Origin of the sequence: Pedobacter sp. KBW06 (genome assembly GCF_003852525.1) — a bacterium.
Taxonomy (GTDB): domain Bacteria; phylum Bacteroidota; class Bacteroidia; order Sphingobacteriales; family Sphingobacteriaceae; genus Pedobacter.
In genome coordinates, this window is sequence record NZ_QAJL01000001.1 from 2,259,654 (window position 1) to 2,344,526 (window position 84,873).

Sequence of the window (84,873 nt, forward strand, 5' to 3'; positions counted from 1 at the left end):
CTCTTTCGTTCAATTTTTTATCGAAGGTAATGATGCAGAACAATTAAAACAAATACCTAAGGCCTCGAAACATTTAATCCATTACGCAGATGATTGGTTTTTAAGTACCTGATCAGTGCTTCCGGATGGTCGGTCTGAACACCCTGAACTCCTTTATCCATTGCAGCTTTCCATTTTACGGGATCTTCATCAGCCATTTGAACATCTAAATAGACAGACAATCCCTTTTCCCGAATGGCGGTCATAAGCCCCGGATCAGGAATGCGATCGGTTGCTTCCAATGGCATTTTATCGAGAAAAGAATTCAATTCTTCTTTCGTTTTGATATGCTTCGGCAGACCAGACATCAGCGGCATCTGTGGAGCAATGGCTCTCCATGATTCATGTTGTGCTGTTTTATTGATATAAACCAGCACCTGCTTTTCCATGCCCGCAGCTTTAATTTCTGCATAGGCCTGAGCCACATCAGCTTCTTTAAAGTCCAGGTAAATGTTGATCCTGTTTTTGCAGGCATTTAAGGCTTCCTTAAAAAGAGGTAGTTTATAGGTCTGGCCATCCTTGGCGTTCAAGCTCAGTTTTTCCAGTTCATCCAGATTCAAATCCTGAACCTTGCCTTTACCATTGGTCATATGATCTATGGTTTCATTGTGCATTAAAACCAGATGACCATCACGGGTGGTACGAAGGTCTATTTCTACATAATCAACACCAAGGTCTATGGCTTCTTCAATGGAGGCAATGCTATTTTCCGGTTTGATCAGATGGCTTCCGCGGTGAGCAATTACGATAAAGCCATTTTTACATTGGGGAAGCGGCGCTAATGGCCGCTGCCCAAATGCGATCAAAACAAAACAGCTAAAAAAGAGCGTCAGCAAATTTGTTTTGCGATTCATCATCTAAATAATTATTGCTTTGCAGCAGGGTTCATGTCTGTAAATTCTGCTGCGTTTTCTCTGCCTGATTTTTTAAGGGAAAAAGCGTCAAATAATTCTCCGGAGGTCTTGTAAGCTTCAAACTTCAGCTTTCCGCCATCAACATGAATCACCTGGAACAACTGTGTGTTTTCCAGGGAAACATTCATCCATTTGGCACCGTCTACCTTATACATTTTAGGTCCGGCAACAGAAACCAGGTATACCGGTCCGCTGGCTTCTCTGCCCGACAATCCACGTGGGAGGTTTTGTCCGCGGCTGTAGGTATGGTCATGTCCCTGCAACACCAGGTCGATGTGGTATTTATCAAACAAAGGCTTGAAGCGGTCTCTGAATTCTTTATTATCCCTGCTTTTGGCAGTAGAAAAGATCGGGTGGTGAAAAGTAATCACGGTCCATAGTTTCGTGTTTTCTTTCAACACCTTTTCCAGCCATTCATACTGAATCTTTGCCGAAGCCTCGTCCAGAATAATCATTTGAGAATCCAGGGAGATCACACGTACATTCTGATAATCGATGTAATAAACAGATTCTTCCAGTCCTGCCGGACCATGACCTGGCAAGGTATATTGTACACCCCAGTGTGGATCGAGGATCAGTTTTCTTTTCTCATCACGTACATATTCATGATTTCCCGGAGAAGGCATACTTGGCACCATTCCGTTGATAAAACCACCACCATAATGCCATTCTCCCCATTCCTGATCATTGTTGGAACGGTTGATCAAATCGCCGGTATGAATGATAAATCTTGCATCCGGTTCATGAGAAAATGCCCTGCGGATTACACGTGACCATTTCGAACGGATGTCGTTCTGTGCATCTCCCAGATAAATGAAAGAAAAAGGTTTATCCTGATCAGATGCAGTGGTAAACTGAAACCATTCACTCCAATGCTCGCCAGCCCCTACCCGGTAAGCATATACCGTAGCCGGCTTCAGGTTGTTAAAAGTAACATTATGGTACTTTGCAGTTGCATAGTTTTTACCGCCGGATAACAAACGGGAATCTGCATCATAAGTGGTAATTGCATCTTCCAGCGCCGGACTGGAGTCTTCGGCTTTAATCTGTGCTTTGGACCCTGTAATGGTCGTATCCGTACGCCAGGTTACCGTCTGACTGGTGGCCGTATTTCCTTTCCAGGTTAAGATGACCCGGTCCGGAAAAGGGTTAGGATTAAAATCCTGCGCCTGTGTATTCGTGAAAGCGGCAACAACCAGCAATGCAGCAACGTATATAGATTTGTTTAAAATGTTCATATGTTATTTAAATTATTTCAGGGACCACATTAATGTAGTTTCTTTATCTGGACCAAAAACAGCAACTGCTTTCTGGTAATTCAGTTTATTTTTTGCGCTTTCAGAATCCGGGAAAACATACCGTTTAGGAATTCCTCTACCCGCAGCCAAAGGGCCGGTAACGAAAGCAGGGTAACCGGTACGACGCTGATCGAACCATCCCTCTGATCCCTTGAACAGCATCGCCATCCATTTCTGCGTGATCAGTTGTTCCAGCGTACCATCATACTTCACCACAGACTGGTCAAAATAAGTTGGCGCGGCAGTAATTCCATAGCTGGTCATCGACTCTCTGATTCCTTTATAATACAGGGATTCTGCAGTTTCTCCCGGCACGGTGATTTTACCTTTCTGTACTGCTTCTGCCAGAATAAAGCATTGCTCGGTATAGGTCAGCAGGCTGGCTTTCAATAAAGGATTGGCCGAACCACCATTTTTTCTGAAGAAAGCAGCAGAGAAAACAGAGACATGATCCTCTCCCCCATTGTATGACGAGGGGGCATCAATGGCATTTGGTACGCCAACATATTTATTAAGATCGACCGTTGAACCTACAGTACTTTTAACCGGCTCTACCCAAACCGCCAATCTTGGATCATTTCTTTGGATCAGGCGGTCTACCAGTTCTTTACTCACTTTCGTTTTTTGATAGTCGAAATCGATCATGGCCAGAGGGCCACCTGGCCAGCTATACCCGGCTAAATTTCCCAGATAGGCGATTTCAGCATTGTCTGCACTGCTTTCAAAAACAGGATAAGCCGTCTTGTCGCTGATGATGGTTTGCATTTCCGTAAATGCAGGAGCATAAGCTTTGGAAATGCGCAGCAACATTCTCAAGCGCAAAGTATTGGCAAACTTACGCCATTGCAGGGCTTTGCCTTTAAACATGACATCGCCTTTGGCATTAATCTCCTCTGTGCTTCCTTTTAAAAGTTCATTAGCCTCGCTCAGTTCTCTCAATAAATCAGGATAGATCATCTGTTGTTGGTCGTACTCCGGATAAATCAGGTTACTTTCTTTCGATTTCAATGCCTGGCTATATGGAACATCTCCATACAGATCCGTCAGGTAAGCGAAATTAAAAGCTTTCATAATCTTGCTGATCGCAACATATTGCTTTTCAGAGCGCTTCTCTGCTGTTTCCAGCAAGGTTTTATTGACCGATAAACGGGCATAGATATCATCCCAGTCTACCGGACCCCAGTCTAACAAATCATAGCCTGTATTACGAACCAGCGTTAAATATCTTGCAGCAGATGCAGGTCTTCTGCCTACGGCATTTTCCTGGTAAGCGTAAGCCGTAGACAAGAGCACATCAGACATCAGGAACTCTGTGTTGGTTGTTTCCGGAGAATTTGGATTGGTATTGATATCTTTAAAATCTTTGGTGCAGGCAGCAAGCATAGCCATAGACAACACCAGGATAGTTTTGTAATTGAATTTCATTTTTATGGGATTAAAAATTGCAACTTAATTTAAAGCCAAAAGAACGTGTCCCCGGCAATGTCCAGTGCCCGACACCCAGCTTAAAGCCTTCGGTCACACTCATTGTTGTTTCAGGATCGTAGCCCAGTCCATTGGCAGTCCAGGTATATAAATTTCTACCGATCAATGAAATGGACAGATTGCTGACCGGAAGTTTACCCAATGCTTTTTTACCAAATACATAGGTTAACGAAGCTTCCCTCAGTTTCAGGAAAGTGGCCGAATAGGTTAAGCGCTCGTAATATTTGTTATAGGTGTTATTGTAAAAATCAGAAGCGGCAATGATGACCTTATTCTCACTGAAAGTACCATCGCCATTTGCGATATAACCCGGAATGATCATCCCGTCATTTCTTTTTAGCCCTTGTGAATCTACCCATGGCAAGCCCCCGCTTTGTGCATCCCTCCCTACAAGTGTATTGTCAGTTAAACCTGAATTGATCAGACTTTTAACTACATAAGAATAGAAATTACCGCCCTTACGCCAGTCTAAAAGAAAATTAAGTGTCAGGTTTTTATAGCTGAACGTATTGTTCAGACCTACCGTAAAATCAGGATTGTAGTTTCCGACTTTCAGGTATTCAGCGTTATTCCGGATATAGTGACCTGTTTTGTCCAGTAAAGCTGCTCCGGCATATGGTCCGGTTGGTACTTTGGTATAACTTGGTGTATAGAAATCTCCTATTTTAGTCCCTTCTTTAATTAAATAACGAATGTTATCCCCATCGGCACTGCCCATAGAGTATTCCGGTAAACCTTGCATTAAAGAGATGACCTTATTTTCATTCTTTGTGAAGTTTGCATTGATCTCCCACTTAAATGTACCCTGAACCGGAATGGCATTTAAGCCGATTTCCCATCCGCTGTTCTGGATGTTTCCGGCATTGATTAAACGATTCGAAGCACCCGAAGCAATGGTAGTTGGAATGTTGATGATCTGGTTTCTTTTATTGGTTTTATACCAGGTCACATCCAGACCTAACCTGTTGTTGAAAAAGCGCAGATCTCCACCGAACTCATAGGAAGTTGCGATTTCAGGTTTTAGGAAATTGTTTTTCAGGTTAAATTCGATGGTCGCTCTTTTCACATCTCCCCAATCCTGGTTAAAAGGAATGGTATTGTAGAGCTGATAGGGATCAGTATCACTACCTACCTGTGCCCAGTTGGCTCTGATTTTGGCAAATGACAAGACATCAGACTTAACTTTCAGCAGCTCTGTTAGAACAGTACTTAATGAAACTGAAGGATAGAAATAGGAATTATTTTGTGCCGGTAAAGTACTTGACCAGTCGTTCCTGCCCGTTACATCCAAAAATACCATGTCTTTAAATGCGGCCTGCCCCATTCCATATAAACTGTTGATGCGTTTACGGGAGTTGTATTGTGAATTTGTGATCGTTCCTGCACGGGCATTGTTGATGTTATAAATTCCCGGGATACTCAGACTTTCGGTACGCTGAGCGGTACTTCTGTTTGTCTGATCCATTTGATTTCCTCCAACTGATAAGCCAAAAGACCAGTCCTGGTTCAGGATTTTCTTATAGCTAAGCAGGAAATCTGTATTCTGTTCTTTGAAGTAAGAATTGTCTACGCCATAACCACCGAATTTAAATCGTTTGGAGCTAAAAGGGCGTTTGGTTTCATGTTCTTCATTGTACATATCAAGTCCGGTACGTACCATTAAGCTCAGGTCTTTGGTAATATCGAATACCGCTTGTACGCTTCCCGTTAAACGGTTTCTGTCGTAACCATTGGTATGTTCATTGGCCACAAAATATGGGTTATCAGAATCATCCGGAGAAAACTGCTCCAGGTTCTCTCTGCCTGGTTTCCAGTAATTCTTCAAATCTTTGATGCTCATATTGGAAGGCATGGAATACACCATCTGGGTTACACTTTCTCTGTAAGCTGAAGGGCGGTTATCACTTTTATTATTGACATAGCCCAGGTTTGTACTGATTTTCACCTTCGGGTGCAATACATAAGTTGCTGCCAGGTTAAGAGTGTTTCTGCTCAGGTCTGTATTGGGTACAATACCTTTATTAGACATATTGGTATAGGACAACCTGTAATTACCATCGGCATTTTTACCCGTGATGGCAATGTTATTCGTATAAGTGGCACCGGTTCTATAAAAATCTTTGGCATTGTCAGGATGCGAGACCCAGTCGGTCGGGATGGGCTTACCATTCACATCCAGCGGGCTGTTCCATTGCAGGTGTTTGGTTCCTGCATTCAGGCGCGGGCCCCAGGCAGATGATGTATTTGATGCCGGATCATCGGTATATTCTCCTGCTCCAAACTGGTTCTGGAAATGTGGGAACAACCAGGCCTGATCGTACATCGCATTGGAATTAAAGCTAACTCCAAAACCTTTCTTCCCTGAGGAACCACTTTTTGTGGTGATCAGGACTACCCCACTTCCAGCCCTGCTGCCATATAAAGCAGCAGCACTTGCTCCTTTTAAAATACTGATGCTCTCAATATCGTCGGGACTGATGTCGGAAACCGGACTTCCATAATCTACAGAAGAGCGGCCTACCTCTGATGTTGCGCGCAGGGAATGTGCCACAGGGACACCATCCACTACAAACAGCGGTTGATTATCCGTCGCGATTGATGATTGTCCGCGGATGGTAATCATTGCAGTGGCTCCGGGATCAGAACCTGTACTTACTACATTTACCCCTGCAACTTTTCCGGCAAGAGAATTCACCACGTTTACTTCTTTTACGGTATTCAGATCGCTCCCTTTTACTGTTGAAATAGAATAACCAAGTGCTTTTTCCGAACGTTTAATTCCCAAAGCGGTAACCACTACTTCAGATAAAGCTTTTTGATCAGGAACCAGGCTAACGTTAACCAGGGTTTCATCATTCAGGCTGAATTCTTTAGTTTGGTAACCCATCATTCTAAAAAGAAGGGTTGTCGGTACGGCATTTACATTCAAACTGTAATCACCGGTCAAATTGGTTGTGGTGGCGTTACCACTACCTTTTTCAATTACATTTACTCCTGGTACCGGCAAACCTTTTTCATCAGTCACCTTACCTTTAATCCGGACTGCTTTTTTAATAATGACCTGGTTGTGCTGAACTACATAAGTTAATTGCATAGGAATCAGCAGGCGGTTAAGCAATGTGCTTACCATTTCGTTTTCTGCTTTAAAAGATTCCACTCTTTTGTTCAAGACTGCATCCTTATTGGTGTAAACAAAGGACAGGTTGGTTTTCTTTTCTATGCTTTTCAGCAATTCTGTTAAAGTGCCGTTTTTAAAATTGAAGCTTATCCTGCTGTTTACTTCCTGCGCTTTTAACGGCGATGCCTGCCCGCTGAAGAGCATCAAAGAAAGCATAAAATAAATGAGGGTAAAAAAACGCATTACTTTAAAAATTAATTGATTAGTCACTACGGACTTTTTCATAACTTTGTGTGTTTTAATCATTGATGGGTTAAAATAAAATTGAAAATCATTAGCCGGAGCATGCGTCAACATGTTTCGGCTTTTTCTTTATAGTTGTCTAATTACATTTACCTCCTTTTATATAAATGGTCTGTTTGTTTATTGTATAATGGATATCTAAGGTCATTTGAATCGTTTGCAGCACTTCATTCAGGCTGACATTGGCAAATTTGGCAGTGAGTTTACAGCCTTTGAAAGATTGGTCAGCAATGATTTTTACCGCGTATTTCCTTTCTATCACTTCAAAAACTTCTTTAACCGGCATTTGATCGAAAACCATCTTTCCTTCTCTCCAGTTAATGGCCGTCCGGGCATCTTCGATATTTTCCAGCTGTAGTTTAGCAGGATTTAGACCAGACACCACCTTTTGGTTGGGCAGCAAATAAACCGCGGCCGACTGTCTTCCTGCAGAATCTCTGGAAACGGCAACCTTACCTGTAAGCACCGTTACTTCGGCCGGATGCCCTTCCCATGCCCGGATATTGAAACTTGTGCCGAGTACCTTTGTCTGCAGGTTTAAACTGTGTACAATAAATGGATGTTGGGGATCGCGTTTTACATCGAAGAAGGCTTCTCCTTTAAGCTTTACTGTTCTTAAAGCAGCATGTTCCAGGTTCTTTGGGAAACTGATGCTACTTCCGGAATTGAGCCAGATCTCCGTACTGTCGGGCAGGATGATGTTGATGACCTTTCCGGAACCCGCAGATTTAGTAATCCATGCAATTTCAGTGTTTTGTAATGCCGGTTGCTGTACTTTATAGGTATAGAAGAAGGTGAACAATGCCGTTGCGGCAAAAACAGCTGCTGCCGCTCCCCACCACAACTTAAGCTGAATGGTCTTTTTGGGTACCTCCGGAATTAATGAGGCCTGAATGGCAGTAAAGCTATTTTTCCATTCGTCATTTTCAGGCGGAGCAGCAGTATTTTCCCATAGCCATAAGGCCTGTTCCAGTTCCTGCCGGTTTTTAGGGTCTTTACTCAACCACTCTTGTATCTTTTCTTCCTCCTGTTTAATCTTCAGGACGTTGCCCCTGGCATTCTCCTTCGCGGATAAATAATCAAGTACAAATTTCCAGGTTTCTTGGTCCATTCCTATGCTTTTATAGATACAAGACAAGAAAGGAGGCCTGCACTACGGGCCGCAAAACGTTAACGTTATATTAAGAAATGATTAAGTGCGTTTTTATCGAAATTCTGCCTCGTTTTTCAGGACCCTCTCCTGTAAAAACTGAAAACCTTTAACCAGATGATCTTCTACCGTACGAACTGAAATATCCAGTAAATCGGCGATTTCCTTATAGCTGAAGCCATCAATCCGGTACATATAGAAAACCAGACGTCTGCGCTCCGGCATCTGGTCAATCAATTGATACAAGATCCGATTTCTGTCTTTGTCCTGATAATTCTGAGCAGGATCTGATGCTTCGTCCCAAACTTCCGGGACTTCTTCCTCATCGATATGCAGAAAATTTGTTTTGGAAGTTTTATGGTAATTGGTGGAGGCATTTTTTACAGCACGGAACAGGTAGGCTTTTTCATTCAGGATCTGAATGTTATTTTTCCAGATGGCGATAAATACATCGTTTAAAATCAGCTGGGCTTCTTCCGGGTCCTTTACCAGGTAGACTGCGTATTTCCGGAGTGTAGGATACATCCGACGGTAAAGATCTTCGAATGCTTTTCCATCGAAGTTATTTACAAAATCTCCGTTAAATCCGACCGTATTGTTTTCGCCCATAAAAGATGATGCGAAATTAGACCTGCCAAATGACAGACGTATTAACAAAATGTTAAATGAAGGGGGGATCAGAAGCCTATTCAGCATGCTTACAGGTTTTTCTGTAAGCATGCTGCTGTTTTGACTTCATTTTAACAACTTATTACCGTTTTTTTAAAACAAGAACCGCTCCCGGTTTACAATTCAGGCTTAAAAAAACACCATCTTTATGGTCAACAATCACCTCTTTTTGGATAAGGGTATCCCATGTTTTAAAGGGTAGCTTCAATTTTGTGATGCCTCCCTTTTCCGAAACAATTTTAACTTCGTCGACCTGACCATCTTTTGTACGGGCACTGACCAGGAAAGCGCCTTCTGTCCGGAGGTTTTCAAAAGAAACAGTTTTCCATTCAGCTGGTATTGCCGGCATTATTTCAATGAAACCGGCATAACTCTGTATAAGCATTTCCTGCAAACCGGCTGCAAATGCAAAATTGCCTTCCAGGGTAAATGGGCGGTATTGAAATTTGGAGTATCCTGATTTGGTCTGATCCCCGTTTAAGTGGAAACTATTGACCGAACAAAATGCTTTTGCAAAGATACCAAGGTCCCCGGCTGCCCCTGGCCCATCCTTTGCCCTTGCCTTTAAATTGGCCAGCCAGGCATAAGAATAACCACACCAGTAGGCCGGTCCGACACTATCCAATAAATGAATTGAGTTTTTGATAATCTCCTGAGATTTTGGCCCGTCTTCCCATTTAATAAGTCCTAATGGATGAATGGCCATTACATTTGAAAAATGCCGGTGTGATTGGTTGTAGGCCATCGATGGGGCAAACATTAACTCATGATTTGGTGTAAGTGCAAAATCATCAAACTCAGCGTACACCTTTTTCCAATGCCGTTCTTCTTCTTTTAATCCCTGTTCTCCGGCAAGTTCTGCCGCAGCTTTAAATGTAAATTTCATCAGAGACAAGTCGTAATTGGTATTCTGCGGAAACCAGGCGCTGATGTCATTGTCATTGATTTCTGGACTGGAACTGATGGGCAGTTTACGGTGACCATTGTTATCCAGAACAGTCAGGTTCTCCACAAATTTTGCGGTGTTTTTTATCCAGGGGTAGGCCCTTTTACGTAGAAAATCCCTGTCCATACTGTAACGCCATTGCAAATAATAGTGTTGTGCCAGCCAGGAAGATACCGTTGGCGAAAGCGAGTATTGGATCCAGCCCCCCATTTCTGTACCATCCAATGTAGTTACTCCCGGGACTGCCAGACCATCCTTTCCAAAATACATTTTTGTATACCGCTTATAATTAGCGGTGTTGGCATCCAGGTGATCCAAATAAACCATGCCTTCCTGTAAATGATTGGCACTATAGGCGGGCCAATAACTTAACTGGGTATTCAGGTCATGATGAAAATCACCTTTCCAGGGTGGTATACGGCCATTATCGGCGGTCCAGACCGCTTGCAGGGAAATAGGTGGAGCACCTTTCCTTGAAGCCGAACCAAACTTATACTGCTCCAGGTACCATTGTTTCTCGAGTAAAGCATCAGGTACGTGGATAGCCGATTTGCTCCAGAAAATTTTCCACCATGCCGCATGTGAAGCATAATCATTTGCGTAATTGTGCTGCAATGCCTTTTTAGCTATAGCTGATGCTTTGGTATGGATCTTTTTACCAGGATATTGGGACGAAATACTCCATACCCCCTCAATGGTTGCGGCATTAATACGTTTCCATTGCACATTAACTTCATACCTGAACCCTCCCCAGCCCTGCTGTAGATAGGTAACGCTATTTCTTTCGTTTTTGATGATGCCCTGTGGATAGCCTAAACGTGACAGATCATCTCCACCTACAGGATCACCAGATACTTTTACCGCACCCTGATATCTTGGCGCGATTAACTGAGGAACAATATTATTGCTGATATGCTCAAACCTAAACCTGCCCACCGGACTGGTTGCATGGACAAATGTTTTCAGGACGATTCCATTCGCCCATTTCACCTCGCAACTGGCGTTTGAAATTTGCAGATGAACCGACTTTACATTACCCCATCCTTTGGTATCGAATTCAAGCGCCGCACCTGGAATTTTTGAAGGAGCCGGTTCACGGTCATAAGGTGCATCAAAATATCGCTGTACGGAGTCATAATCTTTCTTCCTCACCTGTTCAGTTACCCAGGAAAATTTAAACTCAGGCCGGTGCAAACCTTTCATGGGCCGCTGATCCCAAAGGTCGGCACGGTCAAGCGAAAAGCGCAAATGCGCTTCTTTTTGCCATATCAGGGCCCCAAGCATCCCATTTCCCAATGGTATGGCTTCATCCCATCGGGTGGCCAGGCTATCAAAGTGTAAATCATGACTACCTGATTGTGCAAAAACACCGTTATAAAACAAAAACCCGATAACAATAGTAAATATTCTTTTCATTGGATGCATATTAAAATACGAATCCAATTACCCCGATTTCTGGTCGGGGTAATTGGAAACAGGTGATCAATTGATTAATAACCGTCATTTTGTATGAGTTGTCTGTTCCTGTCCAGTTCGGATTGCGCAAACGGCAAAACATTATTCTTTTCGCCAAAAATCAATTGTGCTCCTCCGGGATTTTTTAGGGGTGCCAATTTAGTTTGCATTAGGTTTCTTCTTTTCAAATCATAGTAACGATGGCCCTCCAGGGCTAATTCTATTCTTCTTTCGTGGAGGATGAATTCTCTCAGCTTATCTTGGGTATTGTATACCATTTGGTCTACCGGAGGCAAATTAACCCCCGTTCTTTGCCTGATGAGATTCAAAGCAGCATAGATGGTTGCATCCGGTCCGGTTGCCTCATTTTTCGCTTCTGCATACATTAATAATACATCTGCATAACGAAGGTGAATGATATTCTGATCCGTAAGCGGTGTTTTACTTCTATCAAAAGGAAGTTTAGATAAGTCAATATATTTCTTTTGTGAATAAGTTGTCAATAGCGGATCAGACTCGTTGAATACGGAACCATCCGGATTGATGTATTTTTCGGTGGGTACCTTAATCGTGAATTTCAGACGTGGATCCCTGTTCGTATAGGGATTTGCCGGATCATAGCCTGAGCCTGCCTCATTGATCCTCTTTCCATTCGTCATCTCATAATCGTCCACTAAATTCTGATATGGAGCAATAGAGCCATACCAGCCTATCTCAACTAAAACTCCTTCACCACCTTGTGGATTGTTTGGGGCAAGGTATTTAGTCGAAAATATAATCTCCGGATTGTTTTGCTGGGTAGTAGTCAGAAAAAGGTTTGGATATCCGCCCTGATAAATCTGAAATTTACCGCCGGTAATGACTTCATTCGCTGTACTCGCTGCCAGCGGCCAGTTTTGCTGAAAAAGATAAACCTTGGCTTTTAGTGCCTGGGCGCTCCCCTTTACCGCATGACCACTATAAGCTGCATCCGGTAAATTAGCGATGGCAAAGTCGAGTTCGGCATGTACAAAAGCCAGCACATCCTCTTTTGAGCTCTTTGCTATTTTAGCTGCATCAACTGTTTGTGGTGCCGTTTTGTACAATACCACTCCGCCGAAAGCCTGCACAAGATCAAAATAGATCATCGCTCTGATAAACCTCACTTCGGCTTTATAACCCGCTTTTATTGCATCACTAACCGGGGCTTTATCTACATTATCCAGAAAGAAATTACATCCCGCTATTCCTTCGTACGGTGTGTTATAAAAGGTTCCCGGAACATTAGTTGAATTGACAACACCTAGTGTCAGGTTATTAAAGCCAAAAAAAGTGTGCCGGTCTAATGCGTTGTCAGAATAAGTATCGAGCCATAATTTGCTCTGGCCATAAAAGCCATTTTGCAGCCTTCTGTAAACACCGGCCAGTCCCATTTGTGTATCTGTATCGCTTTTCCAAAATTCCGAACTGGCAATTGCTGCAGTAGGATTCTTATCCAGAAAGTCATTTTTACAAGCGCTTAGCAAGCTAATTATGATGACCATAATTAACGATATGCTGGTTTGTTTTATGCTCATTTTATGATTTTTTTTAATGAATACCATAGATGTGATCATTGCTTCTATTATCCAGGTTAATATTTAATTTTTAAACCTGCGGTGTATATCCTTAATTGAGGGAACTGGGCAAATCTGCCGGACCCCGCTCTTTCAGGATCATTACCTTCATACTTAGTCCAGGTAACCAGATTGTCGCCGGATAGATATACAGTTATGCTCTTTGCAGCAACCTTTTTAGTGATCAATTCAGGAAGTGTATAAGAAAGGTAGAGGTTCTTTAACCTCAGATATGAAGCATCCTGCAGGAAATAAGTTGAAGTATACCCCGATACGCCTGAATAGCCGGTCAGATAAACAGCAGGGACCGTATTACTCGGATTGGTTGGTGACCATGCATTTAAAAATTTTGTTGGCGGAGCTGAACCTTGCATAAATGGTTCATATCCCCATTGGCTTACCTGGACCTTTTGCCCCTCTACACCTTGAAAAAATGCACTCAGGTTAAACCCTTTCCAGCCTGCATTCACACTGAAAGAGTAAGTATAATCCGGGAAACGGCTAATGCGGATCCTGTCTTCCGGGCCTACGGTACCATTTCCGCTGACATCTCTGATTTTTAAATCTCCGGGTTTTAATGTGCCGGAATTGGGTTGTTTTGGCGAATTGTCTATTTCCTGCTGACTCTGGAAAACGCCGATCCAGTCATATAAAAAGAAGTTATTGTAAGGCTGGCCAACTTCAATCGTTCCGATGCTCTCGGCCAAAACTTTGGTTACTTTGTTTCTGTACCTGTTAAATATAAAATTGGCACCATAGGTAAACTCTCCAATTTGGTTTTGGTGTCTTAATTCTATCTCTATTCCTTTATTGACCATCGCACCTGCATTTACAACAGGTGGGACTAAGCCTACACTAGCGGGTTGATCGGCACGCGCCGCCAATATGTCCGTTGTGTTTTTATAATACCAGTCGACAGTTGCACCAAACTTCCCTTTAAACAAGTCGACATCCAGACCAAAATCAGTGATGGCTGTTTTTTCCCATTTTAAATCTTTTTGGGTTAACCGGGACAGTAAAACGCCGGAGCTTAAGCTAGAAAACGGATAAGTGGTGTTCGAAAGGATATCCTGATATGGATAATAGTTAGGATTACCATCGGTTTGTATCTCCTGATTACCAAGTACCCCGTATGACGCCCTTAGTTTTAGATTGTCAAGCCAGGAAACCTTATTTTTAATAAAACTTTCTTCAGAGAGTTTCCAGGCCGCCGAACCACCGCCAAATGTTCCCCATCTATATTTCGGATCTACCCTTGATGTACCATCGTAACGAATATTACCTTCCAGAATATACTTACCCTTGTAATCATAGGTTACTCTGCCAAACAGCGACTGCAGCGCCCATTCAAAAGAGCTGCCACTTAAAGATTGATCTTTAGGTGAACTTCCATCTAACTCCATAATGGTATTGTTTGGGAAATCATAGCGGCTGCCACCTATACTGGTACTTCTGTTTTCTTGCTGTTCATATCCGGCTAATGCACTTATATTATGGTGATCAGCGATGGTTTTGGTATAATTAAGGGTACTGTAAAATATCTTGGTAATATTCCTTGCTGAAGTCTGTCTGAGCCCGAAAAAGGACGGATTACCATTACTTACCTGTTGATAATCTCCGGTAGAATTGGGCTGATAAGCAAATGAAGGGCTTGCAAACTGGCGTTGTCTGTAATCCTGATTAAAAAAAGTAACAGCTGCTTTTGAATACCATTTTAAGCCTTTAGCCAGGTCTACATCCAAAAAAGCCTGCGCATTAATATTATAATTTTTTGTAAACTGAGCGCCCGTATTGTAAACTTCTTCAACGGTTCTGTTGGTTCCTCCGCTGGAAACATAATCTCTGCTTGCCACTCTTCCGCTGCCATCCGGTAAAAATGGTTGAAAAGTTGGCGCAGATGCATAAGCCAGCAGCAGTAAATCATCATTGGTGAGCCATGGCGCTTTGAAATCCTGATAAGAAAAATTAACATTGGTACCTACTTTGATCCTTTTATAGGCCTGGGTAGAAAAATCAACAAGGCCATTGTACCGCTTATAAAGATATCCCTTGGTAATGCTGTTCTGATCAAGATAGTTGAGAGAAATGTTATAGTTATTTTTATCCGTACCCCCTAAGAAACTCAGGTTGTGATTTTGTATAGGTCCTTTACCCAACACATAATCCAGCCAGTTAAAATTCGGGTATTGTGCACTATTCGGATTGGCTTTGTAGGCATCAATCTGAGCCTGTGTGTATTGAGCGGCCTGTCCGCTTCTTGCTTTGGCCTGGTTGTACATTTCCATATAAGTAACCGAATTGGTAATCAATTCAGGAAACTTAGTCGCCTCACTCGTTCCCCAGTTGCCTGTATATTCGATATCATTGGTACCGGCTTTACCTTTCTTTGTGGTCACTAAAATTACGCCATTCGCCGCTCTTGACCCATATATAGAAGCAGAAGCCGCATCTTTAAGTACGGTTACACTTTCGATATCCTGAGGCGAAAGGTTAGAAATGGATCCAACTACCCCATCAACTAAGATCAGTGGATTCGGGGAAGCACCGCTTGAACCAAATCCCCTTATTCTCAATGATCCGTTGTCTCTGCCTGGTTCCCCGGTAGATTGTACAACGTCTAATCCGGCGATCCGGCCCTGTAATAAGTTCTGGACATTGGGAGCGGGGCGTTCTGTCATTGTTCTTCCTGAAACGCTTGCTACAGAACCTGAAAGGTTTACTTTCTTTTGCGTACCGTAGCCCACTACAACGACCTCTTCCAGACTCTTATCCTGTTCCTGCAGCACAACAGTCATAAAACCATCGCTTGCAGTTACCTCCCTGCTTTCAAAGCCTATAAAATTAAACGTCAATACCGCTGAAAGGTCTTTAACGCTGAGGTTAAACTCACCTTTTTCGTTGGTTACCGTACCATTTCTGGTCCCTTTTTCCACGACGTTTACGCCGGGCACTACCTGCCCCTTAGCGTCTGTTACCTTACCTTTGACCACGATGATGTTGTCATTGATCAAGGTGAGTACTGCTAAGTTTTCGTCAAGGAGACGAAACGAGATCCCAGTGCTTTCGAGTACTTCCTTCAGTACATCGGTCCAGGCGCTATTGTAAAAATTAATATCTGTTAACCTGACTTTTTTCAGGATTTCATCATTATAAACAAAATGAATCGTGGTTTGACTTTCTATTGATTTACAGATTTGCTTCAAAGTTGCTTTCTTCATAGAAATCGAAACCTTTTCCTGAGCAGAACTCTTAACTGCAAAAGTTTGAAGGGTTCCCAGTAGAATAAAAAGCATGACAATTTTTATCATAAATAAAAGCTTGAGCATAGAACGGTCCAGCCGTAGGGATACGGCCTGTGGTCCAATTTTTTTCATATATTTGGTTCTAGGTTTTGTTAATAAATGACCCTTTACGTGTTCAGACGGAGGTCATTTGACAATTCACATTAAAATGTAAAGGGGAATGTTTCAGCATTCTCCTTTTTTTGTTTGGTCGTAGTTTAGGTTCTTTTCATATTCGTTGGTTTGGTTTTATATTTGGTCGGTTGTTTAATTCTCGTTTATTTTTCCCGTTGTATATAGACTACGTTTTCCTCGATCCGGTATCTGAACCTGGTGGTATATTGGAGTGCCCGGAGTACTTCTTTTAAGGTTTTTTCCTCGAAGGTTGCCGTGAAGCTGGCTTGCTTCAGGTCTTCATCTTCTATGATGATATTTTTATTATACCACCTCCCTAATTTAGCCGCTACGTTTTCAAAGGGTTCGCCGTCAAAAACGAGTTTATCTTCTGTCCACAAACTTTCGCTGGCCTGATTATCCTTGATCGTTACGCTTGTTTTAGTCAGCAATATGGTTGGCTTTACATTCTCTTTTGCAGCGTTGGCTGAGGTACTTTTTTCATTATGTACTTTTAATTTTTCGCCCGGTTTCAGACTGATCCGGCTCGAAGACTGTCCATCGATGCTCACTTCGACCTGCCCCTGAATTAAGGTTGTTTCCGTATCTTCATCATCCGGGTAGGCTTTTAAATTAAATACAGTTCCTAAAACCTTCACTTTTATTGCATTTGCTGAAATCACAAAAGGATGGCTTTTATCATGAGCAACCTCAAAATAAGCTTCTCCACTTAACCGTACTTCTCTTGTAGGGCCGGTAAACTGTTTTGCAAGCGTAAGCTTACTATCTGCATTAAGCCATACTTTTGTTCCATCGGGTAATGTCATTTTATTCTTAGTTCCCTTTTTTGAAATAAAAACGAGCTGCGTATTTTCTTTTTGCTTTGAAATGAACAGGAAAACAAGAACACCGAGCAGAAGCGATGCAGCTACAGTTTTCAAAATCCACATTTTGAGTATGCCCTTCCCTTTTGATTCCACGATTCCCGATGGAGTTTGGTCTGAGGGGTTATGCTCCAAATGGCCCGATAGCTGCATTTTGGCATAATGTACCGTATAAGCTTTCATTGCTTCCACATATTCTGCAGCGCCTCCGGTTTCCGGCTTCGCTGTAAGCAGCTCATAAACGGACCGTAATTCAGGCTTTTCCGCCACCAAACGGAGCAGTTCATTAAATTCATGATCCTTAATATCACCAGCATTAATCCTGTTGATGAGCCAATAAAAGCGTTCGTCCTCCATTAAAATATTGGGTTGTTATTTGCTAAGACAATAAAAAGAGGGAAAGTCCCCAATGGGAATTTATTTTTTATTGATAAAGGTATGATCTCAGTGTCGCACCAATTTTTTGCAGTGCGATCTGTAAATGACGATCAACTGTATTTACCGAGATGTCCATTATTTCGGCTACTTCTTTGTAGGAAAGCCCATCTTGTCTGTTTAGCATAAAAGCCATGCGGCATTTGGGAGGTAAGGCCTTAACAGATTTTGCGATTTTTTCTTTGAGTTCAGCATCCAGCATCCGGTCAATGGGCGTAGAAAGCTCTACCATATCTGATGGTGCAACCTGATCAATATCCCATATGGTATATTTTCTGTTTTTCACAAGAAAATTAATCGAACTGTTCCTTACGGCCGAATATAAATACACTTTAAGGTTTGAAATTTCAAGAAGATTATCCATTGTCCAAACCTTCAGCAGCACATCTGATATGATTTCTTCGGCTATTTCACGTTGTTTTACATAGGTCATGCTGAAACGCAGAAGACTTGGATAGAAATGGAGAAAGAGTTCCTTATAAGCAACCTCATCCTTCATTAAGGCGATCCTTCTCTGTAGCGTATTGATGTCCATTTGGTATGTAAAAAATTGCCTGATCCCCTTTTTATTGATGTAAACGTATCAAATTAGAATTAGTATAACAAATATTTTACACACAGAAATTTCCTTACCAAAAGCGATGAAATTTTAAAAGCTCTTTTATTTAGAGTTTAGTAAAAACTTAATACTTAGGATCAATTTTTGCACAGCTTCAGATATAAGAATACGCTTTGGCAGCAATTATATTTATGAAAAAAATCCTCCTTATAACTACTTTAATGTTAAGCTATGCATTGGCTAATGCTCAATCTAACAGAGAAGACATAGCAATACGCTGGCCTAAAGCTGAATCCTGGGAACTGGACAAAAAGTTATCGGTCCAAACCGATTTCTCCCGGCGTCAACAAAAGTGGGACCTTAAGGACGGCGATAAGGAAAGCTGGCAAAAAATGGTCATTATCCTGAATGATGACCTCACAAAAAATACGAAGAGCCTGGACAGCATTGATCTTTCTCTTGACCTTAATAATGCAAAAGGCACGACGTTTAATCTCCTGAAAGAAAGAAAAAACGGCACCTTCCCTTATAAACTGATCAGTCTGGAAAACAGAAAAGTTAAATCTGAACAAAGCCCTGTTTCTACGCTTGTTTACCTTGTAGATGGCAAGACTTGCAGACATATAGTACTCATTTCAGCGAAAACACCACAATTCCCGGCAGATTTCCTGGAACAATGGTCGGAAATTTTATTAAACAGCAAGATTGTCCCTTCTAAAGAAGGGAATTTTGAATATACAGATGATGCCTATGTAGATGTAAAGGAAAGCAGCGGACCTGATGCATTTTACATTACCGCCCGTTTTAAACCGGATCAGGTGCAACATCTGCTGCAGGGGCAATCCGCTAATATTGTTATAGATGATTTCCCTGAATTTAATCTTTCCGGCAAAGTATCGGAGCTCAATAATTTAAAAAATGAAACGGGCACTTTTCCGGTGACTCCTCCGGATAACAGGAGTGGAAATTATATAAAAATGGTAGAAAGGCTACCTGTTACTCTTAAAGTTGAAATTCCATTGGCGCTTAAGGACAAACTGAAAAGTAGAATGAGTTGCAGTGTCAAGGTGGCAACTACTAAATAAACAACTGGTTAACAGACAAATAAAACATAATAACCCGGCAATGATCCGATTAAAAATCACAACATTATTTTTAACCATACTATTTTTAGGATGCAAAGAGCCAACAGAAGAAGTTTTCCTGAATTATAAGGAACATGAAAAAGAGATTCTCGATGCAAAGAAATATTTCTCAAGCATAATGCCAAATGATGTCGCATTTTATATAAAATTCCATCCAAAAGATAAAGTTGATTTCACGCTACGCCAGAAAAATTATTGGAATAAATCCTCTTGGCTGAAAAGTCCGATCTTTGACGAATATGGGCAATATCGGGAATTTGATATAGACATGAATAGTGGCGAACTGAGTTTAGCACTTGACCTGATAAATATAGACAGAAAAAAGCTTGAAAAAATAAGACGATACTTAAATAAGGCAAACTGTATCTCCATCAGCAAAAATTTCAATTTTCAATTAGATACCGCAAGCGCCTATATTTCCATTGGTTACCCAACAGCTGATTTATATGGCTTAAACTACATCATGTTCGAAAATTCAATGAGTTCAAAATTGATGGCGGATATCAATGATGCCTGTAATTATAAAAAAATAAATAATAAAGTTCTCGTCGAATATGGCGGTCCCGCATTCGGGTCTAATTGCTTTCCTGATAAAAGGGACTAACAGCAGATAACATTAACCTGGTGAAAGAAGATAATTTCCTCTTGCCTCAAAGCCGGGATAGGCGCATTTGTTTTTAGATCCTGGTTTATTCTAACGGAAAAGACCAAACACAAAAGCCTCAGATTTCTCTGAGGCTTTTGTGTATACCCAGCTTTCTGCACCTTTTAATTCCAATTGTCAATTTTGACATCAATCGGATCAGGGGCACCCTTTCCTGTTTCTATAAGAGATTTAAGGCTCATCAGAAATATCGCCCATTTAGTGCTGCAATGGTGCATAAACTCCACAGGTTCTTTCCAGTTCAGGTGTTTGAAGAGTACAATAATGTAATCGCCGTCTTGTTTCAGCTCAAAGTTAATGGTGGTACCTACCCATTCTTCCGGTCCTTCCGCAATCTCCCAAACCACATGGTCAGGTGCATTAAGTTCGGCAACTTTCATGTCGAAGCCTCCTGCGCCGAAGCGAAATTTAATGATGTTACCCACTTGATTTCCTTCTCCCTGAGTATTGCTGGTCCACCATCCGGCCAGACCACTTTCGGTAGTCAGTGCCCGGTATACATCTTCCAGGGATGATGATTTAATTCCAATTCTATGCAAGATATCTGCCATAAGTAGTTCCTCCTTTTTTAAGTAAAAATAAACACTAAAACTTTGACAAACAGGGTGTAAAATAGACATTATGACGGGTTGATCTGGACAAAAGAAATCGTTAAATTCGTTAAAAAGAAGAGATGAAACATCTTACTATAGTCGTTCCGGAAGGGCAGAATAACCTAAGCAGTATTGTAGGTGCTTATAAAATATTTACAAGAGCCAATGAATATTGGGTAAATACCGGAAAAAAGGAATTGTTTAAAATTCAACTGGCAGGCATTTCTAAAGAGGTAAACCTTCATGAAGGCTTGTTTACCGTAAAACCACATATTAGTATTACGTCACTAAACAAAACCGACCTTATTATTATCCCTTCCTTAAACCACAACTATTATGATGCAGTAAAGGACAATAAATTACTGATCAACTGGATCGAAAACCAATATAAAGCAGGCGCCGAAGTTGCCAGCATTTGTACCGGAGCATTTTTGCTTGCTTCAACAGGTTTACTGGATGGAAAAAATTGTTCTACACATTGGGCTGCAGCAGAGAATTTCAGGATGATGTTTCCTAAAGTAAAGTTGCATGCCGACCAGCTGATTACCGACGAACACGGAATTTATACCAATGGAGGAGCTTATTCTTTCCTTAATCTGATGGTTTATCTGGTAGAAAAATATTACGACAGGTCAACTGCGATCTTCTGTTCTAAAGTATTTCAGATCGAAATAGACAGACAAAGTCAGTCGGCATTTACCATATTTACCGGTCAGAAAAAGCACGAAGATGAAATCGTCAGAAAAGCACAGGATTACATTGAAAATAAGCTGGCTGAAAAAATATCCGTAGCACATTTGTCTGCACTCTTCTCCGTTGGCAGGCGAAATTTTGACAGAAGGTTTATTAAGGCTACAGGAAATACTCCTGTTGAATACGCACAAAGGGTAAAAATTGAATCTGCCAAGAAAACATTTGAAACGAGTCAAAAAACAGTCAGTGAGGTGATGTACGCAGTAGGCTATTCTGATCTGAAAGCATTTCGGGAAGTCTTCAGAAAAATCACCGGCTTATCTCCGTTGGAATACAGGCAAAAATATAATAAAGAATCACTAAATTAGTACTGACGTCCAAATCTACCCGCTACTATGTCTATTTCGACCCATCCTTTGAACGTAATTTGCCTTTAAATTAGTGAAGAACTTAAATTGGAATGCTGATAAACATCAAATTTCTTATGAATTCTACATACTCCATTAAAACCTAAAAATTATGAAAATTAAAAGTCTGGTAGTTGCACTATGTTTACTCATAGGCAGTCAATTGGCAAAAGCGCAGGTCACTGTAACTGATCTGGTAAAAGACTGGGAAAGGTCCAGGGCTTATACCAAAGAATATCTGGATGCAATGCCCGAAAGTGGCTATGCTTTAAAACCTACCCCGGAAATGCGTTCTTTTGCCGAGCAGGTATTACACCTGGGAGATGCCAATTATGCCTTCGCTTCGGCAGCAACCGGCGTGAAAAGTCCGGTTGGTCAGGGTGAGCTGGAAAAAACCAATGATAAATCAAAAACCAATGTCAGCAATTTAGTACTGGCGAGCTATGATTTTGTAATTGATCATGTAAAACAGTTATCCGAAGCGCAACTGAACGAAACCACCAAATTGTTTGGAAAGTTCGACATGTCTAAAAGAATGGCTTTGGCTAAAGCTTTTGAACATCAGGCGCATCACAGGGGGCAAACCACCGTATATCTTCGTCTGGCAGGCGTTAAACCTCCACAGGAAAAGTTATTTTAATATCAACAGGAATCAGCTTAATCAGAAAAACTTTTGCTGATCACTTCCAGGTAGGTTTCATTGTTAGATCGCTTGAAGATGATGTTTCTGCATTGGTTGAACTGAACGAATGCTTTTAAGGCCTGAATAAACTGTTCAAGAATGATTCGCTCCAGATCAAGGGGCTCAAAATGGATGTTATGGACGATCAGCACTTTTTGTTTGCGATCGGCTTTGGCATCCATTCTTGCGATAAAGACATCCCCCGCGAGTATTGGTAATGAAAAATAACCGTACTGGCGTTTAGGAGCAGGCACGAAGCATTCGATCTGGTAATCAAAATTGAAGAAATCCTTTAAGCGGTGCCGGAAAACGTTGAGGATATCGAAGGGTGAGAGGATGAAAACTTCATTGGAAAGTTTAATGTCCATTTTCTGATGGGGAAGCATATACAACGGACCTTTTATCCCCTCTACATTTACCACTTTTACTTCAGCCGCCTGAACCATCTTTTCCAGCTCCTGTTTAATTGTGTTGCCTTTCACCCTTCGGGAACGCCAGGCCATTTCCTTAACCGAAGCGATACCCAGGGCACCCAGTGTGCGGGAAATGACAAAACGGACATATTCATCGTCTGTAGGCATGGTCAAGTCGGTTTCCTGTGGCACTAAGTTGAGCGGCAGGTCGTAGACTTTCTGAAACGCTTTGGTCCTGCTGATCATCAGGCTTCCATTGAGGTAGAGCCTTTCGAGTGCAACTTTAGCAGGCCGCCAATCCCACCAGCCAGAACTGGCTTCCATACGATCGTTCTCAAAATCACCAACCATTACTGCCCCTTCCCTTTCTACCCGATCCATAATCTCCTTCATTAAATTAATTTCTGGCTTGCTTGGCGGATTGCCCTGCGTTTCAAAGGCCTTTTTTACAGGCAGCGAAAAACGGAAATCCCGCATGGGAAGATAACCCGCATCTGAAGTGAAGTACTCATAAACACGACCATCTTCGCAAAGCTCGGCCAGCCATTCCGTTTGATAGTCTGGTATTCGAGCGGCCATCACATGATGATGGGCACGCTCCACAACGTAATTCGTATCCAGTTGAACGAAACCAAGATGGTCAATCACACGATAGACGGCTTCGATTCCTGTTCCGAATTGTGCGTTACGGGCAAGTCCGGCAGCCTGAAGAATGATCTTGCGCGCCTGTAGTTTCGTAAGGGTGACAGGTTCCATCAGATAAAAATAACCAGAATAGCTTGTTTTTCCTTAGAATCTCCGCGTTCAAATGTTCTTTTTAATTTAACATTATCAATAACCGGCGCATCAGCATATAACAAATGATATTTTATAGATTTGAGAATTAGCAATAAGTAGCATGTAATATGGGTAAAAAGGCAGCCGACCTACCAATTTTGAATCTCGAAGGCCAAACCTTTCCAGGTTTGTACATCCGTAATCTGGAAAATCAAGTCAGTCAGTTGCCACTAAACACTTTACATCGGGACGATTATTTAATCTTTATCTTACAGATTTCCGGAGAGAGCGTCCTGGAAATTGACTTTTTCAAAAGTATATTGTTTCAAAACTGTATTTGCTGCATCCTACCGGGAAGTGTACACCAATTATTGTCGGTAAATAAACCGAAAGGCTGGCTACTGGCGGTAAACGGTGACCAGATAGACGAGCGCTTCCGGTCAATATTGTCAGAAGGCAATGCAGGAAGTCCGATACCTATCGACCCGGATTTAGCCTCACAACTTGAGCGTATTTTATTGGTCATCTGTCAGCAGAACCATGTGAAAACGTATAAAAGCTTAACGGTGATAAGCCATCTGGTTTCTGCTTTTGCCGGGATACTTTGTTCCAACACTACAGTTCATATTGATGCTAACGCCACAGACAGAAACTCGTCTATTGCTGCACAGTTTAAAAGCCTGCTAAGGAAGCACTATCGCCGGCAAAAATCACCGTCCTGGTATGCAGGTCAATTAAATTTATCCACATCATATTTAAATGAGTGCATTAAATCAGCTACCGGAAGCACAGTGAGTAACTGGATACAAAAGGAGATTGTACTTGAAGGGAAACGGCTTTTGGCATTTTCAAAAAATAGCACAAAAGAAATTGCCTATGATTTAGGATATAATGACCCCGCATATTTTAACCGGCTATTTTTAAAGCTCACAGGAACAAGACCAGCTGCGTTTAGAAATAATTACCGTAAATAGTACCTATTTTTCCCGTAATCAGACCTGTTACCTAATTTAGGAATGCTATTATTTTGCATTAAAAAAATATGAAAAATAACAAAGCAATCCTCAAAGAACTCTTCCAGGAGATATTCGCAAATCCGGTTTACAATGAATATGTCATCTCGCGGTATTTCACACCTGATTATCGCCAGGAAGTGGATGGCAAAATTCTTAATTACGAACAGTTTTGTAAACACATCAGGGCTCAGGAAGAAGTTGTTGCATCAATGTCCTTTGAGTTTCAAACACTCGTTGAAGAAGGGAATATCCTTTTTTCGAATCATATAGCAACGATAAAGATGAAGAATGCTGAAAGTCTGGAAATCAGGGTTATTGGTGAATTTCATTTTATAAATGGTAAAATCAATTATTGTAATGAACTGACACATATGATCAGCGGCGATTCAAGCAATAAGGATTTAGGTTCCAGACATTAAGTCACTTTTGCCCAAACCGCTAATACGGTTTGGGCTTTTTTAAGCCGCTTCAAATTTTAGAAGTATGTAATACTAACGCAATACATGCATTATGGGAAGTAAGAGACATGATTTTCAGGTTTACGTTTGTTCCATGGCTGAGCAAGCTCTAATTGTGCCGCCAGTTTAAATAACATGGCCTCATTTCCGGTTTTTGTCGAAAATGTGATACCGATAGGCATTCCGGTACTGCTCCATCCTAAAGGCAGTGTAATGGCAGGAGCACCTGAAATATTGAATACCTGCCCAAAAGGGGCAACTTTACAGGCTTCGAGCACCCAATTGTGCCAGGTTAAATCATGTTTCTGAATTTTCGAACGATCTGCTAAAGGAGCCTGAACCGCATTTGTAGGTGTAATCATAACATCATACTTTTCAAAAAAATTACCCGCTGCACGGGCTACGGTATTGGAATACTCTACGGCGGCTATCAAGTGCTGTGCAGTATAAGTCATTCCATCATCATAGCCTTTAAGGCTGCTTTGTTCGAGTGTTTTTGCTGAAATTTCTCGTCCTGTTATGGCCTGCAGGTTGTTGATGCCATAAGTAGTATAAGAAGCCCATATGGTTTTTATACAGTTCAGCAACTGGTCTTCGTCGAGGTTAAAGCGATTCGAATCTACCAGATGGCCCATCGATTCACAAAGTTTTGCAGCCCGCATAGTGGCTTCAAGTACTTCAGCATCTACATCTGCACTAATCCATGGCTCTACATTTATAGCAATTCTAAGTGATGCTGGCTTTTCTAACATAGCTGACAGATATGATGTCCCATTTTTGGGCGTGAAATAAAATTCACCCGCTGCTGGTCCGGCAGTTGCATCCAGCACGGCAGCAGAATCTCTTACCGTTCTGGTTAAAACATGTTCAGTGGCCAGACCCAGGAAAAACTGACCGGCACCCGGACCCACTGGATTAAGGTTTCTGCTAGGCTTCAAACCAACCAGGCCGGTGAACCCTGATGGTGTCCGGATCGAACCGCCAAGATCTGTTCCGTGAGCGACAGGCACTATTCCTGAGGCAACTGCTGCGGCAGAACCACCGGAAGAACCGCCCGGGGATAAATCTGAGTTCCAGGGATTGCGGGTGATACCACAAGCCAGGGACCCGGTAACGGCTGCACTGCCAAATTCCGGAGTAGTAGTGCGCCCTAAAATGTTGAATCCCGCCATTTTATATCGTTTTACCAGTTCGCTGTCATGGTCAAACTTTAATCCACGGGCTATTCTGCTGCCCATCTCTGCATTTTTATTTGCCTCATAGGCCCCCAGATCTTTCATTAACATTGGAACACCATCGTAAGCTTCATGATTTGCTAAAAGTTCATTAGAGACAACTGCCCGCTCTTCATAATATTCAACCAAGGCATTTAATTTCGGGTTGATCGTTTGAATAGCCTTTATTGCACATGCTGCAACTTCAGATTTCGTTACTTCTTTTTTTCTAATCAGCTCTGCCAGACCCAGGCCATCAAAGGAGCTGTATTCTTTTAAATTCATTCTTTATATTTTTTTGTAACAGCAAATTTATGCTGATAACACACCCTGACATCTGTATTAATTTGCCATAAAAAGGGTAAATTTGGATGTGAAACAAAATCTTTATTACCCATTTGAAATCCTTTATAAGGAGATTAATGAATGTTTGAAATCTGGTTATAGCCAGAATTTCTTCGAATTGGTCTATATAGTTGAGGGCACGGGGATTCAACATATTAATAAGAACACCTTTAATTATGCTGCAGGTCATCTGTTGCTCATCACTCCGGAAGATCATAATTCTTTTGAAGTGATCACAACGACGAAGATTTTGTTTATTTGTTTTAGTGATATCTATCTCAAGTCTGCACCCGTTGGCGTGAATGAGAAAGAGCGAACGCAATGGGTAAAAAGGCTGAATTTTATACTTCATCATGCCAGCCATTTACCCGGATGCATTTTAAAAGAGGAGATTGACAAGGCATTAGTGAAATCGTTGGCCGCAAGCATCGTGGAAGAACAGCGGTATAGTCACCTTTATAGTAAAGAGTTGATTCAGCAATTGATGAATAGTCTGATCTTATTGGTTGCGAGGTCTATTTCGGAAAGTTTACCAGAAAGGCTTTCCCCAGTTACTGACCAGAAGCTTTTGAGCGTGTTTCAGTATATACAGGATAATATCTATTTTCCTGATCGACTGAAAGTATCAGTGATATGCATTCAGTTCAATATGTCGCCCAACTATTTTGGTAAGTTTTTTAAAAGGCATACCGGTGAAAATTTACAGGATTACATACTGAAATCTAAGATAAAAATCATTGAAATACGCTTATTGAGTAGTGATATGAGGATCAATGAAATTGTTAGTGAGTTGAAATTTTCTGATGAAAGTCACTTGAACAGGGTATTTAAAAAATATAAAGGAATGAGTCCTTCGTCATTTCGGAAAAATGAACTGGCTAAGTCCTATCCTGGCTAGCTTTGATTTGTAAGATGGATTTACAGCTATCTTTTGTTGGTACTTATCAATGAACAGTATAATTTTAAAGACTTTCTGGCATTTGCCCGGCAACTCTTCGAATTCTTTGCTTAGGACAGCTAAAACTTGTATTTCAATGATTTGATAGCGTAATCTCTTCCTTATTATGTAAGGATTTAATTATCAGATATATAAACAAAAAAAAGGGAATCTCATTGCTGAAATTCCCTCTTTCTGTGGTGCTCAACGTACCAGTGTACTCGAATCAGTTCTTGGAAGATTTAAAGAAAATGGCCAATCTTAAAAATGCTATTTCAGGCCCTCCCCTTAGTAGGGATTTTAAACTTAGATACAAAAAATGCTATACGGATCAAGAATCAAGAAAGAGACCCTTATCGACTATCTGGAAGGAAAATGGATTAGGAGATTATAATTCAGAATAGTACCAACACCATAAATATTTTATCACTAGTGAGTATTTCACTGGTGATAAAATATTCATTTTATAACTACTAGATATGTAAAACGTCTAAAGATAACATCTATTGATTGTTGGAAAAGTATATTTAAAGGCAAAGAAGCACTTTGTCGAAATTAAAGCATCTGATGATACCGTGGAGCTGTTACATTTTAAAAACATCAATTATCAATCGAACTCAAATAAAAAACAAATTACAGATCAATCACCTAGACCTGTATTCAATCGTAAGTCAATGTATCAATTCAAGAAGCAGAAATTATAGTTGGCACATTATTTTAGTCAGCTGGGAGAATTAGCTTTCCATAGACATTTCTGATTTCGATAGTTTTGGAGAAAAATTTAGAAGTGAATATAGTGGAAGCAGTGAAAATTAGGGAGTATCATCCAGACGACAAAGTACGGCTCTTAGTAATTTTGAAACTAAATGTTCCAAAATATTTTCCGGAAAGTAAGTTGAAGGACTTCGAAGAGTATCTTGAGAATAATATTGTAAAATATTTTGTCGTTCAATTGGGAGAGGAACTCATTGGAGGTGGTGGAATAAATTTAGATGTGTATAATACTGGCAAAATAAGCTGGGATTGCATCTCTCCAAAATTTCAAGGTCTGGGAATAGGGCGAAAATTATTAAAATATAGGATTGAGTATTTAAAATCCCTAAACAACGTAGACAAAATAGTTGTAAGGACTTCACAACTGGCTCATAGATTCTATGTAAAAAACGGATTTGTTCTCCAGAATTTTATAGAATATTACTGGGCTTTAGGATATCATTCGTACCATATGGAAATGTGCATTCTTGAAATGCGAGTTAATTAACCTCGGACAAAATGTAGCGTATTTCACTTGGTTGTAATCGTTCAATTAAGCATCAATTTTTAACTTAGAACCACTAGGTCAGTAAAAACATCTACACTTTAATTGCTATTCATTGTTGATTATTGTCAGAATCTATTTAGAAACAAAGAAGTTCACAATAGGAAAGCACTAAATTCTCCCATGCATATACACGGGAGTTGTTAAACACTGCCAATAAATTTAGGTTAATTAGATTGCGACAATTAGATCAATGCATCATAATCAATCCTTATTTTATTTTTTCTTACTCGGTATAAAGTAAGTAAACCAAAGGAACCAAAGTAGCTCAATTATTTTCCATGAAGCTTCAGTTCCCTGAAAAACTCCAACAACAACTCGTAACTTATAAAAGCCTATAAATCCTAGTAGCCCTAACCACCAATATTTACCCCATACGTATTTATCATTTTTTATCATGGGTCTAATTTACCACAATCAACTGGCATGCAATTGGTTAATATGACTGAACTGACCTAAATTAAGGGTGAGTTTACAAAATACGGCCCTGAATGTATAATGAAAACAACTTCATTTTAGGTATTTACTCTTAACACTAATTCTCTAGAGATTGGAAAAGAATATTAAAGTTCTATCTAGAAAATAGAAAAAGTAATAACTTTTGTTATCTGAAAAAAATAGTCTCAGTTTGTTTGAAAAAGCGAACATTATCGAGTTGTCAACTTACAGCTAAAAGATTTTTTTAGGTGGCAATATGTTTTTTTATCAATAGCTACTAACAGTTCATCAGAACTATCAACCAACGGGTCGTACCAATCGGCTTTCTTCCTAGCCCAAACCAGGTATTTCTCCATATTTGCATCATAACTACCCTCGGATTTCGCTTCCTTTTCCATCATATTAAGATATTCGCGAATCAATTTCGATTTCTCCCAGAGCTCTGCATCCTCCTTCAGTTTAACAAATTTCGTCAATTCCAAAGCTCTTCCTTTTTCCAGATCGAGTTCCACGACTCTCTGTTTGGCGGCGGCAAGTCTGTTCTGTTCCTTCAGAAGTTTCTGAGCTCTTTGAGCTGCAGCCGTTTGCTCCAGATATGACAAGATATCATCTAACTTATCCTCTGTTAGTGTATAAGCTGTATCTTTCCATTCTTTGGAAAGCCAGGAATCGGCTCCAATCTTCAGGATTAATATTCCGCTACCAATATTGTCATATTTATCCCAGCCATATTTAGGATTAGTAACTTCTATCCGACTCTGTTTCTCTCTCAAAGCAATCGCAATACTTTCTCCATTAAGTATTACAGAGGTAAGGTGAGTCCCCAATGAGATATTCCCTCCTGCTCTTTCAACCATAGATATTAATGAATTAAAAAAACGAATGCTCCTACCAATAATCGAGGGGCTAACACGAATATTGAGGGCCTGGTAGCCAATATACAAAAGCTGGTTAGCGCCCTTTCCTTTAGCCTCGAGTTGAAAAACTTTTTGCGCATCGGCGGCCAGTTTATTTAAAGCAGTAGGTAATTTTTCACTCACAGGCTCCTGATATACCACCGCCTCCTTTTTTATCCGGACATTAACTTGTTTTGGAACATAATGGATCAGGTCACCTTCGTTATCAGGCTTGGGCAGGCTGGTTTTTGGCAAGTGATATCCTGCTTTCAACTTTGACCAATATCCATTGGGAGGCAGAGGAATTTCGTGTTTCGATAAAAGTGTCTTAAGCTCCAGATAGCTTATTTTATAAGCGTGCATCAAACTGGTCAGGGGCTTTTCCCATACCAGATTATATAACTCTCTTCTGGTGATTTTAATATCTTTCATAATATAGAGGTTACTCTTTTGAATACTGTTCATTAAACTTGAATCCGCGTGGCAGATGACATTCAAATTTAATGAACAAGCAAGAGATAAAACACTAAATAGGCCCATTGATTTATTTCATTCTCAGACAGAAGAAGATTTAAATCAACTCCGATCTCAATAGTTATTACTAAAAAACCTGATTCTGTTCAACAGGCATTCAATTCAGACAAGAAGCATAACAGTTCAGGTATTAATTTGGATAGTTCACTAATTTTTCGGTCTAAAAAAATAGAACTTCCAATTACTTTCACCTGATTATTAAGCGATTATACAATAAAATTAATAACATCATGAAAATACATCATTCCCAAAGATGCTTTTTCAGCATCCTGCTTGGACTTACTATTATTGCCTTAAGCTGCAAATGTCCAAAACCTGAGCCCCCATCTCAAAAAGAAAGAATCTTCACTTTTATACCAGACAAGCAGGGCCAGTTGACAATTTATGATAAAGAAGGTTTTTATAAAGGCGGGGACATCCTGATTTTGAAAGGGACATTTACTTCAGTCTACATTTCAAACCTCAATGGTTCAGCAACTAGGCCTATTGTTATTAAGAATGCAAAAGGAACTGTGACCACAATTGGCAACTCGTCTTGGGATGGTGTTGATTTATCATTTGGGTTTCACCTAGTGGAAAGTCACTACATCGTCTTGGGTGGAGAGCGGTCCAAGTCTGAATTTGTGCTTAATGGAAGTAAAAGTGCCAATAGACATGCCTACAATAACCTGGTACTTAGTGACCATACCGATCACATCGAAATTAAAAACATGATCATTTCAAATGGTGGGACTGGTATATTGGCTAAAACAGATCCCAAAAAAGGGGATCCATCTACACACCATCCAAATTCAAAATTAGAAGAACTAAGTATCCATGATGTAATGATAGATAGGACTAAAAATGAGGCAATGTATATTGGCCATACGGCCACCTATTGGAACCTTACCAGTGGCGAGCCTTTCTATCTGGATCCTTCAAAATTCATTCCCGGTAAAGAATATGTGCAACCCATCAAATGGGAAAAAGTAAAAATTTATAACAATAAGGTACAAAATAGCGGCTACGATGGAATTCAAACAGCAGCGATAGATCAACTGGAAGTTTACAACAATACGGTAATCAACTGGGCGACCGCTCACAATAGCGTACATAATGGCGCAATATTAATTGGAGGCCGCACGACTAATACCAATACACATGACAACGTTGTACATCATGGATGGGGTGAAATGCTCCAGTTTTACGGGTCCGGGGAGAATGGAGCCAAGCATGTCATTCATAATAACCTATTTAATAGCAATCAATCTTATGACGGCATCAGCCTGAACGGGATCCAGAATGCAGCTGTAGAAATCAGTAATAATACAGTCGCGCTAATTACAGGTGTCGCAATTCGTATAAACGGTTATTTAGGGATGAAAGCTCCTATAGTCATCCGAAGAAATGCCCTCATTCAGCCAAGACTCAATGGTTTACCCATTGTACTCAACGCCTATATTTATATTGAAAATGATGGTATTGTAATTGAAGGCAGTGGCAAGGACGTAAATGTAAAAGTTCCGGTGCTTGAGCAAGCCAAGGTTGACGTGAATAACTTCTTTCAGCCGTTGAATGGGTCCATCTTAGGAGAAAGCGGTTACAGAAAGAGATAAATCAAAACTATTTTTTCTTATCTGCAAACCACAAAATTGCACGATTTAAAATTGCATCATTTTTACTATCATATTGATCCCGGATAAAAATATCGGGTAAAATGGCATTGGTATCCTTGTCATCTCCATTTGCCCTGATATCAAATGCACTGGGCGTATAAACATTGAATTTTGAATACGGCAATTGAAAGCTCAAAGCTTCTCCACCATCATTTGCGGGGGCACCGGTAGGTTCCCCAATCAACGTCGCTAATTTATAGGTTTGAGCCCCATCAGCAAGCATAGTAGCACTAGACATATTTTGGGGTCCAATTAAAAAACACGTTTTCAGTTGATAGCGATTCGGATTCACAGCGAGATATTTTTTCTTTTTATGTTCATAAGACAGAATGCTTCCTGGTTTTGACTGCAAATATTCTACAACTTCTTTTGAAGATTGATCTGGAGCACTCTTTTTCATAAATTCCTGATACTGGTGACTTACTTTAAAGGATCTTCTCGAAGAAAGTCGATAACTCTTATCAGTAAGGTAACTCAGTAGAAGCTCTGCATAATCAGAATCCCCCCCTCCATTATATCTCAGGTCAACAATTAAACCTTTCGCCGATTTTTTTCTTAGATCGATAAAACAAGAATCTAAAAAAAGTTTAAACTTTTCCATTCCGCCAGACATAGATCGGAAATCGATATAACCTAGATCCGGTTTACCTGGTAACAACTTATAGCTATAATTCAACTGATACTCTGTACGATTATTTTTACTAAGATTAGAAAAGCTTATTCCTGAAATCGTATCTGTTAATATCTGTCCAGACTGATTCTTGTAATCAAGAATAAATGGAGAATATATTTTCAGCAGATATAAATGATATGGAAAATTATTTATTGCCTCGTCTATTTGGTATGCGGTTAAGCCCCCTGTCATATTCATAGAGGTATGAAACAACTTAGTCAACGGCTGACCATTGATGGACAATAAAGAATCGCCAGGTCTAATTTTGCCTTCTGAAATAAATTTTTCACCTACCACAAGTTTAAGTTCAAAGTCTGAACTCAGTTTTAATGGAAATAGCTTTGAAGCTCTATATTTCTTTTTAATTGAAGCATCATCATCTACATAGGTATGACCATCTTTTATTAAAGCAGCGACCTGACTTATCGCAACAAACGCATCATCTATCGGGACAGTATCTGGTAATAATTTAAAAATACTATCTACCTTCGCTGCGAGCTCCTTTTTAGAAATAAACAAATAGGCATTCACCTGAATCTGCTCAAAGTTTTGAATCATAAAGTTGACATCACTCAGCAGCTGTTTTTTCTCGAGTAATCCTTTTAAATTGGTTTGTCCGCTTATAAACCCCGGAAAAGAGATCAGAAACAGGATAAGAAATCGAAATGCGTTTCTCATAACAATTAGTAATAATGGTCAAAAGTAAAATTTGCAAATAAAAATAAAGAACTCGTAGTCAAAAACCACCTCCCTAGGGGATAATTAAGGGAAATCATCTGTAGTTAACCCGAAAACAATCTCTCATAAAAGCCACATAGATCACCTTCTGATGTATGTGGCTCTGGGTACTTATCAGGATCACTCGAGTTTATTTGTAATTATAACACCAGTCAAAAGAAACATCGAAGCTATTCAAACAGTTTGGCCAGTTTTTTATGAAGCAGGTCTCCCCGAAGATTTTTTGCTATAATGTTGCCTTTAGGGTCGATAAGCAAGGTACTGGGAATACTTAAGATCCCATAATAGGTAGACACTTCATTCTTTGTGCCGTTTAAATCCGAGACCTGGGTCCAGGGGGTTTGATCTTCTTTTATTGCTTTTTTCCAATTTTCAGCCTTGTCGTCTAATGATATACCCAACACGGTGAAGTTCTTGTTTTTATATTTGTTATAGGCCAGCAGCACATTTGGATTTTCTTTTCGGCAGGGACCACACCAACTGGCCCAAAAATCCAACAGCACATATTTACCCTTAAAATCTGAGAACTGAACTGGTTTACCATCTGTATCATTCTGTGTGAAATTCAAAACTGGTTGCCCAATATCGCTTCTTATTAATATTTCTAATCTTTCTGTAAGGCTTTTACCTTCTTTTGTTCTTAAAACGGCAGATCCAAGCTGATCATATAGTTTCTTTATATCCTTATAATCCTCCTGCATTGCCCTTTCTTTTATCAGACTTAAACTAACGAAACTGGTGGGATTTAGGTGAATATATTGATCTGTTTTAAGATGTTTATCATTACTCAGTGATTTGAGTTTTTCATCAATTACGATTCGTTCCTGTTCGGTACTGTTATCATAGTTTTTACGAATCTCGATTTCCTGAGTTGAAATGTTTTGAACAAACTTCTGATACCTCACAAGCTCATCATGAGATTTCGAACCGGTAATTTTAAGCTCGCTCGGTAGATCTGCATCACCTTCTATATGGATATTACCAGGTTCAATAAAAAATTCGATACTTTTCTTTCGCAATATTAGATAAACTTTCTCTGGCTCAGACATCGCTCCTGTCCAATGAATTTTGCCGTCTTTCAGGCTAATGGTATCTATCTTTAATCCTTCCGAAATTAGACGATAAATAAACAGTTTTTCATTTTTCAGACCAGATATATTGCCAGATAGTTGCACTTTTTGGGCAAATGAAGCCATTGTTAAGAGCAATAAGCCCGCAACGATAAGATTGATATTTTTTAACATGATCTTTTGTTTTTTTTGTGATTTTATGATTAATTTTTAGTGTATCCGGTATTCTGCTCACCAAACAACGGGTTGTACAAAAATTCACTTGGGGGTACAGGAAGAATATATTAACTTTGATTGGTCATTGTTGGCTTCAACAGTCTAACGGTAGCAAAAGGTAAATAAAGCAAAGCCATCCACTCAGGTCCATCTTCTCCCACCAGATTTTTAGATGTCTCCCTATTAAATTTCCAGCTGTAGCTCCTCAGCTGTAATAGCTGACTCACCTGAAAAATAAGGGCTACCATCTTCTTTAGCAGTAATTCATACCTTTTGCTGCAGCTGATGAATAGAACTCGAAATGCATTTTTCATAACAATTAGTGGCAATAGTAAAAAAAGAAAATTTCCTGATAAAAATAGAGAGATCTTAATTAAGATTTCTCTCCTTAGGGAACAATTAAGGTCATCACTGGATAGACGTGGCGGCGGCCACTTTTATCCAGAGCCCAACTTTCTGGCTTTTGGTAGTAGTTGCTGCTGAATATTTTTCCAGATGTCCTGATGGCTTTGCTCAAAATCTGTATCTAGTAAATCACTTGGTTCACCAGCACCATAAAACAACATCCACCTCTCGATCAATTGTATTTCCCGGTCAGCACAGGTTCCCAGTCTGAATTTGTTCAATAATTCTCTTGCATTCTCCACGGGCCAATAGTCTACAATTTATTCTTATACAACTATCACAATGCAAAAAAGCCCAGTGGGTACTCTGTTATAAAATAAACGTAAGGTATACAAATAACCCCAGGGCTGCTCGCATAATTTTCAGAGCCCGTTTCATGTGCGTTTCTACAGTCTGTTCAGAAATCTCCAATTGTTCAGCGATCTCGTTATTGCTTAGAAATTGATTTTTGGAAAGTTCAAAAACCACCCTCATCTAAGGTGCAAAGGCCGAAATTTCTAATTCAATGAGTTGAGTGATGTCCTTTTCAAGAATGTGATAGTCCGCCTGCTATAGGATTGTTTCTATCAAATATTGTAAAGAATTGATATATGTCTCATCAATGATTTGATGCTTATAGTACTGAGCGATAAAGATAGCTTTTTAAGGCTATTTGCTAATTCAAAAGTGATACGATTACTCCATAAGCCAATAAAAACATCCTGCAGAATACCCTTTGCACTATCCTTATCCGCCGGTCTTTTTGTAGGAGAAGGCAAAGAGTAAAGAGTGATAGCGGTCAAAAACTTCCGAAAATGCAGATTCATCTCTGTTTTTCACCAGTACAATTAGTTCATGATCCAATAAATCTTTGCAATGTTGCATTATTGCAATTTCTCTGCACCAAACTACGTAAAAACCTCAATATAAATACATACGCTTATTTATCTCTTTCCAGATTTATACTGCGCTATTAGCTGATCTAAAGATAGGCCAGGATTGGTCTTTACGTATTTTACGAATATTTGCCAGCGCCCTTCCACATTTCGATTACGTCTTAGCGTAAAAAAACTAAATTGTCCTGTAAGTACATTATCATCATTTCGGATGTCATAATTAATCATAACCGATTCCCGCTTTTTAAATCTAGACTCTTCAATGGTAAAATATTCTTCGATTTCCTGAGAGATGAGCCTGGCACAAAAATGAGGATAGCGGTTGTTGAAGATCCGATAGTCATATTTATATATGATGTAAATACAATCCTCAAGTGCATAAAATATATCTTTACCACGAAACCTGTAAATCGTTTCTATTTCACCAGTATCCAGAATTAATCCATCACGCCATTCATCACGGAAAGCGTCATGAAAGTCCTTTCCATCACATTCCAGCCCTATTTTAGTCTCACCAAAGGCTATTACAAAATCCAGCCTGAATTTCCCTGCAATGGTTTCGATCTCGTATTGTGGAAGGATGGAGATAGATGGAGAGAGATACTTTTCCAGGTTCTCAATAAAAATTTCTTCTAAGGGACTTTCCAAACGATCCCGATCCGCACGCTGTTGGACACGGTTAACATGACTATCATCATCTAGCATAAATCATCAAATTATTTGGAATAAATTTAGCATAAACAATATGATTTTTTACTTTATATTAACAACAAATTTAATACATAAGGGCTACTACCCAAACAGTATATATAAAATAAAAACTACCAGAATAGAAACACACATTTGATTATGAAAGATAATTCCTATGGCGCAGCTACTTTACGAGGAGTCATACTTGACGGCTGTATATTATTTGAAAGAATCATGGATAAGTTTATATCAGAGTACTTTGCTGATAGTGAATTTAAAAAGAATCAACTAATGGAATTCATTTTATCCACGGAAAAAATAAGTTTTGATTCAAAACGGCAAATCTTTATTAGTTTGACTAACCATATCTTTCCTGATTTTAAGAAGCAGCATCCAAATTTTGATAAATTATTACAGGAGCTGGTTAGCATCAGAAATATTTTAGCTCATGCCGAGTTATTGCGCAATGACCAAGAACGGGAAGAAGAAGACAGTTTTTCCTACATCAGATATAAAAACGGGAAAAGAACAGTTGTTAACTACAACAATGAGAAAATAAAGATGATCAGTTCAAATATGGACTATGTTGGAGACACCCTGGCCGCCACTTACAAATCATTAATTAATCGATAGATTATCAACTACATAATTAAAAAACAGAATTCATTTTAACGTTCTCAGATCTTATAAGATTCAACTCAGGCGACCAGAAATTATATTTGGCACCTCATTTTAGTAAGCTCAGTCAGTTTACCATTTACAAGTTAGCTGCCCTTTAATACTTTTGAGAAAATTACAGATAGATATGAATGAGATTGAAACTATAAAAATCAGAGAATATCAATCAAATGATAGGGCTCAGCTATTAGAGATTTTCAAATTAAACGTCCCAAAATATTTCTCAGCAAACGAAATAGATACATTCAAAGATTATCTTGACCACAAGATTGAACAATATTTTGTCGTGGAGCTGGGAAAAACCGTGGTTGGAGGCGGAGGAATAAATATTGACATGGGGCATACAGGAAGGATAAACTGGGATTTGATAGATCCAAATCTCCAAGGTCAAGGAATAGGACAAAAGCTACTACATTATAGGATTAGGCTTTTAAAATCCATAAAGGGTATAAGTAGTATAATGGTCAGCACTTCACAACTGACTTACAAATTTTATGAAAAAAATGGCTTTGTCGTTTGTGACTTTATAAAAAAATATTGGGCAAATGGTGGTGATTTATATGCCATGAAATATGACCAAGTAGGAAACCCTCTTCCTAATGGCAATTGGTATCTTTAATCAATTTCGAAATTCAAGCCCAAAAGAAGTAGGAGAATATACAGATTTTAATCCATCTGACATGGAAAAGATAGTGGTACTAAGAAGTTTTTATAATCCATTAGAGGCGCGCATTGTATATGCGAGACTTCTGGACAGCGGTATAGCGTGTTATTTGTCAGATGAATATTCGGTAAGCATTAATCAACTAAATACTTTGGCTTTGGGCGGAGTAAAGTTACACATGTTTGAGTATGATGTTCCTTTTGCTGAAAGCATGTTAACGCAGCAAAATATAGAAGACTTATTTCAGCGAGAGGGGGAAGAAAATTTGGTTGATCCGGTTGAAGAGCAGACCGGCGGTCCGGTGATACTGTGCACTAGTTACCGATCAGCGCATGTAGGATAGGTCCAGGCTACACAGAAAAGGTTCAACATCATCACCATGATCATTTCTTTTTCACTAATGATCTATCTTTTCCATATCAATAAAACCAATCATTGTTTTGATTGTGGACATGAGTTCAAAACAAAGAAATAGGTTCCTTCTGTCTAACTCAATCAACTTACCAAATAACTTAACTCCGCTTTTAAGTTTCAAGTACCGCTTCAACTACTAAATCTCACAGGGAAATTTGTTCCTCTACTCTATTTAAAAAACTGATTAAGAATCTGAGATACGGTCTTAACAGGCTTTTCGTTAGTGCTAAAAATGCTGTTTGGTCTTTTGAACTTTCCTCCATAAACGAGGACACCTAAATCGGTCAAACGGTACTGCATTGCTGTTGGGCTCACGTTAAAGTAAGCTGACAAATGATTGATCGTCAACTTGAAATCTCTGATATTCCAGGGAGCATCATCAACATACATTTTTCCTGTGTTTCTAATTCCTGTTTTGATTTGAAAATATATCAATTGATATTTAAGGTTCCACTCAGGCATCAGGATCGATGCTGCAAATTGTTTTGCCTGCCATTCTATCCAATGCCGCTGGTTTAAAAATTTATGTTTCCCAAGATTCTCATCATAAGACGAATCTGAAAGGGTATCATAATCATCAGCACTAATGCTAAGTTCTGAATGCAAAAAGAAATGTCCTACCTCATGCAATAAGGTAAATGCATATCTTTCACTCTCTGCTATCGCTTTGTCAATTGTGATGATGTTGTTTTTAGGATCAAAGCAGGCATGAATTTCCCGGCCTTTTTCATCATAAATAAACTGGTCAGTAATCACCTTTAGTCCGAAGTTATTTTCAAGGTAGCTAACAAATGAATTCAGATTAACGCTAAAATAATGCTTTTGAATATTGGGATCAAAATCATCCAAAATACGCATGGTTAATTGTTCGATCTTTTTCTTAGAAAGGTATCCCAGCCCGACAAGTGGGGTGTCCACTTTATTCCCCTCAGAAAGACTTCCAGCCAAAGCGTGCTTTAGAAATTTGGTTAACAGGTCTTCCCAGTTAAAATTAGTATCGTTTACATCAGTAAAAATAAAACTCTGGATTTCAGAAAGTTCCTGCTGGGTAGTGATAAAATCAGTATCCAGCAAAAGTGAGGGTTTACTTTTTGAACTGTAAAAAATGATATTTTTTTCATCCTGATCATTCACCTCTATGAGCATAATACCCTTATTCTTTGCATAATTCAAGGCACTTTTTTGGAGTTTACTGGTGGTAATGAAGATCAATTTCGCTGCCGATGACACCTGAGTAGCTTTCTCTTTAAACTCCTCCAGATCATTGATTGGAACAGTGCTTGCATAATCTTTAGCCTCCCCCAAAAACAACAGAGAATAATTAGGGGCATCTTTTAACCAGACTTCAATACTGAAGTCAAATATGATATTGTCGTCTCTATCCTTAGAATAATAGGCTTTTTTACTAAAGAATCTGCAACATTGTGGTATGACTCCCAATGCACCATTATCGATAGCCTGAGACATGAGATTACATGCCCTAGCTTCAAAGGTATCTCCTTTAAGTGTTGTACTCATATTGTTAAATCCCAGTGAATTAAGTTTCTGAATCGAATATCTAATTTACGAAGTATTTGATTGCTAAACTGATTTCTTTATGCACATTTTAGGCAAAGAATGGACCGCCAATATGAATCCCTGAGGTCGGGCGTCACTTTTATAAAAAAACAATGTGGATAATCGGTTGTAATTCTAGTGGGATTTTAATGATAAAAGCTTTAGACATTTGATTTCAGAAAGAAATTGTCCAGACTTTCCTGAAGTTTTTTATTTTTCATTTCTTTTGTCTTTGCTTTTATTTCATTTGGTCCTAAAAAGATCACCCTGTGCTTTGTATAAGAAGCGGCAAACTGTTCTGCTCTTTCCCAACCAGTAGACGTAAAACCTGCAGAAGACCAAAACTCAAACTCTAAATCTTTGTTTTTATAAAGTTCCTGTTTTTGAAACCACTTTTTAAATGCAGGTATTTTCTTTGTGATCCATTTATCAACGATTTCAAAGTCTACCGCTGAGCGTCTCCCCTTACATTCTGCTATAACCACCTTATCGGAATAAGTAGCCAGAATATCCATCTCATGCTTAGCATCATTTTCATAGATCTCCCATCCAATATCAATTTTACTTCCTTTAAAAATATGGTAATGACCAACTACATACTCAAATAATGCCCCTTTGATGTTATTTAACAACCCTTGATTATATTTTTTCAGTTCTATGATCAGCTCCAGGTATTTTTCAGGATTTGTAGCCAGGCCGGCTGCAGCATTTGTTAACAATGTAATGAGGTCGTTCAAAAGTTTGGCATACTTTCCTCCGAAGAGCTCTCCAATAAATCCGACAACGATGCCTTTTGCTTTCAATGCTAAAAGCGCAGAATTATGTAGGTTATCCACCAGCAGATACGGCATAATCCTAGACGCGTTTTTGAAAGATTGAATTTGGTCCAACTTAGTAAGAAAGAATTCCACATCTTGTTTGTATGTCGGTCTTCCTAAAATAATATCTGCCAATAAAAAGCCATGGTGCTCCCCATTTCTCAGACCAATTATAGGGCACACTCCTTTCAGCCCCCATCTAAATTTTCCATATTCGGCAAAGAGCTCACCTGTATCGTAAGAAATCAAACCAATATTTCTTGCCTGGGTTTTGAAATTCTCCAGTACCGTATGTTTAATAACTTCCAGTGTTTGGCTTAAAAACTTGTTGGCACCACTGAACCTTAATTTTGGTGAAAAAGAGTACTCATCCCTGTCAAAGACCAGCACATCCTGCTTCACAAAAGTTTGCATCACTTCATTAAATGGCTTGTGCGATTTGAGTGGCTCAATCGGATAACTTGAATAAGCCTCCAGAAAATGTCTGCTGATTGTTCCTCCGTTATACCTGATGGCATTCAGCGCGTACCAATATTTGCGTCCATGAAGTGACATTTGTTCAGATAGAATCTTAAAAACGTCACCATCCTGCTGATGTTCCGGTAAAAAGATCAGCGATTGTCCGCTTTGAAAAAAACCTGAGACTCTAACCAAACTCTTATCACGGGCAATTCTCTGACTGGCCGTATTTACTGGTATCCCTTCGAGCTGGGATACGATTCTTGCCAGATCACTTGAAATCATTGGTCCACGAGCTTCCAGAATGCTTTGAATCGTTGTCATATCACGCTATATATAAAATACATTTATTATAAATATTAAAGCTAAACAAAATTTTGAAAATGAAAAAATCAAAAGAAACAACTTTGAAGGCTGATTTTGACTTTGTCATATCAGTTTTCATAATAAAAACAAAAATGATTTCAACCTTTTCTGATCAAAGGTTTTGGTGTTTGTTCCTGACAATGCGGTACTGGCTAAAGAATATATTTATCTGTACCCTCATTCAAAACTGATTACAGATTTATTAAATTAGCAGCTTTAACCTCTCATATGACAAATTTAGAAACTCTTAATCAAATTAAAAAAATCACCATCACTTCCCTTGTAGAAGAAGATGATCTTATGGATATATTGATCCTTAAGGGAGGAAATGCTATCAGCATGGGCTATGGACTTGGAAACCGTGCCTCTTATGATTTGGATTATTCATTAGAGGAAGATTTTGAAGACATTAATGAGGTTCAGCAGCGATTGGAGAAAGCAATCGAAAAAAGCTTTCTAAGGGAAGGATATATTGTCATAGACTTTATAATTAAAGAAAAGCCTAAAACAATAAAGCCAGATCTTCAGAAATTTTGGGGAGGTTATTGCCTGGAATTTAAACTAATAACAATAAAAAAATTCGAGGAGCTGGGAAAAGACATGGAAAAAGCCAGAAGAAATGCTTTAGCGCTTAATCCAGATAATTCTACCAGATTTACTGTAGACATTAGCAAATTTGAATATATCGGCGATCATAAAACACAAATCCAGATCGATGGTACTTATTTATATGTATACGCTCCTGAGCTTATTGTCTTTGAAAAGATAAGAGCACTCGCGCAAAAACTACCCGAATACTATACTGATGTACTACAGCAAAGCAAAGCCAGGTTAGAAGACGACAGAGCGAGAGCCCGGGATTTTTATGATATACACCAAATCCTGGAACACTTTCAAATTGACATTACCACAGAGTCGGCAAAAGAAACACTAAGAATGGTATTTGAAGCTAAGAGAGTACCTATTAATTATATCAAAAGAATCAGGTCTATGGAAGACATACACCGACAGGGCTATCCCACAGTTGCAGATACCATATCACGAAAAGACAGGGATATGGGATTTGATTTCTATTTTAATTACGTTATGGATAGGATAGAAAACCTTTTTGAATAATAATCAGATCAGCCCAGCTGGATAAAAAATACGCCATTTTTCAGAGTACTCTATATCTTTCATTTCATAGGCCAGATAAAAATCATGTTCCTTGGGTCTATTGAGGAAAATATCAATCTGTGATTTTCTATAATTTCCCGCCGCTTCCAAATAAAATCCTATGGCCTGATCATAAGGGTAGGTAAATGCCATTTTATTGAGATAAGCTGATATTCTGTTTATTGATACTTTATGTTTTTGATTGGCGACTCTGAAAGCTTTAATTACTTCAGAAATCCCACCAGAGTAAGAAGGGCGAACGACGATATCAATCAGTGTTCGCTCCAGGTCAGTAACCTTAAGACTCATCTCTCCGGATTCTTCAAGAATAGTCTGTCCTAGATTATTAGTGTATTTTCCCCTCAACAATACGATCTGATAATCCTTGAAATCGACTGTTGTTTCCGATTGTCTTTGTGGTTTTTGGAAAGCTGCATCGATATTCTTCTGCAGCAGCTCTCCACTATTTAGTTTCACAGGACTGCTTGACTGTTCGACAGTAATATAAATTTTTTTAGGTATCTGCTCACTTAATCCCCAGATAGTAATCGCAGAATAGTGAGAAAGGTAACCTTTTGGAAAAATGCTAGAAGCAATATCATAAACAAAGGCATCCCCCAAGTAAAACAGTCTTTGGCTTGCTACTCCGGGAAACTTAAAATCCGCTTCGTTAATAAATTCTTGTTCAGCCAGCTGATCCAGGAATTTATTCAGATCCATGTATAACGGCAATCTCCATTTATCCTTATATTTCTCAAAAATGCTATCCAGATAGTTTTTGGTATAAACTTTCTTCCCATCTTTAGTAAGCGTTTTAATTATTTCAGGTAGGACCGATAAGAATCGTGGTTTGTTTGCCATATCATCTGAAGTTTCACTAAGTGTATACACTTAGTGAAACGAAGGTAATGATTTTTGATCACATTTACAAATATAAAAACGTTGCTCAAGAACTTCAAACGGCCTTATTGACTCGTAAATAGTTATTAATTACAATGATATAAAGTATATATACTTTATATCAAAGATACATTAAATAAATCACACTTAAACTAAAATAATGGACCATTCGACAAAGATGACAGTGGGATGAAACAGGAGTTAAGAATGACAGTTATCGTAATATTATTATTATTTATAATGTTAAAAGTATATATACTTTTAACAAAGTTACATTAAATAAATTACATTTTGCAAATGTTTGGCTCATTTTCTTCGCTCAATGGAAGTCTTGCAGACTGAAATATTTGTATGAAACATTCTCATTATCCGATACTACTCTCCTGTTTTCAGATTACGGCATGAGGTCAGTGGTACTGACCAAACCAATCAGATGTTGTATTTCCTTCGTCATGAAACATAAAAAAATTAAAAAATACCATTTATAAAAGATGGCTTTAGGGTTATTTTTTATTTATGAATTTTTTCAAATGTAAAGATCAGAACGGCAGTGAAGCACTGTTCTTCTGGCAAGTAAGAAAAGAAGTATACTATACCCAGGATGGGCCAGATTTAATTGTAGATCAATTTAACATAAGGTCTGCAAAGAACCCGAATAATGGCCTCTACTCCCTTCAGGTTTTGGTGGGTATAAATAACAATAAGATTGTCAGTCAGACCAGAGATGATGGGGCAAGCGTCACCGGTAAGGGTATATTGGGGGGAATGCTAAAAGAGCTATTCGAGTACTATCAGGGGAAGACCATTATATCCAGTTCCTGTAACAAGCCTGAGTTCAAAGAAGAGTCCAGGGTACCTAATATGACAAGAATATACCAGCGGCTGTATAATGAATACAAAGTTTCCTATGACTTTTTCAGCGATGTCTATTATTACAACCAGTATAATTATGATCAATCTGAAGATAAACTGCCTGATGACTAAAGAATTTGTGTAGTTCTGCAGGTTTCAACTTTAGTGGTAATTAAGTAAGGTAAACTTCCAAATTTTATATAGATTAGACTTACGTCCCGGGAGCCTAATGGGTGCCTAATTTGTCATAAATTTTATTTATAAGTAAAATTTCGTTAAATTTATCCCGAAAACCGAACAAAATTGTATATTTAAGTGAACTTTGAAATTACAAAAATTGAAGCATTGAGTGGACGCAAAGTCTCCATATATACAATTTTACCTGAAGGCAAGACCACTACCCTATTTGAAGATTTTTTGATAGAAAACAGCGTTACCTACAAGAAAGAGGTGGAAGATATATTATATAGGATCAAAATAATGGCGGACAAAGAAGGAGCAAGAGAAGGCTATTTCAAAATTAATGAGGGTAAGCTTGAAGATTCGGTATGCGCTTTGTATGACAAACCGGGATCAAAGATTCGGCTTTATTGTATCAGACTGGGTAATACCGCCGTTATATTAGGTGGTGGCGGGCCAAAGAGTAAATCAATCAGGTCCTGGCAACAGGATCCTGCTTTATCAAAAAGTGTGAAGCAGCTGATTGAGGTACATGATAAAATATATCAGCGAATACTTAATAAAGATATCAAATGGGCCCCGAATAATAAAGATTTAATTGGCGATCTAGATTTTAACGAAAATGAGTAAGATAAATAAGGCGGAAGGATTGACAGAAAACGCACTGATACAATCGCTACTTGGAAAAATTGATCCTGCCGAAAAACAGCAGATTGCAATCAGAATGAAAGTAGCCGGAGTAATTGCAGATCAGCTTACCGCACAAAAAATATCCAAGGGCCAACTTGCAGAGAAACTTGACAGAAATCCATCAGTTATTACCAAGTGGTTAAGTGGTACACACAATTTCACAATTGACACTTTGAGCGTAATCAGTAGCTGTCTGGCTATTCCTATGTCCGAATTTTTTACAGAACCAGAGGAGCCGTTACTTTCTTCTGTACATTTGGAAATCAAAGATTGGATTCAAGGAGATAATGTTCCTATCCAATGGGGCAACTACGCAAGGGGCGCTAGATATCTGAAAGTGGACATACCATCCGTAATTACTGAAACAGAATATGCCTATGAAACGAATTTGGTTCCGAAAAAATCTCGATCTCAGACGATATTTCATCTAAAAGGAATTACAAAGTTAAATTTTTCTCAATTAACAGTTCACAGCGATGATTGGATTGTTGCAGATGAAAAACCGGAACTTTTGGACCCCAAGTCATTTTCAAAAGTATGAGCAAGTCAAAAAATAAAGAAATTCTGTATCACCTAGCCAGCATCGAGCTAATTGGTACAGAACTAAGCATACCTGCAGATTTCACGGGCAGGGAGACCTATGATTATGACATCACTGTGCAAAGTCGTTTAGTCCAGAAAAATCAAATGATTCGTTTAAACCTGGAAATACAAATCAAAGCCGAAAAAATTGAATACGGTAGTCTGAGCTCAATATTCTGGTTTTCTATAGCCAACTATGATCAAGTATTCGTCAAAAATAAATCAGGGAAATATGCAATTCCAGAAAATCTTTTGCTTGCATTGAATTCTGTTTCCATATCAACTGCAAGAGGCATGATGTTTTCTGCATTTAGAGGAACAGCTCTTCACAATGCATTATTACCGATCATAGATGCCAAAGATGTTCTACAAGCTCAATAATTGGCAACAAGATACTATTATTTAAACGAGTATTCATCTACAAGAGCCGGTAGTTTTAAAGGAAAAATCAAAAAATGATATTTTTATATGTTATAATATATAAAAATATCATTTTTTAAATATATGATATATTATAATATACATTATTATAACAACAAGTACAAATCAAAAATTATATATTATTATATACTTTTTTAGATATAAATGCTATATTTATATATTATAACATACATTTATGCCATTTGAATCTTTAAAAATAAAAGACGTCAAAATCAATATTGGCGAATTGGTAAAACTAGTTAGAAAAAGAGAGAAGGTTACTCAAGAAGAACTAGCTGAATTACTGAATCTTTCCAAATTAACCATTCACAATTTGGAAGCTGGGCGCAATACCAATATTGATACTTTATTAAAAGTATTTCAACATTTTGATCTTTTAGAAAAGTTCAATCAACAGTTGCTGGATAATATTCAGGATCAGCATTACGATTCACTCTATTAAAATGGCTAAAAACAACATCATAGACCTACATTGCTTTGGTCAGGAAATCGGAAAAATTGGATTTGATGAAAACCGAAGCAAATCTTCTTTTCAGTATAACCCAGACTATTTGAAATCAGGGATCTACAGTAATTTATTTCCTTTCATTTTAAAAAAAGTAGCTCCGGTACAAGTTTTTGGCCAGTTCAATAATGAAACTTTCCGAGGATTACCTCCTGCCATTGCGGATTCGTTACCTGATGTTTTCGGCAATCTTATTTTTAAAACCTGGCTGGAGTCAAAACAAAAAGATTTCAAAAAGATATCTATTATAGAACAACTTGCGTATGTTGCCAACCGTGGCATGGGCGCACTGGAATACCTTCCAGGCAAAAAGATACCAATTGATGCCACCATCAACATAGATGAAATCGTTAACGTTCTAAAACTTGTACTTGAAAATAAGCAAGATACATCCTCAGATCGACTTGACAGTACTTCTTTATTAAACATTTTTAAAATTGGAAGTTCAGCTGGTGGAGCAAGGCCAAAAATTTTAATATCCGAAAACAAGAAAACCCATAAGATCATCCCAGGAGACCTGGAATATTCTGAAGAATATAATCATCTCTTGGTTAAGCTATGCGTGGATCAGGAACACGGATACCAAAGGGAGGTCATTGAATATGCTTACTATTTAACGGCAATGGAGCTAGGCATTACGATGATGCCTTCACACCTAATTGAGGACAAACATTTTGCGACGCTTCGATATGACCGCCAGGATGGCAAAAAGCAGCATGTGCTGACCGCCTCAGGGATGACAGGATGGGATTTTAAAAATCCAGACCTATCGAGTTACGAGAATTTGTTCAAGTTAGCTAGCTCGTTAAAACTTCCACATAAACAGCTTGATGAGTTATTTAACAGAATGATTTTTAACCTCGTATTTGCCAATACAGATGACCATTTGAAAAATCATTCATTTATCTATGATCCAGAAAATGACCGTTGGAATTTATCTCCAGCCTACGATCTAACTTACGCATTTAATCCACTGCTCAAAGTGACTAAATCCAGCAGAGCTTTATCTATCAATAACAAAAGAACTGACATAAAATTAAAAGATTTACTTAGTCTTGCCGATGAGTATACCATTAAGAATCCAAAAGGGATCATCGAAAAGATGCAAAATGGAATAGAGCTCTGGCTACAAAATGCCAAACAACTACAGCTATCCGAAAAAATTATCTCTAACATTTATCAGGACTTCATCACCTTCCAGATGTAAAAAGGTACCTTGTAAATTCCAAACAGAGATGTTTAGTTATTTTCCAGCAGACCAATTTTTGCAAAATCGACGATAAAAAAACCAGAAGAGGTGCTCTTCTGGTTCAAGGTCTTGAGAGTTAATAAAGTTTGGATTCAACTAACCATTGAATCAATGGGGGGAATAATTAATAGGCTAATTCTGCCTTTCGTGCTTCCTGCAAATCATATGCAGTTTGCAAACCAATCCAGTATTCGGCACTGATTCCCAATACTTTTTCTAATTTGAGAGCAAGGTTTACTGAAATATTTCTTTTACCAGTAAATATCTGGCTTAGGTTATTTGGAAGTAAATCCAATTCTTTCGCTAGCAACTTTTTAAGTAGGTCGCGTTCCTCTATCTCTTCCAATAAGAAGATTCCGGGGTGGAAAGCTTCTGCAACTATTTCAGCACCTTTATGATTAAAGATCTGATTGTTCATTTTGTTTACATTTTTTTTACAACTGCCACAAGTCAGCTTGTGGCAGTTTCCGTTAAATTCTTTTTTAAGTGTAGTGATTATTCACCTCTTCTATAACAACGACTTCAATGCTCATTTCGTCTTTAGCAACAGAGACAATCAGGCGGTAAGCCTTGTTAAGGCGGATAGAATATTTCCCTTTATACCTGGTCTGTTTAAGCTTTTCAAGATGTAGTGATTTAATCGCTCTTAAGTCTTGCAAGTTTTTCGCTTGTGAAATCTGAAAAATTCTTTGCTTTAACTTGGTTATTACCTCCTGGGGGAACTCCTGCTTCCCAACGAGTTCTTTCTGCTCCGCGAGCGCTCCTAGGCGCTCGTCATGAATTAGTACCTTCATTCTTTACGTTTTAGTTGATTGATTGCTTTCGTTCTCTGTCATGTTCATGTTGTTTTAGGTGAATCATTAGTTTATTACATGTTATCGTTGTACGTTAACAAAGATAACAACAAAATCAATATGATCAAAATTTGATAATGATCTTTTTTTGATACCTATCTAATTTTGATCAATTCTAAAGAGAACGGCAGTTAATTCAACCTGGGATTTTAAAGAGTTATTCATTAAATCGCTAATGGCTGATGCCAATAGACAGGATTAACCAACTTATACAGAACATGATATAAATTAGCAAAGCGATAATGCTATCATTTAAACAAACTTATTCTTATGATCGTAGAACTGATCACAAAACAAGATCTGGAGCAATTCAAAAAGGACTTGCTACGCGAAATCACCGAACTATTAAACAAAAAAAGGTCCCGGTAAAAAAATGGCTAAGGAGTGTTGAAGTTCGAAAAATACTCTCCATTTCTTCAGGAACATTGCAGAATTTAAGAATTCAGGGGAGCTTAAAGTACTCGAGAGTTGGGGGAATTTTCTATTATGATATGGAAGATATCGAAAAGATGATGTATGAAGATTCAACTTTTAATGCAGGATGATGAAACACGAAAAACTGTTAAACCATTTTTTGTCCATGGCAAAAAATGATGATCTTATTCAGCGATCTCACCTCAGCTTATTAATCGCCATCTATCATCAGTGGCAAAATAATGACTATAGAAATCCGGTAAATATAACCAGGCGGAGTCTGATGTTGACCTCAAAAATCAAGTCCTTTGCTACTTATCATAAATGCATCAAAGATTTAGAAGCATTGGCATATTTCCGATACGAACCCTGCTACAAACCCACCGGCAGTTTCATTCACTGGCCGAAGGATTTATTAGCTATGCTAAACTAGCGATCAGTCATGAGGGTTTTGGTTTACTCCAGCCCTCAATTTTATCGACCATTCGATTCCAATCAACTGATGTTAAGAAAAAATCAAGTCACCAATTGTTATGGAATAGCAGCCATTCCTTAAAATTTCCTTATCGACCCACAGAGAAGAATTATAGATAAGAATTTAAAAGGTATCGCACTTATGAAAAGATTGGCAGCGCTTTTTAATTGAAAAACCTACAGGGACAATTTCACCAAGCACAAGAGAGAAAAAATTGGCTAATCAATTGCATAATTTATAGACCAGATAACAATGCCCTAGAAATAAGGTCTGGATGAATACTTTCTCAGTGCAACGCACATTCAAACAATAGCAGCATAAGAATTCATTCACCTTGGATTCTATTAAATATATTGAATCCATAAGTGGGATAACCATGTGGCAAGAGTTTCAGTACATCAAAAAATATGACCAGCGTTTACTTACCCTTCGCAAAAACAAGACTCATAAGATTTTCTAGATATTAGTGAATTTCTATACATTGCATTCTCAAAAACTCCCGGAACAAGAAATGAATGACTATAGTACGTTCACAGATACACAACTTACTGACTTATTAAAGCAGGAAGATGATCTTGCTTTTAGAACTATATATCTCCGTTACTGGGAAAAGTTGCTTCATTTTGCTAATCAGAAGACTGAAAACTATGAAGATGCTGAAAATATTGTTCAGGATATTTTTGTGTCTTTATGGAACAGAAAGGAAAGCCTGATCATCAATTCAAGTCTTCAGAATTACTTAATGGTTTCCGTAAAGTATAGAATCATTAAACTTTTTGAAAAACAAAGAACCCAGCAAAGTTACAAGGATACAACCTTAGTATCTTCTGATATTATGGATGATTCTACGCAACAGTATCTCGATTTTGAAGAACTTCGAACTACTTTGGAAGAATTGGTAGGTCACTTACCAGAAAATCAAGCATTGATTTTTCGCATGAATAAAACTGATGGTATGACTTCCAAAGAAATTGCATCGGCGCTTGGCGTTTCTGAAGATTCGGTAAACTCCCACCTTACAAGAATAAAAAAGGTACTTCGTTCAGGTCTAAAATCCTTCCTCAACTCTGTACTACTTTAATATTTATCTACTGAATATCAGCAACTTAAATTTTATTTTCAATTAAGATGACAATTCTTCATCGCCGAAAGGACTAGTATATATAATCCGATCGGAAATGCAGAATAAAAATCAAAGAAGAAGGCTAGAGAATTTAGCTTATAAATGGCTAGTTGGAGATATAAAGAAAGTAGAGCGTGAGGAATTTGACAAATGGTTTGGGCAGGTTGATGACACCCCGATGGAAATATCCGCTGATATTGCCACAAGTAGATCAGAACTGGAAACTCTTCTGTTCAATAAGATAATGCAAAAAATTCAGCGAAAAAAAACCAAAGTAAAGCACTTCAATTTATGGCACAAGGTTACAACAGCTGCTGCTATTTTATTAATAGTAAGCACCTGTTTAGATTTTCATCCCAGAACGACTAAGCAAAAATCCAGCTATTCTGTTAACAATTATGATGTTGCTCCTGGAAGAAATTCTGCTACCTTGACTTTATCAAATGGAAAAAAAATCACCTTATCAGGCATAGAACATGATCTAATTACCGAGGAGGCAGGCATCGATATATCAGAAACAGCCGCCGGCCAATTAATTTATAAACTCAAAAAATCAAGAAAAGCATTAAAAAACAGGCACACATTATCGACTGCACGAGGAGAAAATTATCATATACGTTTACCTGACGGTTCCCTGGTGTGGTTAAATGCCTCTTCAAGTTTAACCTATGACATCTGGTCCACTGAGCATAAAGCGCGTAAGGTCGAGCTTTCAGGTGAGGCTTATTTTGAAGTAGCCAAGAATAAAAACAAACCTTTTATTGTAACAACAGGATTACAGCAAATTACTGTTTTAGGAACTCATTTTAACATCAATGCTTATCAAGATACTGGTCCCATCAAAACTACCCTTTTAGAAGGCTCGGTTAAGGTTGACATAATTAATTCGAACGTTGTAAATTATCACAGCAGGTTACTGAAAAAAGATACGGGTAAGGTACTAGTTCCCGGCGAACAATCCCTGGTCAGTTTTGGACGTCCCATAAAGGTAGTTGAAGTAAACCCGGAAGAAGAACTGGCCTGGAAGAATGGAATCTTTTTATTTAGCAAGGAGCCTATTGAAACCATTATGATGCGGGTAGCACGATGGTATGATGTTGAAGTAATCTATCAGCCTGGTTTTAAAAGCAAACTATTTACAGGTGCTGTTTCCAGATTTGAACACATAAGTTCTGTATTAAAAATATTGGAGTTAACCGGTGGCGTTCATTTCAAAATTGAAGGAAGGAGGTTATTTGTGATGTAATCTACAATCAGCAGTTGACTTCAATTGCAGCTTTCTAAGGAGCCTGCCCTGATTCACACTCAGGACAGGCAAATGGCTAGAAGGTCCAAAAATATACGAACAAGATCAATTAATGAAAATCTAAACCACAAACAAAGATATGAAAATTCACTTCGTAATGGCTTGCTATTATTATTACCGCAGGTCACTACAACTCAAACGAATTATGAGGTTAACCATGATCATAATGATTATCGCACTGATGCAGGTTTCGGCTTCCGGGCTAGCTCAAAAAGTAAGTTTAAACTTCGAAAATGCAACATTGACCCAAGTCCTGGTTTCACTAAAAAGACAAACCGGCTACAATTTTGTATATACAGAAGATATTATACGGAAAGCAAAGCCGATAAGTGTTCGATTAAAAAACATTGACCTGGAAGAGGCATTAAAAATCTGCTTTAAAAATCAACCTCTTGTTTTTACCATAGAAAGCGGGACTATAGTGATTATGGACAAACCGTTGTTGAATCGACCGGAGAAAAGAGCTGAAATTTTAACAGATCAGTATCTACGTTGCGTTGTCCACGATGAAGCAGGTCTTCCATTAGCAGGTGCGACCGTCCGGGTTAAGGGAACAAGTAAAATGACCTATACTGACAACCGGGGGATGTTTACCCTTCAAAAAGTCGCCATTAAGGATACACTCCTTCTCTCCTATCTGGGGTATAAAACAATGACTATTCCAGTCAGAGGTTTGCATAACGGATCTATCATAAAGATGGAAACGGCAACAGAAACGTTGGATGAATTGAAGGTGATGATAAATACCGGCTATCAAAGAATTACAAAGGATAAGGCCACAGGAGCTTTTGACCACCTGGACAACAAGACTTTGGAAAGAGCATCCGGGGCAGACATATTAAGCCGAATTGGTAACATCTCAAATGGGTTGGTTTTTAATGATCCAAATGCGGACAGGCTGGCTCCAAACAACGATACCAGAGGAAGACAATCGATCCGAATCAGGGGACAAAGTTCATTCACCAGCACTTTAGTACCTTTGATCATTTTAGATAATTTCCCTTATGAAGGTGACATTTATAATCTTAATCCGAATGACATCGAAAGTGTAACCATTCTAAAAGATGCAGCAGCTGCCGCCATCTGGGGGGCCAGGGCTGGAAATGGAGTCTTAGTAATTACCAGCAAAAAAGGGGTTTACAATCAGACCACAAATGTTTCAGCAGGAGCCAATATTATGATTGGACAAAAACCAAATCTTTTTTATGCTCCAAATGTTTCGAGTACAGAATACATTCAGCTAGAGCGTGATCAATTCGATAAAGGGCTTTTTGATGACGCCATTAATAGCCTCCGTCCTGTTCCTTTAACACCTGCAGTACAAGCCCTTGCCGACCATAAACAAGGTAAGCTGACCGATCAGGAACTTGAAAAAAAATTAGCAGCACTGAGTTCATCCGACATCAGAGAAGATTTAAGCAGGTATTTATTTCAGAAGAGCATTAATCAGCAATATCACATTAAAGTCAGTGGCGGGGGAGATCAGCAAAAATATTATCTTTCAGCAGGGTATGACAAAGCGATTAATAGCATTAAAGGCAACCAAAGTGATCGTTTAACTTTAAATGCAGATCATAGTTACAAATTTTTCCATCAATTTCTGGAGCTAAATACCGGGTTAAGATATACGCGAAATCAGATTCAAAGCGGTCCTTCTTATCCATCTATTAATTACCCCTATGCCCATTTAAAGGAAGAAGATGGAACCAACGCCACTTTTTATCCTTATCGAAAATCTTTTCTTGACAAGTGGGAGGGAAAATTATTAGACTGGACTTACCGGCCACTAGACGAGTTCAAGCTACAGAATAATAAAAGTACCTCAACTGATTACCAATTCAAGCTTGATGCAAAATTTAATTTTTCCAAGTCTCTAAATGTTAATTTCACTGCGTTGCTGGCAACTGGTAATGAACTATCTCAAAAAGATAGAGATGTAAACAGCTTTTTTTCCCGTGATCTAATCAATAACTTTAGCCAGGTTGACCCCTTGACCGGAAGCATTAAAAGGATTGTACCTTATGGGGGAATTTTAGCCAGTAACAACAGTGAATATCAGAACAAAAACTACAGAACTCAGCTCAACTATAATAATAACTGGGGTCAAAATCATCAATTAAGTTTTCTTGCGGGAGCAGAACTCAGACAGACAGATCGAGAGAGCCGTTCGGACGTTTTATATGGCTATGATGCCGCACACAGAATAAGTACTGCAGTAGACTTGGTAAATTATTATCCGAACCTGACAAATAGAAATTTCACTCAAATACCTTATCAGGCCACGTCGACTAGTTTGTCTGATCGTAATATCTCTGTATTTAGTACTGCTAACTACACCTTTTATAATAGGTATACCCTATCTGCCAGTGCCAGAACCGATGCTGCCAATATATTAGGTGTTAAAACAAATCAGAAATGGATTCCTCTGTGGTCTGTTGGGCTAAACTGGAATATAGGTAAAGAAGCATTTTATTCCTTAAGCTGGCTGCCAAATCTAAAGCTACGAAGCAGTTTTGGATACATGGGTAATGTCCGTACCGATATCACTGCACACCTTGTGATGAATACAGCTACAGATCCCTTATTCAATATCCCCAAGGCAGTAATTAAGACACCACCAAATCCAGATTTACACTGGGAAAGAGTAGGTATCTTCAATATCGGTGCTGATTTCTCAACCAAAGACGGAGTGCTGTCAGGCAGTCTGGATTATTATTCTAAAAACATTACAGATCTGATCTCAGCACGAGAACTGGCACCTGCTTTCGGCCTATCTATGCATGATATTTCCTTGTTATCCAATATCGGAAAGATGAAGGGACAGGGATGGGATCTACAACTACGTTCTGAAAATTTAAAAGGTCGCTTTAGCTGGAAAACGACATTAAATTTAAGCCGAAATACCAATCAGGTCACCGAGTATAGCTTCCCTATAAGATATAATGAAGGCTACATCTCGGGTGAGTTAGAAGTCGGAAAGCCCTTGAATAAGCTATACAGCTACAAGTGGGCCGGATTAGATCCACAAACCGGAGATCCAAGAGGTTATCTAAACGGGCAAATTAGTTCGGACTATTACAGTATCGTTTATGGTACCGACCCCAACTCTGTCGTGTATCATGGTTCGGATATTCCAACTACAACTACTAATCTAATGAATACATTTAATTGGAAGCAATTTGACTTATCGGTGAATCTTAGTGGAAAATTTGGTTATTATTTCAGGCGAAACTCCATCTCCTATACGATGTACCCTGGGCTTGTGGAACAAAAACATAGTGATCTGAGTTTACGCTGGCAAAAACCCGGAGATGAAAAGTGGACAAACGTCCCTTCTATGTTTTTTTTAGATGACTATGAAAGACAACTATTTTATGACGGTTCAGAAACTCTGGTAGAAAAAGGTGATCATATTCGATTACAGGATATGAGATTAGGATATACATTTTCCATGGCTGACTTACCACGTCTACCTTTTCGAGGTATACAAATGTATCTATACTTAACCAATCTAGGATTATTATGGAGTGCAAACAAAAAAAACATCGATCCGGATAACATCCCTAGTCCTGGTGTCCCAGGCACGGTCGCTGCAAGAAAGACAATATCATTCGGACTGAAATTAAACCTTTAATATGACCAAAAGAATAACTCTAGCGCTGGCCCTAGTAGGCTTATGCATGATATCCTGTAAAAAATATTTAGAGGAGATCCCTAATAAAAAGTTAAGTATTCCAGTAAATCTGGCAGATTTCCAGTTGCTGCTTAACAACACTCGTGATTTAGCTGTTACCCCTGGGTTAGGTGATATCGCTTCTGACGATTTAAGTTTAACGAGCTCGACGTATCGGGCCCAAACTATTTTGGTAAGAAATCTTTACCTCTGGAAATCGTATGTTTTCTCTGCGAATCAGAATACGGCCTGGAGTAACATGTACAGAAGCATACTATACGCAAATGCTGTACTAGAGGGTTTAGAAAAAATTGAGGTAAATTCAAGTGACAGGTCTACGTATAATGATCTGGAAGGTCAGGCTCTTTTTTTAAGGGCAAATGCATTTTATAGTCTACAGGAAACCTTCGGTCAAATATACCAAAGAGAGAATGCATCAACATCGCTTGGAGTTCCGCTTAAATTAAGTAGTAACTTAACAGAGCGGTATACACGGGCCACAGTGGAAGAAACATATACGCAGATTATTAAAGACCTTGAGAAGGCTGCAGTCCTTTTGCCGACAAAATTCGACATCAGTACCCGGTTCAGACCAACACAGGCAGCGGCATACGGTCTTTTATCCAGAGTTTATTTATCACTTGGAGAGTATGACAAAGCAGAAAACAATGCAGCCAACAGTTTATCAATTTATGCAGAGTTAACAGATTACAACAAGCTGGAACCCAGCCCGGACATAAGTCCATTTAAATTTCTGATCAATGAGGTTGTTCATTATACGCGATCCGAAGCTAATCTGTCAACACCTTCTATAAATGAAGAATTGTACAATACTTATGACGATACAGATTTAAGGAAAACACTTTTTTTCCGGTTCAATAAAACCACAGAAAAGTTTGAATTTATAGGAAGTTATGCAGCATCACAAAGCGGCTTCAGTGGAATAGCTACTGATGAATTGTTATTAATTAAAAGTGAATGTCTTGCCAGGCGAGGAGAAACTCAGGAAGCTTTAAATGTACTGAACAAACTGCTGGAAAAACGTTATAAAGCCGGCTCTGTTTTTCGAAAGACTGCTGTTGACGCCGAACAAGCCCTGTCCATAATTCTCCTTGAAAGGAGAAAGGAATTGGTCTTTCGAGGCATTCGGTGGATAGACCTTCGTAGATTAAACAGAGATCCTTCAACCCAAAAGACCTTAAGAAGAGTACTCGATAATGAGGTCTATGAATTAAAACCCAATGATCCAAAATATGCATTCCCTATTCCAGAAGAGGAAATTCGTTTAAGTGGCATTCCTCAAAATATACGTTAACATTAATTATATAGCAAAGTCAAAAAGCATGAAATACATTTTTATATTAATGATAGGCCTGTTGTTTCACTTGAATACAATCGGTCAAACAATATCTAACAAAAAGAAAACCAGCCTCATACCTCATCATGAGGTTCCATCTGGAAAAATAAAAACAGGTGCTAAAATTCAGGTATTTATTGAGGGGGCAACAGCTAATGACTCCTTAATTTTAAAATTTCATCAAAATGTTGTAAGCCCTAGTCATCTCGCATTTACTCCGCATTTTAAAAAAGTGGTTAGGGCGGACAAAGACGGCTTTTTCAAATTTGACATTCCCGTTTCAGACAAACCCGGCTATATTTCATTGTTAAAGGACAAATTTGAATTTCCAGATCATCTTCCATTATTAAATTTATTTTTAATTGAACCGGGGGATAACATCACCTTAAAAATGCGGAAAGAAGCACCAACTAGTCTGAAAAGTCAATATGAAGGGTGCTTTAATGACGAATATTTTGTCTGGCTCAATAAATACAGAGACTTTAACTATAAATTTTCAGGAATAGGATCTGAGAAATTTAAGGCACGTTATGCTATAGATGTTAGCTGCTCAATGATGGATTCGGACTACGACACAGATTACAGACTTAGAAATAGTCTTACCCTTCTAGAAATCTACAAAGAAAGGATGAGTGCTAAAGCCTATCATTTGCTAAAAGCAGATCTTTTTGGGAAGTATAAATTTAACGTAATGGAAAACTTACTTTACATCGGGCGCGCCAGTACAAGTATGAGAAAATTAAGTCCTGAAAAAAAAATAAAAAAAATGAATGCGGACGAGTTAATTGCTGCTGTTGCGGACGAGGAATTAGCAATATCAGCATATTACCCAGAATACTTACTAATGAAAGAGCATTATAAAAGAGACTCAGTACTAAAGAATTCAGGGATAAGTATGTACAAACAAATTAAGAATTCATATGGCAACGAATTACAACAGAGACTCATTACCACCCATTTTTTAAACAGTTCTTCTAACAGCAAAACTACGCAAACAGATCTCCCAGATGCACTAACGATAGTAAAGGATCCAATATATCGACAAATCCTGCAAGATTGTTATAAAGCGGTGAAACCAAACAGCAGCGCTCCGGAATTTGAATTCATGAATGAGAAGAACCAACCAGTTAAGTTAAGTGATTTCAGAGGGAAGGTTGTGCTAATTGATTTCTGGTTTACTGGTTGTACGGGGTGTGCATTGTTATATAAACACAAGATTTCTCATTTAGAAGAGAAGTACAAGAATAACAAAGATCTGGTATTTGTAAGCATTTCAGCAGATAGAGATCATAAGACCTGGAATAAGGGACTTCAAAGTGGTAATTATACCTCAGCACTGGCTGTTAATTTACTGGTTGGTGAGAAAGGTCTATTTCACCCAACGCTATACGATTTTGGTATCCGTGGCGGGCTCCCCCATTTGACACTGATAGACAAAGACGGAAAAATACTTAATAATACGTTAGGGACTGCAACTAAAGAAGAATTGACTGATCAAATTGAAATTGCCTTATCAAAAAAATAAGTAGCATTTATACCTAAATAACCTGATTACTATCAGCTGAGAAAACTGTACTGTGTCTGATCATTTCACAGTACAGTTTTTTTTACAAGAATAGAAAGTCAAACAAATCATCAAAAATTCAGGGTCGTAAATCTTCATCCTCATCATTTCAGCAAATCAACTGAGGAAAAGCAATTTACAGTTGAAGTGTTAATTTGGAAAGTTGGGTCAATTTCAGTCTATCCCGATCAATACTTTGATTTAGCTTTGTTCCATCAAAATAGTTCATCTATTTAATTGATCAGGTTATGAGTCAAGGACATTTCAACAAACATTTTCTAACCTACCAGTTTTGGTTTGTTGTGATTAGAGATCCCTCGAATAATCCTGGTTATCATCACCTATCAAAAACTAAAAAACAAGATTATGGGAGTTAATATTGGAGGAATAATTTTCAACAAGAGAATTAATGAAATGGAAATTGAGGTAATTCTAAGAAACGAAATTACCTTTCTAAAAGAAGTAACCTTTGAAGATGCAACAAATTCATCCCGGGATGAGAATACAATAGACATTTTTCATGGTGAAAAAGGGACCTTTGTCATCACCGAGCCTGGGCAACTCTACGAAGTAGAAGATTTCAATAACGAGGTGATACAATTTGTGATTGCCGAGGTTTCTGATGTTTATTTCTTTGAGAAATACTCAGGAGGAAAACTTGTTCGACGGTACATCAACCTTCAGGGCTCCATGGAGGAAAACTTTGGTGAGGGAATCATATCAGGAGACAAAGACCTGATGGACCGGGTATGGAGTTTTGTAGACGAATATTTACAGATCGGCGCTGGCGGGGACATCTTCGGCTTAAAATTCAGGAGATACGAGTTGCAATAGAAGTGGATTTTGATTCAAATTTCACCTAGAACGTAAATCTGATTAAATATCCAAGAAAAGCTGAGCGCTCCAAGAACAAAGTTGTATTTTCTCTTCCTTACTGTTATAAATTTTTAAGATTTGTCACCTGCCCTGAAACCGAGGAAGAATAAACCAAGCCGACCATTCAATTATATTACGGGCAATCAGCTAAGTTGATGAATAACTAAATTTAGTTCATAGCACATGATAATATTGACCAAAGAAGACAAGCCGCAAATAAATACCTGATAATAAGAAGGTTCACTGGGAAACAAAAGCTCTGCTTTTTATAAAATCTTACTGTAGCAAGAGTGCAATTCACGCAGATATACTCCACTTTAGAACTTCGGAACCTATACACACTATCCATCTGAACAAAGCTATGCGACAAGAAATTTACGCCAGAGATGAAAAAGTTTGCCAATATTGCCTAGGTTCAAATGCATGTGAATATATTATTGAACACATTGTCTCCACATTTTATGGTGGTATACTAAAGAATTCAATTTAACTTTAGCTTGTCAAAAATCCAAAACCAGAAAAAGAAGACAGGCTTGGGTCCCCTTTAACATTGAAGCTGTAGATAAAGATAATCCGGAATGGAAGGACACAATATTAAAGCTAGCAGTAATGGATTGCGGGAAATTCCCTTAGTTTTTTATATTTTTTGTCGGTAGAGTTATGGTCTATAGCCTTTACTTGGGAATTGACGGTATGGAGCAAATCGTTACAGAATTGCTCCGAGTATCCATTAGGGCTCCTGACACTTTACAATCAACAAAAGCATCCGGAGCCTAAATTATATACTGGAACGATTAATTCAACATCACTTCTCCGTACTTTAACTAATCACGACAGGCGTCAAAAACAACTTGCAGACCTTGCTTAGCGGTACCAAACATAATCGATTTAAATTTACATTCGTTGTCTTTGTAAGTTCTCACGTTTTGAATTCGTGGTATTGCCATTTTGAAAAATGAGCCATTTTTATTGGTCACCAGCCTATTAGAATTTGCCAAATTCATTTCGCGAACATCAAAACTACTATTGGCGTATAAATTTGGAGAGTTGAGTCAGTTTAGGGACTTAAGCGGCAATCAGGGAGATTATTTTTGTACTATTCTTAAATAAATAAGGATGTTAAAGTCTATTTTTTTACTCCCTTAGTCAGAAAATCAACGTTGAAAATCAAGCACATTTACAGCAAAGGTCTGATTTTGTCCATAATTCAACTAAAAATTCCATGGGGAAAAAGAATTTCTAATCTCGAGGATGTTAGGTGAATATAAGGTTTGCATATTAATAGTTACCTACGGTAACCGATGGCATTTGATAGAACAGGTACTTAAACAGGTTTTAATTTTTGAACAGGTAACAGATATAGTTGTTGTAAATAATGCCTCGTGTTATAATGTAAGTGAATGTACTGCGCGCATGGGTGATGGGAGGCTCACAGTTCTAAATAACAGTGAAAATCTAGGCTCCGCCGGTGGTTATAAACAGGGCATTACCTATATCCATAAAAAAAATGAAGCTGATTTCTATTGGCTTCTTGATGATGACAATGTACCGGAAGAAAATACAATGTCAACTCTGTTAGATATCTGGGACGAGATACCTGGTAATGGTGGAAAGAAGGCATTATTTTGTCTTAGAGATGATAGAACCCCACACGTTAAAATAGCCAAAGGCGAAGACTATTCGAGATATTATTTAATAAAGGACAATTTTATGGGCTTCAGTATATCTAATAGCCTACCGAACAAGTATTATAAATTACAAGACATGAGAAAGGATACCAGGGAGTATAAAAGGTACGTTCAAATACCTTATGTACCTTATGGAGGATTACTGCTTCACAAGTTAATGATCGAAGTGATAGGCTTGCCTAATACTGATTACTTTCTATATGCTGATGACTCTGAGTACACCTATCGAATTACCCAGAACAATGGGACTATATGGCTTGTTCCCTCATGCAAAATTATAGATGTAGATAAATCACAGGGTTTCCTTTATAAGAAGAAGGTGTTTCATTCGTATTTACTTGATCAATGGAGCTTTAGAACTTACTTTACGGTAAGGAACCTGGTATATTTTCATTCTTGTGTTGCCATTCAAAATAAGGTGATGTTCCAAATAAATAAAATCCTATTCCTAGCTTACCTGAAAGTAATAAGCATATTGAGTTCAAGAACCAAGCAATATAAAAAATTACGGTCGGCGGTAGATGATGGCCTCAATGGAAGGTTAGGAAAAGGAGCGTCTTCGAGCTGGGATTGCAATAACAATATCGACAGCTAATTGAATACGCAGTATACTACATGTTACGGTCACCGTTATTTATCATAGAAAATGGGAATCATTATTCGTCAAGCCATTAAAAGCTCAATTGTCACCTATATCGGGGTGTTAATCGGTACGCTAAACTTCCTGTTCCTATTTAACAGATTCCTCAGCACCGAACAGCTGGGGTTTTATACGACCATTTCAAGTTTTCCTCTTATATATGCCAGTTTTGCTAATCTGGGCACCTCATATGTTGGAATTCGCTTTTTTAACCGGTTTTCAAGTACTGAAAATAAACACAATGGCTTTTTGGGTTATATGCTAATTGCCCCATTGGTTGGCTTTAGTTTATTCATTTTAATATACTCGCTTGGGCAGGACCTATTTCAAAAACTCTATTTTAAACACTCCCCCCTACTGGTAAAGTATTATTGGTATTTTCCCCTAATCACTTTTGCTTTGATCTATATGACCAATCTGGAAGCCTATAGCAGGGTACATTTACGCATTGTTATTCCCACCATGTTACGTGAAGTTTTTCTAAAGGCATCCAATTCCATACTGGCATTGCTATTCGGTTTTCATTACATTACCTTCGATCAGCTATTATACGGCATTGCTTTCGCGTATTTTCTAAATGTTTGTTTTTTGTTGATATACATAAAGGTATTAGGGAGACTATATCTTGATCTGGATTTCTCATTTCTTAGCAAACCTATATTTAAAGAAATGTACAGGTATGGGCTTTGGACAATTTTAGGTGGCGTAACCGCTACCCTTCTGATCAATATAGAGCAAACGATGTTGCCTGCATACCAAGGGGGATTGAACAGTACCGCTATATTTTTCATTGCTGCTAATATTGGTATAATAATTACAATACCAAGAAACGCCGTTGCATCGATCAGCGATCCTCTACTGGCAGCCTCATGGAAAGCGAATAATCTCGCTCATGTTCATCAGATCTATCAAAAATCTGCACTGAATCTATTTATAATCGGCAGTCTTTTATTTTTAGCCGTCTGGGTAAATATAGATGCCATATTTATGATCATACCGAACTCTGACATTTATAGTCTGGGTAAATTTGTAGTGTTGATGGTGGGAATAAATAGTGTATTTGATATGGCAACGGGTCTGAACTCCGAGATTCTAAGGAATTCCAGTTTATATCGATATGATCTGGTTATTTATATTACTCGTTTTATGCTCTTAATGGCTGCCAATTTAATCTTTATTCCACTTTACAGCTACAATGGTGCTGCCTTTTCCCTACTCATTTCAGGGGTGCTTTACAATTTGAGCAAATTTTATTTTATAAAGCAGAAACTTGGGATCCAACCTTTTAGCTATTCCACTCTTAAAGTCCTCTTACTGGGGCTTGCTGCTTACGGGATCGTCTTGTTAATTCCTAATCTTAATGATTCATTCTGGGGTATCATTCTTGGCATTTGTATTAAATCCTTAGCCATCTTAACCATATACGGAATAGGAGTCTTATTTTTTGATATTTCCCAGGATATCAGTAAAGCCGTCAGATCAGTACTAAGAACAAAACCAATCTAGTGGTCCCGTTCCTGATACTGGGTTAAGATTTTGACATCATATTTCCCATATAAATGAAATACTTTTTTATGAAAAAAGAATAGCCTTTCTTATTAAAATCCAGACAGGAATACATAAAAAATTAATCTCATTAATCCATTAAGAAAATCACTATTATTTTATTTAGTTTTACGACATGTTGATACAGGACTTAATTAAACAATCAAAAAAGTTGGGCTGGGATAAGATGATTTACCGATTATTTAGCTGGTGGCAAAAGGCACTTACGATAACGTTACTATTGCTGGTTATTGCCTCCCTAGTTTATGTTATTTTTTGCAGCATTCAAGATATTAAGAGTTGGTCATTCTACCTCTCGGTACTGGGATTCTTCTTCCTTTTTTTTGTCGGGACGTTTATAGTGATGAAGATCTCGGATACCAAGTGGAAAGTTCTGGAGCGGAAATTTCAACATACTCACAGTATCAGCAGGCCTGTAAGCTCTTATGAGCTCCGCTTAGATAGCATCAAATCAGTGTTTATTCGTCATGACTGTTTAAACAGAGAAGATATCGCTTTTGTTATAGGTGGTTTAAAATATCAGGCTTCTATCCCCTTATACCGTTACAAAATATTCAAATTTTCCTATGCAATATTCTTCGTTATTCTGGGCATGTCTTTAAAATCCTACAATGCAAAACAAGACATGAAAATTGTAGATCTCTGGACTGATTTTCTGCACTATGTATTACTATTAGGTGGCTTGAGCCTTATTGTAGGACTACTTGAGAGGGCAGTAGTAAGAGATTATTATATGTCCTGGATGAGGGATAAATATAATGTAGAATTGATACGGTATCTCGAGGAGATTTCCCTTGGTATAAAGAAACCGGTAACAGAGGGCTAGTCGTTCAAGATTTGGGTTGAATCAGGATTAGCTTATAATAATTACCTTCTTTTCCATAACTAGGGGCAAACTTATAGTTCCTTTTTTCAAATCCAGATGAAAGGCTCTGCTGTTCTATTCTGGATAGTTTTACCGATCTGCTTTTCATGGCTAAAAGGTTGCAGAGGTAATCTTTTGTAAGGATATACATTTCCAGGTTAAAAATACAATCATCTGTTGCCGTTATTTCATGCTTGAGCAGTATTCGCTTTAATGCTGAACAATTCAGATCAGTAAACTTTTCTATTTCACTAATACTCAATCCAACCAGCTCCCTTGCAATATCAGCAGCTTCTTTTAGCCCTTTATCCGGCATGGTGGATAGCTGAACATTATTATTTTTACGTGTGTAAGCTGCAGGAAGCTGATCTACAGAAATACCTTGTTTGAAGGCGGTAAAACACTCCTTAAAGTAAAGTTGAACTTTCAGTTTTCTAATTTGAAATATAATGTCAATTTCAAGTTTATCCAGATTATAGTATCTACTGGAATTTTTGAGACGTATGATCAATAGATCGACTTTCTCAGTCGTATTGATTGGGAGGAGATCGTTATATTCCATAACCAAAAATCAGTGGTTAAATCATCTTTATTAAGCAAAGTCCTTCTGGCCATTGCTTAACTAATTTAATAAATTCCGTGGAATTAACCCCCATGCGTGCAAAAAGAAAAGAATGCTGATATAACAAGAATTGCGAGATCTACATCATTAGCCGGATTTCCTTCTGAATTTAATTCTTTTTCTTTTCAATAAATAATTCATCTTCAAATCCCAAACCTGCAAAGTAGAGCTCATCGAATATCTGTTGGTTACCGGAATGAAAGGTAGCCATGCTATCCTCCATTTTCCCAAATTCCATAAATTTGGTTTTATTGGATAGAAAAGCACCACAAATATCCAGTTCATCGCTTGCATAAAGTCTGCCATGTAATTGTTCACGGATGAGTAGAAAGTCTATCAATTGGGTAACGGGGTGACTATAACATTTTCTAAGGGCAAGAAGAAAAGTCTCCAGGTCGTCAATATACACGGACCATGGAAAATGAAAATCTTCCTGTTTTTGCAGCATCAGCTTTAAATCCGTCTGAATGGGTCCAAAGCGTTCCAATGTAACTACAATAGAGAATACCTTAGTATACTTTGCCGGATCAACCAACTGATATGGCTGTTCTTTTTTGTAAAGGTAAAAAGGTTCGTTTTCATAGAATTTATTCTCTACACGCAGGCACTGCTGGTAACCATATTGAATTGAGGAATCAAAATCATCCTTTATTCTTGAATATCCCTTGATCGAGTCACGAAATGGTTCTTTAAATTTTGAGGCTTTAATTTCGATGATCAAAGCCAGGTTCCGCGATAGGATCAAAATATCCTGCTCAGTATTAGTTTCTACATGATATCCGGTGTGGTAAAAGGCCTGGGAGTCATTTTTAAAGAATGTTTTAAAAATATCTTCAGTTTTTATCTCCAAAGTTCTGTCTCTGTGTTTACGAATTTTATCCCCCCTCTTAGGGTCCAGCTGCAAATGTTTATATAGAAAATTACTCATTGCCAGAGGCAGTTGCTTTTGATAGGCGAACAAGTATTCACCGGACGGGAGCTTAATGATCGGTTTTTCGTCCAAAGGGTTTCCCTGAGCAAAAAAAAGAAAGCGATCATTTGGTTTGGGGTCCAGTACAAAGATTTCCAGGAAACGGTCAATCTTTTCTTCAGCAAATGCAGAACAGTATTCCTCTCTTGTAAATTTAAAGGAATCATGGCTACTGATCATGAAGTTATCCAATCCACGTTTAACATCGGGGGGTAAAGCTGCTAACCGGCCAGCAAGATCATGGTGTTTCTCACCGGAAAGAAATTGTCCGAATGCCGGATCCTGTTGAAATTCCCTTTGTCTTTTATATTTTTCAGCACCAACAAACTCAGAGAAGCGGTACAGCCTGATCAAAAATTGTGTATTAAAACCAAAGTCCTTTTCAATCACCTCATCATAAGGTGTAAATATCCGCTTCAGACGGTCCAGATCCTGCTCTACATAATTTAGTACTCCATTTTCAAAGTAAGTATGAAAAGAAACATTATGAATTACCTTTTTCAGAACATCCTCATTATCCCCCAGTTCCCCTAAACCAATATCGCGATAGCAGTCTTTAATCGAGCGAAGGTCTTTCGCCCAGCTTTTAAGCTCCTGTTCTTTCATCCAGAAATCTTCTGTACCCCTGTTCTGGGCGGTAACATTCAAAGCCATGAGGTAAAGAAAATCTTTCAACCGGGATTGAAACTGACTGATTACCTCTCCCCCGGATTTATATCGAATAAAATAGCAAAAGAAGCCCACAAAGCTTTCTACATCAAAAGCACTTACCTCCTTTTTTAGCTGAAGGCTTAAGGCCTGCAATTTTTCATCGAGTATTTCCATGATCCAATTATGAAGGGTTATGGAGAAACTTATAAATCCTTTCATATTCCTGCTCATCGATCAGTCTAGGATTCACCTGATCGTAACCAAAATCATAAGGAAATACATCTAATAAATCCGGAGCATTCAATTTGACATAATAACCATAATAACTAATGATATCCTTATAGACTCCGATTAATCTATAGGTATCTTTTTCCAGCAATTTTGAATAGCGTTTTTCAGAAACAGATTCTTTGGTATGAATCGTCTGATTGCGGAGCTTCAATAATTTACGAAAATCCTCCCACCAAACAGCCTGCTGTGGATCTGGCGTAGAAAGGATATCTTTTAAAAGAATTTTCAATTTATCTGATAAGTTATATTCCTCTGTTGCTTTTTTGGTTATTCTTTTCCCATTTTTTGCCAAATAAGGATGCCCCTTAGCAACCATCATATTGATAAAAGCCTCAAGGGCAGTAAAAGAAAAAATAAGAGCGGTGGTTATTAACTCAAAATAATCCAAATACTTCTTCTGCTTGTCCATAGTGGGGAAAGTATGGTGATTATATTCATTACGATCCAAGATATATTCATCGAAGAAAACCTGCGCTTCTTTTAAATTTCTATCACAGATTTTAGCATATATACTGACATCGTTAGGCCTTATCATAAGAACAGATCGATCATCAAACTTTAGCACCCAATCATCGCTAAAAATATGCTTTTTAGAAAAATCGTCCTGGTAAAGCAAAATATCGGGTTTTCTTGCTCTGGGATCATTGTTTTCTTTATAGCGTTGATTAAGTTCACCGGTAACTTCGGCTAAAGGATCTACGACATTCCATTTATCATCTTCATAACTCAGATAATAAATCTTCTGTTTGGATACATAACAAGCCTTGAGCGAATTCACCAACACTTGATTGGTACCTGATGTCCATTCATGAATCGCTACGAATGCCTCACGAACACTATCCATCCAGTTTTCCAAGCTGTTATCCGATAACTGAAAGAGCAGTGTATTTTCATGTTCATCCAAATAATAAATAGAAAATACGGCGCTACGAATGCTATCCTGTGAGCTAAAATATCCAACGAATACAGCAAATAAAGTCTCCAGGTTTTCCATAAACACGCCGAACTCTGTACTCTGTTTCTGGGAGTGGAACTCCATAAATTTTTTACTGATGTAAAAGCTCAGGTTAGAAGGATTGCCAATTAATCCATTTTCAGGAAACAAATCACGAGCCCACATTAAAATCTCAATACTAATTCCGGTGTTGCACATCGGTACCTGAAGCTTCTGCTCAGCAAAAAGGAGGTAGGTTTGATTTGGAGAAGCGATACCAATATCTCCGGTAAGTTTAGGCCATTTCATAAGTTATGGATTTAAATTCAGTTCATTGCAGCAGTACAACTCAAATTAAGCAAAATAATTTCCATAAAGAGATCCATCATTAAAAAAAACGACATAAATCATACAATTATCATTATCTATCAAGAGGTTATATAAATAACAATGGAGACCTACTGATGACCATTTTTCAGCTGTTCCCACCGCCTACTGACCCATCGGCAGTGCATAAAAAGTGGAAACATTCGTTGTCGTTTTTTCTCAGATTGGCATTAAGTACTTTCAGGGATACTAATTTAAATGATATGCAAACACAAAATTCTTACGACCGTTCATTTTTATATGAAAATTTTATGAGAAGAGCTTTCCGTACAGGAAGAGATTTTTCAAAAGGAATTGATGGCTCACATTATCAGCAATTGGAAAGGATTTCTAACGGAACTTCATTAATCCGAACCAGTTATGCCAAACAGATGCAAAAGATTAAAAACTACCTATCAAAAGGAATTCAGAAAGTATTAAAATGGAAACTGACCGATCAGGAAAGGTCAAGAATAATTTTCTATGCTTCACAGATCGAAAGTACGGAATATGAAGACACGTTATATGTATCCATTGAAGGTTTGATTAATGTTACAGCACGGTTTAAAGAATAACGACAGTTATCCTATTAAAAAAACAATTCACAAACAAGGCAGAACTAAATTTGGTTACCTGGTGAATTGTTTTTTTATATTTAAATTATATCAATTAATGCCCTCATTTACACACCACCATAAGTGTGCCGCTAGTCACTGCAAGCAAAACTAAGCCTCCAGGTAGCTAAAGAAAGGGTTCTAAAAAATATGGCTATGAAAAAGACATTTAAAATCATCCAATTGGATCCCAAGGAGTTGCGTCATGAAGCAGGAAATTTCCCAATACAATCACAGGTACCATTTGGTCCACGATTTAATACTAAGCAAGAAGCAGAGGACTGGCTTGCAAAGAAGCTCAACATTAACAAGAGTTACATGATATTAGAAATCTACAGTTTATAAAACACTTTAAGGTTTTAATAAAAAATGATTAAGATTAAGGTCCCGTTACCGCCTGAGCTATCAAGATCAAAAAAATAATCTTGAGCAGCAAATTAACTCCTATGGAGCAATTGAGTAAGAGAATACCGGCACGAAAAAAGAATCCAATGATGTTTGGATACCGGATATGTATTATTGCAAATAAGAACGTCCTTCATCTTTTACTCCGAAGAACCAGTCATATAGAACTTCAGGTATTCAAAAGCACACGCAAACAGAGGAGTATCTTTGTGTTTTTTCATGATCTTCAACTCGGCCATAATTACCGGATCCTCTCCATAGTTTTCCATAAAATATTTAATTCCACCGACATCATGGTCCTCATATAGCTTCGAAAATTCATACCCCAAATCAAAAACCGTGTTAAATCGGCTAAATTCCTCATCAATAATTTCAGATGGATCAGTCACTTCACAAAACTCAAAAAAAGGTAGTTCCAGCTCTGGCTCAGTCGCCGTTTTTGCACCCGGATTTATGATTTCATTGAGACATTCAATCGTTTCGTTAACACAATCTTTTAGCTCCTGTTTAAAAAGCTTCTTTAAAAACCCGTATCTCTCATGCTCTAAGCGCTTTTGCTCGCATTCCAAAAGAAATTCTTTGGTATAAGCCTCATTATGCCTGAAGATAATTTCAAAGCGATGCTCAGCAAGATCAATTACCTTTTCAAAAGGTATGGTATCTATTAATGATGAGAAGCCAATAAGCTTTTTTTGAAAATCCTTAAGTATTTTAAAGATACGCTTCCAGATCAGGTCCAGATAGTGATCTAAAAAATCAAAATGCCTGGCAAGAATATCAGCCCAAGCAAATGTCATGGTTTTTCCCTGAAAGCGGCTTTCATTCTTATAAAGCACATACTTAATCTCTGAATTAGAAAATCCCCGACCAAAAAACACGGAAGAAATAAATTGGTTGTTACGTCTTCTGATAGGGTGGCCAATAAGTTCATTTCTAATGTCCCTGTTAATTTTTTTGTAGTCCCCCGAGCTTTTCTGCATTTTAAAAACAATCAATAATTCATCTATCAAATCCTGATGGGTATACAAGGTTTGAAGCACACCAATGGCATTAAAAACATTTTTCATCGCGTCATTGGTGTTACCAGCTTCGTTCATGAATTCAAGCGTATCGCGCAAATAAATAAAGACATCAGCAAGGTAATTATTTTGGATTTCCTCAGTGAAATTTATTTCACTGTTACAGGCTTTATATTCCAGAAAATAACGCATCCAGATATCCGAGATATTTTTAATTCTGCCCTGTATTTTAGTAATGCGTTCTGTCATATTGTATGATAAATCCGGGGAATAAAAAAACAAAGGCTGCCGGAGTGTTCCGGCAGCCTTTGTTAAAGCAGTTATAGACTTATTTGGTCTCTTTGTTTTTCAGTTCAGTAACTTCTGCGCGCCCTGCCTGAGCCAGCACTTTAATTTCCTGATAAGCTTTACGAAGACGAGTTCCGGCAGCTTTGTTTCCTTTTTCGTGGAAAGCAGTTGCATCAGCTTCAGTAGCTGCAACAAGGTCTTTTAGTTTTTGAAATGTTGACATAAAATAGGGTTTAGAATGTGAATGTATAAATAATTAGGTGAATTAAAAACGGATTAGATAGACATTCCTTCAGTTTGAGTTATATCTTTATCTTTTTTTGCATTCAACTGCCTGAAAGTGTTTTGCTCCTTACCAGGAACTATCTTATTTTGCTTTTGATAGTCTTCCCTTTTTACAGAGGTGCCATCAGGTTGATAAAAGTTGATGTTATAAAAACGAGGCATAGCTTCAATATGCAGCTTTTGTTCCAGTCCTGATTTATCGACTGCTGTAATTAAGGGCCGTTCTCCATCCTTAAGATCAGCTATCAAGGCTTCAAACTTTTCAGGAGTATTCAGTTCTTTGATATTGTAAGTCTGTAATTCTTTTTCCAGGTTAAACCCATACCCTTCACTATACTGATTAATTTTCAGATTCCCATAGTTGTCCCTGGGTTCATTTAGCTTATAAGTATTCCAGGCCTCGTATTGTTTTCCTAAACGACTAACCAGGTCATCTCTATAGGCAGCTCCATCCTGAAGCATATTGGCACTTTGCTTTAAATTAAAGCCCAAACCTTTGTTCACATAGACTGTATTGGTTAGAGGTTCGTTAAGCTCAAACTTAAACTCCTTGTTGGTATAGTTCACCTTTCCCTCGTTTACAGTTGCGATTAAAACAGCATCTTTAATACTTTTACCGATCATCAGTTCAGCATTATTCTCTCTGTTTTTGAAGTCTCTGATCGCCTGAACAGGACTTTGATAATGTTTGATTGCTTTTACTCCATTTTCCTGAGCGGGAGAAACGATCATATAACTTTTACCTTCTTCAAGTGGCCTAGCTTTACTTAAAGCCAGATCATACTTATTAAAGTAATAGTAATCTGATTTCGCTGAGCATTTGACATGTAGGGTCGCTTCAAGATAGCCTTGACGGGAAGGTAGTTGTCCGGTGACTTCAATTTTTACCAGCCCCTGATCCATTAATTCTTCCACCTGCCTGGCCATCTGTTCAGGCACTTTAAGGGCTTTTACTTCGGCCCTAAAATCTTCTAAACTGTTTCTGTTCATAAGCTTTACATCTTTTATAGTTAGCTGATATGCAGAGAATGTCCCTGTTTTCGATGTTTTATTTTTTTGACTGGCACAATAGCCTTTTCAAGTCTTTGAGTGGATTTTTTTTTCAGGCTGAGCATTTGGGGGTCAATCAACTGATGATCCTTATCACGGATAGTGATTTGTTTATTCTTAGGGTCTGCCTGCAGGTAAGAAAGCTCCCCAGAGGGCATCCTCACTGTGACTTGCTCTCCCTGCCCCATTGCCCTAAAGACACGCTCAAGGAGCAACTCCGGCTGTTTTAGCGTTTGGGAGAGGCTTTCCAACTCCTTTTTTAAATTAAATTGATGATCAAGCTCCATTAACATTAATTTTCCTCGCAACCCCGGAACATCATTATTAACCTGAATCCAGGTAGCAGCAGAATCGCCATTATTGTGCAAACCTTTCAGCAATACTGCCCGGCCCTGCATCAGATTCAGGGCCTGTCTTATATTAATCCCAGAGTCTGTTTTAAAATCACAGGATTGCTCCTTACCAGGGGGGTTCAGGTTCTTTACTGTGGCACTATAGCTATTAAATTGATAATGACCAGCCAGATTCTTTTGTAAATGAAGGCGAACATCCAGGCTGTAGTTTTCCCGGTAACTGGTATTGAGGTCAATCTGGATTTCATTACGTTGATAATCCAGGTGCTTCTCCAGGTCCGGCATTTTTCCTTGCAGGCCTTGTAAAGAAAATGCCTGGTACAATACCTGAATGTTATCCGCTTTCATTTTACGCATCCTGCTTAACTCAACAGGACGGTCAAAACCCACTGACTTTATCCTTCTGAACAAACGCAATAGCGGATTAGGATATAGCTTTTTTTCGAGCACAGCTACCGCTTTTTTTATTAAATCAAGGACCAGTTGTTCATCCACTGAGTTCCCCCCAGAGATCCTTAGTAAACCATTTCGTAGAAAATTATGTTTCTGTCTATCCAGGCCAGCAAGCACCGCATCGCCACTGAAAACCTCCTGTAACATTTTTTGCTTTTCTTCCCAGTTTTGCCACAGCAATACCGCCCTGTTTACTTCCCCGTTCATTTTACTTTCTCCTTATCGTATTGTCCCGCAATAGCAGCGGATAACCGGCCTTTAATTTCTGCTTAATACGTCTAAGCTTTTTGGTAAAAAGGGATTTGGCCGCATCTATTCCAGCTCCAGCGAGCTGCGTGGTTAAGCCTTGATCAAATCCGGGAAGGCTGATACTTCCCATTGCCTCAATAGTACCTCCGTTTAGCGCCTCGGTCAATAGTACCTCTGGAGCATTGATTCCAGCCATAGCATCCCGTTGATCAAAGACTGTCAGATTCACCGGAATGATAGAGTTTCCCAAGCGAACATTTTTAATTTCCAGATTCAACCGCTGGTTGCTGAACGCTGCCAGTCCAAATATCAAATGGCCCTTTGGAATCAATTGACCGTTGATTCTGACGGTATCCAAAATCTTTAACTTCACCACCGCCCCCTCTATCACTTTCTGGTTTTCAGCAATGATTGCTGGAATCGCTTTAAAAAGGCTATCAGTTGCAAAAGGCAACGATTTCTGAAGGCGTTGCTTTTTCAGCTCAGGGTGCTGAATGTCCATGATCTTATCCATCATTGAATTGAGCTGACTAATCTCAGGGTCTATCGTATCAGAAGGCTGCTGTATGCTGCGTATCAGGCTTTCCAGGCGATTGACATCTGTTGACATGCCTGGCCTAACAGGCACAGGGCTTCTTAGGGGTTCAGTAAAATTCGGCTGAACCTGGTAAGGTGTATTAATTTCCCTATTGATCGCGGACAGCTTTTCATTGATTTGTTTAGTCTGGGGATCATCAGGTAACCTAAAGTTATATTTCCCTACCACCGCATCCAGTTGCTGATGATTCGCATCTGAAGAATCTTTTAGTTTAAGGTTGTAGATGGCCATCTTATCCAGCGGATCCGTCGTGCTAAACTGCGCATCGGGCAAGGAAGTATTGATTCCTTTTTCAAAGGCAGTGGTTTGTTGCCTGGGCTCTTTACCTCCACCCAGCGCATAGAAGCCAAGGGCCAGAAAAGGTAAAATCAATAAGGGTAGCAGCAGCAAGCCCCTATGTTTATCAATCTGTTGTTTCATATTGTCAATGTTTTAGTATTCGGTTATTTAAAGGCAGAAGTCAAAAGGCAGATCAGGTAGCTTGCCGATATTCCGCAAAATAAGATCAGTAGCGAAAGCCAGGCTCTAGCTGAAAGATGAGTTGTCTTCTGGTTCAGAAAATCTGCCACTTTACGTTGCAGATTTAAGATTTCAAGTGCTATTTTTTCTGCGCTACGTTGTTGAGCTGCATTCAGACTCAGCGTTTTCTTTTTTTTGAAAAAATTCATGCTATAATGCTTTATGATTCAAATCGGTATTTACCAGGGTTTCCCACTTCTGGATTAGAAAACCATGGGGATTGTTGTCCGTCTGGGTTTTTATGTCCCGAACCTGTCCCTGAGTGATCAGTTTCCTTTTCAGGGTGCTTGTGGAACGCACCAGTTTTTGAGTGGCATAAAAGACAAAGGGGTAAGGATATTGATTCAAGTCAACCCTGATGCTATCTATTTCAATGTCCTGAGAGATGTTTGCCGAGATCAGATTGTTATAATAGCCAGACTCTTTGAGGTTATCGTACTGCTTTTTAGCAGATTCATCAGCCAAGTACAAAGCTTTAGCGATTGTCGCCTGGATAGCCTTATCGTCAGGACTCAGGTCAAAAAAATACTGATGAAAAGTTTTGATATGATCTTTCAGCTCCACCTGAAGATTAACCTTTCTGTCCAGAGCAACTGCTTCCAGCACCTTTCCGTTAAACAGGATATGTACCCGGCTTTGGGCAGTGCTCACCATATCATAGCTCTTATAAATACAAAAGCACATCACCAAAGCATTGGCAAGAATCAAAAAAAGGCTGAATCGCTTGATGTGCTGAAAAGCGGTATCTATATTTTTTAATTGTGTAAACATATTGGCAGCAGTTAAAGTTATTTTTGGTGAATTGTAAATGTCTTGGTTCTTTTAAGAACCCTTCCCTGAGACCTTATCTTTAAAATAATCCTGTCCTGATGCCTCCGCCATTCCCTGATTTAAATTCCTGCGTGCGTTATCAAAGCTATCGGTAACCATTCCTGCGGCCCCTTGCGCTCCGGAAAAGGCAACACCGGATCCACCGGCAATGATCGAATTCACCTTTTGCATCATGGCATTTCCGCCACCTGCATGGATGATGTAGTTTGCCACGTTGGGAACCGTAAAATATCCGATAATGCCAATTACCATGAACACCAAATACGCGGTATCCGTTGTACTGAAAAAAGTGTCTCCTTGTTGAGCGATCTGTGCAATATCAATTTTGAGCATATTCTGCTGAATCTTGCCTAGGATACTACCAAAAATATTAGCCACCGGGAGCCACATAAAAATATTCACATACCTTGCCAACCACACTGTCAGGGTATGTTGAAATCCATCAAATACAGCAAAACCAAATACCAATGGTCCCAACATAGCCATAACGATCAAATAGAAAGTACGGATGGTATTGATGCAAAGGGCTGCGGCAGCAAATAACACCTGAAGTATTTCGCTCATCCATTGTTTGACGGTATTTCTGAAATTATATGACTGCTTGTCCATCCAAAATTTCACGTCATTTCCCAGACCTTCGAAAATTCCTTCACGATCACTACCCGAATCGCGGGGATGGGTAAACTTATACCACTTTTCCCGGTCACCACTTCCATTTTCGCCTACATACATCTCCCACTGCGGGCTTTTGTTTACGGCAATTTCCTTTTTTTTGAGCAGTGTTAAAATCGCCTTATCACTATCCTTCACCATCATTGCTGTACCACTTACCACGGGCTCCAGCACCCCGTTAATCACCCCAATGACTGTTGGGAACAGCACAATTGCCATTCCCAAGGCAAAAGGTCGCATTAAAGGATAAAAGTCTACTGCTTCTGCAGCTGCAATCTGCCGCCATACCCTGGAAGAAATGTACCATAATGCTCCAAAGCCTGCAAGACCACGGGCCACACCAATCAGTCTAGCACAAAGGGGCAACATTTCATTGTAGACATTATCCAGCACAGGTTGTAATCCACTTATCGAACCGGCCATAGCACTCCCCTGTGCTAGCGAAATACAAGGCAAAAGCAAGCCCAGAACCACCAAATTGGCGGTTATTATCATAAATCTGTTCATGTTTTTTTAATTTAGTTTATACCATCTCTGTAAGGCGGAGCTCTCCGTCTTTTCCTTATTCCGTTGCTGGCTAAGCATCTCTGTTTTTTGATTAAAAGCCCGGAGAAAAATGAGCTTATCCTGAATAACCTCAAAAACCTTGTCAATGGCTTGCAGACGTTCATCATCGCTCATACGTAATTTGTTTGCTGTGATGACCATTGCAAGCTGATCCAAGCCCTGCATACTACGTCCAAGCAGCTCGGAATAGACACTGATAAAATAGTCAAGTTCAGTAACGGTAAAGTTCCCTGAGGCATTAAAATGGCGAAGAGCCGACTTATATTCAGCAACCAGGTTTTTCTGGGCGATAATGATGTCTGCAATTTTACGGTACTTTTTCACCTCCGGACTCACAAGCATCATACCATCAAGAAACAGCTCATGTAAAGAGAAGTTACCACGTGCAATATTGCTCACCGCCTGGTATCCCTGAGAAACCACCTGGTAACCTTTTTTCATATCCGAGAGAATATTTTTTAACTGGCTAAGTTTTTCTACATTCAACAGCAACTGCTGGGCCTCCTGAGATTGGGAGAAAGACCATTTTGCCATGCAGCAAAATAAGATTATTAAAACTATCCTGATCATACATTAGGGGATTAGATTAAACCAATGGATTAATTCTTCAGTTTCCTTTTGCTCATTCTGCCTCATACGGATAAATTGTGCCAGGTTATTGCAAAAGCTTTGGGCGAAGGCAGACCTATCCAGCATACTTTGATAGATTCTATCGAGTCTTTGCAAACGCTGGTCATCAGTCATTTCCAATTTAGCAGAGCTGATGGTCAGCAGCAGCTGCTGTAAGTCATCAAGACAACCCGCAACCACATTACCGCTGACTTCAGTGAGATAGGCTAAGTGTTCGGCCCCGAGTATGTGCTTGCCTTTAATTCCTCCAAAGGCCTTAATTATGGCCAATTGCAAAATGATGATCTCTCCTACCCGTGCATCATTACGCAAAGCCGGACTGACCTGCTTTAAAGAAGTGATGAAAAGATTATGCAGTTTAAATTCACCATTTGTGATGTCTTTAACCGTTTGCAATCCTGAATCTACAATCTGATATCCTTTATATGCATAATCCGCATAGACTTGCAAAGCAGCAATCTGCTGCAATAAGTATTTCTTCTGAGTTTTTTTCTGTTTAAACCATTCTGCCCAGCTCTGAGCTTTTGCTTTGCCAAAAAAGCCGGCCATGCAAATCAGGAAAAAAAAACAACATCTTCTAATTGACATCATACATCTGTTTTAAGGTTTTAATTTCAAATCCGGACTTTGCTCTCTGTATAGAAAGGACGATATTCTGCTGGTTAAATTCCTTTAAATCAGTATAATTCTGCTCCATCTGATCAGTAGCAGCATCAATCAGCTCCAGTCTTTTGGCATCAGCCATCTGAGTCTTAAAAGAGTTGATCACTACAAATACCTGATCCAGATTTTTAATGCTGGCATCTAAAATCCCCCTATATACTTCCTCCATAGTCAGCAGTTCAGTTGCGCTAAAATGCTTGTCCTTTTTGAACAGGCCGATAGCCCATTTATACTCCTGAACGATCGCTGCCTGAATCTGAGCCAGCTCTTTGATCCGTTTATAGGTCGAGATTAGCGATTTGACTTCCCAGAGTTTCTGATAATAATCAGCATACAACTGACGCTGTCGCTCTGTCCAATCGGAGATCTCTGATAGTTTGAACTTCGACAATTGATTCTCAATCACCTTCTGCGCATTCTGTAACCAGATTGTCTGATTTTGGAGCCTCTGAACTTTGAGGTCAACGGCACGAATGACTTTTTTAACTCCTGCTTTGATGACTTCCACGAAAGCCAGCTGCGCATTTGCACCCGAGGGCAAGGCAACCAGCAAAACCATGGCACTAAAGGGCAGGACAACCATATAGGTTCTCATATATTGCTTAATTGTTTTCATGAATAAATTTGTTATTTCAAGCGTTCGTACTTCTGCTCTCTCACTGTTAAGGTTCCTTTAGCCGTATTAAAAAAAATAGTGTTGCCATGGCGGCATTCTGAGATACTGTTATGAAGGTCGTCATACTCTCCAGACCAAAATTCTGATTTGTGTTTTGTTTTAGCAGTTTCATCGTTGAACTTAAAACCTGTATTATGATAGATTTTGTAACGTAGCCGATGGTCGTGCACTACCTTAAAGGTATCAGCAATGAAGCCCATTTTAGTTGCTCTGCAGTCCACATAGGTACCTGCAATCCCAGGTATAATATCTGTTTGACAAGCCATCGGCCAGACAGCAGACCATAAACAGAAAAACACCTTTAATTTTAATAAATGATTCATTTTCCAGTTATTTTATAAGATTAAATTTTCATTCCCTGAAGAATTTCCGCAGCCAGTATGCTAACTCCTCTCTCCACACCGCCATAACGGGATGCATATTCCTGAACTTTCAGCTTTTCTCTTTCTTCGGTGGTATATACCAGGTACTCCTCTAAAGAGAGTTCATTACGGTAAACATGCAGACACTGGCTTCCCTGATCCAATAATAACTCCCGATAAGATTTTCCCGGCTCATTTGCCCTGTTGAGTGAAAGCAATAATGTTTTTGCCTTATCAGATAAACCCAACGCTTCCTGAAGCTTGTCAAACTTATTCATGAATTTGCGCATGTCCAGCAGCAACTTGGTATCAGAAAGGTTGATTACCGTCTCCTTAATGATTGGGGAGCTGATTAAATCATCCACTTCCTGAGTAATCAGAGCGGCAATTCCGTTAAATTTCCTGACTGTTTTATAGAGGTACTTAATGAAATCGGCCATACCAGATTTTGCTATTGCGATCCAGGCTTCATCAATTGCCAGAATCTTGCGTTTACCTTTGAGTTTGCGCATTTTGGAGATGAACATTTCCATGATGATAATGGTCACAACAGGGAATAAAATCTCATGGTTCTTGATGTTATCCATCTCGAAAACAATAAATCGTTCGTTCAAGAGGTCGAGGTTCTGTGTAGCATTTAGCAGGTAATCAAATTCACCACCTTTGTAGTAGGGATTTAAGACATATAAAAAATTCTGTATGTCAAAATCCTTTTCTTTCACTTTACCATCTCTAAGTACAACCAGATATTCCAGCATCAAAAAATCATAGAAGGTATTAAAGCAGGCTTTTATCTCCGGGTGGGCATCCAGGTGTGCGTAATACATGGTAATTGCAACGGATATTGCCACATATTCTGACCGATTATAGCTTTCATCTTCTTTCTTCCACAAAGCGATCAGCAATGTTTTCAGGCTTTCTTTCTTTTCAATGTCCAGGGTGTCATCCTTAGCGATAAAGAAAGGGTTAAAACAAATCGGATCCTGTTCGGTGTAGGTAAAATAATAGCCACCAACCAACTCGCACAAGCCCTTGTAGCTTCCACCAATATCAATGGTCACACAATAAGTACCTTCATCATACAGCGTGCGAAGCAGGTGATTCATGGCTAATGACTTACCTGCTCCACTACCGCCACAGACAAATAGATTACGGTTAGTGATCAGCCCTGATTTCATCGGATTGTCAAAGAGGTCGATGTAGAGTGGTCTTCCTGAGCTGCGTTCTCCCAGACGCAGGCCCCGAGGGTCAGATCTGCCGTTGCTCTCCATATTGAAAAAGCAGGCTGCCTGCTGGACAAAAGTATCAAAAGTATCATTTAGGGGGAAGTCTGCCTGATTGCCCGGCATTCCGGCAAACCAAATCTGAGGTGCGCCATCGGTTTCCAGCTTACATACCGCATCCATAGCAGCCATTGCCGAACCGACCTTGTTTTTTATTTCCGACAACTCGGAAGAGTCCGCTGACCATGCAAGTATATTAAAACTTGCTTTTACAGGTAGTTTAAGGGTAACCACTGCCTCATTTAAAAATTCGTTGCATGCATCCCGGCTGATCGCATTCTCCCGGGAATAGGCCGATAAAGAATGTAGGCGTAGTTTCTTTGCTTCCAGTTGTTTAATTGTTTTGCGGGGATCGGTGATAAATACATACTGGTTATAAATGTGTTCGCAGTCCAAAAGCAGCCCCAAAGGTGAGGCAAAGCCAATACTATAGGTTGTCCGATCGGTTGAATACTTATCATAATTCATCCTTGGACCACAAAAGGAAGGAAGATCTACCGCATCTGAAAGCGTATAAAGTTCACATTGTTTCTCCCCTACACGAATATTATCTTTAATATGGATATCTCTGATCAGTGACTTTTGGCCAGGTTTGAGTAAAAAACAATATTTTTCTATAATACCTGGAACATTTGCAGTTCCTGCGAGCTCATCATCGATTAGCCTGGTTAATGCAAGCACACCACTATCCAACAGGATGCGCTCAAATTGTCCGCAGGAAGACAAAAAGCCTGCAAACAATTTTTCGTCCCGAAGTAAGACCGGCGTAATGGATTTACGCAGGATATTAGAATAAGCAGATGACGACAGCTTTCTACCCTGAGGCTGCTGGGTCAAGAACACATAACATTCGTGTTGAAGAAATAGCCGGTCTTTAAAACATCGTTCTCCAGTTCTTGCCAGGGCAGTCTGCTCCATCTTTTTGATCTCATCGCCTACTTTGTTCCTCGTAAACCAGTCTGCTTTATGCAATACCGTTCCGACAGACAGTACCCGAATCGCTTTCACGAAAGCCTGATGAAGGTGCTCGAAGTCCTGATCAGACTGCGTTCCTGATTCGGGCAAAGTCATGCGGTAGGCAATGGTCATGTCTCCATGCATAGAAATCATGGCATTATTTTCCACTTTCCAGATCGGCAGTATTTTTTCAATTTCGATCATACCAAGCCCTTTCCGAGCGAATAGCTCCCGTTTTTAATTCTATGAAAACACGTCTTGATCTGAATCTGATATATTTCGGTAATCCACGTTTAGCAATAAACTTACCTAGGCCGTGTACGCCGAAACGTTTAGAAAGCCTTGTGACTACAAAGAAAAGAGCTATGCCTAAGCCAAAGGTTAGCGGTAGAATCAGCGCAAAAGAGACGCCTGAAATATATAACAAGGCAAAACCAATCAGCAAGAGGCCCAAGCCAGCCACCAGATATGCGATATACTGACCGTGCAAGCCCCGAAACTCAATTGGTTTATTTATTCCTTTATTGATTTGATAGATTAAACTCATCTTCTTTTTATTTTTATACTCAAATTTGATTTGGAGCGGAGGTGACCTGAACCTGATTGACCTATACCCCGAAAAACGATTTCAGCACCGTAGCCACCACCACCAGGAAAATACAGGACCCAAACCAGGCCGAAGCAACTTTACTGGTATCAGGCTCCCCTCCATTCCATTTATTGAACACTTTTACTGCGCCGACAAGCCCTACAACAGCTCCAATTGCGTACATCAGGTCACAACCGGCATCAAAGTAATTAGTCACCTGATTTGTAGCCTGCTGTATACCTGCCTTTCCATCCTGAGCCTTTGCAGCAATACTGTTAAGAATATTGCAAAGAATAAGCGCGACTGGAATTAGTTTATAATTAGAGCGTATCTTTTCCTTGTTACTCTGTGAGTTCTTTTTCATATAAATGATTTGTTTTTGTTTCCTCAATCAGCGATTTTACCTGTCGCTATTATCTGTTTGGGAAGGAACTTAAAGCAAGTTCATTATAGTCCGAGTAGCCGTTTCTGCTTAATCCCAGAGAGCAACAAGCTCAGCACTGGTTAACTCAAAGGGAAGGTGTTCCGTGATGAACTCATTCAAGCTTGTATCCACCGGACTGAGCTCAGGATATTTGCTACGGAGAAGGGTAAACAAAGCAAAGAAGTCTTCTTTACTACCTCCCTGCTGCTGTAAAATCCCACAAATAGCTTTAATTTCATCCAGAGGGGCATTTACGGGCCGTTTATTCGTTGATGGGGCGAAAGAAAACTCCTCCGCCTCCAGCAACTCCACCCCTTCTCTGCCTTTTGTTTTCCCCATCAGCTCCGGCTGCTGAAGTTCATCCACATCATTCTGCCATCTATGCGTCAATGGTGAGACATGGTCAGGTGGTCTCCCCGTTATCAAATTCAGGGTTCGTCTTCGATAAAACAACAGCACAACGCCGGCATACCAAAGCAAACTCAAAACTACTGCAGCAAGGAAGAAATCCTGCCATGAGAAGCCTTTTAACATCGTTATTTTACTTTTGCCCGCTGCACCATTGCAGCGGGATTTAAAAGCAAATTTTCAAAAGCCTGAGGCAGGCTCATCACTAGTAGAGAAAAATAAATCCGCAAGGGCTATAATGCATCGTCCTGATCCATATATTCAATCAATACCTGTTGCATCAATTCCATAAAATGTGTTCTACTCAACCGCTTTCTTCGGCGAATTTCACGTAACCGATTTGCGGGAATACCAATTTGTACGCCAAAGCTTTCTTCCAGCCACCTGAAGATCTCAGCGAGTCCAGCTTTCTGATCATTCAATTGTTTAGACAAATAAATACCATAGCCCAATTCTACCAGGTTAATGATCTCTCCGGTCCAGTCAAACCATTTCTTTCCTTGTGTGGCCAGACCTGCTGAGGCTTGCTTCTGTTCAAGTATCATCAATTCATTCAAAATATACTCCTGCAGCATTTCATATGCAATGAATTGCGAAAACAGGTAATCACAACAGGTTGAGAATTCAGAATCAAGTTCCGGGATTACCGGCAAGAGTAAAGTCTGAGGAGTAGTACCCCTCAAAAAAAAGATTTCATCCAAGTCGGTGAAACCTGCTCTAAAATATTCATAGTGAAAAACATGTTGTTTAAAAAATCGGGAAATAAAAGCCAGTTCCTCCAGATAAAATTCACGCAACATTTCGCGGGTTCCTACCGGCATCTGCTGAGTCATTGTAAACTGAGCCACCTGAAAGATCTTCAGCGCATAAAATTCGGGTTTTTCAAATTTAAAGAAGTAGATCTCTTCAAACTTATCTTTAAAGGCCACCGCACTGATGTGCTGTCGGACTTCAGTCAGAAAGTCATTAATTAAACACATAGACTCATTGAACTTTTCTACCGGACTCAACTGATCTAGTCCAGTAATTACCTTTAACCTGCCACGGAGTTCACGGAAGGCTTGTTTGAGGGTAGTCTTTCTCATATGAAATATAGTTTAGATAAAATCCTGTAGCCACCTGTTCACTGGTGATTGTCTGTCACAACTACATGGATAAGAAGCGTTTGATTTTCGATTTACGTTATTGCCAAAATTGGGCAGAAGCTCCTCAGAAGGAAATAGGGTAACTACCTTATTTTATAATTTTAGGGTATTCACCCTAGAATTATAAACATTCTATTCTGCAACTTGCGTGCAATGGAAAACAGGGAAATTCCTACTCTTACACCCACTTCACATGCTACGGGCAGGAATTAAAAATAAAAAATCTAAAAGCAAACAAACCCGACATTATTTAATATTAATTCACAATTAAAACCAATAAATGTTAAAAAATGTAAATAAAGTTAATTATGTTAAATTGTTTGAAATAAAAAAAATCACCCTACAATTTTGGACCATGAAAAAATGGAAATTTTTAATGATGCTTGTTATAGGAATAGCAGGCTCAACAAACTTAAAGGCCCAAGAGCCATCAAAACCGGAAAGCTCCTTACAGATTGCTCCTTTTGCAGGATTTAACCTTGATAAAAAAACCTTTGTATATGGAGGAGAATTGAGTTATGAATACCGGTTTAACAACCGCTGGAGTCTAACCGCAGGAGCGATGATTTCTACGGGCAGCAAAGACAACCCGAAAAAATTCAATGGGCCTGATTTCTCATTAAAGCCAAATCACATACGGGTTATTGAATATGGACTTAATCTGGGAGCAAAATATTACATCGGGAACTTCTATCTGGCAGCAGGATTTGGAATCGGCAGAAATAGTCAAAAATTGACCTATCCGGGGTCAGTTAGCCCTGATGGCCTTAGACAAGAAGGAAAATACTTAACAAACGGGTTATTTCAAAGCTATGGTATAGGGTACCAAATTCCGTTAAAAAACAAAAGTAGTCTAGAGATATTCATGAAAGCTTACGGAACCCGTGATTTGAATGTGGCTACCGGTATACGTTTTTCATTTGGCCTGGGGAAAAAACAAACCAGGAAATAGAATCGGAACACTCAAGATCCCTTCGTTCTCTATAGCGGC

General features: G+C 38.9%; 77 protein-coding genes. 31 read left to right on the forward strand and 46 right to left on the reverse strand.

Translation table 11 applies throughout. The features are described 5' to 3' along the window. Positions 1–56 precede the first annotated feature (56 nt). From DBR43_RS09275 to DBR43_RS09325, 11 genes are all read right to left on the reverse strand, one after another. Positions 57–896 (reverse strand): glycerophosphodiester phosphodiesterase family protein, encoded by an 840-nt coding sequence (locus DBR43_RS09275; protein WP_199756990.1) that lies wholly within the window; start codon positions 894–896, stop codon positions 57–59. Positions 897–904: 8 nt separating this feature from the next. Beyond that, positions 905–2,191, reverse strand: a complete 1,287-nt coding sequence (locus DBR43_RS09280) for a purple acid phosphatase family protein (RefSeq protein WP_124580005.1) — start codon at positions 2,189–2,191, stop codon at positions 905–907. Between the two features lie 12 nt (positions 2,192–2,203). Continuing rightward, entirely contained in the window at positions 2,204–3,676 is a 1,473-nt protein-coding gene (locus DBR43_RS09285) for a SusD/RagB family nutrient-binding outer membrane lipoprotein (RefSeq protein WP_124580007.1), read from the reverse strand. Between the two features lie 10 nt (positions 3,677–3,686). Beyond that, on the reverse strand, positions 3,687–7,139 hold the full coding sequence (locus tag DBR43_RS09290; RefSeq protein WP_158622463.1) for a SusC/RagA family TonB-linked outer membrane protein: 3,453 nt from the start codon (positions 7,137–7,139) through the stop codon (positions 3,687–3,689). A 97-nt stretch (positions 7,140–7,236) separates the two neighbouring features. Beyond that, a complete protein-coding gene (locus tag DBR43_RS09295) occupies positions 7,237–8,268 on the reverse strand; it encodes a FecR family protein (protein WP_124580011.1) in 1,032 nt (343 codons plus the stop codon). 93 nt (positions 8,269–8,361) lie between these two features. Then, complete coding sequence (locus DBR43_RS09300; protein WP_158622464.1) at positions 8,362–9,003, reverse strand: RNA polymerase sigma-70 factor; 642 nt, start codon at positions 9,001–9,003, stop codon at positions 8,362–8,364. A 55-nt stretch (positions 9,004–9,058) separates the two neighbouring features. Continuing rightward, positions 9,059–11,338, reverse strand: a complete 2,280-nt coding sequence (locus tag DBR43_RS09305) for a glycosyl hydrolase family 95 catalytic domain-containing protein (protein ID WP_199756991.1) — start codon at positions 11,336–11,338, stop codon at positions 9,059–9,061. Positions 11,339–11,412: 74 nt separating this feature from the next. Further along, on the reverse strand, positions 11,413–12,933 hold the full coding sequence (locus DBR43_RS09310; protein ID WP_124580017.1) for a RagB/SusD family nutrient uptake outer membrane protein: 1,521 nt from the start codon (positions 12,931–12,933) through the stop codon (positions 11,413–11,415). 56 nt (positions 12,934–12,989) lie between these two features. Then, positions 12,990–16,346 carry a TonB-dependent receptor gene (locus tag DBR43_RS09315; RefSeq protein WP_199756992.1) on the reverse strand — a complete coding sequence of 1,119 codons (3,357 nt, stop codon included), beginning with the start codon at positions 16,344–16,346 and terminating at the stop codon, positions 12,990–12,992. A 185-nt stretch (positions 16,347–16,531) separates the two neighbouring features. Beyond that, the gene (locus DBR43_RS09320; RefSeq protein ID WP_124580019.1) at positions 16,532–17,608 is read right to left on the reverse strand and encodes a FecR family protein; all 1,077 of its coding nucleotides are present in this window, start codon (positions 17,606–17,608) and stop codon (positions 16,532–16,534) included. Between the two features lie 67 nt (positions 17,609–17,675). Then, complete coding sequence (locus DBR43_RS09325; RefSeq protein WP_124580021.1) at positions 17,676–18,221, reverse strand: RNA polymerase sigma-70 factor; 546 nt, start codon at positions 18,219–18,221, stop codon at positions 17,676–17,678. A gap of 215 nt (positions 18,222–18,436) precedes the next feature. Between DBR43_RS09325 and DBR43_RS09330 the strand changes: the two genes are divergently transcribed. Together DBR43_RS09330 and DBR43_RS09335 are read left to right on the forward strand one after the other, a co-directional pair. Then, positions 18,437–19,330 carry a hypothetical protein gene (locus tag DBR43_RS09330; protein ID WP_124580023.1) on the forward strand — a complete coding sequence of 298 codons (894 nt, stop codon included), beginning with the start codon at positions 18,437–18,439 and terminating at the stop codon, positions 19,328–19,330. A gap of 40 nt (positions 19,331–19,370) precedes the next feature. Next, positions 19,371–19,994 carry a hypothetical protein gene (locus DBR43_RS09335; RefSeq protein ID WP_124580026.1) on the forward strand — a complete coding sequence of 208 codons (624 nt, stop codon included), beginning with the start codon at positions 19,371–19,373 and terminating at the stop codon, positions 19,992–19,994. A gap of 164 nt (positions 19,995–20,158) precedes the next feature. On the opposite strand, the gene DBR43_RS09340 is transcribed toward DBR43_RS09335, so the two are convergent. After that, entirely contained in the window at positions 20,159–20,605 is a 447-nt protein-coding gene (locus tag DBR43_RS09340; protein WP_124580028.1) for an SRPBCC family protein, read from the reverse strand. A gap of 122 nt (positions 20,606–20,727) precedes the next feature. On the opposite strand from DBR43_RS09340, the gene DBR43_RS09345 reads away from it, so the two are divergent. Together DBR43_RS09345 and DBR43_RS09350 are read left to right on the forward strand one after the other, a co-directional pair. Beyond that, positions 20,728–21,708: a GlxA family transcriptional regulator gene (locus tag DBR43_RS09345; RefSeq protein ID WP_124580030.1), complete on the forward strand. Its 981-nt coding sequence runs from the start codon at positions 20,728–20,730 to the stop codon at positions 21,706–21,708. A gap of 151 nt (positions 21,709–21,859) precedes the next feature. Next, positions 21,860–22,387 carry a DinB family protein gene (locus tag DBR43_RS09350; protein WP_124580032.1) on the forward strand — a complete coding sequence of 176 codons (528 nt, stop codon included), beginning with the start codon at positions 21,860–21,862 and terminating at the stop codon, positions 22,385–22,387. A 17-nt stretch (positions 22,388–22,404) separates the two neighbouring features. On the opposite strand, the gene DBR43_RS09355 is transcribed toward DBR43_RS09350, so the two are convergent. Next, on the reverse strand, positions 22,405–23,598 hold the full coding sequence (locus tag DBR43_RS09355; RefSeq protein ID WP_124580033.1) for a winged helix-turn-helix domain-containing protein: 1,194 nt from the start codon (positions 23,596–23,598) through the stop codon (positions 22,405–22,407). Positions 23,599–23,777: 179 nt separating this feature from the next. Here DBR43_RS09355 and DBR43_RS09360 point away from each other — a divergent pair, with 179 nt between their 5' ends. Then, positions 23,778–24,593: a helix-turn-helix domain-containing protein gene (locus DBR43_RS09360; protein ID WP_233602917.1), complete on the forward strand. Its 816-nt coding sequence runs from the start codon at positions 23,778–23,780 to the stop codon at positions 24,591–24,593. Between the two features lie 68 nt (positions 24,594–24,661). Next, complete coding sequence (locus DBR43_RS09365; RefSeq protein WP_124580037.1) at positions 24,662–25,054, forward strand: nuclear transport factor 2 family protein; 393 nt, start codon at positions 24,662–24,664, stop codon at positions 25,052–25,054. 89 nt (positions 25,055–25,143) lie between these two features. On the opposite strand, the gene DBR43_RS09370 is transcribed toward DBR43_RS09365, so the two are convergent. Continuing rightward, a complete protein-coding gene (locus DBR43_RS09370; protein ID WP_124580038.1) occupies positions 25,144–26,592 on the reverse strand; it encodes an amidase in 1,449 nt (482 codons plus the stop codon). 88 nt (positions 26,593–26,680) lie between these two features. On the opposite strand from DBR43_RS09370, the gene DBR43_RS09375 reads away from it, so the two are divergent. Together DBR43_RS09375 and DBR43_RS09380 are read left to right on the forward strand one after the other, a co-directional pair. Continuing rightward, on the forward strand, positions 26,681–27,550 hold the full coding sequence (locus DBR43_RS09375; protein WP_124580040.1) for an AraC family transcriptional regulator: 870 nt from the start codon (positions 26,681–26,683) through the stop codon (positions 27,548–27,550). 808 nt (positions 27,551–28,358) lie between these two features. Continuing rightward, positions 28,359–28,850: a GNAT family N-acetyltransferase gene (locus DBR43_RS09380; protein WP_233602918.1), complete on the forward strand. Its 492-nt coding sequence runs from the start codon at positions 28,359–28,361 to the stop codon at positions 28,848–28,850. A gap of 704 nt (positions 28,851–29,554) precedes the next feature. Here DBR43_RS09380 and DBR43_RS09390 read toward each other — a convergent pair. After that, positions 29,555–30,673: a hypothetical protein gene (locus DBR43_RS09390; RefSeq protein WP_124580044.1), complete on the reverse strand. Its 1,119-nt coding sequence runs from the start codon at positions 30,671–30,673 to the stop codon at positions 29,555–29,557. A gap of 332 nt (positions 30,674–31,005) precedes the next feature. On the opposite strand from DBR43_RS09390, the gene DBR43_RS09395 reads away from it, so the two are divergent. Beyond that, positions 31,006–32,370: a right-handed parallel beta-helix repeat-containing protein gene (locus DBR43_RS09395; RefSeq protein ID WP_124580046.1), complete on the forward strand. Its 1,365-nt coding sequence runs from the start codon at positions 31,006–31,008 to the stop codon at positions 32,368–32,370. Positions 32,371–32,377: 7 nt separating this feature from the next. On the opposite strand, the gene DBR43_RS09400 is transcribed toward DBR43_RS09395, so the two are convergent. The 6 genes from DBR43_RS09400 to DBR43_RS09420 all read right to left on the reverse strand — a co-directional run bounded on the left by DBR43_RS09400 (position 32,378) and on the right by DBR43_RS09420 (position 37,112). Continuing rightward, entirely contained in the window at positions 32,378–33,781 is a 1,404-nt protein-coding gene (locus DBR43_RS09400; protein ID WP_124580047.1) for a S41 family peptidase, read from the reverse strand. A 230-nt stretch (positions 33,782–34,011) separates the two neighbouring features. Next, complete coding sequence (locus DBR43_RS09405; RefSeq protein ID WP_124580049.1) at positions 34,012–35,085, reverse strand: TlpA disulfide reductase family protein; 1,074 nt, start codon at positions 35,083–35,085, stop codon at positions 34,012–34,014. A 479-nt stretch (positions 35,086–35,564) separates the two neighbouring features. Continuing rightward, positions 35,565–35,774, reverse strand: a complete 210-nt coding sequence (locus DBR43_RS09410) for a hypothetical protein (RefSeq protein ID WP_124580051.1) — start codon at positions 35,772–35,774, stop codon at positions 35,565–35,567. Positions 35,775–35,841: 67 nt separating this feature from the next. Further along, the gene (locus DBR43_RS33515) at positions 35,842–36,006 is read right to left on the reverse strand and encodes a sigma factor-like helix-turn-helix DNA-binding protein (RefSeq protein ID WP_124580053.1); all 165 of its coding nucleotides are present in this window, start codon (positions 36,004–36,006) and stop codon (positions 35,842–35,844) included. Between the two features lie 252 nt (positions 36,007–36,258). Next, positions 36,259–36,396, reverse strand: a complete 138-nt coding sequence (locus DBR43_RS32910) for a hypothetical protein (RefSeq protein ID WP_158622466.1) — start codon at positions 36,394–36,396, stop codon at positions 36,259–36,261. A gap of 59 nt (positions 36,397–36,455) precedes the next feature. Further along, positions 36,456–37,112 carry a hypothetical protein gene (locus tag DBR43_RS09420; protein ID WP_124580055.1) on the reverse strand — a complete coding sequence of 219 codons (657 nt, stop codon included), beginning with the start codon at positions 37,110–37,112 and terminating at the stop codon, positions 36,456–36,458. Between the two features lie 144 nt (positions 37,113–37,256). Here DBR43_RS09420 and DBR43_RS09425 point away from each other — a divergent pair, with 144 nt between their 5' ends. From DBR43_RS09425 to DBR43_RS09435, 3 genes are all read left to right on the forward strand, one after another. After that, positions 37,257–37,730, forward strand: a complete 474-nt coding sequence (locus DBR43_RS09425) for a hypothetical protein (RefSeq protein WP_124580057.1) — start codon at positions 37,257–37,259, stop codon at positions 37,728–37,730. 172 nt (positions 37,731–37,902) lie between these two features. After that, positions 37,903–38,394 carry a GNAT family N-acetyltransferase gene (locus tag DBR43_RS09430; RefSeq protein ID WP_124580059.1) on the forward strand — a complete coding sequence of 164 codons (492 nt, stop codon included), beginning with the start codon at positions 37,903–37,905 and terminating at the stop codon, positions 38,392–38,394. Further along, the gene (locus DBR43_RS09435; protein WP_233602919.1) at positions 38,375–38,782 is read left to right on the forward strand and encodes a hypothetical protein; all 408 of its coding nucleotides are present in this window, start codon (positions 38,375–38,377) and stop codon (positions 38,780–38,782) included. Before DBR43_RS09430 ends, DBR43_RS09435 begins: the two co-directional genes overlap by 20 nt. Before the next feature lie 239 nt (positions 38,783–39,021). Here DBR43_RS09435 and DBR43_RS09440 read toward each other — a convergent pair whose 3' ends face one another. Both DBR43_RS09440 and DBR43_RS09445 read right to left on the reverse strand, forming a co-directional pair. Continuing rightward, complete coding sequence (locus DBR43_RS09440; protein WP_124580061.1) at positions 39,022–40,371, reverse strand: ImmA/IrrE family metallo-endopeptidase; 1,350 nt, start codon at positions 40,369–40,371, stop codon at positions 39,022–39,024. A 200-nt stretch (positions 40,372–40,571) separates the two neighbouring features. Continuing rightward, positions 40,572–42,011, reverse strand: a complete 1,440-nt coding sequence (locus tag DBR43_RS09445) for a hypothetical protein (RefSeq protein ID WP_124580063.1) — start codon at positions 42,009–42,011, stop codon at positions 40,572–40,574. Between the two features lie 270 nt (positions 42,012–42,281). On the opposite strand from DBR43_RS09445, the gene DBR43_RS09450 reads away from it, so the two are divergent. Then, complete coding sequence (locus DBR43_RS09450) at positions 42,282–43,169, forward strand: nucleotidyl transferase AbiEii/AbiGii toxin family protein (RefSeq protein ID WP_124580065.1); 888 nt, start codon at positions 42,282–42,284, stop codon at positions 43,167–43,169. 3 nt (positions 43,170–43,172) lie between these two features. On the opposite strand, the gene DBR43_RS09455 is transcribed toward DBR43_RS09450, so the two are convergent. Then, the gene (locus tag DBR43_RS09455; protein ID WP_124580067.1) at positions 43,173–44,069 is read right to left on the reverse strand and encodes a hypothetical protein; all 897 of its coding nucleotides are present in this window, start codon (positions 44,067–44,069) and stop codon (positions 43,173–43,175) included. A 555-nt stretch (positions 44,070–44,624) separates the two neighbouring features. Between DBR43_RS09455 and DBR43_RS09460 the strand changes: the two genes are divergently transcribed. The 6 genes from DBR43_RS09460 (at position 44,625) to DBR43_RS09485 (ending at position 48,565) form a co-directional block, all read left to right on the forward strand. After that, complete coding sequence (locus DBR43_RS09460; protein WP_124580069.1) at positions 44,625–45,092, forward strand: hypothetical protein; 468 nt, start codon at positions 44,625–44,627, stop codon at positions 45,090–45,092. A 183-nt stretch (positions 45,093–45,275) separates the two neighbouring features. Then, positions 45,276–45,770, forward strand: coding sequence for a hypothetical protein (locus DBR43_RS09465; protein ID WP_124580071.1), 495 nt, complete (start codon positions 45,276–45,278; stop codon positions 45,768–45,770). Further along, positions 45,763–46,371, forward strand: coding sequence for a helix-turn-helix domain-containing protein (locus DBR43_RS09470; RefSeq protein ID WP_124580072.1), 609 nt, complete (start codon positions 45,763–45,765; stop codon positions 46,369–46,371). The genes DBR43_RS09465 and DBR43_RS09470 overlap by 8 nt, the downstream gene beginning before the upstream one ends. Further along, complete coding sequence (locus DBR43_RS09475; protein ID WP_124580074.1) at positions 46,368–46,793, forward strand: hypothetical protein; 426 nt, start codon at positions 46,368–46,370, stop codon at positions 46,791–46,793. Before DBR43_RS09470 ends, DBR43_RS09475 begins: the two co-directional genes overlap by 4 nt. 235 nt (positions 46,794–47,028) lie before the next feature. After that, on the forward strand, positions 47,029–47,295 hold the full coding sequence (locus tag DBR43_RS09480; protein ID WP_124580076.1) for a helix-turn-helix transcriptional regulator: 267 nt from the start codon (positions 47,029–47,031) through the stop codon (positions 47,293–47,295). A 1-nt stretch (position 47,296) separates the two neighbouring features. Next, positions 47,297–48,565, forward strand: coding sequence for a type II toxin-antitoxin system HipA family toxin (locus DBR43_RS09485; RefSeq protein WP_124580078.1), 1,269 nt, complete (start codon positions 47,297–47,299; stop codon positions 48,563–48,565). A gap of 166 nt (positions 48,566–48,731) precedes the next feature. Here DBR43_RS09485 and DBR43_RS09490 read toward each other — a convergent pair whose 3' ends face one another. Further along, a complete protein-coding gene (locus DBR43_RS09490) occupies positions 48,732–49,025 on the reverse strand; it encodes a HigA family addiction module antitoxin (protein ID WP_124580080.1) in 294 nt (97 codons plus the stop codon). Between the two features lie 64 nt (positions 49,026–49,089). Beyond that, positions 49,090–49,401 carry a type II toxin-antitoxin system RelE/ParE family toxin gene (locus tag DBR43_RS09495; RefSeq protein WP_124580082.1) on the reverse strand — a complete coding sequence of 104 codons (312 nt, stop codon included), beginning with the start codon at positions 49,399–49,401 and terminating at the stop codon, positions 49,090–49,092. A gap of 1,460 nt (positions 49,402–50,861) precedes the next feature. On the opposite strand from DBR43_RS09495, the gene DBR43_RS09505 reads away from it, so the two are divergent. The 9 genes from DBR43_RS09505 (at position 50,862) to DBR43_RS09545 (ending at position 64,969) form a co-directional block, all read left to right on the forward strand. Next, positions 50,862–51,431 carry an RNA polymerase sigma-70 factor gene (locus tag DBR43_RS09505; RefSeq protein ID WP_124580084.1) on the forward strand — a complete coding sequence of 190 codons (570 nt, stop codon included), beginning with the start codon at positions 50,862–50,864 and terminating at the stop codon, positions 51,429–51,431. 97 nt (positions 51,432–51,528) lie between these two features. Then, positions 51,529–52,719 carry a FecR family protein gene (locus DBR43_RS09510; RefSeq protein WP_124580087.1) on the forward strand — a complete coding sequence of 397 codons (1,191 nt, stop codon included), beginning with the start codon at positions 51,529–51,531 and terminating at the stop codon, positions 52,717–52,719. Positions 52,720–52,945: 226 nt separating this feature from the next. Then, on the forward strand, positions 52,946–56,413 hold the full coding sequence (locus tag DBR43_RS09515; protein WP_158622467.1) for a SusC/RagA family TonB-linked outer membrane protein: 3,468 nt from the start codon (positions 52,946–52,948) through the stop codon (positions 56,411–56,413). A gap of 1 nt (position 56,414) precedes the next feature. After that, complete coding sequence (locus tag DBR43_RS09520) at positions 56,415–57,767, forward strand: RagB/SusD family nutrient uptake outer membrane protein (RefSeq protein ID WP_124580090.1); 1,353 nt, start codon at positions 56,415–56,417, stop codon at positions 57,765–57,767. A gap of 28 nt (positions 57,768–57,795) precedes the next feature. Beyond that, positions 57,796–59,334: a TlpA family protein disulfide reductase gene (locus tag DBR43_RS09525; protein ID WP_124580092.1), complete on the forward strand. Its 1,539-nt coding sequence runs from the start codon at positions 57,796–57,798 to the stop codon at positions 59,332–59,334. Between the two features lie 405 nt (positions 59,335–59,739). Beyond that, positions 59,740–60,207: a hypothetical protein gene (locus DBR43_RS09530; protein WP_124580094.1), complete on the forward strand. Its 468-nt coding sequence runs from the start codon at positions 59,740–59,742 to the stop codon at positions 60,205–60,207. A gap of 1,293 nt (positions 60,208–61,500) precedes the next feature. Beyond that, on the forward strand, positions 61,501–62,532 hold the full coding sequence (locus tag DBR43_RS09535; RefSeq protein ID WP_124580096.1) for a glycosyltransferase: 1,032 nt from the start codon (positions 61,501–61,503) through the stop codon (positions 62,530–62,532). Between the two features lie 51 nt (positions 62,533–62,583). Beyond that, the gene (locus DBR43_RS09540; protein ID WP_124580097.1) at positions 62,584–64,083 is read left to right on the forward strand and encodes a polysaccharide biosynthesis C-terminal domain-containing protein; all 1,500 of its coding nucleotides are present in this window, start codon (positions 62,584–62,586) and stop codon (positions 64,081–64,083) included. Positions 64,084–64,486: 403 nt separating this feature from the next. Further along, positions 64,487–64,969 carry a hypothetical protein gene (locus tag DBR43_RS09545; RefSeq protein ID WP_124580099.1) on the forward strand — a complete coding sequence of 161 codons (483 nt, stop codon included), beginning with the start codon at positions 64,487–64,489 and terminating at the stop codon, positions 64,967–64,969. 4 nt (positions 64,970–64,973) lie between these two features. Here the strand turns inward: DBR43_RS09545 and DBR43_RS09550 are convergent, their stop codons facing one another. From DBR43_RS09550 to DBR43_RS09560, 3 genes are all read right to left on the reverse strand, one after another. Beyond that, positions 64,974–65,570: a hypothetical protein gene (locus DBR43_RS09550; protein WP_124580101.1), complete on the reverse strand. Its 597-nt coding sequence runs from the start codon at positions 65,568–65,570 to the stop codon at positions 64,974–64,976. A 169-nt stretch (positions 65,571–65,739) separates the two neighbouring features. Next, a complete protein-coding gene (locus DBR43_RS09555) occupies positions 65,740–67,425 on the reverse strand; it encodes a hypothetical protein (RefSeq protein ID WP_124580103.1) in 1,686 nt (561 codons plus the stop codon). 7 nt (positions 67,426–67,432) lie between these two features. Continuing rightward, positions 67,433–68,785: a hypothetical protein gene (locus DBR43_RS09560; protein WP_124580105.1), complete on the reverse strand. Its 1,353-nt coding sequence runs from the start codon at positions 68,783–68,785 to the stop codon at positions 67,433–67,435. 281 nt (positions 68,786–69,066) lie between these two features. On the opposite strand from DBR43_RS09560, the gene DBR43_RS09565 reads away from it, so the two are divergent. Both DBR43_RS09565 and DBR43_RS09570 read left to right on the forward strand, forming a co-directional pair. Further along, a complete protein-coding gene (locus DBR43_RS09565; protein WP_124580107.1) occupies positions 69,067–69,417 on the forward strand; it encodes a hypothetical protein in 351 nt (116 codons plus the stop codon). A 195-nt stretch (positions 69,418–69,612) separates the two neighbouring features. Then, complete coding sequence (locus DBR43_RS09570; RefSeq protein WP_124580109.1) at positions 69,613–69,801, forward strand: hypothetical protein; 189 nt, start codon at positions 69,613–69,615, stop codon at positions 69,799–69,801. A gap of 200 nt (positions 69,802–70,001) precedes the next feature. Here DBR43_RS09570 and DBR43_RS09575 read toward each other — a convergent pair whose 3' ends face one another. From DBR43_RS09575 to DBR43_RS09655, 17 genes are all read right to left on the reverse strand, one after another. After that, complete coding sequence (locus DBR43_RS09575) at positions 70,002–71,129, reverse strand: hypothetical protein (RefSeq protein ID WP_124580111.1); 1,128 nt, start codon at positions 71,127–71,129, stop codon at positions 70,002–70,004. Between the two features lie 79 nt (positions 71,130–71,208). After that, complete coding sequence (locus tag DBR43_RS09580) at positions 71,209–71,391, reverse strand: histone H1 (protein ID WP_124580113.1); 183 nt, start codon at positions 71,389–71,391, stop codon at positions 71,209–71,211. Between the two features lie 53 nt (positions 71,392–71,444). Beyond that, positions 71,445–72,443: a hypothetical protein gene (locus DBR43_RS09585; protein WP_124580115.1), complete on the reverse strand. Its 999-nt coding sequence runs from the start codon at positions 72,441–72,443 to the stop codon at positions 71,445–71,447. A 20-nt stretch (positions 72,444–72,463) separates the two neighbouring features. Next, complete coding sequence (locus tag DBR43_RS09590; RefSeq protein ID WP_124580116.1) at positions 72,464–73,516, reverse strand: hypothetical protein; 1,053 nt, start codon at positions 73,514–73,516, stop codon at positions 72,464–72,466. Position 73,517: 1 nt separating this feature from the next. Continuing rightward, positions 73,518–74,576: a conjugative transposon protein TraM gene (traM, locus tag DBR43_RS09595; RefSeq protein WP_124580118.1), complete on the reverse strand. Its 1,059-nt coding sequence runs from the start codon at positions 74,574–74,576 to the stop codon at positions 73,518–73,520. A gap of 23 nt (positions 74,577–74,599) precedes the next feature. Further along, positions 74,600–74,824: a hypothetical protein gene (locus tag DBR43_RS09600; RefSeq protein WP_124580120.1), complete on the reverse strand. Its 225-nt coding sequence runs from the start codon at positions 74,822–74,824 to the stop codon at positions 74,600–74,602. A gap of 1 nt (position 74,825) precedes the next feature. Next, the gene (traK, locus tag DBR43_RS09605) at positions 74,826–75,446 is read right to left on the reverse strand and encodes a conjugative transposon protein TraK (protein ID WP_124580122.1); all 621 of its coding nucleotides are present in this window, start codon (positions 75,444–75,446) and stop codon (positions 74,826–74,828) included. Positions 75,447–75,497: 51 nt separating this feature from the next. Continuing rightward, positions 75,498–76,685, reverse strand: coding sequence for a conjugative transposon protein TraJ (gene traJ, locus DBR43_RS09610; protein ID WP_124580124.1), 1,188 nt, complete (start codon positions 76,683–76,685; stop codon positions 75,498–75,500). 6 nt (positions 76,686–76,691) lie between these two features. Further along, positions 76,692–77,279 carry a TerB family tellurite resistance protein gene (locus DBR43_RS09615; protein WP_233602920.1) on the reverse strand — a complete coding sequence of 196 codons (588 nt, stop codon included), beginning with the start codon at positions 77,277–77,279 and terminating at the stop codon, positions 76,692–76,694. A 39-nt stretch (positions 77,280–77,318) separates the two neighbouring features. Then, entirely contained in the window at positions 77,319–77,924 is a 606-nt protein-coding gene (locus DBR43_RS09620) for a hypothetical protein (protein WP_124580128.1), read from the reverse strand. Positions 77,925–77,952: 28 nt separating this feature from the next. Further along, complete coding sequence (locus DBR43_RS09625; RefSeq protein WP_124580130.1) at positions 77,953–78,654, reverse strand: conjugal transfer protein TraI; 702 nt, start codon at positions 78,652–78,654, stop codon at positions 77,953–77,955. Between the two features lie 11 nt (positions 78,655–78,665). Further along, positions 78,666–79,037: a hypothetical protein gene (locus DBR43_RS09630; RefSeq protein ID WP_124580131.1), complete on the reverse strand. Its 372-nt coding sequence runs from the start codon at positions 79,035–79,037 to the stop codon at positions 78,666–78,668. Positions 79,038–79,057: 20 nt separating this feature from the next. Next, positions 79,058–81,520: a TraG family conjugative transposon ATPase gene (locus tag DBR43_RS09635; RefSeq protein WP_124580132.1), complete on the reverse strand. Its 2,463-nt coding sequence runs from the start codon at positions 81,518–81,520 to the stop codon at positions 79,058–79,060. Then, the gene (locus DBR43_RS09640) at positions 81,507–81,863 is read right to left on the reverse strand and encodes a DUF4133 domain-containing protein (protein WP_124580134.1); all 357 of its coding nucleotides are present in this window, start codon (positions 81,861–81,863) and stop codon (positions 81,507–81,509) included. The genes DBR43_RS09635 and DBR43_RS09640 overlap by 14 nt, the downstream gene beginning before the upstream one ends. A 61-nt stretch (positions 81,864–81,924) precedes the next feature. Next, complete coding sequence (locus tag DBR43_RS09645) at positions 81,925–82,269, reverse strand: DUF4134 domain-containing protein (protein ID WP_124580136.1); 345 nt, start codon at positions 82,267–82,269, stop codon at positions 81,925–81,927. Between the two features lie 108 nt (positions 82,270–82,377). Then, the gene (locus tag DBR43_RS09650; RefSeq protein ID WP_158622469.1) at positions 82,378–82,863 is read right to left on the reverse strand and encodes a hypothetical protein; all 486 of its coding nucleotides are present in this window, start codon (positions 82,861–82,863) and stop codon (positions 82,378–82,380) included. Positions 82,864–82,970: 107 nt separating this feature from the next. Beyond that, positions 82,971–83,822, reverse strand: coding sequence for an RteC domain-containing protein (locus DBR43_RS09655; protein WP_124580140.1), 852 nt, complete (start codon positions 83,820–83,822; stop codon positions 82,971–82,973). Positions 83,823–84,162: 340 nt separating this feature from the next. Between DBR43_RS09655 and DBR43_RS09660 the strand changes: the two genes are divergently transcribed. Continuing rightward, positions 84,163–84,834 carry an outer membrane beta-barrel protein gene (locus DBR43_RS09660; RefSeq protein WP_124580142.1) on the forward strand — a complete coding sequence of 224 codons (672 nt, stop codon included), beginning with the start codon at positions 84,163–84,165 and terminating at the stop codon, positions 84,832–84,834. The last annotated feature ends 39 nt before the right edge of the window (positions 84,835–84,873 follow it).

Bases quoted from the DNA above. Each gene is read 5' to 3' on its own strand.
- DBR43_RS09275 (WP_199756990.1), bottom strand. From the start codon at position 896: ATGATGAATCGCAAAACAAATTTGCTGACGCTCTTTTTTAGCTGTTTT.
- DBR43_RS09280 (WP_124580005.1), bottom strand. From the start codon at position 2,191: ATGAACATTTTAAACAAATCTATATACGTTGCTGCATTGCTGGTTGTT.
- DBR43_RS09285 (WP_124580007.1), bottom strand. From the start codon at position 3,676: ATGAAATTCAATTACAAAACTATCCTGGTGTTGTCTATGGCTATGCTT.
- DBR43_RS09290 (WP_158622463.1), bottom strand. From the start codon at position 7,139: ATGAAAAAGTCCGTAGTGACTAATCAATTAATTTTTAAAGTAATGCGT.
- DBR43_RS09295 (WP_124580011.1), bottom strand. From the start codon at position 8,268: ATGGACCAAGAAACCTGGAAATTTGTACTTGATTATTTATCCGCGAAG.
- DBR43_RS09300 (WP_158622464.1), bottom strand. From the start codon at position 9,003: ATGCTGAATAGGCTTCTGATCCCCCCTTCATTTAACATTTTGTTAATA.
- DBR43_RS09305 (WP_199756991.1), bottom strand. From the start codon at position 11,338: ATGAAAAGAATATTTACTATTGTTATCGGGTTTTTGTTTTATAACGGT.
- DBR43_RS09310 (WP_124580017.1), bottom strand. From the start codon at position 12,933: ATGAGCATAAAACAAACCAGCATATCGTTAATTATGGTCATCATAATT.
- DBR43_RS09315 (WP_199756992.1), bottom strand. From the start codon at position 16,346: ATGAAAAAAATTGGACCACAGGCCGTATCCCTACGGCTGGACCGTTCT.
- DBR43_RS09320 (WP_124580019.1), bottom strand. From the start codon at position 17,608: ATGGAGGACGAACGCTTTTATTGGCTCATCAACAGGATTAATGCTGGT.
- DBR43_RS09325 (WP_124580021.1), bottom strand. From the start codon at position 18,221: ATGGACATCAATACGCTACAGAGAAGGATCGCCTTAATGAAGGATGAG.
- DBR43_RS09330 (WP_124580023.1), top strand. From the start codon at position 18,437: ATGAAAAAAATCCTCCTTATAACTACTTTAATGTTAAGCTATGCATTG.
- DBR43_RS09335 (WP_124580026.1), top strand. From the start codon at position 19,371: ATGATCCGATTAAAAATCACAACATTATTTTTAACCATACTATTTTTA.
- DBR43_RS09340 (WP_124580028.1), bottom strand. From the start codon at position 20,605: ATGGCAGATATCTTGCATAGAATTGGAATTAAATCATCATCCCTGGAA.
- DBR43_RS09345 (WP_124580030.1), top strand. From the start codon at position 20,728: ATGAAACATCTTACTATAGTCGTTCCGGAAGGGCAGAATAACCTAAGC.
- DBR43_RS09350 (WP_124580032.1), top strand. From the start codon at position 21,860: ATGAAAATTAAAAGTCTGGTAGTTGCACTATGTTTACTCATAGGCAGT.
- DBR43_RS09355 (WP_124580033.1), bottom strand. From the start codon at position 23,598: ATGGAACCTGTCACCCTTACGAAACTACAGGCGCGCAAGATCATTCTT.
- DBR43_RS09365 (WP_124580037.1), top strand. From the start codon at position 24,662: ATGAAAAATAACAAAGCAATCCTCAAAGAACTCTTCCAGGAGATATTC.
- DBR43_RS09370 (WP_124580038.1), bottom strand. From the start codon at position 26,592: ATGAATTTAAAAGAATACAGCTCCTTTGATGGCCTGGGTCTGGCAGAG.
- DBR43_RS09390 (WP_124580044.1), bottom strand. From the start codon at position 30,673: ATGAAAGATATTAAAATCACCAGAAGAGAGTTATATAATCTGGTATGG.
- DBR43_RS09395 (WP_124580046.1), top strand. From the start codon at position 31,006: ATGAAAATACATCATTCCCAAAGATGCTTTTTCAGCATCCTGCTTGGA.
- DBR43_RS09400 (WP_124580047.1), bottom strand. From the start codon at position 33,781: ATGAGAAACGCATTTCGATTTCTTATCCTGTTTCTGATCTCTTTTCCG.
- DBR43_RS09405 (WP_124580049.1), bottom strand. From the start codon at position 35,085: ATGTTAAAAAATATCAATCTTATCGTTGCGGGCTTATTGCTCTTAACA.
- DBR43_RS33515 (WP_124580053.1), bottom strand. From the start codon at position 36,006: ATGAGGGTGGTTTTTGAACTTTCCAAAAATCAATTTCTAAGCAATAAC.
- DBR43_RS32910 (WP_158622466.1), bottom strand. From the start codon at position 36,396: ATGCAACATTGCAAAGATTTATTGGATCATGAACTAATTGTACTGGTG.
- DBR43_RS09420 (WP_124580055.1), bottom strand. From the start codon at position 37,112: ATGCTAGATGATGATAGTCATGTTAACCGTGTCCAACAGCGTGCGGAT.
- DBR43_RS09425 (WP_124580057.1), top strand. From the start codon at position 37,257: ATGAAAGATAATTCCTATGGCGCAGCTACTTTACGAGGAGTCATACTT.
- DBR43_RS09430 (WP_124580059.1), top strand. From the start codon at position 37,903: ATGAATGAGATTGAAACTATAAAAATCAGAGAATATCAATCAAATGAT.
- DBR43_RS09435 (WP_233602919.1), top strand. From the start codon at position 38,375: ATGGCAATTGGTATCTTTAATCAATTTCGAAATTCAAGCCCAAAAGAA.
- DBR43_RS09440 (WP_124580061.1), bottom strand. From the start codon at position 40,371: ATGAGTACAACACTTAAAGGAGATACCTTTGAAGCTAGGGCATGTAAT.
- DBR43_RS09445 (WP_124580063.1), bottom strand. From the start codon at position 42,011: ATGACAACGATTCAAAGCATTCTGGAAGCTCGTGGACCAATGATTTCA.
- DBR43_RS09450 (WP_124580065.1), top strand. From the start codon at position 42,282: ATGACAAATTTAGAAACTCTTAATCAAATTAAAAAAATCACCATCACT.
- DBR43_RS09455 (WP_124580067.1), bottom strand. From the start codon at position 44,069: ATGGCAAACAAACCACGATTCTTATCGGTCCTACCTGAAATAATTAAA.
- DBR43_RS09460 (WP_124580069.1), top strand. From the start codon at position 44,625: ATGAATTTTTTCAAATGTAAAGATCAGAACGGCAGTGAAGCACTGTTC.
- DBR43_RS09470 (WP_124580072.1), top strand. From the start codon at position 45,763: ATGAGTAAGATAAATAAGGCGGAAGGATTGACAGAAAACGCACTGATA.
- DBR43_RS09475 (WP_124580074.1), top strand. From the start codon at position 46,368: ATGAGCAAGTCAAAAAATAAAGAAATTCTGTATCACCTAGCCAGCATC.
- DBR43_RS09480 (WP_124580076.1), top strand. From the start codon at position 47,029: ATGCCATTTGAATCTTTAAAAATAAAAGACGTCAAAATCAATATTGGC.
- DBR43_RS09485 (WP_124580078.1), top strand. From the start codon at position 47,297: ATGGCTAAAAACAACATCATAGACCTACATTGCTTTGGTCAGGAAATC.
- DBR43_RS09490 (WP_124580080.1), bottom strand. From the start codon at position 49,025: ATGAACAATCAGATCTTTAATCATAAAGGTGCTGAAATAGTTGCAGAA.
- DBR43_RS09495 (WP_124580082.1), bottom strand. From the start codon at position 49,401: ATGAAGGTACTAATTCATGACGAGCGCCTAGGAGCGCTCGCGGAGCAG.
- DBR43_RS09505 (WP_124580084.1), top strand. From the start codon at position 50,862: ATGAATGACTATAGTACGTTCACAGATACACAACTTACTGACTTATTA.
- DBR43_RS09510 (WP_124580087.1), top strand. From the start codon at position 51,529: ATGCAGAATAAAAATCAAAGAAGAAGGCTAGAGAATTTAGCTTATAAA.
- DBR43_RS09515 (WP_158622467.1), top strand. From the start codon at position 52,946: ATGATTATCGCACTGATGCAGGTTTCGGCTTCCGGGCTAGCTCAAAAA.
- DBR43_RS09520 (WP_124580090.1), top strand. From the start codon at position 56,415: ATGACCAAAAGAATAACTCTAGCGCTGGCCCTAGTAGGCTTATGCATG.
- DBR43_RS09525 (WP_124580092.1), top strand. From the start codon at position 57,796: ATGAAATACATTTTTATATTAATGATAGGCCTGTTGTTTCACTTGAAT.
- DBR43_RS09530 (WP_124580094.1), top strand. From the start codon at position 59,740: ATGGGAGTTAATATTGGAGGAATAATTTTCAACAAGAGAATTAATGAA.
- DBR43_RS09535 (WP_124580096.1), top strand. From the start codon at position 61,501: ATGTTAGGTGAATATAAGGTTTGCATATTAATAGTTACCTACGGTAAC.
- DBR43_RS09540 (WP_124580097.1), top strand. From the start codon at position 62,584: ATGGGAATCATTATTCGTCAAGCCATTAAAAGCTCAATTGTCACCTAT.
- DBR43_RS09545 (WP_124580099.1), top strand. From the start codon at position 64,487: ATGAAGATCTCGGATACCAAGTGGAAAGTTCTGGAGCGGAAATTTCAA.
- DBR43_RS09550 (WP_124580101.1), bottom strand. From the start codon at position 65,570: ATGGAATATAACGATCTCCTCCCAATCAATACGACTGAGAAAGTCGAT.
- DBR43_RS09555 (WP_124580103.1), bottom strand. From the start codon at position 67,425: ATGGAAATACTCGATGAAAAATTGCAGGCCTTAAGCCTTCAGCTAAAA.
- DBR43_RS09560 (WP_124580105.1), bottom strand. From the start codon at position 68,785: ATGAAATGGCCTAAACTTACCGGAGATATTGGTATCGCTTCTCCAAAT.
- DBR43_RS09565 (WP_124580107.1), top strand. From the start codon at position 69,067: ATGCAAACACAAAATTCTTACGACCGTTCATTTTTATATGAAAATTTT.
- DBR43_RS09570 (WP_124580109.1), top strand. From the start codon at position 69,613: ATGAAAAAGACATTTAAAATCATCCAATTGGATCCCAAGGAGTTGCGT.
- DBR43_RS09575 (WP_124580111.1), bottom strand. From the start codon at position 71,129: ATGACAGAACGCATTACTAAAATACAGGGCAGAATTAAAAATATCTCG.
- DBR43_RS09580 (WP_124580113.1), bottom strand. From the start codon at position 71,391: ATGTCAACATTTCAAAAACTAAAAGACCTTGTTGCAGCTACTGAAGCT.
- DBR43_RS09585 (WP_124580115.1), bottom strand. From the start codon at position 72,443: ATGAACAGAAACAGTTTAGAAGATTTTAGGGCCGAAGTAAAAGCCCTT.
- DBR43_RS09590 (WP_124580116.1), bottom strand. From the start codon at position 73,516: ATGAACGGGGAAGTAAACAGGGCGGTATTGCTGTGGCAAAACTGGGAA.
- traM (WP_124580118.1), bottom strand. From the start codon at position 74,576: ATGAAACAACAGATTGATAAACATAGGGGCTTGCTGCTGCTACCCTTA.
- DBR43_RS09600 (WP_124580120.1), bottom strand. From the start codon at position 74,824: ATGAATTTTTTCAAAAAAAAGAAAACGCTGAGTCTGAATGCAGCTCAA.
- traK (WP_124580122.1), bottom strand. From the start codon at position 75,446: ATGTTTACACAATTAAAAAATATAGATACCGCTTTTCAGCACATCAAG.
- traJ (WP_124580124.1), bottom strand. From the start codon at position 76,685: ATGAACAGATTTATGATAATAACCGCCAATTTGGTGGTTCTGGGCTTG.
- DBR43_RS09615 (WP_233602920.1), bottom strand. From the start codon at position 77,279: ATGGCAAAATGGTCTTTCTCCCAATCTCAGGAGGCCCAGCAGTTGCTG.
- DBR43_RS09620 (WP_124580128.1), bottom strand. From the start codon at position 77,924: ATGGCCGGCTTTTTTGGCAAAGCAAAAGCTCAGAGCTGGGCAGAATGG.
- DBR43_RS09625 (WP_124580130.1), bottom strand. From the start codon at position 78,654: ATGAAAACAATTAAGCAATATATGAGAACCTATATGGTTGTCCTGCCC.
- DBR43_RS09630 (WP_124580131.1), bottom strand. From the start codon at position 79,037: ATGAATCATTTATTAAAATTAAAGGTGTTTTTCTGTTTATGGTCTGCT.
- DBR43_RS09635 (WP_124580132.1), bottom strand. From the start codon at position 81,520: ATGATCGAAATTGAAAAAATACTGCCGATCTGGAAAGTGGAAAATAAT.
- DBR43_RS09640 (WP_124580134.1), bottom strand. From the start codon at position 81,863: ATGAGTTTAATCTATCAAATCAATAAAGGAATAAATAAACCAATTGAG.
- DBR43_RS09645 (WP_124580136.1), bottom strand. From the start codon at position 82,269: ATGAAAAAGAACTCACAGAGTAACAAGGAAAAGATACGCTCTAATTAT.
- DBR43_RS09650 (WP_158622469.1), bottom strand. From the start codon at position 82,863: ATGTTAAAAGGCTTCTCATGGCAGGATTTCTTCCTTGCTGCAGTAGTT.
- DBR43_RS09655 (WP_124580140.1), bottom strand. From the start codon at position 83,822: ATGAGAAAGACTACCCTCAAACAAGCCTTCCGTGAACTCCGTGGCAGG.
- DBR43_RS09660 (WP_124580142.1), top strand. From the start codon at position 84,163: ATGTTAAAAAATGTAAATAAAGTTAATTATGTTAAATTGTTTGAAATA.